Origin of the sequence: Larkinella rosea (genome assembly GCF_003858635.1) — a bacterium.
Taxonomy (GTDB): domain Bacteria; phylum Bacteroidota; class Bacteroidia; order Cytophagales; family Spirosomataceae; genus Larkinella; species Larkinella rosea.
The window spans coordinates 1-115,343 of the sequence record NZ_RQJO01000010.1 but is presented as its reverse complement, the minus strand read 5'-3'; the positions used below and the strand labels follow the sequence as shown (position 1 = coordinate 115,343).

Here is a 115,343-nt window from a genome sequence, read left to right as displayed (position 1 = left end):
GGTTTTTCGGTGGGATCGAATCCGCCGTCTGGTTACGCCATTGCAAATGACAGACAAGAGTTCACTGATTACAGAAGTGAAACTTTCCGCCGACGGCAAGCGAATGGTGGCTTCCGATGGGAAAGTTGTGTATTGGTGGGACGAAAATGGCCGGGTAGTCGATCACCTGGCGTATGAACGCCAAATCCGATCCGTCGAACTGGCTCCCGACGGGCAAACAACCCTGATTGTTGTCGATACGGATGTCGAGCTTTGGGATGCGGACAAGCAATTCAAAGGGAAATTGTCCCACAAAGCTGCGGTTTCGACGGCGGTTTTTTCGCCCGATGGAAAAACGATTTTGACCCAAACCGAAGACGGAAAAGGGTATCTCTGGAATTTGCTGGACGAACGGCTGGTGGAATTGCCGCACCCGGAAGGTGTCCGGGATTTTGATGTTTCGTTGAATGGTCAGTTTATTTCGACGCTGACCGATGCCAGTTGGCTTTATTTCTGGGATCGGGCGGGAAAACCGCTCGATTCGCTGGAAACCAGGCAGATCATGGAACAAATTCTGGTTACCGGCGATGGCCGAAACGTGTTCATGGTCGATACCAATAACACCACATTCCGCTGGAACCGGTCGGAGCGACGCCTGACCGAAATGCCGGGCGAAATACTGGACTACTCCGAAGATCACCAGATTATTCTGGTTCGCACCAAAACCGGGAAGGGGTATTTCTGGGATTCAGACGGGCAACCCATCGACAGTTTACCCCTGAATCTAAATGAAAACCGGGTTTTTATGTCGAACCGGGGGCAGGAGGTGCTGCTGCGATCGAAGGAGGGAACGTTGTATTTCTGGAGCCGGAAAAACCGCAAGGCGATCGAACTTCCGGATGGTCAGGCGTCGGCAACCCTCAGTCCGGACGGTGAATCGATCATTGCGCTGACTGCAGGTGTCACCGACGTGTTATCGTTCTGGAACCTGGAAGGAAAACCGGTGGCAAGCTATCCGTTAAAAACCGGTCGGTTGTCCGACGGATACCGGATTTCCTCTTTTCGGATTTCGCCTGCCGGTGAGCAGATTTTGATTTTGCAGGCGGGTGAAAGCCAGGCTTTTATCTGGACTCGAAAAACCGGGGCGCTCAATTTGCTGAACCACAACAAGGTGGTCGAAAAAGGAGACTTTTCGCCGGATGGTTCGCTCATCACCACCCTGCAATCCGAAGGACAATCCGTCTGGTGGAGCAGCAGCGGGCAGCGGTTGCTGGAATGGGCGGGTGCGATCAATCAATACCGGTTTTTGCAGGACGGCTCGACGTATTACACCGTTCAGAACAGCCGGGTGTCGGTTTGGCCGGGACCGGATTTTATCCTGCCGTGGCTGAATCAACACATTTCGCCCGACAAACGGCGTGCGATTCTGGCCGATGTGCGGGAAGAGTACCAGTTGCAGACGTCATTCTGGGAAGCCATCTGGTGATCCCTTCGGAAATAAAAACGGGTTGAAAAAGCCGTTAATTTAATGGTATCGACAAGTTTTGTCTTTACTCTTGCTTCTTTTATCCCACATCTGCACCTAATTCTAAAAACTCTTTGTATCCGAATGAGCGATTGTGTACCTTATTTGCGAAAAAAAGTATTTAATCGAATGAAATTGATCGTTGGCCTTCTGTTGATGGGTTGCTGGCTGGTGAGTTTGCCAACGCACGGACAGTCGGTGGTGGAGCCCATTGTTCAATTTAGGAACGATTCGATCCCGGCGATGGCATTCAGTGTGACGGGTTCGGGGCGGCACTTCAACCGGTTTTATCCGGTCGATGTCGATAATAGCAAATTGCACATCGGCGATACGTTGCAGGTGAAAGTGACGCCCATTCAATCGAACCGCAACCTGATTATTTCCATCCGAAACTGCTACGGAAACTGCACGATTGACGAAAAAGCCACCAGCGGTTCAAAAACAACGGCCTATTCGGTTCTATCCGCGAACATCGACACGCTGAAGGACTTTACGCTGAACGTACCGATAACGCCAACCGTTGCCTTTACCGACAATACGGGGCGAAAATTGTCGCTGGATAACGCGGGTCTGAAATTCATTTTCGTCTACATCTCCAACCCGAATATGGCGCCCGCGCAGTACGATCTGAAAATTTCGATTGCCCGAAAAGCCGAGCGAAACAACGAATATCCGCTGCCCGCCAAAATCAAACGGCCCACGATGACGACCGCCCGGTATCATGCGGTTTTGATTGGAATCAACGACTATAACGATGCCCGCATCAAGCTGAACCGGCCCCGTAGCGACATTGCCCGGCTGGACAGTGTGCTTCGGCAGCAGTACGATTTTGCGTCGATCATTCGGCTCCCAAACGCCACCAAGCAAATGGTGAAAGACACGCTGACGGCACTGTCGTATCGCTTGCTGAGTGACGATAACCTGCTGATTTTCTTCGCGGGACACAGCGTCAGTACCGACGAAAACAACGGTTTCTGGGCGTTGAAGGATACCCGTCAGGAAGACCTCGACAGCTATCTGTCCAACGCGGCCCTGGTATCGATTCTGAACGAAATGCGGACACAGCACCTGTTGCTGGTGGTCGATGCCTGTTACGGTTCCACGATTGTGACATACCAGATGATGACCAATGCGAAACTGCAAACCTGGGAGGAAAAATACACCCAGAAAAGCCGCAAAGCCATGAGTTGCAGCTCGCTGGAAGAAGTGCCGGACAACAGTGTGTTTCTGGATTACTTCATCAAGCGGCTGGCGACGAATTCGGAGGAATACCTGTCGTCGGAAGAATTGTTCGACAGCATGAAAAACGAAGTGCACAATAAAACGCAAATCCGGCAAAAACCGACGTACGGCCACATCAAGGGCTTGACGCCGGGTGCGGGCGATTTTTTATTCAAACGAAAAAGAAGGCTGACCAGCCAATCAGAATGAAACGGCTCCTGATGATCGGTTTGTTGGGCTGCGGAATCCCGGTTTTGGGAAGGCCGGTTTTGGCCGATTCCAGCCGGGCGAAGGGCGATACGCTGGAAGTGAATTACATCAACGTGTTTTTCATCGATGCGCCCGTACCGGACTCGAGCCGGAAAGTGACGATCAGTTACAGCCAGAAAAGCATTATTCTGGTGAACGACTACACGCAACCGGCGACGCTCGACATCAGCAAAGACCGGAAGGTGTGGACCTCGTTTACGATCAAAGCCAGCAACGTCAGTATTTATCCGACCAACAGTGCCGAATTGTTTGTCCGACTGATCACCGATCGGACCCGCAGCAATAAATACACGGTTCGACGTGGCTCCCGCTACCGGATTTACCTCGGTGCTGATGGCAAACTGGCGCTGAACCCGGAAGATTGATTAGGGGGAATTGAAAAATGAATAATTACCAATGACTATCAGCAGATTACATTGTTAATTGTTTAACAGGAACCACCCTAAAACGGTAAGTAGAAGAACGAGAGCCACCCAGCCCAGCGGTTGCCAGCGAAACGATCGGGCGTCTGTAGCGGGGTTTTCGGGTTGGACCCGGGAAACGGTTTGGGCAATCAGCTCCTGCAGTTCAAATTCGGGCAACTGGGGGTCGCGCACCTGCACGGCCGCCACGACCGTTCGGGCCAGTTTCAGATCATCGATCCGGTCGGGATTGGAAACCTGCCAGATGTACCAAAATGCATCGCTTTCCGGCGTAGGGTGCAATACCCATTTCCGGAAGGACTCATTCCAGATTAATTTCTCGATATTTTGGGAGTATTGCTGTCGCATGCAGTCGCAGGTCGGCGGTTTTAAACTACCAGAGACGTAACGAAGGCGCAGATACCTGTTTTCTGCAAAAAAATTAGGAAAAAAAACCGGGAAGGGCGGAGTCGATCAGCCCATTAACGAGCGAGACCAGCAAGAGTTCGGCTTTCCACTGTGATTTCAGCTGCCTGATGGCAGCCTGGAGCAGGTTGGAAACCGACTGAGGGGCAATACTCATAACTTCGGAAATGTGTTCGCGGTCCAGTTCCTGAAAGAACTTGAGGTAAACCACTTCCTGCTGACGATTCGGCAGCTGGTCGATCAAATACTTGACTTTATAAACGACACTGCGCGACGTTTCATCTTCAACCAGACTTTCTTCGACCGAAAATTCGACCGAAAAATGCTCGACACAATCCAGTGGTGTTCCCGACTGCCAGCGCTGGTTTTCGAGCGCCCGGTGAATGCGTCGGCGTAGCGAAGCCAGCAAATAGGCTTTCACAGCGACGGCGTCATTTAGGCTATCTCGTTTTTGCCATAGTTCCAGAAAAAGATCCTGAATGCAATCTTTAACAAATTCCTTATCAGGGGAATATTTACTGCCGTACGAGAAAAGCATTCGACCGTATTTACTCATCAGGGCTTCAAAAGCCCGACAATTTCCTTGCTTAAACCGCTGCCACAGCTCAAGATCGTCCGATAAAACCGGGTTTCTGTTTAACATATTCATGACGCCACCTAATTCTGTGGATAGGTAGAAAACAACCTGCTTATCAAATATAAAATATTGTCTTATTTATTAAAAATTAGTACCACTTTATGTTACAATAATACTAAAACAGGTTGCCCCAGGCCGTAAACATCAGCCATTCGCTGGTCTGACAAATGGATTCGAGCGTTTCTCCTGACCAATTGTTGTGGTTCCCATGTGTCCGGGATAAACGGTGTAATCGTCGGGCAGGGTATATAACTGGGTGCGAATGCTGGTGACCAGGGTGTCGAAATCGGAAAGTGGAAAATCGGTGCGTCCGACGCTTCCCCGAAACAGAACATCACCCCCCATCACGAAGCGGTCGGCGTGGCTGATAAAAGCCACGTGCCCCGGCGCGTGGCCGGGCACAAACCGCACTTCCAGCTTCGAATGGCCAAACGTGACGATTTCGCCAGCGACCAGAAACTGATCGACTTCGGCTTCTTCGTAGGCCGCCATGCCGTAATGCGGAGCCAGAACTTTGACGGATTTCAGAACCGGCAAATCGCTTTCGTGAAGGTATAATTCAATGCCGTAGTGCCGCTTGACGAAGGCATTGCCCAGCACGTGGTCGACGTGGGCGTGGGTAATGAGCAGCTTGACCGGTTTTAGCTGGTTTTGCTCAACAAAACCTGTGAGTGCGTCTCTTTCCCGCTTGTCGTAGCAACCGGGATCGATAATGACTGCTTCGCGGGTTTCGTCGAATAAAATGTACGTATTTTCGGAAAACGCATTGAAAGTAAAGGATTGAATGTGGATCATGGGATAAAATAATGAACGTCAGAGAAGCAGAAAAAGACTCGGTTTTTTGTGCAGATCCGGGGTTTGGGCTTTCCATTCCCGGATGCTGAGCGTGCGGACCAACTCATCTTTAGCCGTCAGGTTGCAGGCTATGCAAAGCCGGGTCTCGGGGTTGCAGGTTGTCAGAATATCGGCTAACAAGTGGTTGTTTCGGTAGGGCGTTTCCATGAAAATCTGCGTTTGCAGCCGTTTCCGGGCGTCCATCTCCAACTGTTTGATTTCCTGTAGCCGGGCCGGTTTTTCGATTGATAGATAGCCGTGAAACGCAAACGACTGGCCGCTCATGCCCGACGCCATCAGCGCCAGCAAAATCGACGACGGCCCCACTAGCGGCCGAACCTGCCAGCCAGTCTGGTGGGCCAGCCGCACTGCCACCGCACCCGGATCGGCCACGCCGGGGCAACCGGCTTCGGAGATAATCCCCGCGTCCCGGTTTTCCAGTTTCAATTGTTTTAACTGTAGCCTGGTTTCGGCTTCGGGCGTGTCCTTATCGAGTTCGTAAAACGTCAGTTCGTCGATGACCACACCGGTTTTCAGGCTGCTGATAAACCGCCGGGCGGTGCGGACATTCTCAACAAAAAACACGCTGGTCTGGCTGATGACCTCGCGGATTTGCGGAGATAGCACGTGGTCGGCGGTGTTTTCGGCCAGAATCGTCGGAATAAGGTAGAGAATGGGCATTTTCGTGGGTTTATTGAAGAAATTACAAACCGAAGCAACGTAAACCGAAGGGGTATCCGCTGATTGGATTAGCTTTGCAATTTCGTACAAAAGGGTTCAAGAACATACATGGAAAACGATTTTGAAACAATTAACCGGCTGATACGTACGCGCCGGAGTATTTTTCCGCCTGATTACAGTGACCAGCCCATTCCCCGGGACGTGGTAGAAGCCATTCTGGCAAATGCCAATTTTGCCCCTACGCACCGGCTGACGCAGCCCTGGCGATTTACGGTTTTTCGGGAAAATGGATTGGTGCAACTCGCTGATTTTCTGGCCGAAACATACCGATCACAAACACCACCAGCCGCCTTTTCGCAAGGCAAATATGAAACCACCCGCACGAAAATCCTGCGGTCTTCCTGCGTGATTGCCATTAATATGGAATTGCATCCCGAAAAAGTACCGGAATGGGAAGAGCTGGCAGCGGTGGCCTGTGCGGTGCAAAATATGTGGTTGACAGCTACGGCTTTAAACGTCGGTGCGTATTGGAGTACACCGGGCAACCTGGATGAGCTGGGCGAATTTTTAAACCTGGACCCATCAAGAAAATGTGTTGGTATTTTTTACATGGGATACCATACAGCCGCCGAAAAACCGGCAATCCGCAAACCGATTGAAGAGAAGGTGACGTGGGTGGAATAACAAATGATGGATTATGAGTGATGAACGATGGATTGGCTGACGCATTAATTCATCGTTCATCATTCATAACCCATCATTGATTCAAAAACCGCATCAGTGTTTCGACAAACTCCGCCGGTTTTTCGGCCTGAACCCAGTGCCCCGCGCCCGGAATGGTTTCGAGCGTGCTGTTGGGAAATAACCGCTTGATTTCGTCCTGATCCTGATCCTTGATGTAGCGCGATTCGCTGCCCCGAATAAACAGGGTTGGTTCGGAGATGGGCCGAATGTTCTTCAGTTCACCACCAATTCCGTACAGTTCCTGCTCGATAACCGGCAGGTTAAGCCGCCAGTCGAATTCACCCTGCTCGTTCCGAAACAAGTTTTTAAGCAGAAATTGCCGGACTGGCAAGAGTGGTTCGTACTGACTCAGGATTTCATCGGCTTCGTTCCGGCTTTTGACCGTTTTCAGATCAATGGCTTTGAGTCCACGGATCAGTTCGGCGTGATGAACCGGGTAGAATTTCGGTGCAATATCGACAATGACCAGTCGGCTGAAGTGCTCCGGATACGTCATCGCAAACTGCATAACGGTTTTTCCGCCCATCGAATGCCCGATAATGATCGGTTTATCCAGCTGCTGATCCGTAATGAATTCCAGCAAATCGGCGGCCATTGCGTCGTAATCGAACACCTCGCTGCGTGGCGAACGCCCGTGGTTTCGCTGATCGACCAGAAAAACGCGATGGCCTTTCTCGGCGATGGTTTTCGAGATCGTCAGCCAGTTGTCGGACGAGCCGAAAATGCCGTGCAGAATAATAATGGGCGTACCGGTTTCGCCGGTTTGTCGGAAATACAGTTTCATAAGGCGTACCCACGGACTTGAGTCCGTGAACTCTTCTCACTCTTGAAGCGAACTTTTTATCGGGGCTATCACGGACTAAAGTCCGTGGGTGCGGTTATCTAACGTAAACCGTCTTTTCTCTTTTTTCAATCAATTGACCGAAAACTTTTAAATAAAGCTTGTTTTCAAACGCAACGCGCTCAAATTCAGCCGTGCTACCCGGATCGACGGCAATCAGCAAACCGCCACTGAGTTGTGGATCGGCCAGAATAAACCGCTGCGGATCGGTGAGGTCGTTGACTTTTTCACTTAGCGTCTCCCAGTTGCGGTGAGTTCCTTCCGGAATGCTTCCCTGGGCCAAATACCCATCCCAACCCGGTAAAACCGGTATTTTGTGAAAGTCGATTTCGGCGCTCAAACCACTCGTCTCGGCCATTCTGATGAGATGCCCCAGCAAACCGGCACCCGAAACGTGCGTCAGTGCTTTTACGTACGGTAATTTTCCCAGAAAGGTGCCAAATGTATTCAATTTAGTCATCTGTTCCAGTGCCAGATCGGCGTGTTCGGGAAGCAGCAAGCCTGTTTGCTCAGCCTGGGTTAGAATGCCGGAACCCAGCGGTTTGGTCAGGTATAAACAACAGCCTTCGCTGGCCGTGCTGTTTTGCTTCAAGTGGTTCAGCCGGACTTTTCCCGTTACGGCCAGACCGAAAAACGGTTCGGTGCTTTCGATGGTGTGTCCGCCCGCCAGCGGAATACCGGCTTCGGTACAGACGGCGCGACTGCCATCCAGAATGTGTTCCGCGACCTCAACCGGAAGGTTGCCCGTAGGCCAGCCCAGAATGGCGATCGCCAGCAGCGGGTCGCTCCCCATGGCATAGACGTTGTTGAGGGCGTTGGCGGAAGCGACCCGTCCGAAATCATACGCGTCATCAACGACCGGAGCGAGGGCTGCAACGTTGCTGACAACCGCTTCACCGTGGCCGGTTTCCAGTACAGCAGCGTCATCGCGGGTGGTCGAACCGACTAGTAAATTGGGGAATTCGGGCAGGAGGGATGTGGATGGGCTGATCAATGCATTGAGAAATTCCGGAGCCAGTGAAGTGCCAAAACCCGCTCTGCTACGAAATTGAGCGAGTTTGTATATTTCCGTTTGTTGAATCATGTCAGTTGATGGTGTAACCGCAAAATAATTTTCCTTTTTCTATTACGGAAAGATAAAAAGAAAGGTTCAGAAATGGAGAATCAGAGCAGGGATAAATCGGGCTACAAAAACCGGTATATATCTGAATAATAGTAGTTTATCTAAAAACGGTACAAAAACAGGGGGGGCGTCCGGAAAAAGGTAATAAAAAATTAATATGCCAAAATTGAACGATAAAAACAGATTTATGGAGTTTTTACAGATTGCTTGGTTGTATAAATGTTATTATAGTACTTTACTAAGAACACCTGCTTGAGTCACAAAAAAAAATGTCGTTTCTTTGTGGTGAACTGTAGCGAGTTTAGGATACACTTCAAACCAAATTTAACCAAATCATCCTTATTTATGAACAGAAAATTACTGTTTGTCTACCTCGTCACGTTACTGAGTGGACTGGCCATTGTCCTGTTGAGCGGGAGTAATGTTCAAGCCCAGGTAACCTCTTCTTCAATCGCGGGGTTCGTGAAAGATCAGAAAGGAGAGGCCCTGCCCGGTGCAACGATTGTTGCGGTGCATACGCCCTCCGGAACTCGTTACGGAACCATTACCAACAGCGAAGGTCGTTACACATTCCCGAACGTTCGGGTAGGAGGGCCGTATACCGTTACGGCAACATTTGTGGGATTTAAAGAACAGGTCAAAAGTGACATTCTGGCGAGTTTAGGTACGGCCGCCAACGTCGATTTTGCGATGGCCGACGAAAGTACCCAGCTTTCGGAGATTGTCGTTTCGGGAAACCGGGGGGCTATTTTCAGTTCCGACCGGACGGGTGCGGCTGCTTCCTTCAACCGCGACGCCATCAACACCATTCCGACGATTGGCCGGTCGATCACCGATATTTCCAAGTACAATCCGTACGGAAACGGCCAGTCTTTTGCCGGCCAGGACCCGCGTTTCAACAATTTTACGATCGATGGATCGGTGTTTAACAACGGTTTTGGTTTGGGTAGCTCGGCGCTGGCCGGTGGCCGGACCGGAACGACGGCGGTTTCGCTGGATGCCATCGACCAGTTACAGGTCAACGTGGCACCGTTCGACATCCGTCAGTCGGGTTTTACGGGTGCGGGCGTCAACGCCGTAACCCGTTCCGGGACCAACGAATTTTCGGGATCGGCTTACACACTCTTCCGCAACAACAGCTTGGTGGGTAAAAAAGCGGATGGAACGTTGCTTTCACCGGCTCCCAACGTCAGCGAAAAAACATACGGTTTTCGGTTGGGCGGCCCCATCATCAAAAATAAACTGTTTTTCTTCGTCAACGGGGAAATGTTCGACAGCAGCACCCCCGCTTTGACCTGGAGCTTGAACCGGGGGCAGTCGGGCAGTAACGTGTCGCGTGTAACAGAAGCGGATATGAAGGACTTGGATCAGTTTATGCAGACCAATTTTGGCCGCAGCCTGGGCGCGTACGATGGCTTCAATAACGACGTGAAAAGCCGCAAAGGATTGATCCGGCTGGATTACAACATCAACGATCAGCACAAACTGTCGGTCCGGTATTCGCACCACAACTCCGAAACGGGCTCGATCATCAGCAACAGCAACAGTAGCAACACGGCGGGGAACGGAAACCGGACCAACAGCAGCAGCGCGATCTCACCGGAAAACTCGGGCTACCTGATTGCCGACAACACCCGTTCGTTGGCGGCCGAGCTGACCTCGAATTTCGGGAGCAAGTTTGCCAACAACCTCATCTTCACTTACAACAAGCAGATTGAAGACCGGACGTACAAAACCGGTTTGTTTCCGACCATCGACATTCTGAAAGACGGAAGTACGTATACCTCCATCGGTTTTGATCCGTTTACGCCGAACAACAAACTGAATTATTCGACGATGAACATCACGAATAACTTTAGCTATTTTGCCGGTAAACACACGATTACGGCGGGTCTGGTTTTTGAACATTATACGTCGAACAACGTCTTCTTCCCATCGTCGAACGGGGTGTATGTGTACAATTCCATCGACGATTTCAAGACGGCGGCTTTAGCTTCCATTACCAACCCGAACAGCACGACGTCGCCGGTGACGGTGAACCGCTATAACCTGCGGACTTCCCTCATTCCGGGTGGTGGTGAACCCTTGCAGACCCTGAAACGTAACCTGTACAGCGCCTATGTTCAGGATGAATTCCAGGCCAGCCCGAACTTCAAACTGACGGTTGGTTTGCGGGGAGATATCTTCCAGTACGACAACAGCACGGCGAAGGATTTTAACAACCCGATTGTGGCCGGTTTGACTTTCAAAAACGAAAATGGGCAGGACTACCAAGTGACGACCGGAACCTTCCCCAAGGCCCGTTTGCTGCTGTCGCCCCGGGTTGGTTTTAACTGGGATGTGAAGGGCAATAAAACGACCCAGATTCGGGGCGGAAGCGGTATTTTCGTGTCACGTATTCCGGAAGTGCTGATTTCCAACCAGTTGGGTAACAACGGGGTGAATACGGCCGCTTATACCGAAACCAACACAACGCGATTCCCATTTGTGACCGACCCCAGCAAGCTGCCGGAGTCCGTTCGTCCCAAACCCGTTGCGATCGCCGATCTGCCTCCGTACCAGATCAACGCCGAAGATCAGAATCTAAAATACCCGCAAATCTGGAAAACCGACCTGGCCATCGACCAGAAATTGCCCTGGGGACTGATCGGATCGCTGGAGTTTATTTTCAATAAAAACATTCAGGCACTGCGTTACATCGATGCCAACCTGCAGGCACCCGTTGCGGGCAAAACCCTGAGCGGTCCGGATAACCGGCAACTGTTTCCGGCGTTTGGCGTTGCCAATACCGGTACCGGAAAGGACAACCTGGTGAACAAAGCGCGCTATTATAACTCCAATATCGGTAACGCATTTGTACTGCGAAACACCAATAAAGGGAGTTCATACATCATCACGGCGAAACTGGAAAAACCGGCTGCCCGTGGTCTGGGCGGAATGCTGGCGTATACCTACGGCGAAGCCCGTGACATCGCCTTCGTAGGAAGTACCGTGCAGGCCAACGTTCCGACGGTCTACGGTCAGAATTACCTGACAAACGCCTATTCCGACAACGACCTGCGTCACAAGATTGTGGGGTATGTGAACTACCGCCTTAACTACGGTGGTAAAATCGGAGGGGCCACGATCTTTACCCTCGGTATGCTTTCGGCCAGCGGAGGCAAAATTTCGTATACCTACAACCAGGATGTGAACCTGGATGGACAGACGACCAACGATCTGCTGTACGTTCCGAAAACGGCTTCTGAACTGACGTTCGTGCCGCTGACGGTTCCTGCCCAGGCGGCAACAGCCACAACCCCGGCCTATCCGGCGGTAACATACTCGCCGGAGCAGCAGCAGCAGGCTTTCGATGCCTATATCGAAGGCAACAGCTACCTGAAAACCCGTCGGGGTCAGTATGCCGAGCGGAATGGGGGTCAGTATCCGTGGTTGACCCGTTTCGACTTCACGGTAATTCAGGAGTTTTACGTAGCCGTTGGAGCCAAAGGAAAGAAGAATACGATCCAGCTACGGGCTGATATTCTGAACATTGGTAACCTGCTCAACAACAGCTGGGGACTCGGTAACGCGCTGACGGCGTCGACCTCCTCTTCTACCTCCAACCCGCTGGCGCTGGCAAGTATCAGCACGGCCGGTGTGCCGTCGTACCGGATTGCCACGCAGGTAATCGACAAAAAGACGGTTCTGCTGAAAGATTCGTTTGTACCCGCCCAGAACATCAATGCGGTGTATCAGGCGCAGATCGGTATCCGGTATATCTTTAATTAATCGGTCAACAGTATTTTTTACGCCCCCGCCGGAGTCTTTCGGTGGGGGTTCTTTTTTCTCAGAATTATGAAAAAACTAGTTTTAATCGGCACGATTTTACTGCATTCAGTAGCGGTTTTTGCCCAGAAAGCGCCAAAATATACGACGGCGAAAGAACTGGAAGCGGTTTTTGCGTATCGCCCGGATCGTAAAATTCCGCTCATTCTGGCGCACCGGGGCGGTCCGCAGGCTTCGGAGACGGAAAATAGTCTGGAGACTTTTCGGCATACCTACCAGCAGGTTCCCGAAGCGATTCTTGAAATGGACGTCCGGATGACCAGAGACAGCGTGCTGGCGATGCTGCACGACGATGAAATCGAACGAACGACCACCGGGAAAGGCTCGTTGAAAGCCATGACGTGGGCCGAATTGAAGGCGGTTTTTCTCCGCGATTTGCAAGGCAAACCCACCCGCCAGCGCATTCCGCTGTTCGACGAAGTACTGAAATGGGGCGCGGGTCGGGTGTTGATGGCAATCGATGCGAAACCGGGTGTTGATCTGCGGAAAGTGATAAAAGCCATTGCGGACCGAAAAGCGCTACACAGCGTGTTTATCATCTGTTACTCAACGGAAGATGCGCTCAGCGTCCGGAAAGACTATCCCGACGTCTGGGTTGCGGTGGGTTTCAACGAAGCCAATCACGGCGAAACGCTCCAGAAAGCCGGTTTGTCGCTTCGTCACCTGATCGGATTGTCGGCCCGGCAGAATCGCGAATTTTACGAACGACTGCATCGGGATGGGATTCCGTGTACGGTCAGCACTTTCGGCCCCGGTAATCTGGACGAAAAACCGCTGAGTGAAGTGGCAAACGATTACCGAACGTTTTTTCAGACGGGAGCGGATATTTTAACGACCGACCGGCCTGCCGAGGTCCGGGCGCTGTTTACGAAGTGAAGATTTCATAGATGAAATGGTAAAATTCCTTACATTGGTATCGCAATTGTGAGATAAGTCGAACATGCTGAGCCTGGAGGAAGAAATACGGATGATTCGGTTTGGGCAGGGGATTTACCCGGTTTCAGATCTCCTTGATCCGTATCATCAGCTGGATACCGACGGAAAAAGGACCCGAATGAGGGATCTTTCTTTTTTCCTGTGGGGCTTAAAAACCGTTGACTCCGATATTGAACAGGCCATCGCAGCCAGCTCGTTAAACGAATCGGACCTTCCCGTTGTTCGATTGAGAATCGATCGGCATCGGTCCAACAGCACGGCACTTTTGCCGGAAAGTGAACTGGAAAAGGCGTACCGGTTATACCTCTTTTTATTCAAAACCGCCTTTCAGCGTTATTTCGAACAGGAAAAAGGAAACCTGACGAACTGGTGGCTGACGGATTTGTCGCACGATGAAGCCGTACAAAAACTGGTAACGGATTATCAGGCTTTGGTGGAGGAAATATACGCAGATACCGGTTTTCGCAACGAGTTTGGTAGCCTGGCCAAAGATGGGTACAAGCATTTTCAACGGATCGAAAAGGGCGATGAAGAACCGGTTTTCGACAACCAGACCAAATTTCATTTTCTGACTTACGACGAAATGGTCACCGAACATGCCCGGAAATTTGATCACCGGCATTCGGAAGGAATTGTGCTCCTGCGCCGTTCGTTAAATAACGCGCTTTCCATCCGTTATAAGATAGAACCGGAACGCGTCTGGCGAATTATTTCAGATGTAATTGACCGGCATGTGAGCTATCTGAAACTACTCCATCGGGCGTATGAAGCGTTCAATAACCGGGAGATCGATGGCGTGCTGGCGTTGATGCACTCGGACGTCGACTGGCCCAACGGCTGGGAGGGCGGTTATGTACACGGTCACGAGGCCGTTCGGGACTACTGGACGCGGCAATGGCGGGAACTTGACCCCAAAGTCACACCCGTTGCGTTTCAGCTCCGGCCGAATGGCGATGTCGAAGTCGATGTCCACCAGTTGGTTAAAGATAAGGATGGCTTGGTCGTGGCCGATAGCCAGGTCAAACACGTCTACACCATCGAAAACGGGAAAATCCGGAAGATGGTCATTGACTAAAAACTGCTCCTTCGTATGTGGCTTATGTAGTGGTAACGGTCTGATTTTTAATTGGTAACGATCTTACAAAGGCGTCATCGTTCAGGTGCGGATAAACCGCATAAACCCGATCGATTTCTTCCAGTTGCCCGGGCGACAAATCTTCTGCCGGATTGAGGCACCACCGCCCTTCGAGCAAGCCCTGCCGACGCAAGACTTCGTGAAGCCCCGCAATGCAGCCCTGAAAATCGTGGGCCGGATCGAAAAAAGCCGCATTGCAGTCGGTCACTTCCACATTGCGGGTCAATAGTTCGGCCAGCCCGGCGTTATCGGTCTGGAGACACGTTTTAATTTCGGCCAGCAATTCGACGGCTTTCTGTGTCCACACCGCCCAATGGCCCAATAAGCCGCCTACAAACCGTTTTTCAACCGTTTTTCCGTCAATCGGAAAGCGGTAAGCGGTCAGCAAATCCGCCACGATGTTATCGTCATTGCCGGTGTACAACGCAATCTCCTCCCGGCGGCTGGAATGGCAAACCGCCCGCACCACGTCGAGGGTTTGATACCGGTTGAAACTGGCTACTTTAATCGCCTGAATGTTGGGAATTTCGGCAAACCGGTACCAGAAATCGTAGCTGAAAATGCGTCCGCCCACCGAAGGTTGCAGGTAAAACCCAAAAACCGGGATGACCTCCGCGACCGTCCGGACGCGTTCCAGAATCGCAGCCTCGGTCCAGCCCTGCAAACCGCCCATGCTCAGCAAACCCAGATCATATCCGTACTTGAGGGCCAGCGTTGCTTCGTCGATAGCCTGCTGGGTAGGGCCAACAATCCCGGCCACTTTGATAAACGGACGATCCAGGTTAGCGGCTGCGATTTCGTCGGCGGCTACCCGCAAAACCGTCTCATACAAATTGATTGTCGGATCACGAATTTCGAACTGGGTCGTATGAACACCCACCGCAACGCCACCGGCACCACTGGCGATGTAGTAGCGGGTCAGGCCCCGCTGCCGGTTCTCGTCGAATTGCCGGTTTTGATCCAAAGCCAGTGGGTGGGCGGGAATGACAGTTCCTTCGTGCAATAAATCCCGGATATCAGGCCGTAAAGTCATCGTTGTTGATGTTAAAATTTGCCGGTTCGTTCCTGAAAATGCGTGGGTTTGTTCAGGATTTTTCCGCCACTTTGTAGCCACAAAACCGTCAGTTCCATCATCTGACGCAGCGTCACGCGCGGATAGCCGAACAGGCGATTCGCCTGCGAAGCGTTGCTCAATAAAGCCGTTGGCTGGGCTTCGTTGATAAAAACCGGTTCCTTGCCGAGCATTCGGCCGTATTCCTGCGCCAGCCATTGAATCGAGACGGTTTCGGGGCCGGTAACATTCAGCAATTTGGCCGGAACCGCACAGTGACGCAGCGCCCGGATCGCGATTTCGTTGGCGTCGCCCTGCCAAATGACGTTGGCGTTGCCCATCCGAAGGTCGATCGGTTTGTCGGCGATTACGGATTTGGCAATTTCCAGCAGCACACCGTAGCGCAGATCGATGGCGTAATTCAGGCGGTAAATCAGTGTCGGGGTGTTGTTTTTCTCCGCGAAATACTGAAAAATCCGCTCGCGGCCCAAACACGACTGGCCGTATTCGCCAACGGGTTCGGGAGCGGTTTCCTCCGTGGCACCACCGGACGTTACCGACGTAAACGGGTAGACGTTGCCGGTCGAGAAGGCCACAATCCGTGAATGCCGGTATTTTTCCGCCACCCGACCCGGCAAATACGCATTCATGGCCCAGGTGAAGGCCTCTTTACCCGTTGTTCCGAACTTGGTTCCGGCCAGGTAAAGCACATTCCGGACATCGGGCAAAGCTGCCAGATCGGTTTCGTTGAGCAAATCGGCGGAGATGGTTTCAATGCCGTCGGCTTCGAGTTCGATCTGGAGTTGTGGGTCCGAAAACCGGGACACGCCGATCACCCGTTTGGAAATACCGGCCTGATCGATCGCTTTTCTGGCCAGTCGCGCCAGACCTGGCCCCATTTTCCCGCCCACGCCCAGAATGATAATGTCGCCGTCCAGTTCGGTTAAATCGGCCACCAGGGCCGCCGATGGGTTGATCAATTCCTGCTCAAAAGAGGCTAAGTCACTCATTTGTTGTGGTTAATGATCGGTTGGATGGGGATGTCATTTTATTTGATGCAGCCATGTCCCGTGGAGTAGAAACCTCATTCTGGGAGTTACCGGTTTTTGAGAGCATGATTTTTACATTAAGCGGTTTATTCCCCAAGATATACTTCCCGACGAAATATTCTTCATTTGAGAGTAAAATAACAGCATCGAACCTGATAGACAGGCTGATGGCTGGAATTGGTGTACGACTCGGTATTCATATTTATCATTATTCAGAGACAGCAAAGAAATAAAAGCTACATGAAAGCGATTCAATCCCAATACATTATAGCTGCTCAGGGAAAGCGGGTTTCTGTTATTCTGCCGATGCAGCAATGGCAGCAGGTGCTTGAGGATCTTGACGAACTGGAGGATATTCGATTGTATGATGAAGTCAAGGCCCGGCAGGAACCGACGGTTTCGCTGGATGATTATTTGAAAAAACGTCAACACTTGTATAAAGTTTAAGCTAATTTCACCAGAACATACTATTTCCTTTCCGTATATTCTTCATTTCCAACGGTAAAGCTACTTTGCGGGTCTCGTCCTAAAAACCGCAAAGGTGATGAGACAACTTGCTTGGCTATTGATAGTTGCGATTTTGCTGGCTGGATGTCAGCAGAATGTAGAACTGGATTGCGTATCGGTTTCTGAAAGTGTCTATGTCAATGACCGGTTTCCCACACATATCGAAAAATACGATCCCAACTCTCCGCGAATAGTTAACTTTGAGAATGATTTCAAGGATACTGTATCGGTTTGGATTAACGATAAAGTTGTAGCAACGAAATACCTGGAAACAAAATCCACTGGCTTGGCCGATAAGGTAATCATCAAAGCTCAGCCGAATGATGAGATTGTATTTAAAACAACTCATAGCTGTGCCCGGTTTAAGCTGTGTGGTGGTTATAACTACTTGTATATCAGGCGGTCAGTAAATAAAGGGTGGGAGGTGGCCTATTCTAATTTCAGTAAAGGTTATTTTTAAAATGCGGGACTGAACCTTTACGCCTTCCGCCCGATTCCCTCGGCCCGCAGCACTACCGTCGCATCCCGATAGCCCTGCACAATCAGCCGGCCAATGTCGTCGGATGAAAACCGCATCAGGTTCAGATACAGCGGGTCATGGGGGCGGATGAGGGTGAGCTGCATGTCGTTTCCGCGCAGTCGTTCCCGTTCCACCCAGCGTTCTGCCCAGGCTATATCGTTGTTGACGAGTTGATTCACCGTAATGTCCTTGACCCGTTCGGATAAATTCAGCAGACTGCGGTAGTTAAACTTTTCCTTAAAAATATGTCGGGCGTGACAGGCGACACAAACCAGTTCGTTGGCTTCATCTTCGATGGCTTCGCGCAAGGGAGCTACTTCCCGCAAACCGCCATCAAGAAACATCTTCTGGCGGTCGCCCCCGATGCAGACGGCGGGCATCAGAAACGGTAGCGAACTGCTGGCAATGACGTAATCCAGAATGGATTTATCTTCATTTGTGGCATAAACCATATCGCCATTCATGATATCGACCGTACCCACTTTCAGTTTAATCGGGCTGTTGGCGAGAATTTCGAGTTTGATATGGGTTTTGATCAGCGTCTGGAGGGGGGTAGAATCGAGCAAACCGTCGAAACGACTAAAAAGCGTATTGTATCCCAGCATGAACCGCGATCGGATCACGGCCACATCTTCGGGCCGGGTGATGTTTCGAACCCAGAATTCAATCAATTGCCGACCGGTTTTTTTCCAGTCAACGGCGCCGTGCTCGGCGAATTGTTTTCCGGCTTCGTGAACCAGAAAAACCGCATTTAAACTCCCTACCGATATACCATAAATTGCTTCGGGCTCAAAACCGGCCTCCAACACGGCCTGAATGGCACCCGCCTGAAAGGCTCCCTTGAGCGATCCGCCCCCTAACACCAGCGCACGCATGAATCGAATGATGAATTAATGGATGATAATGATGATTGTAAATCTTAATTAACGTCATTCCGTGCATCGTTCATAATTCCTCATCCATAATTTTTTGAAGTTTTGCCCCGAAGTTCGCGTTTGAGTGGTATACTTGCGCCCTGATTACGGTTCACCCAGTCCGGCGAACTGATTGCAACGATGCCACTATCAATCCGGGACATACAAGCGCCGATTGCTGCTGAAATGGAGACATTTGAGCAGAAATTCCGGCAGTTTATGAAAAGCGAAGTCATGCTTCTGGATCAGATCATGAATTACATCGTGCGCCGGAAAGGCAAGCAACTGCGCCCGATGTTCGTTTTTCTGACGGCCGGTGTCTGTGGCCCCATCAACGAATCGACCTACCGTGGAGCGGCCCTGATTGAGCTGATTCATACGGCAACCCTCGTGCACGATGATGTCGTCGACGACTCCAATTACCGGCGGAGTTTTTTTTCGGTAAATGCCCTGTGGAAAAACAAAATTGCGGTGTTGGTAGGTGATTACCTGCTTTCGCGCAGCCTGTTTCTGGCCGTTGACCACGAAGATTTCGACTTTCTGAAACTGATCAATCGGGCGGTAAAGGAAATTTCGGAAGGGGAATTACTGCAAATTGAAAAGGCCCGGCGGCTGGATATTACGGAAGACATTTATTTTGAAATTATTCGCCAAAAAACCGCTTCGTTGATTGCCGCCTGCTGCGCCGTAGGAGCCCGTTCTGTTGACACCACTGTCGAAACGATTGAAACCGCCCGACTTTTTGGCGAAAAAGTGGGTATTGCCTTCCAGATCAAAGACGACCTGTTCGATTACGGCGAGGAGGAAGTCGGCAAACCGCTTGGAATCGACATCAAGGAAAAAAAGATGACCCTTCCGCTGATTTATGCGCTTAACAATGCGGGTTGGGTCGAAAAACGGCGGATGATCAATATTATTAAAAACGACAGTGAGAATCCGAAAAAAGTAGCGGAAGTGATCGATTTCGTCAAAAAATCGGGCGGCATCCAGTATGCCACAACGGTCATGACCCGCTACGTCGAGGAAGCCAAAACCCTGCTTTTCCAACTTCCCGCTTCTCCTTATCGCACTTCCCTGGAGCAACTCGTGCAGTATACGATTGAAAGGAGTAAGTAAAATGAACCATTAACAATGAATAGCAGGCTTTTAGCTTATTTCCATACCTGAAGTTATTCATTGTTAATTCATTTCCCGCGCTTCAGGCAATTTCCACCACGGCAAATAGGGCCAGGCGTGGTGTTCGGCGTGGTAGCCAAAAAAATAACAACTCAGGAAAGCGGCAATGTGGTTCAGTTTCTGGCTGCGGGCGTTGTGGGGCGGATTGTGGTGTTCTCCGCGGTGGGGGAGGTAAGTTCCGAAATAGAAAAGCTGGAACGTACTTAAAACCGCCGGAGCCATCCAGAACACAATCAGATTTTCCATCGGAAACCAGATTTTCAGGATGTTGTAGGTAACTGCCATCAACACAATCTGAATCACCGAAATGTATTCTTTCAGAAAACTGTAATACCAGGCCAGAAAACCGGGGTTGCCGTCGTGAAAATCCGGATCATCGTCGGTGGCCGAATGCCGGTGGTGCAAATGGTGTTTGCGGCTGAGCCGATTGAAATTATTGAACGCAAACAAGGTCGCGCACAGAAAACCGATCCAGTAATTCAATCGCTTGTTGTTCGGCGCCACCACGCCGTGAATCGCATCGTGGGCGGTGATGAAAACGCCGGTGTAGAGGTGGGTTTGAATGAGAGCAAAAAGGTAAACGAGCGGGTTTTGCCAGTCGATCGGGTAATTCAGTAGAAAAACCAGCATTCCCGCCCAACTCAGCAGGATAGCCGCGGCAAAATAGAGTCCGCGGTGGCCAATTTGGGTCGGTTTAAATGAAAGGACTGGGGTTGTCATAACAATTCATTTACCGGCTAACGACTCGGGTACGGGAAATGTTCACTACTTTTGGGGTTGTAACCCGACCAATTTCCATAGTTTTTCTAAATCGGCATGAAAATAGCCCGTTTTGCATTATTTCTACTTGCGCCCGCTTTGGTGTTTGCGCAGCCTGCTGCTAAAAAAGGAGCAGCAACTCCGACCACGTTGAGTCGCCCGAAACTGGTTGTCGGAATTATCGTTGACCAGATGCGCTACGACTACCTCTATCGCTTTTACAACAAATATACGGAAGGCGGTTTTAAACGCATGATGCGCGACGGTTTTAACGCCCGCAACAACCATTATCATTATGCCGCCACGATCACGGCACCCGGCCATACGCACGTATACACCGGTTCGGCACCGGCTATTTCCGGGATTGTGGGCAATGACTGGTATGACCGGGCTTCCGACAAAACCCTCTATTGTGTCGGTGATTCGACGGTTTCGTCGGTTGGGAATTCATCGTCGGCGGGAAAAATGTCACCCCGGAATCTGCTGGTGACCACCGTCACCGACCAACTGAAAGTGGCGACGCAGGGACGCTCCAAAGTGATCGGCGTCGCGATGAAAGACCGGGGTTCGATTCTGCCCGCCGGACATGCCGCCAATGCCGCTTACTGGTTCGATTCGAAAGACGGAAGCTGGATTTCGAGTACGTTTTACATGAAAGACCTGCCGCAGTGGGCTAAAGATTTCAACGCACAGAAACTGTCGGACAAATACCTGACTCAAGCCTGGGAAACCACGTTGCCGATCAATCAATACGTGGAAAGTACGGTCGATGATACACCGTTTGAAAACCCGCTGGCGGGTGAACCCAAGGCGGTTTTTCCGCACCAGGCCATCGCGTCGCTCGGCAGCAAATACGAAGCACTGCGCACTAGCCCGTTCGGGGATGTGTTGACCAAGGAAATGGCGGTTGCTGCCCTGCGGGGTGAAAACCTGGGCCGGGGTTCTGAAACCGATTTTCTCTGCGTTAGCTTTTCGTCGCCCGACGCCATCGGCCACCGGTTCAGCCCGTCGTCCATTGAAATTGAAGACGAGTACCTGCGGCTGGATAAAGTGATGGCCGAATTGCTGAATGCGCTGGATGCGCAGGTCGGCAAAGGCAATTATTTCACGTTTCTATCGGCCGACCACGGTGCCGCCGACAACCCGGCGTACTCGATGAGCCTGAATTTGCCGGGCGGTTTTCTCGAAGGAAAAACCGTTGGGGCTGCCACCGAAAAAGCGCTTGCTGACGCGTTTGGCCCCGGAAAGTGGGTGATTGGAAATGCCAATGCACAGGTTTATCTGAACCACGATCTGCTGCGTGAGAAAAAGGTGAAAATAGCCGATGCGGCCGAAGTCGTTAAACTGGCGCTATTGAAAAATCCCGGCATTCTGAATGTCGTTAATCTACACGATGTTAACTCGAATGCCGTGCCGGAATACTGGCTGCATTTTTTGCGCAACGTTTACCATCCGAAACGCAGCGGGGATTTGCTGCTGATTACCCAACCCGGCTGGCTGGAAGGTTACCAGAAAGGCGGCACCTCGCACGGAACGCTCTTTAATTACGACACCCATGTGCCGCTGGTCTTTTACGGCTGGGGTATCAAACCCGGCGAAACCACCCGCCGGACGCAGATTGCCGACATTGCCTCCACGGTTTCAGCGTTATTGCACATCCTTGAGCCCAGCGGAAACATCGGCAATCCGGTCTCGGAAGCGATTAAGTAAATAAACAATGAATAATGAACAATTAACAGTCGACCGGGGAACCACCTCCAACTGAAAGACGCCCGTTACCCATTTTTCATTGTTAATTGTTCATTATTCATTAATAAAACCACTGCCCGGCTTCCTTCCATCCGCCGGATCACCACCGGTTTTCCGGCCATGATCGACTCGTCGTTCTCTGAAACCGCAGCCCATTCGGTGCCCCGGTAGAAGATCCGGCCTTCGCCGGATGCGGGAATGGTTTCAGTGACGGTGGCTTTGTCGCCGACGGATTCGACGTATTCCTGTTTTCTGGTTCGGGAGTCAAACCACCGGCGGAGCGGCTTCCGGCCCATCAGCAAGGTCAGTACCGTGACGGCCGCGAAGCAGAACAATTGATTTTCCAGATCGGGCGTTACGCCCAGAACCGTTGCCAGGGCAGTGATGAATGCGCCGACACTCAGAAACGCGAAGACGAACGAAACGCTGAGTAGTTCGGCAATCAGAAACAGAATGCCCAGGAGTACCCACAGTTGAGGCCAGGTGATGAAGTCCATGCTTATTTTGTTTTATCCTGATGTTTGACCACCGTCATGGCGGTCGAGATAATGGAGGATAGATCCCCAAAATTGGCGGGTAAAATCAGCGTGTTGTTGGTGCGCGCCAGGTTGCCAAACTGATCGACCAACTGTTCGGCGACCCGCAACTGCACCGCGTCCATTCCGCCTTCATCGTTGATGGCAGCCGCCACTTTCCGGATACTTTCGGCGGTGGCGTCGGCAATGGATTTGATGGCTTCCGCTTCCCCGGCCGCTTCGTTGATCTGCCGCAACCGAACCCCTTCCGATTCCAGCACCACTTTCTGTTTTTGCCCTTCGGCAATGTTGATGGCCGATTGCTTCTCGCCCTCCGATTGCAGAATCACCGCCCGTTTTTCGCGCTCGGCCTGCATCTGCTTTTCCATCGCATTTAAAACGGATTGTGGGGGCGTAATATTCTTGATTTCGTAGCGTAACACCTTGACACCCCAGCCGATAGCGGCTTCGTCGATCGCGCGGACCACGGCCTGATTCAGCGTTGTGCGCTCTTCAAACGTCTTGTCCAGCTCAATTTTTCCCATTTCGCTCCGCATTGTAGTCTGTGACAACTGAATGACCGCAAACCGGTAATCGGCGATCCCGTACGACGCTTTCTGCGCATCGACAATCTGGATAAAAATAACGCCATCGACCCGCACCTGAACGTTATCGCGTGTAATACAGATCTGCTCGGGAATATCGAGGGCGGTTTCTTTCAGGTTGTGCTTGTAGGCAACCCGGTCGAAAAATGGAATGATAAACGTAATACCCGGTTGAAGCACATCGAAGAATTTGCCCAGTCGCTCCACGACGTAAGCGGTTTGCTGCGGAACGACTTTAACAGTCATGAAAACAACCAGAAGAGCCAGAACGACTAATGTCAAAAAAACATATCCCATGAGTAGCGCGAGGTTAAGTGATTTAGTAAGAGGAAAGATAGTAGACAAGAGAGCTGAGACAGAATTGGTTAGTCAAATGTCTCATATCGCTCGTCTCAGATCTTTTATCTAGTTACAGTAAATCTCGGATAATTAGAAGGATAAGTTCAGGATTTATGATGTTGGCGGAAAAAACCGGCGTGAAAGGCTGTTAGAAAGGATGGGAAAATCAGTGGTTGGAAGTTTCAGTTTGTGACTCTTACCTATCCTCAACTTTAACACACAGTTAATCCTTTTGGCCCGACATCCCATTTATTCAGTTGTTATATGCAAAGTAAAGTGGTAATTAGAATCGGATTTAACGGTATTGATTAATCGGGAAAACGAAAAACCGGTCACCCACACTCATTAACATGACTGAATTTGAGAAGCTGCAACACAGCAACACCTGGCGAACCTGGGGGCCTTATGTGAGTGATCGACAGTGGGGTACGGTACGGGAAGATTATAGCGCCGACGGTGATGCCTGGAATTACGTAAGCCACGATATGGCCCGCAGCAAGGCGTATCGGTGGGGAGAGGAAGGCATCGGCGGAATTAGCGACCGGCAGCAATTTCTGTGTCTGGCACTGGCGTTGTGGAATGGACGCGATCCCATTTTGAAGGAACGGTTATTTGGCCTGACCAACCAGCAGGGCAATCACGGCGAGGATGTGAAGGAGTTGTACTATTACCTGGACAACGTGCCTTCGCACAGCTACATGAAAATGCTCTATAAATATCCGCAGCAGGCGTATCCGTACCAGTGGCTGGTGGACGAAAACCGCCGTCGGTCGAAACAGGAAGCGGAATTTGAACTGATCGATACCGGAATTTTTAACGACGATCACTACTTCGATGTATTCATTGAATACGCGAAAAACGATGAACACGATATTCTCCTGAAGTATACCGTTCAGAACCGCAGCAACCGAGATGCCCCGTTGCACCTGTTGCCGACCTTGTGGTTTCGGAATACATTGAACTGGAATGAGCCGGATAAAAAACCGGTTATCTCGCAGATTGGCGCGAATCAACTGCTGATCCAAACCCGGAATCTAGGTATATACTATTGCTACGCCGAGGGCGATGTGCGGTTTTTATTTACCGAAAATGAAACGAACAACGAGCGATTATACAACGCGCCCAACACCGCTGCTTACGTCAAGGATGGCATCAACAACTACATCGTAAATGGGCAGAATGATGCCGTAAATCCGCAGCAAACCGGTACGAAAGTGTCGGCTTATTATCAGGTAACCGTATCGGCAAAAAGTAGTCGGACATTTAAACTTCGGTTGACTAATCAGGAAAACAGCCAGCCATTTGCGGATTTTGATGCGGTTTTTACTGCCCAAAAAGCCAATGCTGACGGTTTTTACGCAACGAAACAAAATAGCTTAGCGACGGATGAGGAACGAATGGTGCAGCGACAGGCGTGGGCGGGCATGTTGTGGAGCAAGCAGTTTTATCATTTTAACGTCAATACGTGGCTCAATGGCGATGCGGGTGAGATTCCTCCGCCCGAAAGCCGTAAAACCATTCGTAATGCCAACTGGAAACACCTCATTGCGGCCGATATCATTTCCATGCCCGATAAATGGGAATATCCCTGGTTTGCCGCCTGGGATCTGGCGTTTCACTGCATCATTCTGGCCGAAATCGATCCGGATTTTGCCAAAGAACAGTTGCTGTTGCTGTTGCAGGAAAAATACATGCATCCAAATGGGGAGTTATCGGCTTACGAATGGAATTTCAGCGACGTCAATCCGCCCGTTCATGCACTGGCGGCCTGGAAAGTGTACAAAGCCGACGAAGCGTTAAAAGGAAAACCGGATACGGTTTTTCTGCAACGGGTTTTGCATAAATTGATGCTCAATTTTACCTGGTGGGTCAACCGGAAAGACAGCGAAGGCAACAACATTTTCGAGGGCGGTTTTTTGGGGCTCGATAACATCGGCATATTTGATCGCAGCGCACCACTGCCCGGCGGGGGCCAGCTGGAACAGGCCGACGGCACGAGCTGGATGGCGATGTATTCGCTCACGCTGATGCAAATTGCGATGGAACTGGCGCTGACGAATCCGGTGTACGAAGATCTGGCGATCAAGTACGGCGAACACTTTTTTTACATTGCCGGGAGCATGGCCAACATGGGCGACATCGAAGGACAGGGGTTATGGGATGAGCAGGACGGTTTTTATTACGATATGCTCCGGATGCCCGACGGATCCTGGAGTCGGCTGCGGCTGCGCTCGCTGGTGGGGCTGATTCCGTTGTTTGCCGTGCAGGTTGCGGAAGATAAAAAATGGGAAAAGCTGCCGCGGCTGGTGTCGCACATGACGTGGTTTATGGCGCAGCGTCCCGATTTGGCTAGTCTGGTGAGCAATTGGCGGGGCGAGAACGGTGCGGATAGCATGCGGCTGCTCAGTCTGTTACGCGGGCATCGGATGAAGTGTTTGTTGCAACGGATGCTGGATGAAAACGAATTTCTGTCGCCCTACGGCATTCGGTCGCTGTCGAAAGTCTACGAACAGCAACCTTTCGAATACGGGCTGGCGGGACAGAATTTTTCGGTGCGCTACAATCCGGCCGAGAGCGATAGCGGGATGTTTGGTGGAAACAGCAACTGGCGCGGGCCGATCTGGATGCCGGTTAATTACCTGCTGATTCAGGGCTTACACCGGTTTCACGAGTATTACGGTGATGATTTTAAAATCGAATTTCCGACCGGTTCCGGGCATTTCAGTACGATCCGCGAAGTAGCTGACCAGCTTTCAAAACGGCTGAATGCAATCTTTTTGAAAGACGAAAACGGCAGAAGGGCGGTTTTGGGTGATAATGAAAAGCTACAAACCGACGAACACTTTAAAGATTATATTCTGTTCCACGAGTATTTTGACGGCAACACCGGAAAAGGGCTCGGGGCCAGCCACCAGACCGGCTGGACGGGTCTGGTGGCCCTGTTAGCGTAATTGAAATGGTTTCGGTTTGATTCAAACCAGCTGGTACTTAGTTCAAAAGCACAAAAAGATATGAAACGATTCGAAGGGAAAACGGTCTTGATAACCGGCAGTACGCAGGGCATTGGGGCGGCTTGTGCGTTGCGGATGGCAAGCGAAGGCGCGAACATCATCCTGAACGGCCGCAAGTTTGATGAGCGAGGCCAGGGCATTATCGATCAGATTACGGCCATGGGGCAGCAGGCGAGATTCATTGCTGCTGATGTCAGCGATCCGAAAAACGTGATTGGCCTGGTGACCAGTGCGATTGAAACCTTTGGACGTTTGGATGCGCTGGTCAATAACGCCGGGGTTGAGCGCAATCACGACTTTTGGGATGTCACCGAAGACGAATACGATTTTGTGATGAATACCAATTTGAAAGGCGTATTCTTTGGTATTCAGGCGTTTGTGAAGTATTGTCGGGCGAATAACCGCCCGGGTGTGGTGGTGAACATGAGTTCGGTCCACGAGGAAATTATCTTTCCTCATTTCGCAGCCTATTGCGCCAGTAAAGGCGGTTTGAAAATGCTTACCCGAAACCTGGCCACCGAACTGGCCCCGCTAAACATCCGGATCAACAACGTAGCGCCGGGTGCCGTAGCCACACCGATCAACCAGCATTTACTGGAAACGCCGGAATTACTTAATAATCTGTTGAAAAACATCCCGATGAAGCGCCTGGGCAAACCGGAAGAAGTGGCTGCTGTCGTGGCTTTTCTGGCGAGCGAAGATGCCGCCTACGTAACCGGCAGTACTTATTTTGTGGATGGCGGGTTGACCTATCATTATGAAGAACAATAAGGTTTAATAAGTATAGCCTTTATGGCCTGAAGTTTTTGGTTCACCACGCCTATACTTGAAACGATAAATCACTACCTGTAAAGCCAATTCCCTGCTCAATCTTTAATCCTCTTTTAAATCAAACTTAACAGGGATTTAATAGAAAATTTTGACCTTTCATTAGAAATCAGTCGATAGGCAGGTTTAAATTAACTATCAAAAAAGGTCAATACCATGAAGAAGTTGATCATTGCCGCTGTTTGCGCGGCTATCTTAGCAGCACCGGCCGCTTTTTCGCAGGACAAACCGGCTAAATCCACAGCAACTACCAACACCGCCATGAAAGGCGAAAAAATGAAAGGCAAGCATGGCAAACACCACGTCATGGCCAAAAAAACCGAAGTGAAAAAGACCGAGAAAAAGAGTAGTCAGTAAGAGGTTTAATTGTGAATAGATAGAAAAGGCGGGGTTATTCTCCGCCTTTTCTTTTAGGGTAGCAACAGCCGTGAAATAACCACCCGCTGGATTTCGCTGGTGCCCTCGCCGATGGTGCAGAGCTTGGCGTCGCGGTAAAATTTCTCAACCGGAAAATCTTTGATGTAGCCATACCCGCCGAAAATCTGTACGGCTTCGTCGGCGGTTTTTACGGCCACTTCCGACGCATAGAGTTTCGCCATCGCCGACTCTTTCGTCACCGGTTTTCCGGCATCTTTCAAATCGGCCGCCTGATAGGTCAATAGTTTTGCCGCTTCGATGGTGGTGGCTAAATCGGCCAGTTTAAACGCAATGGCCTGAAACCGGGCAATCGGCTGGCCGAACTGCTGCCGTTCCTGGGCGTATTTCAAAGCGTGTTCGTAGGCACCCATCGCGATGCCGAGGCTCAGGGCCGCGATTGAAATCCGGCCGCCATCCAGAATTTTCAGCGATTGAACAAAGCCATCGCCGACTTCACCCAGCCGCTGACTGTCGGGAATGCGGCAATCCTGAAAGAGCATCTCCGCCGTTTCCGACGCGCGCATCCCCAGTTTATCTTCTTTTTTCCCCCCCGAAAACCCGGCTGTATCGCGTTCGACGACAAAAGCCGTGGCGTTGTGGGCGGTGTTGGGCGCCCCCGTTCGGGCAATGACCACCGCTACATGGCCACTTTTGCCGTGCGTGATAAAGTTCTTCGAACCATTCAACACCCAGTCGTCGCCATCCCGAACGGCAACGGTTTTCATATTGCCCGCATCCGAACCGGTATTCGGTTCCGTAAGCCCCCAGGCACCGATCCATTCGCCGGTGGCCAGTTTGGGTAAATACTTATTCTTCTGCCCGGGATTGCCAAATGTTAAGATGTGGTTCGTACACAGGGAGTTATGGGCCGCCATCGACAGCCCGATCGCGCCATCGACTTTAGCCAATTCAACAATCGCTCCGACGTATTCGCGGTACCCCAGCCCCGACCCCCCGTATTCTTCCGGCACCAAAACGCCCAGTAAACCCAGCTCGCCCAACTGGCGCATGGTTTCGAGCGGAAAATGCTGGCTTTCGTCCCAATCCCGCACAAAAGGCCGGATTTGCCGCGCGGCAAAGTCGCGAACGGTTTGCGCAATAAGCTGCGCGGTATCTTGTACTTGGTTTTCTACAATTTCTGAAGTCATGAACGTGCTGTGTTGTGTGGCCGAATCTTCCTGATTTTAGTAATAATCTACAAAAATATACCGATAGTCCCAAACCGCTTGGGAAATCAATTGACAACCGGTTTTATCAATTGGTTGAGCTGCCAAAATCGCGCTCTAACTGTCATTCAACCAGCCTGCTAGCGATCATGTTTGGCCTGTCCCTCACAAATTCAGGAATCGACAGTCGGAATTGAGCAAAAAAATCTATTTTTGTGTCCTGCAATCCAAGTATATAAAAAGTACAAATCAATTGACTTCCATCAACCATCCTTAGTATATAACTTAATTACTCCACATGAAATTAGCAGTTATTGGAACCGGGTATGTCGGACTTGTAACGGGAACGTGCTTTGCCGAAACCGGTAACCAGGTCGTCTGCGTCGATATTGACGAGCGGAAAGTTGAAAAACTGAACAACGGAATCATTCCTATTTATGAGCCGGGTCTCGACGTTCTGTTCAACCGGAATACTGCCGAAGGTCGTTTGAAATTTACGACCAATCTGGCCGAAGGGATTGAAGGCGCGGAGGTTATTTTTCTGGCCCTGCCCACTCCTCCGGGCGAAGACGGTTCGGCTGACTTGAAATATATCCTGAAAGTGGCCGACGATCTGGGGCCGTTGCTGAAACAATACGCTGTGATTGTCGACAAAAGCACGGTGCCGGTCGGAACGGCGGAAAAGGTTTGGGTGCATATTTCCCGGGGTGCCAAAATCGATTTCGATGTGGTTTCAAACCCCGAGTTCCTGCGTGAAGGTGTCGCTGTTGATGATTTCATGAAACCCGACCGCGTCGTGATCGGAACGAAATCGGATAAAGCCAAAGCGGTTTTGAATAAGTTGTATGCGCCACTGGTTCGGCAGGGTAACCCGGTTATTTTCATGGACGAACGATCCGCCGAAATGACCAAATATGCCGCTAATGCGTTCCTGGCCGTTAAAATTTCGTTCATGAATGAGATTGCCAACCTGTGCGAAAAGGCCGGAGCCAACGTCGACGACATTCGCCGGGGCATCGGAACCGACAGCCGGATTGGCAAGCGGTTTTTGTTCGCCGGAATCGGTTACGGCGGGAGCTGTTTTCCGAAAGACGTACAGGCGCTGGCCAAAACCGCTCAGGAATACGACTACGATTTCCAGATTCTGAAGTCGGTGATGGACGTGAACGCCAAACAGAAGAGCAAATTGCTGCCGCTCATCAAAGGGCATTTCGACGGCGACCTGAAAGGGAAAACCATTGCGGTTTGGGGGCTGGCCTTTAAACCGTATACCGACGACATCCGGGAAGCGCCGGCGCTGGAAAACATCCGTGCGCTGTTGAAAGAAGGCGCGAAGGTGACGGTGTATGATCCCGAAGCAATGGACAATGTGCGGAATATTCTGGGCAATCAGATCAACTACGCCCACACGTCCTATGCCGCCCTGGATGACGCCGATGCACTGGTGATCATGACCGAGTGGCCGCTGTTCCGGACGCCGGACTTTGGTAAAATGAACCTGTTGCTAAAAAATAAACTGATTTTCGACGGCCGGAATGTCTACGAACTCGACCAGATGAAAGAAGTTGGTTACACCTATTACAGCATCGGTCGGGAAACGGTTACTCCGGAAGTTTCGCAAACGGCGTAAAACGCAAATGAAAATAGGTTATAGTTAAATCGGGCGGTTTTTACACTGAAAACCGCCCGATTTAACTATAGACAATAAACTGGAAAAACTTATAAACTAGAATATGAAACGCGTACTAATTACGGGCGGGGCTGGTTTTTTGGGGTCGCACCTTTGCGATCGCTTTATCAGGGAAGGCTACCACGTCATTGCGATGGACAACCTGATTACGGGCGATATTCGCAACATTGAGCATTTGTTTCCGTTGCCTAATTTCGAGTTTTATCACCACGACGTCTCGAAATTCATCCACGTTTCGGGCGATCTGGACTATATCCTCCATTTTGCGTCGCCCGCCAGCCCGATCGATTATTTGAAAATTCCTATTCAGACCCTGAAAGTCGGCTCGTTGGGAATTCACAATTGCCTCGGTCTGGCGCGGGTCAAAAACGCCCGGGTGCTGATTGCGTCCACATCGGAAGTCTACGGCGATCCGGCGGTTCACCCGCAGAACGAGGATTACTGGGGTAATGTCAACCCGGTTGGGCCGCGCGGTGTTTACGACGAAGCCAAGCGGTTTCAGGAAGCGATCACAATGGCGTACCACACCTACCACGGCCTGGAAACCCGGATTGTACGGATTTTTAACACCTACGGCCCCCGGATGCGGCTGAATGATGGTCGGGTGTTGCCCGCCTTCATTGGTCAGGCGTTGCGCGGAGAAGACCTTACGGTTTTCGGCGATGGCAGCCAGACGCGCTCGTTCTGCTACGTCGACGATCTGGTTGAAGGAATTTACCGGTTGTTGCTGAGCGACTACGCGTATCCGGTCAACATTGGTAATCCCGGTGAAATCACCATCCGCGAGTTTGGCGAAGAAATTATCAAGCTAACGGGTACCAAACAAAAGCTCATCGTAAAACCGCTGCCCACGGACGATCCGAAGCAACGGAAACCGGACATCACCCGGGCGAAAGCGATTCTGGGTTGGGAACCGAAGGTATCGCGCGCCGAAGGATTGCGCATCACGTACGATTATTTCCGCAGTTTGCCGGAAGAAGAATTGTACAAAGCCGCCTATCACCGCGAGTTTGTGAAGAAATAACAGACACGGACCCACGGACTAAAGTCCGGGTGAATGGGTAATAAAACGCCAGTTGTCGCGAATAAACACGGACTAAAGTCCGTGGGTACGGGGAGTCTGCGTAATCTTTGTGATTGCGCAGACTTTTTATTTTTTGATTGGTATTATTCTTGTTACGTTTGGAGGTAAGTAACTTTCGGAATTACTTCCTCTAACCCACTCCAGGTATGATACACTCACCGCATTTTCGGTGTTTCTCAACGTTATGGACAACGTCAACCCATTTTTTAACTACCTGTTCTCTTGTACTTTTAATTACTCAACTACCCGCAACAGCCTCTTCCCAAAAACAATCTGATGATTCACTTTCGATCCGCAATGGCCAGCTGACAGCCTTCCGGAATGTCGGCTCGACGGATACGGTTTCCAGCCAAAAACTGAATCGAATTGTTACCGCAAATCTCATGCAAGCCTTGCAGGGACAGGTAGCCGGTTTGCTGGTACGCTCCAACTCCGGCAAACCGGGCGGGGGGGCAACCCTGCAAATTCACGGACCAGGACGGTTTGGCGATACGTCCCCCTTAGTGGTGGTCGATGGAATGATTATCGGACAAACGGATAATTTAAACTGGCTGGCCCCAAACGCCATCGAGTCGGTGGAGGTGCTGAAAGACGCTGCATCGACGGGCCTGTACGGCATGCGGGGGTCGAATGGCGTTTTGCTGATTACGACGAAAAAAGGAACCATCGGAAAACCGCGCGTGTCAGTCGATTTATTGACGGGCGTTCAACGGGTGAATCAACGGCCCCAACTTCTCAACACCCGTCAATACATCGATTACATCAACGACAGTCGCTCGAACGGCGGACTGATTCCGGCGTTTAAACTGACCAATCAGGTGTCGCTGGATACCTTGTTGAAAACCAATACCGACTGGCTCGGAGCTTTGCTTCGTCCGGCGCCCGTGCGCAGTGCCTACGTCTCGGTAGCGGGCGGGACCGAATCGGCCCGCTACCTGGTGGCCGCTGATTATTTCAAACAGGATGGCGTCATTCTGGGCTCCGATTTTGAGCGGTTTTCAGTTCGGCTCAATACGGATTTTGATCTGCTCGAGAACCTGAAGGTAGGTCAGCACCTGACCGTCAGTCAGGCTGTTGAACATGCCAACGAAGGTACCAGTGGCCGTTCGCCCATTGAGCAGGCGATAAAAAGTGCGCCCTATTTGTCAATCACTAACCCCAAGCGCGTTGGCGGTTACGAAGGAACGACGTATCTGGATGCCAGCAACGACGCGCTTAATCCCATTGGGTTGTCGGTTTTGACCAACGACCGGCATACGTCGCTGAACCTGATTGGGGATTTGTTCGGCGAATGGACCTTGTTCGATGGCCTGACGTACCGCGCCACGCTCGGTTTCGACCTGCGGAATTTCGACCGCGCGTATTCCATGCCCGCCTTCAACATGGGCGAATATAACATTAACCTGACGGCTTCGCTGGCCCGCGCCAAACAGACGGGCTACAACACGCTGCTGCATCATCAATTGAGTTATACCCGCACGGCGGGGGCTCATTCGCTGGCGGTTTTGCTGGCCGGAAGCCGTCAGACGTACAATAACAATGACATCACCGCCTATGCCGACGGGTTGCCCGGAAACGACATCCGATCGCTTACGGCGGGGCAGTCGTCCAGAAACCGGACCGTGGGAGGGGCCTACGCCTTCTACCGGATCGTGAGCCTGATGGGGCAGTTGTCGTACGATTACGAAAAGAAATACTGGCTGACCGCGGTATTACGGCGCGATGGTTCGTCGCGGTTTGGGCCGGGGCATCGCTTCGGCGCCTTTCCCTCGCTTGGGGCGGCCTGGTCCATCAATAAAGAAAAATTTCTGGAATCGGTGCCGTATCTGACTACCGTCAAACTGCGGGCGGGATGGGGGAAAACCGGTAACGATAATGTCGGCGATTTTCAATATGCCTCTCTGATTGCCCAGAATTATAATTATCCATTCGGGCCGACCAACTCCTTTCTGGGCGTCGGCGCTTTTCCCAGCACCTTACCCAATCCTGGTATTCGCTGGGAAACCACGACAACCAGCAATGTGGGACTGGATGTAAGTGGGTTCGACAATCGTGTAAAACTGCGGGTCGACTATTTTCGGAAACGCACGACGGATTTGCTCGTGGAGGTTCCGCTGCCGGCGTCGGTCGGAGCCGCAGCCCCGCTGACCAATGCCGGAACCGTGGATAATTCGGGAATTGACCTGTCTCTGACCGCCGAGCGGAGCAACGAATGGATTACGTTCAACGTGACCGGTTTTGCCAGCTGGCAGAAAAACAAAGTGATTTCGCTGGGTGACCGGCCGACCCCCGTTTTGGGCGGTCTGGTGCAGGACGAAACCGTTACGGCCACGATGGTGGGAGAGCCGGTGGGAAGCTACAACGGTTTTCAGCGCGTGGGAATCTTTCAAAACCGCGACGAAATCATCAAGAATCCGAACCTGACCGGTACTGAACCCGGCGATATTCGTTACGCAGACCTGAATAAAGACGGTAAAATCACGGATGCCGATAAAACGGTTCTTGGAAGCCCGGTTCCCACGTTCTATTACGGGTTGTCGGCTTCCGTAAGCAGCATGAATTTCGATCTTTCGGTGCTGCTGCAAGGTGTTTCGGGCAACCAGCTTTACAATGCGAATGCCTACTGGCTGAATGGCTATCAGGGTCGGTATAATGCCGGAACGGAAGTGCTCAGTCGCTGGACCCGCGAAAAACCGTCGACTACGCAACCCCGCGCCGATGCATCGAGCAACCGGAATTTCCGGCCGTCGGATCGCTTCATTGAAGAGGGCGGTTACTTTCGGGTAAAGTCATTGCAACTGGGTTACACACTACCCGAAACGCTGACATCTACGTTCGGTGCCAGCCGGTTGCGGGTGTATGTCGGAGCGCAGAATCTGTTTACAAAAACAAAATACCCGGGTTTCGATCCCGAATTCGCCCGTAATCAGGCCATGGCGGAAGGGATCGATTTCGCCCAGCAACCCCAGTCAAAGATGTTTATGGGGGGAGTTCAAATCAACTTTTAAAGCGTTAGGGTTTACGGTGTTTGGTTTACGGCGGCTAACGCAGGCAAGAATGCGTAAACTATCATAAACCGAATACTGAAAACCGTAAACCGAATACCGAGCTTTTATGAAAAAAATAAGTACGCTTTTACTCGTGGCCGGTTTGACGGCCGGTTGCAGCGATAAGGCTTTGGATGTCCAGAATGTCAATGTGCTGACCACGGACAATTATTACAAAACGGAAGAAGATGCCCTCAAGGCGGTCAACGCGGCTTATGCCACACTGGCGTCGCCGGATCTGTATTCCCAGGTTATCCATTTAACGCAGGAACTGATGTCGGACGAAACCAATGCGACGGTTTCGACCAGCCCGAGCCTGATTTTAATGCGGGATGCTGAAGCCGACGCCACCAACGAGGTGTTTAATTTCGTCTGGTCAGGTTGTTACCAGGGCGTTTACCGGAGTAATCTGGCGATCACCCGCATACCGGGGGTGCCGATGAACGAGGCTACCAAAAGCCGTTTGCTAGGGGAAGCGTATTTTCTGCGCGCCATGTATTATTTCATTCTGGTGACCAATTTCGGCGATGTGCCCTTGATCCTGAAAGTGGTCGATGTCAGTAAACCCGAGGAAAAACAACCGACCCGGATTGCGGCTGCCAATGTGTACGCGGCCATTCTGAAGGACTTTGAAGAGGCCGAAAAACGGCTGCCGGTTTCGTATGAAGACGACGAAATTGGTCGGGTAACCAGCGGAGCGGCCAAAGGATTTCGGGCGAAAGCACTCTTGTACCGTGCCAATCTGACCAATAGCCAGGCCGACTACGCGGCTTCGGCCAAATTGTTTAAGGAAATCATCGATTCGAACGTCTACGACCTGGTGCCGAATTACCGCGACAACCACACCAATACGAACGAAAACAACCGCGAATCGCTTTTTGAAGTCCAGTTTTCGACCACGGTCGATCCGGGCGCGTTCTGCGACGAGTGCGGAACCGGCGGTTTGCGGCCGCTGGAGATGGGGGTTCGGGGGCGGGCCTATAACAACGTAATTCCGTCGGAGTGGTACGTTAAACAGTTTGAAACGGGGGACACCCGACTGCTGGCGTCGGTTTTCGGGCCCCAGGGCAGCAAATTCGACGGGTTGGATTATTACAAAGTACTCGAATACAAATCCTGGTTTGATATTCTGCCGGTTGATTACGCCGTTCGAAAATACCAGAAAGACGCGGGAAATGAGTTCGACTGGACCACCGGTTCTGATGTCAACATCCGGCTCATGCGGTTTGCCGATGTCTTGTTGATGTTTGCCGAAGCCACCAATTCAGCGCAGGGCCCGACGGCCGATGCTTATGCCGCCGTTAACCGGGTTCGGAAACGGGCCGGTTTGAAGGAATTGGATCCCGGTTTATCGAAAACCGCCTTTATGGATTGGATCATGCACGAACGCGTGGTGGAACTGGGGCTGGAAGGGCACCGCTGGCGTGATCTGGTTCGCTGGAAAAAAGCCTATCAGGAACTGACCTCAAAAGGCCGGCCCTTTGATGAGAAAAAACATTACCTGTTTCCGATTCCCGCCAAAGAACGCCAGCTGAATCCGAATCTGACGCAGAATCCGGGCTGGTAGAGCGGGGAATTAAGAATGACCGGTTAGTAACGAATTTCGAACCCCGAACATCCAGGTTTGTATCTGTACTTTCGATATTCAACATTCGGTATTCACTATTCGTTATTTCTACGTGATCAGGTTCGATCAGTTCCGTTATCCTGAAAGAATAACCTTATGAAGCGGTTTTATGTACAACTTTTGCTGCTGATAATTCTTCCGCCGGTTGCGAAAGCGCAAATTGCATCGTTCAAAAATTCGGTTCGGGTTGGGATTGATTACCTGAGTCTGGATGCACCGGATGATTTGGGATACCGGTTTTTGGGGCAGTATGCCCGGCACGTAGCCAATGATCGGATTGTGCTGGAAGCAGGTCTGGGTTATCTTCAGGTAGAGAATCACCGACGGCTACCCAATAACTACATTTTTGAAGGCAGACCCCGAAAACGCATCACTGCGGATTTGACGGCCTCGTTCGATTTTATCCGGAATCAGCATCATGCTTTGCGGCTGGGCGTTGGGCCTTCGGTCTGGTATCGTGAGGACGATCTACTGCTTCGGGCTGATTATTCGACGCAACCGGGCGGGGGCATTACCGATGTGAAAATTGAAAACCGCCCGATCAATGAAGTGAATGTGGGGGGGCATGTCATTACTGAGTATGAATACACAACTCGCGATCGCATAACATTCGGGGCCCGCTTCGGTTATGTTAATTTCAAAGCCGGTGGTATCAGCTCTCTGCTGGGCCTGACAATTGGGTATCGCTTTTAGCATCAAAACTTCCACCATTTCGGGGCTTTTGAGGTTCGGGCCTGGCTTTCCTCGCATTTCGCACACGACGTTGGCGGGGGTTGTGGGGGAGGAGCGAGAATAATATCCGGTGTGACGGGTGCTTTGCTCCGGTCGATGTAAAGCGGGCGAATGATCATCGCCGAAGCACCAAAATAGCCCAGAACCAGTTCATCGGGTTGTGTAACGCTGCTGATATTTCCGGTTAAGGTTGCCGGAGCCGCATCAAAAAGCCCCCCCACATTTTGAACAATATCTTTAACGGCCGATAAATACGTATACGCTTCTTTTGTTAACGACTGCTGTTCAATTTCCACGTAATAAGGTTCATACGATTCAAAAGGCGCGCGGAGGATCGACCGTCGGCTGATCCGGTTGCCATTGATGGCGTTGTCGCTGCTGATATTGATCAGGTTTTGATAGCGAATAATGTCCCAGCATTTGGTGCAGCAGGTCAGTCCATACTCCTGATAAATCGCGCAACCCGGACAGGTTGGAATCCGGATCACATCACAATACACCAGCGGTTCATAGTGTACCCAGCTCCAGCGGTAATTATCGTCCGGAGTCGCCGGATCTTTCAAATCGAGGTAAACATCAAAGCCTTTGTCGTATGCATCACTGCCTAATTTTAGCTGCTGATTAAATTCAATGTAAATCGAGTCGATCGGCGCAACCGGTTTCAGCAATTCCGGTTTGGATTGGTACTCCCGACCGTCGGAAAGCCGGACATGGAGGGTGTAACTTTTGCCGGTACTTCCCCGCCAGCTTGAATCAGGCTGGTAAAAACCGGGGGAGGTCTCTTTGAAAACCGTTTGCTGATTGGCGTTGTCCGTAACAAAAACCGTCGCTTTTTCAGCAACAAAATTCAGGGACGTTGACGTATAATCGGCCGTAAAACTCATGGAAACCCGGTTTTTGCCGGGCTGGTCGGTCACCAGTCCATCCACCACCAGCGCGGGAGGAAGAGAGCGGACGTCGGGGTTGATGGGTGTGACACACTGGCAAAGCAGTGTGGCAAGAACGAGACATAAAAAGTAAGATACGGTTTTCATCCCGGCGTAGTTACAACTTGAAATTGTAGGTCAGCGATGGAATTGCCGAACCGAAAATGGATAATTTATTGGCGTCGCTTCCGGCATAGCTGCTAAACCGGTAGAACACGGAATAGGCATTTTTTCGGGCATAGAGGTTATACACCGAGAAGGTCCAACTGTACCAGTAGCGCATTTTTCGGGCCGGATTTTTCTCCCAGGTCAGCGAAATGTCCAACCGGTGGTAGTCCGGAATGCGTTGTTGGTTGCGGTCGAGGTAAACCGGCAGCGTGATCCGGTTATTGACCCGGGCTTTGGCGTACGGAACCGTCATCGGTCGGCCGGTGCTGTAGGTATAATTGGCCGAAAACGTAAACTTGAGCGATGGCCGGTAGATCGCCAGCGCATTCACCACGTGCGGTTTGTCGTAATTCGCCGGATACCAGTTTCCGTTGTTGATCCGCTCGCCCGCGTACAGTCCGTCGACCAGCAACAGCGTGCGCGTGTAAGCATAACTGACCCAGCCCGTCAGAAATCCCTTGTTTTTCTTCATCATCAACTCAAGGCCGTACGCTTTTCCCCGGCCCTGAACCAGATCGGTTTCGGGAGTTGGATTGAGCAGCAATTTTGCCCCGTCACGGTAATCGATGGCGTGCTGAATCTGGCGGTAATAGGCCTCCGCCGAAACTTCGTAGGTATCGTTCTGATAATTCCGGAAGTAACCCGCCGACAGTTGATCGGCAATCTGCGGCCGGATGTGGTTGTCGCTCATTTTCCAGCGCGACGTTGGTAAAGCCGCCGTCGAATTCGTGATCAATTGCAGGTATTGCCGCGTGCGGGTATACGAAAATTTCAGCGAACGGTCGGTTTTTAAGGCCCAGCGCAACGCCAGCCGGGGTTCCAGACCGCCGTAACTTTTTGCCACCGATCCGCTGCCAATCGTCTCCTGACTGGCCAGCGTTTCAGGCCGGCGCGGGCCGTTCGGCGCATAGGTGCGTAATTCGGTGGGACCCAGAAACAGGAATTGCGAATACCGCAGCCCGGCAATGAGCGAGGTTTTTTCGTTCAGCGTCATTTCATCTTCGGCATACAAACCGGCTTCAAGTCCCTGCTCGGAAGCCAGCTGAACGGGTTGTACGTTGGAAACCGGGCCGGGCGTCAGCGTGTTGGGCGACAGGTGGTAATGCGTGGCCTGAATCCCGAACGACCAGCGGTGCAGATCGGTCTGGTAGTTGAGTTCGGCTTTCCCAATTTTCGACAACAGTTCCGATTGCAACCGGAATTTATTGCTGCTGTCGGGTACCGTCGTGGCCGCCCGGTAGCGCGAAACCACGGCGGATAGGTTCAGAATCAGGCGGTTAGTAAAGGTGTGCGTCCATTTCAGCGAACCATTGGCGGTTTGATAATCGAAACCGGTTTGCGTGGCCGAGACATCCACCGACAGCAGCGAATCCGAGGGCAGCAGCATTCGGTCGTCGCTAACGTAGCCCGATAAATAAACCGTATTCTTTTCGTTGGGTAAATACTTGATTTTGGCGGTAACATCGTAGAAACTGGCTCGCACATCCCGAATGTTGGCCGGACCGGCTTTGAACAGGAAATTGTTGATCGCCAGACGCGTGTCGGCCAGAAACGTGAGTTTGCGCCCCGCAATCGGCCCTTCGATTCCCAGGCGGTTTGAGATAAGGCCGACGCCACCGCTAAGCCGCAGTTTTTCGGCATCCGGTTCTTTGGTTCGAACGTCGAGCACGGCGGACGTTCGGCCCCCGTAGCGGGCGGGCAGGCTGCCTTTCTGCAAAGTCACATCGCGAACCGCATCGGGATTGAAAACCGAAAAGAAACCCATCAGGTGGGACGAATTATAAATCGGCGCGTCGTCGAGCAGCACCAGATTCTGATCGACGCTACCGCCCCGCACATTGATTCCCGTTGCCCCTTCGCCGACGGTGGTTACGCCCGGCAGCAGCAGCAGACTTCGCACCACGTCAACTTCGCCCATCAGCGCGGGCATTTTGATAATGCTTTGAATGGGCAGCTGCGTGACCCCCATTTCCACTTTTTTAACGTTCCGATCCTGCGACTCGGTTTTGACGGTTACTTCATCGAGCAGTTGCGTGTCGGGAGAAAGCGAAATGTTGTTCAGCGTGCGGTCGGGCGGTACGGTTACTTTCTGCTCAATCCGCAGATAGCCCAGGTGCGAGATCAGGAGCGTGTAGGTCCCCCCGGAAACCGTTAGCGTATAAAAACCGTCTCGGTCGGTGGTCGCTCCCCGGCGGGTTTCCGTAATAAAAACCGATGCACCACTGATGGGTTTGTTGGTACCGGTTTCACGCACATAACCGGAAATGACGCGGGAAAGCGAAGTCTGCGCCTGAACCGAAATACAACTAAACAAAACGAACAGCCCAGCCAGAATGAGCTGGCCCGCAAAGCGTAGAATTTTCACCATAGGTTTAGAAAACCATACAAGATACTGACGAATGATCAATTTGCAATATGGCGAGATTCTTTTGGCTTATCAGGCTATTGAGCGGTTTCCGGCGGTTTTTTGTATCTTTGCACCATCTTTGCATGAAAAATCTTCGTCGACTTCCTTTACTGCACCGGATTTTCTGCCTGTTGATGGCCATCAACGTGCTGAACTTCAGTATTGACCCCCCGGATCAAATCGCCCAGTCGGCGGTTCATAATGTGGGGGAGGAAGATCTGTCGATCAACAAAATGGAAAGTATCGGGGAGGTCCTTCTGGAAAAGGTCCTCGAAATCCCGAACGCCGTTCCCGAACAGGACGATCCGGATCACCCGGTTGCGGTGAAATTAGTTAAGTCGGTGTATGACTGGAATGCCTCCCAGGCCGTGACTTCCGTCGAAAAAATAACCGTTAGTTTTCCTTTGCTGGCCCAAAAGAAGCTTTTCTTTTACGCTTCTTTCTATTCGTCTCATTCGCCCGAGATCGACTCTCCACCGCCCAAACGGGCCTGATTTCCTTCTTTTCTGGTGAAGCGATAAACCGTGGTCGATGGTCGGCTGCTGCCTTATCCTTCTGTTTTTTCGTACCCACGGTTTTGCCGCGTTGCGTGCTCGCTGCGTCGACCGTTCGCGATCAGGCGGTGCGATTGCATTCGGGTTATCACCGCGCCGGTACGTCATTCTTTCCATAATGTGACTTCAGGATTATGATGAAATACATGACCCTGGCGGTTCTGCTTTGCTGCGGAATGGCCCGGGCTCAGGACACGCTGTCCATTCAAATTAGACAGGCCGATAGCCTGTTTGTCGGGCGAAATCTGCTCGCACTCGCGGGTCGTTACCAGATTGAAGCGGCTCAGACCCAGGTTCTTCAGGCCAGTTTGTTTGAAAACCCGACCGTGACGGCCGAAGTGAATGCCTACAATCCCGAACGGCGCCGGGCACTCGACGTTGGCAGGCAGGGGCAGAAATTCGTCAGCATTGAGCAACTATTGTACACGGCGGGAAAACGCAACAAACGGGTGGCGCTGGCGCAGGAATCCGCCCGACTGACCGAGCTGGAATTCCGCGATCTGCTGCGGGCGCTGCGTTTTGAGCTGCACACCCGGTTTTACGAAGTGTATTTCCAGCAGAAAACGCTGTTGCGCTATGACCAGCAAATTGCGGTTTTGCAAAACACCGTCGATGCCTTTGAGGAGCAATACCGGCGCAATAATATCTCGCTACGGGAGTTGCTGCGGCTGAAATCGTTGCTGTTTCAATTGTCGAAAGATCGGACCGAAATCCGCTCCCAACTCACGGATCAGCAGCAGTTTCTGCAAACCTTGCTGGCTACTAACCAGCCGATTCAACCGCTGGCCGACGAAACCGCTCTGGCGCGGCTAAAGCCACCGACTCAATCACTGGATTCTCTCTGGAATCTGGCGCTTCAAAACCGCCCCGATCGGCAATTGAGTGAATCGCTGACCCGGCAGGCGCAGCTGAATTACAACCTTCAGAAAGCCCTGGCCAAACCGGACGTGCGGATTGGAGGAATTTACGATCAGTCGTCGAATTACATTTCGAACTACTTCGGGCTGTCGGTGGGGGTGGATTTGCCGCTTTTTAACCGCAATCAGGGTGCCATCCGGGCCGCCGAGCGGCAGATTGGCTACCAGAAAGGCTTGCAGCAGCACAAAACCCGGCAAATTGAAAATGAGGTGACGGCCGCCTGGCAGAAAATCCGCCATTCCGAGCAGATGATCCGGTCGGTGGAAGGGCGGTTTACGGAACAGCTCGAAGAACTGAACGAGGGTGTCGTGAGCAACTTTCTGAAACGCAATATCTCCCTGCTGGAGTTTGTCGATCTCTTCGAAACCTACACCGAAAACGTCCGGGATCTGAACCGGCTGAAGGCCGACCGGATGGCGGCTTACGAGGAATTTAACTACGTCATTGGTACCGATTTAACCAACTAAGTCATGAACAAAATTATCATAGGCGGTTTCCTGCTGGTGCTGGGAATGGCTATTCAGGGATGTCAGAAAAAAGCCGAAGTCGAAGAAGCCAAAGCTTTTATGCTGTCGGATACGATGTTAAAACGAATTCGGCTGGATACGGCCATCATTCAGCCGGTTCGGAATGAACTGACGCTGGTGGGGCGAGTGATTGCCGACGAAAACAAGGTCATCAAGGTGTTTCCGCTGGTGGGTGGAAACGTGGAAACAGTACCGGTTGAATTGGGCGATTACGTCCGCAAAGGCCAGACGCTGGCGCTGATTCGCTCCGGCGAGGTGGCCGATCTGGAACGGCAGATGATTCAGGCGCAATCGGGATTGCTGGTGGCCCAGAAGAACCTGCGGGTGGCGCAGGACCTGAACGAAAGCAAACTGAACGCCCAGCGCGACGTGGTGCAGGCCCAGAACGAAGTGAATCAGGCCGAAGCCGAACTGGCCCGTTTGCGGGAAGTCTTCAAGATCTACGGACTGGGTAACTCCACCAACTACACCGTCAAGGCGCCGATCTCCGGGTTTATCATCGAAAAAAACGTCAATCCCGGTTTGCAATTACGCTCCGATAATGCCGATAACCTCTTCACCATCGGCGAAATCAACGACGTCTGGGTGATGGCGAATGTGAATGAAAGCGACATCGGGCGGGTACGGACGGGCATGGACGCTCAGATCGAGACCCTGAGTTACCCGGATCAGGTGTTTCGGGGCAAGGTCGATAAAATCTATAACGTGCTCGATCCCAATACCAAAGCCATGAGCGTCCGCATCAAGCTTTCCAACGCCGATTACAAGCTCAAACCGCAGATGCACGCGACCATCCGACTCAGCCTGGCAACCGGGGAGCAGCTGACGACCGTGCCGACCGATGCGGTTATTTTCGATCATTCGAAAAATTTCGTGGTGGTCTACCGGAACCGGAGCGACGTGGAAGTTCGGGAGGTGGCGGTCCACAAGACGTTGCGTACAGTCACCTACCTCGATTCGGGCGTTCAGTCCGGCGAACGCGTGATCTCCAAAAATCAAATCCTGCTGTACAACGCTCTGAGCAATTAACTCATGAATCAATTCATTCGGAATATTGTCGGTTTTTCACTGAAAAACCGGTTTTTCATCTTTTTCATGACCGCCGGTTTAGCCGTCGCCGGGGTGTTTAGTTACCTGAATACGCCACTGGAAGCGTTTCCCGATGTAACCAATACGCAGATCATCGTCGTCACGGAGTGGAACGGCCGCAGCGCCGAAGAAATCGAGCGGTTTGTAACGGTCCCCATCGAAGTCGCCATGAACTCGGTGCAGCGGAAAACCAACGTTCGCTCCGTCACGATGTTTGGTTTATCAGTCATCAAAATCATTTTTGAGGACGATGTGGAGGATTTTTTCGCCCGACAGCAGGTCAATAATCAGCTGCGGAATGTGGCTTTGCCCGAGGGTGTTGAGCCGGATATCCAGCCGCCTTACGGCCCCACGGGAGAGATTTTCCGGTTTACGCTGAAAAGCGAAAAACGCGACAGCCGTGAACTACTGACAATCCATAACTGGGTGATCGATCGCCAGTTGCGGAGTGTATCTGGTGTTGCCGATGTAGTGGCTTTTGGGGGACGGCAGAAAATCTATGAGTTACGGGTCAACCCGACCCAACTTGCCAAATACGATCTGACGCCACTTGAAGTTTACCAGGCTGTCACACGCAGTAACATTAACGTCGGGGGCGACGTCATCGAGAAGAGCGGACAGGCGTATGTCGTTCGCGGAATTGGTCTGCTGACTTCCATTCAGGACATCGGAAACATCATCATTGAAGAACTGAACGGCAATCCGGTGCTGGTTAAGAACGTCGCGGAAGTGGCCGAATCGCAGCTGCCGCGCGTGGGTCAGGTCGGACTGGATGCTGATGACGATGTGGTGGAAGGCATTGTGGTGATGCGGAAAGCCGAAAATCCCAGCGAGGTGCTGACGCGCGTCAAGGCCAAGATCGAGCAACTGAACACGCGGATTCTCCCGGCTGACGTCAAAATGGTCACGTTCTACGACCGCGATAACCTGATCGAGTTCTGTACGCACACGGTTTTGCACAACCTCACCGAAGGCATCGTGCTGGTCACCGTGATGGTTTTTCTGTTCATGGCCGACTGGCGCACCACGCTCATTGTTTCCATTATCATCCCGCTGGCACTGCTCTTTGCTTTTATGTGCCTGAAATGGAGGGGAATGTCGGCCAATCTGCTGTCGATGGGGGCGGTCGATTTCGGGATCATCATCGACGGGGCCGTGGTGATGGTCGAGGGTATATTTGTCACCCTCGACCATCAGGCGCACAAGGTTGGCATGGCGCGGTTTAACAAACTCGCCAAACTGGGGCTGATCAGGAAAACCGGTGGCGAACTGGGGAAAGCGGTTTTTTTCTCCAAACTCATCATCATTACTGCCTTGTTACCGATTTTTTCCTTTCAGAAAGTAGAAGGAAAAATGTTCTCCCCGCTGGCCTGGACACTGGGTTTTGCCCTGCTGGGTGCGTTGCTGTTTACGCTGACGCTGGTGCCGGTTTTATGCTCCATGCTGCTGAAAAAGAACGTTCGCGAAAAAAATAACCCCGTCGTGAATTTCTTCAATCGCGTGGTCATGGCAGGCTTTGGCTGGTGTTACGGGCGCAAAAAACGCAGTATCGTCGCGGCTCTGTTGCTGATGGGCGGCACGTTTTTCTCAGCCCGGTTTTTGGGTACAGAATTTCTACCGCAACTCAACGAAGGCGCGTTGTGGGTAACGGCGGAACTGCCCATGAGCCTGTCCCTGCCCGAAAGTGTGGAGATGGCCGGTCAGATTCGGCACGATCTGAAAACCTTCCCGGAGGTGAAACAGGTGCTTTCGCAGGTGGGACGATCCAACGACGGCACCGACCCCAACGGTTTTTATTTCTGTCAGTTTCAGGTCGATCTGGCCCCGAAAGAAGACTGGAAACGACGCATTTCGGTGGAAGAACTCACCGACGAGATGGATAAAAAACTCCGGAATTACCCCGGTGTTCTGTACAATTATTCCCAACCGATCATCGACAACGTGGCCGAAGCCGTGGCCGGTTACAAAGCCAGCAACGGGGTCAAAATTTTCGGCCCGGACATTTACGAGCTGGAAAAATACGCCGATCAGGTGCTGAAAGCGATGAAAAACGTGGAGGGCGTGCGGGATCTGGGCATCATCCGCAATGTCGGTCAGCCGGAAATCAGTGTGCTGTTTCACGACCACAAAATGGCCCTGTACGGCGTCACGACCGCCGATGCGCAGGCTGTCATTGAAATGGCAATTGGGGGAAAAACCGCTTCGGTTCTGTACGAAGGCGAACGGCGGTTCGACATTCGGGTTCGGTACCAGGATGCATACCGGCAGAGCGAGGAAGACATCATGAACCTGATGGTGCCCACGCTGAAAGGGGGGCTGATTCCGTTACGGGAAATTGCCTCGGTTCGGAAACAAACCGGTCCGGCGTTCATCTACCGCGATATCAATCAGCGGTTTATTGGTGTTAAATTTTCGGTTCGCGGGCGCGATTTGGGCAGCACCATTGCCGAGGCTCAGCAAAAAGTAAATGCAGCCCTGAAACCGGGAAAGGATTATTCGGTGGAATGGGTCGGGGAATTTGAAAACCAGGTGCGGGCTACCGAACGACTGGCGCAAGTCGTTCCGATCAGTCTGGCGGCCATTTTTGTCATTCTGTTTATCACCTTCGGGAATACCAAAGACGCCGGACTGGTGCTGCTCAATGTGCCGTTTGCGCTGATTGGCGGCATTTTGGCGCTGCACGTCACGAACATGAATTTCGGTATTTCGGCGGGCGTCGGCTTTATCGCGCTCTTCGGGATTTGTGTGCAAAACGGGGTAATTCTGATCTCGGTTTTCAACAAAAATCTGCTGGCCCGCATGTCACTCGACGAGGCCATTCGCGACGGTGTTCAGTCCCGCATCCGGCCCGTTGTCATGACGGCGCTCATGGCCGCGATCGGTTTGTTACCGGCGGCCATTTCCACCGGAATTGGTTCGGAAACCCAAAAACCGCTCGCCATTGTCGTGATCGGCGGACTGGTGACGGCCACCATCCTGACCCTCCTGATCTTCCCGATTATCTACCGGTTTTTCTACCGCCACCGCGTTCACCGGCTTCAGGATCTGGATGAATAGGAGCAATAACTTCGAATTAATGGGCAATTAATCAATCAGTTACATCTTTAAAATACTAACAATCATGAAAAGTACCTCAATGGTCTACCGTCTATGGTCAATCGTCAGTGTGTTCATTTTAGCGACCGCAAGCTTTAATTGCCAGGATAAAGCCGGGGCGGATTTGATCTATGAATCGTCGAGCGCCGGAGTTGCTACGGGGGCGTTTAGCGGATTTAAATCGACGTTTCCCAACGCGCAGTCCGTTACCTGGACGAACTTCCGGGAGCGGATTTGGGAAGCTCGCTTTACGGAATCAGCGGTTTCGAAAGTGGCCGTTTTTCGGACAACCGGTGCGCTGATTGATCAGGGATTGCTGATGACCCAGACAAACTTGCCCGAAACCGCCCGAACGTACCTCAGCACGCAGTATCCGGGCAGTAAAATCCAGACGGTTCTTTCTGGAGGAGCCAACGGTGGTTTTCGGGTTATCCTGATCGATTCGACCGGTTCGCGAATCTGGTGGGCGCAATTTGAGACAAGCGGCCAGTTTCGATCGATCCTTGAGCTCTGATTTTCCGGCGTAAATTCAACAAGTACGGTTTGGCCGAAACCGTACTTGTTGATAAAAATTGTGTTTCTTTACGATTGAAATGAACAATCGTCACCGCCAAATTACCAACGTCCGAAACCGGGTGGCCGAATGGTTGCTGTTCGTCACGCTGTTTTGCGGGCTGTTTCTGCTTTGGGGCAGTTTTGGCGATTCGGATTTCAGACAAAGGCCCATTCAGATCGAATCCGTTGCTTCGGCCCGGCCCGGTGTTTCGTCGGCCCGATCCGTTGTATTCAAAAAGAAACCGCTTTCCGTCGCTGAAAAAGCGGTTTTGTCGGTCCATCTTTTATTCGATCTCTGCCCTTTATTGGCCTTCAACCGGCTCGAAAAAACAAGATTTGCGATTTTTTCTAAATCTATTGCCGTCCATAAAACCGCCCATCGTTTTCTTTCTCACAAAACCATTCCTCAAAGCTCCGACGAGGAATATGTGACTTTTTACCGGGGATAACTCAATCCCGACCCGCCGAAATCCGGCTTTCTACAAATCCTTCTAAAAAGTCACTAAGCTGTTTATTAGCAGCTATTTACCTCTTGTTGTTTACATGAAAAAAGTTAAAAAACTGCTCAGGCTGGTTGGTCTGACTATTCTCATTGGACTGGCATTGATGGGCATTGGAATCGGTGGGGCCGGACCGGTTTTTTCATCGCAGAAAGAACGCTATCCCGACAATGGCATTCGAACGGAACTGGTTGAATCAAAAGAAGAAGATGAAGTTGACTCGGAGCTAAAAGACGTCAAAAACTAAAAGCAATGTTATTCCCGAAACCGGACCGGTTTCGGGAATAACGTCCATCTTGACAAAAAACGCTGGGGTTTACACCACCATGATATCCTTTTCCTTGGCAACGAAGATTTCGTCGATTTTGGCAATGTGCGCATCGGTCAGCTTCTGAACCCGTTCTTCGCCTTTTTTTACTTCGTCTTCCGAAACGCCCTCTTTGGTCAGTTTCCGGATGCCGTCATTGGTGTCTTTGCGGATGTTGCGGACGTTTACCTTGGCCACTTCTATTTCGGCTTTGACTTTTTTCACCAAATCCCGACGACGTTCTTCGGTCAGGGCGGGAATATTCAGCCGGATGTTCTCGCCGTCGTTGGTTGGCGATAAACCCAGATTGCTGTTGCGAATGGCTTTCTCGATTTCGCCGATCATTTTCCGTTCGAACGGTTTGATGGCGATGGTCCGGGCGTCGGGCGTCGTAATCGACGCAACGTTGTTGATGGGCGAATTCATACCGTAGTATTCCACCTGAAGACCGTCCAGCATCGAAGCGGAGGCTTTGCCCGCCCGGATTTTACCTAACTCGATATTCAAATGTTTCAACGCCTTTTCCATCGTATCCCGGGCGTCTTCGAGATAAAGCTCAATCTCTTCCATTGTTTTTTTAAAATGATGAATGATAACTTATAAACGATGCCTTTAAAAGCTAAACCCACTCTACAGGCATGCCGATCATCGTCCGAAATTTATCATTCATCGTTCATAATTCATCATTTATTTCACCCCGTAATCAGCGTACCAATATCATCGCCTTCGACGAGCCGAACCAGATTTCCGGTTCCGTTCATGTCGAAAACAATGATCGGGAGGTTGTTTTCTTTGCATAACGTAAAGGCTGTCAGGTCCATTACGTTGAGTTTCTTTTCGTAAACGTCCTGAAACGAAATGGTGGTATACCGGGTAGCGGTTTTGTCCTTGAACGGATCGGCGGTGTACACCCCATCGACTTTGGTCCCTTTCAGCACCACGTCAGCTTCGACTTCAATGGCCCGCAAACTGGCCGTTGTGTCGGTCGTAAAGTAAGGATTGCCGGTTCCGGCACCGAAGATCACGATGCGGCCTTTTTCGAGGTGACGAACCGCGCGCCGACGAACATAGGGTTCGCAAACCTGTTCCATTTTGATGGCCGACATCACGCGGGTGTACAGACCGTGCTGTTCGAGCGAACTCTGGATGGCCATGGCGTTGATAACCGTGGCCAGCATGCCCATGTAATCGCCCTGAACCCGGTCCATACCGCTGCGCTCGCCCTGAATGCCCCGGAAAATATTACCTCCGCCGATGACGATGGCAACCTGAACACCCATTTCGACAACCCGCTTGATTTCCAGACTGTATTGTTCCAGAATAACCGGATCGATGCCGTAGCCTTTTTCTCCGCTTAAAGCTTCACCGCTAAGCTTGAGCAGAATGCGTTTATATTTTAGTTGAGTCATGAAGGAAAGTTTGGCGACAAATATAAGAGAAAAAGGATAAGTGGAGGGCTGAAGGAAAGCAGAAATGGAATTATCGGACTTTCTTTCGTCCATTCTTCTTTTGTCCTCGTCTCCTTTTTATTGAAATTCAACCAGTACCTGATTCTTCTCGACGGTTTGACCGCGGTTGATCCGAACGGTTTTGATCGTTCCGTCGGCGGGGGATTTAATGACGTTTTCCATTTTCATGGCTTCCAGAATCAAAACCGGATCCCCTTTGCGAATGACGTCGCCGGGTTGTAAGCTGAGACTCAGAATCAGGCCGGGCATGGGCGCTTTGATGTCGTTGATTTTGGTCAGATTGGCCGAACTCATGCCCATTTGTTCCAGCAGCAGATCAAAGCGGTCTTTTAGTTTGATCTGGTGGATGGACTGGTTGATTTTCAGCGAAACGGTTTTTTCGGCTTGATCCAGCTGAAGAATTTCGGCGGTGTAAGACCGGTTTTGGTGGATGATATGAAACGTTCGGTCGTTCAATCGCACCAGATCCCAGGGCAGCGGCTGGCCGTTTACGACCGGCTGATCACCGGAAAAGTCAATTTCAATGGATTCCTGATCGTCTACGGAAGCACGAAACATGGATAAGATGGTTAAAGCGTTGGGGCAATCTCACTTTTTATTGATCAAATATACACCCAACAGGCAAATTGCCATACCCGCCACCTGCGGCCAATGCAAGGGTTCGCCGTCGAAAAGCCCCCACAACACGGCTACGACCGGAATCAGGTAGGTTACCGTTGAAGCAAATACGCCGGAAGTTAATTGAATAATTCGATTAAACAGGATGGTGGCAAACCCCGATCCGGCCATTCCCAGGGTGACAAGCATCAGCAGGGCGGGCATGGAACCGGGTGCAACGACCCGCGTCGGAAAATCGGTAGTGGCCAGCCCCAGGACCGCAATGGGCCCGACCATGGCAAAGGTGGAAGCCGTTGAAAGCAAGGCAGGTAAATCGGTCAGGTACCGGGCGACAATGTTGATATTGAAACCGTAGCACAGCGTGGCCAGTACAATCAGAAAGGCGTAACCGTTGTAGGAAAACGAACCGGTGGCACTGAAAAAGACCAGAAAAACCGAACCCGCAAAACCGAGCAGAATGCCGCCAATCTGCAACAACCGGGCGCGTTTCCCGAACAGAATCACCCCGATTAGAAAGGTGAACATGGGGCTGAGTGCGTTCAGGGTTCCGGCGAGCGAGCTGTTGAGATGTGCCCCGGCAGTGGCAAATAAAACCGCCGGAATCAGGTAACCGAGCATGCCCGAGCCCAGCAGCGGGAGCCAGCGGTTCCGCGGAAATTGGTTGCCTAACAGGAGGAGATAGGGGAGAAAAAAGAGAAACGCCAGAAAAATACGACCGGTACCGACCTGCATCGGCGAAAAAACCGTGAGACTGTATTTGATCAGAATGAAGGACGTTCCCCAGATCAACGCAACGAGGATCAGCAGTACCCAGGCCAAAAGCCGTCGTTTCGATTGGACAACGGGGTCGGCGGTTGAAAGTGAGTTTTCGGTAAATGGTTTTGTCATACTCTGAAAACCACCGTCTCAGGCGGTTTGGTTCTACCGGTTTCTAAAAAAATATTTTGGCAAATAGCTGAAAAACACGTGATTATTTATCAAAATGATTTTGGGTTCAGCTTTCGGTGAAGGCTGTCGCAACGCTCCTCCATTTTTTCACGTATCTACATGCAACGCTAATTACCTGATTGCTGTCTTGCTAATTAGCCCCATCTCTACAAACAAGAACTGAAATTCGTAGCAGGAAGCTACCCCTGTATCTGTTTCTGAAAGGGTATGAAATTGTCGGTTATTATCCTGAATTATAACTCCAGCGGCTACACGCTCGACTGCATTGCTTCGATCCGGAAGCAGACGCAACTGGCGGACTATGAGATCGTTGTGGTGGATAATGGCTCACACCCCGGTGATTTCGATCGGTTGTATTCGTTAACCCAACAGCCGTTTGTCAAAGTGGTTCGGAGCCGGGTCAATCTCGGTTTTGCGGGTGGACATCTATTGGGTCTGCAAGCCATCGATCCGTCATCGGCTTACTATTTTTTTCTGAATAACGACTGTCAACTGCTCGACGACGTCTGTAGTCGCTTATACGGTTTTATGGAAGAAAACCGGTCGGTGGGCGTTTGCACGGGGCAAGCCGTGAACCGGACTGACGAACACGAACCGTCGTTCAACCATTTTCCGACGTTGAGCGGAAAACTGCTGGGCCGGGGCGTTATGCAGTGGTTTAAACCGGCGGATTACCTTTCCCGTCGGCGGACCTTTGAGAAGCCAACGGAGGTTCCGGTCATCACGGGAAGTGCGTTATTCGTGCGGGCTGCGGCCTTTTGGCAGGTCGGCGGTTTTGACCCGGCGTTTTTTCTGTATTGTGAAGAAGAGGATTTGTGCTGGCGGATGCGGGAGCGGTCGTGGAAAGCCATGTTGATTCCCGATGTGCGGTTTCGGCACCTGGGAGGAGGGAGCACCCGGCGAAATCTGCAGATTGAAAAAGAATATTACATTTCTCTTTTCTACTATTTCCGTAAAAACGAGAATGTGTTTAAACAACTCCTGCTGCAACTGTTTTACACGGTGAAAGTAGGTCGGAAAGCCGTGAAAAGTAACCATTTTGCCCAACTGGCGTGGTTTATCCTGCGGGGCGCACCCGGTCGCGAAAGCCTCCGGTATCGCCAGGGATTAGCGGTTCTTTCCAATCAATTAATCGAACACCATCAGCCAACCCGTTCATTATTACCGTTATGAAAATTCCCGCAAAAGTTCCTCTCTCCATCGTGGTGATTACCCTGAATGCTGAAAGAACCTTGAAACAGGCGCTGGAATCCGTAGCCGATTGGGCGGATGAGATCGTCATTGTCGATTCGGGAAGTACGGACAACACGCTGGCGATTGCCCGTCAGTTCAATTGCCGGGTGGTTTACCGGAAGTTCAACGGGTTTGGGTCGCAGAAACAATACGCCGTCAATCAGGCAAAAAACGACTGGGTGCTGGTGCTGGATGCCGATGAGATTGTCTCTGAGCAACTGGCCAACGAAATTGCGGCCTTGTTCATCAGCGAAACGCCCGTTTGCGCCGGCTATGCCATTCCGCGGAACCTGATTTTTCTGGGCCGGGTGTTGCGCCACAGCGGGCAAAACCGCCAACCGGTTTTGCGTCTTTTTAACCGCCGGAAAGGAAGCATCACGCCCGTGCGGGTACACGAATCCGTTCAGGTGGATGGCGCCGTGGGCCAGCTTTCGGGAATCCTGATTCATTACAGCTACGGATCGCTGCACGATTACGTTCTGAAAATGAATCAATACACGACACTGAGCGCCGAAGAAATGGCGTCCCGACACAAAAAGGCCACAATTGCCTTACAGGGATTGCGGTTTCTGTTTACGTTTGTGAAAATCTATTTCTTCAAAGGCGGTCTTCTCGACGGCTATCCCGGTTTTGTCTGGGCGTTGTTGTCTGCCGTTTATCCGGTGATCAAATACTCGAAACTGCAGGAAATGCAGGACCTGGAGGAAAAGCCCAAGACCAGTCCGGTTTTGGCCTACGAATAAGAATTGACTATTCCTAAATTCCTTACTTTTAGACTGCTACGACTTCGTAGGCGTCGCAGATTTCGTCCAGAATACCGGCAATTTCGGCCAGCGTATCGGCCAGCACGAGTCGTTGCCGGAAGGGTTTGAAATTTTCCATGCCCTTGAAATAATTGGTGTAATGCCGACGCATTTCAAAGATGCCGACTTTTTCTCCTTTCCACCGGATGGAAAATTCGAGGTGCTGTTTACAAACCGCGATCCGGTCAGCAAGCGTCGGAGCCGACCGGTGTTCGCCCGTGCGGAGAAAGTGTTTGATTTCGTCGAAAATCCAGGGATAGCCGATGCTCGCCCGGCCAATCATGATGCCATCGACGCCGTAGCGGTTTTTGTATTCCCGCGCTTTTTCCGGACTGTCGATGTCACCATTTCCGAAAATCGGAATGGTGGTTCGGGGATTTTCTTTCAAGCGGCCAATCAGCGTCCAGTCGGCTTCACCTTTGTACATCTGCACCCGTGTCCGTCCGTGAACCGTCAGCGCCTGAATGCCAATGTCCTGTAATCGTTCGGCTACTTCCAGAATGTTCTTGGTATTGTCGTCCCATCCCAGTCGGGTTTTGACCGTTACAGGGAGGTGGGTGGCCTTTACGACGGCTTCCGTCATTTTCACCATTTTGGGAACATCCTGCAACAAAGCAGCTCCGGCACCCCGGCAAGCCACATTTTTCACCGGACAACCGTAGTTGATGTCAATCAGATCCGGATTGGCGCGGGTGGCAATTTCGGCGCAGACCCGCATGGTTTCAATATCGGAACCAAATAACTGAATGCCGATCGGACGTTCGTATTCAAAAATATCCAGTTTCTGAACGCTCTTGGCCGCATCCCGAATAAGCCCTTCCGACGAAATAAATTCCGTATACATCAAATCCGCCCCGTTGGCTTTGCAAACCGCCCGGAACGGCGGATCGCTGACGTCCTCCATTGGCGCCAGCAGCAGCGGAAAGTCCCCCAGTTCGATCGTTCCAATTTTAACCATATATCGCTAACAACTCGATTTCAAAAGATGTTCGGTCCAGACCGGTACGGTTTTTGAAAAATAGCCGGTACTGTGACAAAAAACCGATACGGTTTTGAATTCGGACCGGTTTGGGCGTAAATTTACACCAATTATGGAAGACTTCCGATCGACCCGTTCGTCAAACCCGCCTTTGCATCCATTCCGTAGCCTCCTGGTTCTGTTGGGGTTTATTCTGTTGGGTATGTCGCTGGGCGGTTTGCTGGCCAGTATGTTCCTGGCGGCCTGGGCATCCATGAATGGAACTGTCTCAGCTTCCGAAATTGCCGACATCCTGACCAATCCCGCCGATTATCCGGGAAGCTGGCAGTTGTTGATGCTGGTTCAGGCGGTTAGTCACCTTTGTTCTTTTTTGCTGCCCTGTCTGTTATACCTCCGCTGGATCGAGCGCCGGGGTTGGTCGGAGTTCAATTCCCGGCCGTTGTCGGCCGTTCAGTCGGTGGGTCTGGTCGCCCTGTTGACCATCACGTTCATGCCATTTAACGGGTTAATCATCGAGTGGAATCAAAATATTGACTTCCCGGATGCACTCGCCGGCCTGGAGAAATGGATGAAGCAGAAAGAAGATCAGATGGCGGGCCTGACGGATTTTCTGACCAATTTTACGTCACCCATTGAGCTAATCATTGCTCTTCTGGTGATTGGGGTAATTCCCGGAATTGGCGAAGAGGTGTTGTTTCGGGGAATGGTGCAGCGAAAACTGGCGCAGTGGACGGGAAATATCCACGTTGCCATTTGGGTATCGGCCGTGATATTCAGCGCCATTCATATTCAGTTTTACGGTTTTGTTCCCCGGGTGTTACTGGGTGCGTTGTTTGGCTACGTGTATGTCTGGTCAGGAAATATCTGGGTTCCAATTCTGGCTCATGCGGTAAACAACGGTTTTACGGTTTTGATGGTCTGGCTACATCACCGGAAATTGATTTCGGTCGATATTGAAAATACGGCAACGGTTCCTTTGACCGGCGCATTAATTTCCTTACTTTTAACCATAGGATTTTTAGTTTTTTTTCGAAAATCGAATCAATTGCCGTCCCAGCCGTATGTCTGATCAGTGGGAGAAAGTACTGGTGACACCTACCACCTATCGCGCCGAACTGGCCAAAGTTCTATTGGCCGAACACCACATCAACGCCGTTGTTGTCAATAAAAAAGATAGTAATTATCTTCTGGGGAACTGCGAAGTCTATGTGCAGGCTGAAGATGCTGCCATCGCCAAAATTCACCTGATTTCAGCGGATCTGGAAGAGTGAAACAGCAACCATGAAGATGCCAGAGGTAGCTGCGATTGGGGGTTCATTTGTCGATATCGTTCTTTTTAGCGTATGAAATAACGGTGTAAATACCTTCTTTGGGTTTCCCGGACATTTCCAGCGTAATTACGGTACGTGGAGTTTCCCAAACGCTCGAACGCGTCAGATGACTCAGCAAAACAGCATCGCCGTAATGATCGGGGCGGTCTTTGTAAAGCGGATAATTCCAGGACCAGTAATCGCCGGAAGGAGCACCGTAACGATCGGATAAAATCCTGACCAGTGTCTGATAATCGTCCATGTGTTGTTGGGCGCGGATGTGCCGGTCGGTGAAAATATAGAGCGCCCCGGCCAGTTGATCGTTGACGAACGCAAATTTCACGGAAGCCGGAAAGGAATAAAACCAACGCTGGCGGTAGAGCAGCGTCGTGTCCGTAATCCGATGGGGAGCCGATTGTTCGGCGGCTTGAACCTCCTTGCTGGGCATACCCCAACGGAGTGAGCGAAGGTCATTTTCCGGTTGCTGACCATATCCTGTCAATTGAAAAAACAGGGCAAGCACTACTAAAATCATACAAGGCGACGGGCGGTGAGTAGAACGCTGATGAATTCAACTCTGTTGATTGTATCTGTAAATAAAGATAAAAATAGACGGAAAGAGAAACCGAAGTATGGATGACGTGTTCGTATTTTGTTATTTTAGCCGGATAAACCACCCTGATTTGTAGTTAACTTTCTACATGAAAGACCGTTTGAATCAGATGTCGAACCTGCAACAGCGCGTGATTGCCGCTGCCGCAGGTGTCATCATCATCTTATCTGGTATCTGGTACAGTGACTGGACGTTTGCGCTTTTGTTTTGTGTAATCAGTGCGTTGACGCAACTGGAGTTCTATAAGTTGTTGGGTCTGGACGGCAATCAGCCCCTGACCTACTACGGAACCGCCGTTGGCTGTCTGATTTGTCTGCTGACCTATCTAATTGAAAAACAGGTTGTTGATTATGATAGTTACTTCCTGATCTGCCCGGCGGCCTCCATGATTTTTTTAATTAAGTTGTATAAAAAGCGGGATTTAAAACCGTTCACCAATATCGGATTTACCTTTCTGGGGCTGATCTATGTCGCCGTTCCGTTTGCTCTCCTGAACGTGCTGGCCCTGCGGGGCGGTACCTATCACCCGGGCTTGATGCTGGGCTGCCTGGTGTTGTTGTGGGCAAGCGATATTGGTGCCTATTTTGCCGGTACCAAATTTGGACGCCGAAAATTATTTGAGCGGGTTTCTCCTAAAAAATCGTGGGAAGGAGCAGTCGGTGGAGCCCTTGCGGCCGCAATTATTGCTTTTTTTCTGACTATTTTTGTGGATGATCTGCGGCCGTGGGAATGGTACTGCGTGGGAGCCATTATTGTTGTGACCGGTACGTACGGTGACCTGGTCGAATCGCTGTTTAAACGCAGCATTGCCATCAAAGACTCTGGTTCCACCATTCCGGGCCACGGCGGTTTTCTGGATCGATTCGACGGTTTGTTACTGGCCGCCCCGTTTATCATTACATTTTTGAAATTGTTTGCGTAGGAATCCGAATGCAGCATGGTCCGAAAGGGACTATCTCAGGTACAACAAAGTAGAGACAATACGCTTTCGGTAGGGGCGTTTTATGATTGGGATATGAAGAATTTATTGATAAAAATAGTAACCGTTCTGGCCATCACGTCGGGGCTACTGCTGACGATCAATCACTCCGTTCGGGCGCAGGGGCAGGAGAAACTGATCATGTTTACCGGGATTATTACGGCCGGAAAGACCTCGGAACCCCTGCCGGAAGCATACATTTCGATTCCAAGAGCCGGAAGGGGCGTATTGTCGAACAGTGTGGGTTATTTTGCCATTCCGGTTTTGCCCGGCGACAGCATTGTTTTTAGTTACCTCGGTTACAAAAAGCAATACCATATTATTCCGCGCCGGCTAACGGAACAGTCGTATTCGGCGGTGGTGGCCATGCAGGAAGATGTGCAGATGCTGACGGAAGTAAAAGTTTATCCGTATCCAACGGAAGAATTATTCAAACAGGCCTTTGTCAATCTGAAACTGCCGGATGAAAAAGAACGTGAAAACATGGCCCGTAACCTGAGTTCCGAGTCCATGCAGCGTTTGGCGGCTCTAACACCGATGAGTGCGGCCAGTAATTACCGCTACTACCTGAATCAGCAGTGGTACGGTCGTGAGTCGCTGACGGGCCGGAGCCAAATGACAACCATTCCGTTCCTGAACCCCTTTGCCTGGGCCAGCTTTATCAAGTCGGTTAAAAACGGGGACCTGAAGAAAAAAGACTTCCGCCAGGAACTCAACGCCACCCCGCCCGAAGGCTTATCCCGGCAGGATATTCTTAAAAATAATTGAGGACCGGTTTTCGGTATACGATTTTCAGTTCTCGGTTAACTTCCGGCTGAGGTTGATGGATTCATACTGACCGCCGATTGCGTCAGAATTTGACCATTGTAAACAGAAAACCGTAAACCGCACTCTTATCCTTCAAACTTCAGCAATTTCGTCGTATGGCCGTCAAACCGGGCATACGTGTTTAAACCGATCCATTCGCCGAGGTTGATATAGCGGCTGTTGTCAGTCACTTTCAGATCCAGCGAAAGGTGACGGTGGCCGAAAATGTAGTAGTCGTGGTGCTGGCTGGCTTCCACTTCCTTGCAATATTGCAAAATCCATTCGTCATCGGCGCCCCTGAATTCGTCCGGTTTATACTGATTGGATGCCTTCCGGTTTCTCGACCAGCCATTGCCAAACAGAACGCCGATGTCCGGATGCAGCCAGCGGAAAAGCCAGCGGGCGAGTCCGTTTTCAAATATTTTCTTGAGCTGTTTATACGTAAAATCTCCGGGGCCAAGGCCATCACCGTGGCCGATCAAAAACCGTTTCTCCCCAATCTGGTAAGATTTGGGCAACCGATAAACTGGTATTCCCATTTCTTCGGTGAAATAATCGGCCATCCACATGTCATGGTTGCCCGAAAAGAGAATGATTTTTATCCCGGCGTCGGCCAGAGCGGCCATTTTACCCTGTAAGCGACTAAATCCCTTTGGAATGACCTGTCGGTATTCAAACCAGAAATCGAATATGTCACCGACCAGAAAAATAGCCTCCGCATCGGCGCTCACGGTGTCGAGCCAGCGAATAACCCGGAGTTCCCGTTCGCGGCTGGCAGCGGGCGTGGGCATTCCCAAATGAAAGTCAGAAGCAAAATAAACGGCTCGGTTCGGTGGGAGCGGCAGGTCTTCAATCAAAAGCATGAATATTTTTTCAGGAATACAAAGGTAATACATTGCTTCTTTACCTCCGAAACTCGGATATTGCAATCTCAAAGACGAAACCGTCGTTTAACCAACAGTTTGCCGAGATGATATGAAAAAACGGTTTATTGCCATTGCAGGATTAGTAGGATTGATTGGATTATCGAGTCAGAATAGCCAGCGGTTACAGGCACAAACGCTGGCGATGGTTACCAAAAACCGACCGGAAGCCATCGAAAAACTGGTTTTTGACCGGATTCTGGTGTACGAACAAACCGACTACAACGGTTCGGTGGTGCGCTATCAGGTGTTGTTAAACTCAAAAACCGGTCAGTTTGGCTTCGATCGAAAGCTGGCAAACCTGAGTTTCCCGGGCGTGGTGGGCGGCTATACATTCGTAACCGGCCAGCCCGACGGCAGTTACCGCGTTTATGTGGCCGATAAGTATGAAGGCAAAGTGATCATGCGCTACAACGTGGGAAAATCCTTTTACGCCCCGAATCGGGCGGAATCCTGCCACAGTCGGTTTCAGAAAAGATATCGCCCGACGGGCCGTGAAGGGAGTCAATATGGCCTGACAGCAACCGAGTACAAAGCAAGTCTGGGTCGTCAGGATACCGAATGGCTTTGGGTGGCCGAGGTGCCCTTCAACTCCTATCCGTTGTATCTGTTCAACGAAATTGCGCTGGAAGCGAAACTGCCGGATGCACACAGCATCAACTTTACTTCATCATTGGGACCCAACGAATTACTGGTTCAATCGAAAAAAGAATATTTTTCCGAAAAGGTGAATGGAAAACCGGCGACCAGTACACTAAAACTTATCTTTTTTGGGCCGACCAATCATTCATTTGATGTAACAGGCTATAAATTTAAATAGCGATTCTCGCACAAATCGTCGAAAACCGCTATCCCACGCACGCAAAAAGCCGACTAATGTCGGCTTTTTGCGTGTCGTATTTTGATTCAACTTACGATAATGCGGGCAGATCCGGAGTTGGCAGCGGTTTAGTTTGTTCCGGTTTGCTGTCGGTACCAATTTCTTCCTCCACCACTTCGCTGTTATTTTTGTATGCCTGATAGGTTGTTTCTTTCTGAAACGGACGCTTTCCAAGAATTCGTACGAGGTCTTTCTGGAATAGAATTTCCTTCTCCAGTAGTTCTTTCGCCACGGCTTCTAATCCCTCCCGGTTTTCGGCGAGAAGCGCTTTTGTGCGGGTGTAAGCCTGATCAATGATTTTGCGGACTTCGTCGTCAATGGCTTCCGCCGTGGCTTCTGAATACGGCTTATTAAACTGGTATTCGCTTTGTTTCGAATCATAAAACGAAACGTTACCAATTTTATCATTCATGCCGTACATCGTTACCATGCTGTAGGCCAGCTTCGTAATCCGTTCAAGATCACTCAATGCACCCGTCGAAATCTTTCCGAAAACATTCTCTTCTGCGGCCCGTCCACCAAGGGTCATACACATCTCATCGATGAGTTGTTCGGTCCGATACAGATACTGTTCACGCGGTAAATACTGCGCATATCCTAAAGCGGCTACTCCGCGCGGTACGATCGTGACTTTCACCAGCGGATCGGCGTGTTCCAGGAACCAACCCGTAACGGCGTGACCCGCTTCGTGATAGGCTACGATTTCTTTTTCTTCCGGTGCAATCAGTTTGTTCTTCTTTTCGAGACCACCAATTACCCGATCCATCGCATACTGGAAGTCCTGCATGTCAACCGATTCTTTGTTCCGGCGGGCGGCAATCAGGGCGGCTTCGTTACAAACGTTGGCAATATCAGCTCCCGCAAAACCGGGTGTCTGGGCCGCCAGTTCCCGCGGATCAACGTCAGCGGCCAGCTTAATCGGCTTGAGGTGAACTTTAAAAATCGCTTCCCGGCCCACAATATCCGGTTTGTCGATGCTGATCTGACGATCGAAACGGCCCGGACGCAACAGCGCCGAATCCAGTACATCGGGGCGGTTGGTAGCGGCCAGAATAATGATACCGGAGTCGGTAGCAAAACCGTCCATTTCAACCAGCAGCGAGTTCAGGGTATTTTCCCGCTCATCATTGGCTCCCGGCATCGAACCACGCCCGCGTGACCGGCCAACGGCGTCGATTTCATCAATAAAAATGATACAGGGTGCTTTCTCTTTGGCCTGTTTGAACAGGTCACGTACGCGGGCTGCACCCACACCCACAAACATTTCGACAAAGTCGGAACCCGACAGTGAGAAGAACGGAACACCTGCTTCGCCCGCAACGGCTTTCGCCAGCAAGGTTTTACCCGTACCCGGAGGACCCACCAGCAAAGCCCCTTTCGGAATTTTGGCACCGAGTTTGGTGAACTTCGTCGGATTTTTCAGGTAATCGACAATTTCCTTGATTTCTTCCTTGGCTTCGTCCAGACCAGCAACGTCGTTAAATGTAATTTTAACCCGGTTTTCGGCGTCGAATAAAGCTGCTTTGGACTTCCCGATATTAAAAATCTGACCACCGGGACCTGCTCCGCCCGACATCCTGCCCAGCAGGAAATACATGGCGAGAATCATGACGATGAAGAAGCCCCAGGTTTGCAGAAAACCGGTCCAGTCGCTGCGCTGTTCGATTTTGTAATCGATTTTTTCGTTATCCGGAACGCCTTCCTGTATTCGGTCCAGGTCTTTTTTAAATGACTCGGCCGATGAAACCCGGAAACTAAAGTGCGGGCCGGAATCGGAATTGAAATACGATTTGTCCTGAAACTGGTTCCGGTATTTTTGTTGAAGTGCCTGTTGTGTCAGGGTTACTTCGACGAGATCATTGTTGACAATGACTACTTTTTCAACTTCCTTGTTTTTGAGCATTTTTTCAAACCCGCGGATGGTCGTGTCGCGCACGGCGCTGCTGCGGTTGAAAAAAGTTATCCCGAGGATCGCTGCAATCAGGATCGCTACAATCCAGCCCTGGAAGTTGGGCCGACGGGGAGTTCTTGGTGAAAGTGGATTTCTATTATTATCAGGCATTTTTGCAACAGAATTACGGCTAAATACACAAAAAAGGAAACATCATTTCACAATGGATTGTTTCTACTGGGTTTGGGTTTCGATAAACGGAGAGTTACCGGTGTAGGTGGTCGTAGGAGCGGATAAACACTCGTTCGTGCCTGCTTCCGGGCCATAACCCTATCTGTTATCAGGCAAAGGTTTCTTCCACTGTATGGATTTCAGCATCACCCCAAAGTTGCTCAAGGTCATAAAAGACCCGGCGTTCCTTGTTGAAAACGTGAACCACAACGTCCACATAATCAAGCAAAATCCACTCCCGATTCGTTTTGCCTTCTTCATGCCAGGGATTTACCTGACTGGCTTTGAATACTTCTTCTTCAACAGAATCGGCAATGGCGTCGATCTGCGTGTCGGATGTTCCGGAGCAGATGACAAAATAGTCGGAAATGGCATTTTTAACGTCGCGAAGGTCCATGACAACAATGTCAATCGCCTTCTTCTCCTGCATTCCCTTCACGACGAGTTTGCACAATTCTTCGGATGATAAGTCCTTTGGTTTATTTATTCTCATGCTACTGCTTTAAATTGCAAAAACCGAAATCAGCGGGTACAATTACCATCAACTTCATTTTGTACCATAATTCGGCATTCATCCAACTAAATGTATTAAAAATTTGTACAAGTTTCGACCCAAAACTCTTTTTCTTGGCCAAAATATTAATTATCTGCCAACTTGTCAGTCTACCAACGATGTTGCGGCCAGTCTGATTACTTCCGAAATTGCTCTGGAGGGAACCGTCGTCATTACCGGCAACCAAACCGCCGGACGGGGCCAGCGGGGCAATCACTGGGAAGCACAACCCGGCCAGAACCTGACATTTTCGGTTATACTGCAGCCCACTTTCCTGCAGGCATCGGACCAATTCTGGCTGAACATTGCCATTTCGCTGGGCATCAGCGATTGGCTGGCAACGTACGTTGGCAACCGGTTAAAAATCAAATGGCCGAACGATCTGTATGTTCACGAGCGTAAAATTGGTGGTATTTTAATTGAAAATACGCTGTATGGCTATACAATTGCCTGGTCGGTGGTCGGCATTGGCTTAAATATCAATCAAAGTCGCTTTCAGATTCCGACCGCAACCTCACTTATCAATGAAACACCAAATGAACAGGATTTCGTTCTGCCGGAATTACTGCCAACGCTTTTGGAGTCACTGGAACGCCGTTACCTGTCCCTCAGAACCGGTCAGCGTGACGTATTAAAAACGAATTATTTGCAATTATTATTCCGCTACCAGGAAGAAAGCGAGTTTATGGCCAATGGAGAGGGGTTTCGGGGCATCATCGTGGGTGTAGAAGAAACCGGTCGATTGGCGATTCAGGTAGGAGAGACGTTGCGAAATTTTGCGTTTAAGGAGGTGGAGTTCGTGATTTGACCAATGACAATTGACCATTGAGAGAATATGGCCAGTCAGGTGGTTTTTCGGGAGCCCTTAATCAGCGCGGCAATTCCCAGAATAATAACGGCACCGACGAAAGCGGTCAGAATGCGGTCGAGGAGGCCACCGGCACCGGTGGCAAACGTATTGCCAAACAGCAAGCCACCAACGAATGCCCCGGCAATGCCGAGTAAAATCTCCATAAAAAGGGAGAACGAGAAACGTTTAAAAACGATATCGGCAAGCCATCCGGCAATTGCTCCAACCAAAACTGTCATCAACAAGCCCATGTCTGTCTGAGAAGTTTAGTTTATTCTCAATACAACTCCGGGCTGTCTGGTTTGTTTGCAAAACCGCATTTAGTCGGCCGGATGAAAACCGATGATCGCCAGCATGCGGCCCGTATTACCGTTTTCGGATCGATAAGAGAAGAAATCCGTGTTGTTCAAAACCGTTGAATACGGCGAAACTCCAATCTGCGAAAACGGAACACCGGTTTTGACCAGTTGAGCCACATTGGCAGCTTTTAAATCAATCAGGAATTTCTGCCGTTCGGCGTCGAACTGTTTGTATGCTTCGTCAAACTGGTCGGCCACGTCGTTACCTACCTCAAATGAGCATTGGTCGATGCAGGTGCCAACGTAGGCAAAACAATCGGCGGACCGGGTCTTAAATTGCAATTGCATGGCCTCAACGGTCTTTTCAACGATCCGAGCCGTTGTGCCGCGCCAACCCGCGTGAATGGCCGCTACGGCGCGCTGTCCGGCGTCGTAAATCAAAATGGGGGTGCAATCGGCCACCGTCACCGTCAGGAACAGGTTCGGCAGATTGGTAATCAGGGCATCGTAACCTTCAAACCGCCCCGGTTCTGTCACCGTCAGAATCCGGTCACCATGAACCTGAAGCGAGGAAGCAACCTGGGAATCGTTAACTCCAAGACCGGCAAAAAAACGCCGGCGATTTTCCTCAACGTTTTTTGGGGAATCAGCCGTGTTCAAACCGACATTGAGTGAAGCAAACGGAAAGGAACTGATGCCACCATGCCGCATGCTTTCGGCGGCAATTAATTGTTGGAAAAGTTTAAAAACCGGTGGAACGACGCAGGAAGATTTTGAAACACTCATTTTTTCAATTACCCTTTATTTTATTCTGCATTAGTCAAATGAAGTTTGCAAAAATTTTGCGGTTTTTGCTGAATTTACGACAATTCTGGAAGCGAATTGCTAAAATATTAAAATTTATATAATATATAAATGGCTGATAATCTGTTTATTAACTTTTGTTTTTTGCGATTACCGTTCAATCATTCATCCATTTTATCAACCGTTCGGCCATTCACTTCGACCATTGGCGTACTATCAGTCGGCAGTCTTGATTTCAGCTGCTACTTTTGAATCGTCAATCAGGACACAAACAACAAAAACTAAAAAGAACACAAAACACACCATGAAATCGTTCATTACATCCGCATTCGTCGCGCTCGCTATCAGCGCATCGGCATTCACATTTGCCAATTCAGACAACACAAAAACCGGTACCTCTTACCAGGTCGGTTTGTATCCATCTCTCGAAGCTGCTAAAGTAAACGTAATGGTAGCGAAAGAAAAAGGCGCTGACCTGAACGTTCTTCTGCTGGACGGCAAAGGTTTCGTATTGGCTACGTACAAACTGGATAAAAACGAAACCACCACGCGTACCCGTTTCGATTTGAGCCAGCTGGAAGATGGAGAATATAAAATTGTAGTAAGTGACGGTGCTTCAAAAATCGTAAAAGAAGTTAACCTGCAAACCAAAACACCGGTTCAAGCTGAGCGTTCTATTTCATTGCGCTGATAATCCGGCCTTTTTTACACCATAAAAAGAGCCCCAATCGCAGGATCGGGGCTCTTTTTGGTTTATTTCACTTTGGAGTACGTGCTTCGGAAATAATTGACGCTCTCGGCAATTTCGGGGCCATTATTTTCCCAGTGGTATTCGTATTCCACCGAAATGGGTCCTTTGAAACGCTGGCGTTTGAGTTCGGCAATCACCGCATCGACCTTGCAGTCCCCTTTTCCCCAAACCACATCGTGGTGTTTGCCGTCCGGCGAATCTTTCTTCACGTCTTTGAAGTGCATGCCCAGGATGTGACCCTGCAATTTTTTCAGGCAATCGACCGGATCCAGCCCTGACCGAACCCAGTGACCAATGTCGGCGCAGGAGCCTACGTATTTACTCGTACCAATAACGGCCAGCACCGAGTCGGGGTGCCAGTAATGCGACGGTTTGGGGTGATTATGAAGCGCAACATTGATTTTGTATTCATCGGCCAGCCGGGCAATGTAGGGCATCTGCTCCACTTTCGGTTCGGTATTGATGTTCAGAATGCCCATGTCTTTGGCAAATTCGAACAGCGCTTTCCAGTCGGCTTCGTTCGGCGCGTTGACCACCCCGAAAGCCACGAGCGTCAACCCTTTGTCTTTCAACAACTTTTTGACGGCCAGACGGGTGGCACCGTCCATTTTGAAATCCATTTTGCCTTCTACTCCGCCCCCGATGGTTTGGCCCGGAAAAGCCTCGACGTATTTCAGCCCGCAACTATCGATTTTGCGAATGGCTTCGGCGAAGGTGAACAGTCGGAAAGAGTAGGACTGCGAGCCGAGTTTCCAGCCGGCTTTGTCTTCCGGATTGCGTTGGGCAACCGATACTACGGTGCTGAAAGCCAATAATCCGGCAACCAGCAGCAGATTTTTCATGCGTTTCATGGTAAGAATTTAGTAGATCAATGGCAAAAGTAAAAAGAATTGCCGGATGGTTATGAAGGGTTGAAAGGTTAATAGGGTTGGGTGGTTAAAAATGGTTGGATGGCTGATTCGCAAATGGGATGATTTTAGCAATCTAACCGTATTGCCCACCCAACCATGTTCAACCATCCAGCTTTCCAACTACATCAAAACCCCCTGAAAAACTTCATCCAGTTTGCTGACGGGCCGGACTTTGATTTTATAGCTGTTTAAATCCAAGCCCTTGATGTTGTATTTTGAAATGTAAATTTGCTTGAAACCCAATTTTTCGGCCTCCGAAATCCGGGATTCGACCCGATGCACGGCGCGCACCTCGCCACCCAACCCCACTTCAGCCGCAAATGCCACCGATGACGGAATGGCAATGTCTTCGTAACTGGAGACAATGGCCGCACAAACTGCGAGGTCAATGGCCGGATCTTCCACTTTCAGGCCACCCGCCACGTTCAGGAAAACGTCCTGCTGGCCTAGCCGAAAACCACCCCGTTTTTCAAGAACGGCCAGCAGCATCTGCAATCGTTTGGCATCAAAACCGGTGCTGCTGCGCTGGGGAGTTCCGTAATTGGCAACGCTGACCAGTGCCTGAATTTCGATGAGCAGTGGGCGGTTTCCTTCCACCATCGAACCAATGGCAATCCCGCTGAGGGCTTCGTCGCGCTGTGAAATCAGAATTTCCGATGGGTTCGTTACCTGCCGCAAACCCGTTCCCTGCATCTCATAAATGCCGAGTTCGGAGGTACTGCCGAAGCGGTTTTTGGTGGTTCGTAAAATTCGGTACGTGGTGTGTCGGTCACCTTCAAACGTCAAAACCGTATCCACCATGTGTTCCAATACTTTAGGACCGGCCAGCGAGCCGTCTTTGGTGATGTGGCCGACGATAAAGACCGGCGTTCCGCGATCCTTAGCGTATTTCATGAACTCGGCCGTACATTCGCGAACCTGCGAAACACTGCCCGCGCCCGACTCCACCAGCGAAGAATGCATCGTCTGAATCGAATCGATGATGAGCACTTCCGGTTCAAAATGTTCGACGGTTCGGAAAATATTCTGCGTCGAGGTTTCGGTCATGATGTAGCAATCGCTTACCGGAACCGGCAATCGCTCCGCCCGCATCTTGATCTGTTGCTCGCTTTCTTCGCCCGATACGTACAGTACCCGCGTGTCGGTCAGGCCGAGCGCAATCTGCAAAAGCAGCGTTGATTTGCCAATGCCCGGTTCCCCGCCGATCAGAACGAGTGATCCGGGAACAATACCGCCACCAAGCACCCGGTTTAGCTCGGCATCGGGCGTCAGCGTGCGTTCCTGTTCTTCGTAATTAATGGCGTGGATGGCTTTGGGTTTGGCCGCCGTTTTGGTCGTACCCGCCGGTCGCCAGTTTCCGGCAACCGGTTCTTCTTTCGTAATCACCTCTTCCACAAAGGTGTTCCACTCGCCACAAGCCGGGCAGCGCCCCAGCCATTTGGGCGCCTGCGTACCACAATTCTGACAGAAAAAAGTTGTTTTTGTTTTTGCCATTAAACCTTTGGTTACAATCGTACTTCTAAGCAGCGTGCTGTGTTTGAATAGGGGTATAAAACCCGATACGTGTCATGTGAGAAACGCGCTTCCGCAAAGAACGCAATGGGTTCGTAAACTAACAATATACTAAAAAAAACCATTAAACATAGCACTTTGACCATCATTCTCGTTATTCACTCAAACATCTCTTCAAATGAAAAAAATCCTGTTTTTGGGAATGGTCATGATCCTGCCATCCCTGACGTTTGCCCAATTCAGTTTCGGTGTCAAGGGAGGAGTCAACCTGTCGCAGTTTACAACGGGAGATTTCGTGACGACCCGTCTGAATGCCAACGGGACGCCCCAGGTGAACGTTAGCGGACAGGTTATCCGGGATAATCTGAAGGAAAGTTTTAACAGCAGAACCGGCTGGGCTTATGGTATTTATACCCGTTTTGGTAAAAACCTGTTCATTCAGCCCGAATTGCTGGTGTCTTCAAAAGGGGGATCGTTCGATATTGTTCGCGATATTAACGGCCAGCCCAAAACGGAAACCGTCTCAATTAAAACCACGAATTTTGACGTACCGATTTTGCTGGGTTTGAAAGGCGGCCCCATTCGGGTGGTTGCCGGGCCCATCGTTTCGTTTCGAATTAGTGACGACCAGAAGCTGCGCGATGCCTTGCGGGATTATACCTCGGGCAGTTTGAATAATGCCCTGGCCAAAGCATCATACGGGTATCAGGTCGGGGTTGGACTGGACCTGGGTCGTCTGGGCATCGATGTCCGGCGGGAGGGAAGTCTGTCCGACGTGGCTGCGGTGAATCTGGGTGGTGATGCCAACTCGGCACAATTCAGCCAGCGGCTCAAATCGTGGCAGGTAACACTGGCCCTGCGGTTATTCTAAAATTTCACAGGATTGTAAAGATCCTATTTTCGATTCCCCGGTTTTGAGCTGCGATTACTTTTTCGCGACTGAAAGCCGGGATTTTTTATGGAATTTCGTTGAAGTTACCGTTTGCAAAGTTGAGGAAACAAAATGGGGCACTTTCTGCTAACTTGCTTCTCATTTTTATCCTCATCTAAAACACAACGCTAATGAAACGTCTACTCGTGCTGTTGCTTGGTTTGCCGGCAATCTCTTATGCCCAGTTTGGAGGGGGCAAACTCTTCTCGTTCGGCCTGAAAGCCGGGGCTAACTTTTCGCAACTCAACACCCTCGAACTGAAAACGCCCCGGCTGACGAGTGGAGGTGTTCCGGTGACGTCGGGTGGACAAATTGTGTACGATTTTTTTCGGAATAACGACAGCCGGACCACCGGTATCGTCGGGGGCGCATTCTTCCGGTTTGGCCGGAAACTCTACATCCAACCCGAACTGCTGGTGTCGGCTAAAGGTGGGAAATTTGATCTGATCCAAACCGGTCTGGCCAGTCAGTCCATCGATGTAAAATTCACGACCTTCGACGTCCCGATCCTGATCGGTTTCAAGCTGGGGCCGTTGCGGCTGAATGCGGGCCCGCTAATGTCACTGACGATTTCGGAAGACAAAAACCTGAAGGATTCATTCCGGCAATACACCACGCAACCCATCAACGATACGTTTAAACAGGCCGTTTTTGGCTATCATGCGGGTGTTGGATTGAGCCTGGGTGGTTTTCAACTGGATCTGCGCTACGAAGGAAACCTGTCAGATCTGTCGCAAATTGGGATCAAAACGCCCGATAACGATACTCGGTTTACCACTAAATCGACTTTGTGGCAATTGACGCTCGGTTACGCGATTCTGTGAGCGGTTTTTCGAATCCGCTGAAAAAAACATGCCGTTGTCCCGTCCCGAATGGGAGCCGACAACGGCCGTTCTGCTCAACTAACCCAAAATAAACCGTAATAAGTATGCTCTTTATCAATGCAATCAGTTAAAAAGCGATTGCATAAAGTAGTTTAATCGTTGGCTGATTTCTTTCATCCGGCGACGCGAGATGGTTACTTCCTGGCCATCGGTCAGGCGAACCACGCGCTCGGTGGCAAATACGCTGAATTGCACGTATGCCAGATTAATGATTGTCGATTTGTGAATGCGCAGGAACATCGTCTGATCCAGCATGTGTTCAAACGCTTTCAACGTTTTAGAAACCAAATACCGCTTCTTGTCACGCGTCGTAATGAACGTGTAGTTCCCTTCTCCGTGCAGACTAACCACGTCATCCACCGAGATCATGATGTTACGATTCAGGTACGGCAGCGCGATGCGGTTTGCATTGCGTTGATACATCCGGGGAAACAACGGTTGCAGAGTCGAAGGAGAAGGATATGCGAGCGATTCCATGGTGTTTGACGATTAGAGTTTTGTTTCTGTCTTTTTGTTGTTACTGATGAATCAAAACTACACCAAATTACCGTTCACTAAGAAAGAAGGCTTGACTTTTAGCGGCTCAACTGTTTAGTTAAGCGACTAAAAATCAAGCCTTTAGTTCTTGATTAGAACGGTTACATTCCGTATATCCCCTTGACCGATTACGTATTTCTACGTATCTCTGGTTTGCGTATACTACACATCACCGTGCAAGGAATATTTGGTAACATTAACGAACCGAAGCGGGTAAAAAATTACGGATTCGATCCATGAAGTTCTGAGCCCTGCGACGAGAAATCTTTACCTGCTGTCCATCATTCAATTCCAGTTCCCCTTCTTTCTTGACATAAAACCGGCGGACATACATTAGATTTACGATACACGATTTATGAACCCGGACAAAAGCCTGGCCATCCAGCAAATCTTCGTATTCTTTTAAGGTACGGGATACCAGCATGCGCGTTCCATCTTTCAGGAAGAAATTGGTGTAATTTCCGGATCCTTCCAGCCGGACAATTTCTTCGAGAGAAATGGTTCTTTTGCGGTCATAAAAAGGAATGAGTAGTTTAGGAGAAATTGGGGAAGTGGACTTTTTTTCCACACTTTTGGGGAATTTTGTGGACACTTGGTCGAAAAGGTTTTCCTGCAGGATTGATTCCATAATTGATTGAGTAAGATTGTGTAACAATAGATATGTATTGATTATCAATAGATTACCCTTTGCGGGGTAATGATTTTATGGGTGGATTTCAGTCGTCTGTTAACAATACCGCGCCCAACAACCGTACCGGGACTTCCTTTAAGTAAGTAACAAGTATGTTTACCAGAGCCCGGAAAATGGTTATCTTTGTCCCAACCTGGATTGAATACAAAGCGTATGCTGGAGAAAGTCAAAGAAGTTTATCAGGAGATTGAAGCCTTCGAAATTCAATCGAAAGATCAGTTGGAGCAGTTTCGACTGCGGTATATTGGACGGAAAGGGATTGTTACTGATCTGTTTGAAAAGCTGAAACAGGTTCTGCCGGAAGACCGTCGGGCGGTAGGGCAGGAGTTGAACTTGCTCAAGAATTTCGCCCAGCAACGGTTTAAAGACTCCAGCACCTTGCTCGAAAACAGCCAGACCGACGACGTTGCGGCTCCCGTCGATCTGTCGTTGCCGGTTTTGCCTTCCTTATATGGTGCGCAGCATCCGCTCAACATCGTTCGTCAGCAAATCATCAGCATTTTCGGACGGATTGGTTTTAGTGTGGCCGACGGACCCGAAATTGAAACCGACTGGTATAACTTCGGCGCGCTGAATTTCCCGGACAACCACCCGGCCCGCGACATGCAGGATACGTTTTTCGTGGAGAAAAAAAGCGAAGGAGCCTCCGCCGATCTGCTGCTGCGGACGCATACGTCGAACGTCCAGATCCGGTTGATGGAGCATCAGAAATACAAGACTACCTTTCAGCCGATTCGGGCCATTATGCCGGGGCGGGTGTACCGTAATGAAGCCATTTCAGCCCGGGCGCACTGCATGTTCCACCAGGTGGAAGGTTTGTACGTGGATAAGAATGTCGGTTTTAAAGACCTGAAAGACACGCTGTATCACTTTGTAAAGGAAATGTTTGCCAAGGATGTGAAGATTCGCTTCCGTCCGTCGTATTTTCCGTTTACCGAACCGAGTGCCGAAATTGACATTTCCTGCCAGATTTGCCACGGCAAAGGGTGCAACATTTGCAAGTACAGCGGCTGGGTCGAAATTGCCGGTTCGGGCATGGTCGATCCGAATGTGTTAATCAATTGCGGGGTTGACCCGGAAGAATATACGGGTTATGCGTTTGGCATGGGCGTTGAACGGATTACGCAGCTACGCTACGGCGTAAACGACCTGCGGCTCTATACCGAAAACGACGTCCGGTTTCTCCGGCAGTTTCAGGGCGCCTGAAAAGCGCAGCGGATGAGGATGTAGTCAGGAAGAAAAGATTTATACGCAAAACCGTTCTTTAAATTCTTTTCTTCCTATTTATTACTTCTATTCTCTAACTTCCATCCACTGCTTCTTTTTTTTGTCTAAAATTTATTCCTGTTTTTCACTTCCCGCTTCTTGCTTCTTTTTTTTGTCTAACTTTATCACTCATATTGTATTCGTCAGCGTTGTGGTTGCGGATGTGCTCTTTGTGTTGATGTGTAGTTCCCATGCAATATTGTCTTTATGAATTTATTAGTCGAACTGAAAGAAAACCTGACCGATTCGGTTGTTTCCCGAGCGGCCTATTACGTTGATGAAAGTCCGGAAAAAACCCGGACCGCTCTTGAAGGGCTTATTCACACGGTAGTGGCCGGTTTGATGAAACGGACGACGACCGAAATTGGGGTGAATCAATTATATAATGCGATACAGAAAGGGAAATTCGATGCTCATTTAGTGGCAACATTTCCTGAACTGCTCCGCGACCCGGAACAACTTACCCGGCTGTCTGAAATGGGCAGTAACAGCATCAGCCACCTGCTGCCCGCGATGAAAAGTGCCATTGGACTGGCTATTTCCGGTTATGCCAATATCAAAAATTCGGCGGCCATTACGCTGCTGGGTTTGGTGACTCCGCTGGTTTTAGGCACGCTGAACAAGCTGGTGGTTGAGAAAAAACTGGATGCCGACGGACTGGCCGCCTTATTGGCCGATCAGCGTGATCACCTGATTGAATTGACGCCCGAACGACTGCTCGACCGGATTGCCGAAGGGCTGAATATCCAGCAATTACTGGCGGTAGGGGTTACACCTGCCAAGCGTTCCAGTGTGGCCGAGCGCTCGCCGGTTCAGGAGCGGCAGCGGTTTTCGCCCGAACCGGAAGAAGAAGGCAATGGCTCGCTGGTGAAATGGGGGGTAGGTGCTCTGGTGGTGCTGGCTCTGGCCGCAGCGGGATATTATATCTGGAACAATACGCAGTCGTATTCGTCGGCAAACGAGGAGTCGGCAAATTCCACGGAGTTTGTTGATTCGACAGTTGTTGCCCCGGTTGATTCGGCCAAACTTCGTCCGGCAACTCCCGCCCGGACCGATTCTGCAGCGACCGCAGCCTTGCCGGTGGCCGGAGTCACGGCGGGCTCTTCAACCTCGGCGCTGGCCGCTTATCTTGCCAATGCCCAGGCCCCGGAAGGCCGGAGTTTCAAAATTCCAACGCTGGATTTCGAGCCCGGTACGGATCAGCTAAAACCAGCTGGTTTGGTAACAGTCGAAGAAATAGCTACCCTGCTGAAGAAGTCTCCGGTCGTTCAAATTCGGCTGGTGGGTTACGCCAACGACGCTATTCCGCCGATGGGTAACAAAGCGTTGTCAGTTATGCGGGTCCTGAAAGTCAAAAATCAACTGATCCGGTCGGGCATTAATTACATCCGCGTCGACGCAATCGGGTTGGGAACGGGGATCAAACCGGGGGACTCAACCGCCGTCGGCAAACCCAAATTGAAGCAAATCGACCTCAAAGTGGTGATAAAATAAGCGTAAAGAAGGAAGACAAGAGAGTAAAAACCGGAAACACCGCCGTTTTAATTCTCTTGTCTCATGTCTATTTTCTTACTTCTCTCTCCAAAAAAAACTTTTTTTCCAACATCTCCCGGTTCTGATTGTTAGCCATTAGCAGGATTTGCTTGCTATCTTTCCACGCAATCAATCAGAAAACATGAGAACGAATTCATTGTTAGGACGAATTGGAACCGCTGTTCTGGTGGTTGCCAGCATTATCTACACCGTTACTGCAACCGCAAGTCGACCGACGACTTCGGCTGTTAAAAAGAAGGATGACGATACGGATTTCGCGGAAGACAATGTCTTGCCGGAATACCGCCGTGTTTTCGACGAAAATCCGATCGTTCCGGATGGCTGGACGTTCGGAACCGTGTGGTCGACAATCTATGCCGGAACGGCGGCTTACGCCGTTTACCAGGCTTTACCTTCTCAGCAGGGAAATCCGCGATTCCACCGGGCTGCCCCCTGGCTGGCGATCAGTTACGTACTCAATGCGGTTTTCGGACGGCTCTTTTCGGACACCCGAATGGAAAGCATGATTGGTTCGGATGTGGTCACGAAAGCCAGTTTGCCCGTCGCTTTGGCATTGCATCAACAACTCGAAATTGGTGAAACCGAAGTGGATGCCCCGGAAAAATACCTGCGGATTCCGTTTAGTCTCTATGCGGGTTGGTTGACGGCGGCCTCGGTGGTTGGCACCCCGAATTTGTTGTATAATCTGAAAATCTGGAAACCGGACCCCGCTCGCGATACACCGGTTTTTATCGGCGTACTGGGCGCAACGACCGGCGTGGCCTATGCCGTGGCCCGGCGGCTCAACGATCCGTATTACCTGTTGCCATTTGTGGCGGGTTTTGCAGGAATCGCTACTAAACAATACGGGAAAAATAACGCCATCGCCCTGTCAGCAGCGGCTTTCTCTGTGGCTGTTGCGGGAATACTGGTCAAATGGTTGCCACGCGGGAAATTTGAACCTTTTGCGGGTGAAGTAGAGGATGTTGAAGCCGAATTTGAAGACTATGAAAACGGCTGGGAAGACGAAAACCCGAATGAAGAAGCTGAATCGTATTCGTATACGTCGATTTAACTGAGCAGCGGGCATCGGGGTAAGGGCATCGGGTAGCAATTTGGCCCCGGGTCGTTATCCCGATGCCCGCTCATTTACAAGTGTACTTGTATTCTTTTTCTTTATTTACGATGGAAGGGTTGCCGGTTTGCTGCAGCAGCATGGATAGTTCCGTGGGTAAGTCATTGGTATACTGATACGTAGCCGTATAGCCATAACCGGTATCTTTGTACTGCGTCGGGTTGTTGGTGCTCAGGTAGTGACTCCGATCGGCGAGGGATGAGATCAGCGGAATAAGCTGAAAAGCTGTTTGACTGGAAAAAGGGGACTTTTTATCGTCGTATGTATATTCAGCGTAGAGTTTTTCAGCATCGGCATCTTTGGCATAAAAGACTTTCGTTACATTTCCGGCCGCATTGTATTCCATGCGTTTGTAATAATTGCGCTGCCCGCGCGGGTCAGTAACGGTAACTTTTGTAATCCGGTTTTGGGTGTCAAACGAAGTCGTTGCCGTCACGGCTTGGCCGTTGTCGATGGCAGAAACGGTGGCAATACGGCCGCTGGCGTCGTACGTTACCGTATGTTCTTTAGCACCGAGATTTTCCGGTAAGGAAGTGCTAACCTGAAATTTCGTGATCCGGCCACTTGCGTCATAGGTAAACGAAAACAGATTAAATGAAAATTGCTTGATGGCCGATACCCGGTTGCTGGCATCATACACAACTGTAAACGGGCTGGAATCAAAATACAAATCGGGGACTTCGCTGACCAGACACGTCTGCGGCTGAGGGTCTGGATCCGGATTCTTTTTGCCACCACAACCAGACAGAAGCAAAACCGCTGCAAAAACGAGAGAAATAGTTCTGATCTTCATACGTTGAACGGAATCTGTGCTGAAAAATGTAACGGATAAATGTAACGGTTAATTCGCTTGAATCGTAGGGGTTACTTTATTTCGTACTGACTATATTTCTTTTTTTTCATTTGTTCTTTTCAGGAAACAACCGAAATCTTTTGTCGTTTCCATCAGCCGATCTAATTGACCGGTTTTGTGCGCAATAGGATTTGCAGATTCTATTTCTTGTTTTTCTTTCCCTCAAAATTAGGGAAGCCTGATTCGTGCGTAATAGTGCCAAAATGGCCAGTATTTCACCCAAAAATCGCGGAAATTCCGCCAAATTGTCCGAAAAAACCGACTGGCCTTTCGTTTGTTACTAGTGTAGCATCAACTAAAACGGATGCTGTGCGAATGTTGTTAGAACGTGTGTCCGGCATCGTTTAACCCACAACCATGAACTTAAACTCATACACCATTAAAGCGCAGGAGGTCATCCAGCAGGCGGCCCAGATTGCGCAGGGAAATCAGCAGCAATCGGTGGAAACCGGTCACGTGCTGAAAGCCATTGTCGATGAGGATCCTAACACAATGGGTTTTCTGTCGAAAAAAACCGGTATCAATTCGAGCCGTCTGACGCTGGCGCTGGATGCGATTGTCAGCGGATACCCGAAAGTATCGGTCGGTGCGCAGGGAACTCCCAACATTTACCTCGGTAATGACCTGAATTCGGCGTTACAGCGGGCCACCGGTTTTCTCAAAGAATTTGGCGATGAATACGTCAGCATCGAACTGATTCTCCTGGGATTAGCCAGTGGCAAAGATTCGGTAGCTACGTTGTTAAAAGACGTCGGATTTACCGAAAAAGTATTGAAAGAAGCGATTAAAGAACTACGTGGAAAAAATAACCCTGTGAAAGATCAAAATGCGGAAGCAAAATACCGCTCACTGGAACGGTATAGTAAAAACCTGAACGAACTGGCCGAAAAAGGGAAGATTGATCCCGTCATTGGCCGGGATGAAGAAATCCGCCGGGTACTCCAGATCCTGAGTCGGCGGACCAAAAACAACCCGATGCTGATCGGTGAACCAGGCGTCGGAAAAACCGCCATCGTGGAAGGGCTGGCCCAGCGCATTGTGCAGGGCGACGTTCCCGAAAACCTGAAGTCGAAGATCATTGTGTCGCTCGACATGGGTTTGCTGGTGGCGGGAGCCAAATACAAGGGTGAATTTGAAGAACGGCTAAAAGCAGTTATCAAGGAAGTGACCGATTCGGAAGGCGAAATCGTGTTGTTCATTGACGAAATTCATACCCTGATTGGCGCGGGTGCTGGTGGTGGAGATGGCGCGATGGACGCGGCCAACCTGCTGAAACCAGCTCTGGCGCGGGGCGAGTTGCACGCCATCGGTGCCACGACACTGAAGGAGTATCAGAAATACATCGAAAAAGATAAAGCCCTAGAAAGGCGGTTCCAGACGGTTTTGGTGGACGAACCCGATGTGAAAGATGCCATTTCGATTCTGCGCGGGATCAAGGAAAAATACGAATTGCACCACGGTGTTCGGATCAAAGACGACGCGGTGATTGCCGCCGTCGAGCTGTCTAACCGCTATATTTCCGACCGGTTTTTGCCCGATAAAGCCATTGACCTGATGGACGAAGCGGCTGCTAAAATGCGGCTGGAAATTGATTCGGTACCGGAAGAACTCGACGAACTGAACCGCCGGATCATGCAACTGGAGATTGAGCGCGAAGCCATTCGCCGGGAGTCGGATCGGGACAAGGAAAGCCTGTTGAACCGGCAAATCGAAGACCTGAACGAGTCGCGGAACAGCCTGAAAGCCCGCTGGGAAGTAGAGAAGCAATCGGTGAACGAAGTTCGGACGCTGAAAGAACAGCTCGATCAGTTGAAATCGGAAGCCGAACAGGCCGAACGCTCCGGCGATTACGGCAAAGTTGCCGAAATCCGCTACGGTCGGTTGCCCGAGATGCAAACCCGGCTGGATGAGCTGGTGAAAAAAGAAGGCGACGGCCAGAATCTGTTGCAGGAAGAAGTCACTTCCGACGATATTGCTGAGGTGGTGGCCAAGTGGACGGGCATTCCGGTCAGTCGGATGATGGAATCGGAACGCGAGAAATTACTGCATCTGGAAGACGAACTCTCGAAACGGGTGGCGGGTCAGGAAGAAGCTATTCAGGCGGTTTCGGATGCCGTACGCCGGAGCCGGGCCGGGATGCAGGACCCCAAACGTCCGCTCGGATCGTTCATTTTTCTGGGAACCACCGGCGTCGGAAAAACCGAGTTGGCGAAGGCCCTGGCCGATTATCTGTTCAACGATGAAAACTCACTGGTGCGGATCGATATGTCGGAGTTTCAGGAACGTCACGCCGTTAGCCGATTGATTGGAGCTCCTCCGGGTTATGTCGGTTACGACGAAGGAGGTCAGTTGACCGAGGCCGTCCGCCGGAAACCGTATAGCGTGATTTTGCTCGACGAAATTGAAAAGGCCCATCCTGATGTGTTCAACATCCTGTTGCAGGTGCTGGACGACGGTCGTCTGACCGATAGCAAAGGCCGGGTCGCCAATTTCAAGAACACGATCATCATTATGACCTCGAACATTGGTAGCCACATCATTCGGGAACGGTTGTCGAAAATCGAAGACTGGAACCACGATCAGGTGATTGAGGATACCAAAGAAGAAGTATTTGAACTGTTGAAACAGACGTTACGTCCCGAATTTCTGAACCGGATCGATGAACTGGTGATGTTCCAGCCGTTGACCAAACGCGAAATTCGCAAGATTGTCAATCTGCAATTCAAAAGCATTCAGGACCGTTTAGCCGAACAGGGCATGGTCATCGAAGCCGATCAGGAAGTGCTGGATAAAATCGCTGAGGAAGGGTTCGATCCGCAGTTTGGGGCCCGCCCGCTGAAGCGTGTCATGCAGCGTCGCATCCTGAACGCCCTGTCGAAGGAAATTCTGGCCGGCCGGATTCAGAAAAACGCCGTAGTTGGTATGATGTTGAACGAAGGTGAAGACGGAAAAGAAGATATTATCTTCTATAACCTGGACAAGGTTGTTCCGGAATTGGACTAATAAGTACAATGGTATTTGGAAACGCCCGGCTGATGAAGCCGGGCGTTTTTTTATGAAAACAGAATCAGTCAGAGACGTAATAGCAAGTTGAGTGCATACCAAAAGTTAGCTATTTGTCATCATTGAGAATTTCGGCTATATTTGATAAAAGCAAGAATTTATGAATCTCCAAGTCATTCACGACAGTAAGGGCAATCCAACGGGAGTTTTTATCCCGATGCAGGATTGGAAACGTCTTAAAAAGCGGTATACGGAATTGGCGGGATATGAGGTTGAAGAGCCAACGAAGGAACAACTTATTTCGGAGTTAAAAGAGGCTATTCAGGAGCTAAAAGAGATTGAACAAGGTACAAAGCTAGCCCGTCCATTAGCAGATCTGCTCAATGAGTTATAAAATTCTGACGCTGGCCGTATTTGACCGGCAGTTGAAACGGCTGGCCAGAAAATACCCTTCCATTGCAATTGATTTAGCCCAACTAGGAAAAGAGCTTCTTGAGAATCCTTCACTTGGTGAGTCTTTGGGAAGCAATTTTTACAAAGTGCGATTAAAAATTGCTTCTAAACGAACCGGAAAGTCTGGTGGCGCCCGAGTAATTACTTACGTTAAAATCGTTGATGAAACCATCACCTTGTCATATATCTACGACAAATCTGAACGGAGTACCATTTCCGATGATGAATTGAAAGCTTTATTAAAACTGCTGGAAGGAGATTAACTGCATAATTCAACAGTATAAACTTCCGGAATAGATTTGTTTCATTCCCGACTATTCGTAAAATAGCCGGGATTTTTATCACCTTCCATATCATTAATTGCAGTATCCTGAATCCTCTTTATCTTTGAAATAACCACCGCGAGACTTACCTAGACTCTGTACCTTATGACCCCAATACGTGTACTTCTTACTGATGATCATGAAATAATTCTAGACAGCCTGGCGATGCTGCTGGGCCGGATTGAAGGTGTTGAAGTGGTTGGAACCCTGAACGATAGCCGGGAGGTCGTCGACTATTTGAGGGATAACGAGGCTGATATTCTCCTCTCGGACATGAACATGCCGAACCTCGACGGCATCAATTTGACCCTGAAAGTCCGGCAGCATTTTCCCCACATCAAAGTCCTGATGCTAACGGTTTCGGAAGATGCTGACAGCATTCGGGAAGCGTTCCGGGCCGGTATTTCGGGATACGTGATGAAAAAAGCCGGGAAGGCTGAACTGGAAAAAGCGATCAAAACCGTGGCCCGGGGCGAAAAATACTTCTCCGAATCGGTCATGACGCAATTGGTCGCGCTGCCTGTACCGGTGGCTCGTGCCGTAGATGAAGCCCCCGCACCGCTGGCGCCCCTAACGGACCGCGAACTGGAAATCATTGGACTCGTAGCCCAGGAATTGTCGACCAACGCCATTGCCGAAAAACTCTTCATCAGTCCGGGCACCGTCGAGACGCACCGCCACAACATTCTTCGTAAACTGGGCGTCAAAAACTCAATCGGAATTATCAAATACGCCGTCCGGCACGGTTTGTTATAAGGCTGTCATCCAGTGTTTTAGCTGGCGATTGGGATCTCGACATCGACGCAGGTGCCGCCCGGTTCGGGGGTTGAAACAAAGAAGGTACCGCCCAGCCGTTCGAGTCGCGACTGAATGTTGCGCATGCCCACACCATCCGAAAACTTGCTTCCATCGATCCCCAGACCGTCGTCCTGAATGGTCAGCTTCAAAAAACCGTTCTGACGGTGCAGGACGATTCCGGCACTGCGGGCTTTGGCGTGTTTCAGAATATTATTGACCAGTTCGAGCGAAATGGCGTAAAGTTCATAGGCGGTTTTTCCCCGAACATCCGCGCCCGAGTCGTCTACTTCCAGCATAAACCGGGTGCGGTTTTGCACGTTCAATGTATCGGTCAATTTGATTAAAGCCGCCTGAAGGCCCTGTTTCTCCAGGATTTCGGGCATTAGGTTATGGGAAATCGTCCGGATGTCGTCGTACACTTCGCCCATGTGATCCAGCAAACGGTTGTGTTCGCGCTGCTGATCGCCGTCAAATTGCGAGGTGTCCATCGCTTCGAGCCGCCATTTCAGGGCCGACACTTTAGCCGCCACACTGTCGTGTAATTCGCTGGCGACCCGTTTCCGCTCCATTGTCTGACCCCGGTACAAAGCCGCTTCGATTTCGGCGTTTTTACGGGAAAGCTCATCGTTTTTGGTCCGAAGCCGCCGGTTGCTCCAGAACACATACCCGAGCGTTCCACCACTCAATACCAGTAAGGCAATCAGGAAGTTACGGGATTGTTCCAACTGATCATTTTCCAGCGACGCAATCCGGGTTTTCTGTTGTGCCTGTTGCAAGCGGGTGACCTGCTGTTTTTTCTCAAAATCATACGTCATACTGGCCATCGTTACTTTCTGAATGGCTTCTTCATTTAGCATTGTATCGGCCTCGGCCTTATACCACTTATAATAATACAGCGCTTTGGCAGGCTGGTTTAGATGATCGTAAGCCATGGCCAATTGACGCAGGTAGGCCGTTCGTTCGGGGCGCATTTCGTGGACGTCCCTGGTCCAGGCCAGACCCGCCTGCGCGTACGGAATCACGCGGTTATATTGTTTCAGGCCGAGGTAAATCTCCCCAAAATTGTGCTGGGCATTGTGCTCGAGAGCTTCCTGCGATTTCTCGACGGTTTTCCGGTACGTATCCTGCGACAATTGCGAATACGTCAGGGCTTTTTGATAGTCTTTTAACTCAATGTACATCCGACCAACGGCGCCGTACGTCCGGGCCAGGCTACTGGGCTGATACGGTTTTTCGTACGCCTTCACCAGATTCAGATAAATGGCTAATGCCGCCGGAAATTGTTTCTTTTTCTCGAAAATTTCCGCTTTCCGACTCATCAAAAAGTACTTGACCATCTGGTCATTCAACTGATTGGCAATTTTTTCGCCTTCGGCAAAACACGCCAGGGCATCGTCATACCGGTTAAGTTTCAGGTAAGCGGCTCCCAGATTCGGCAGCGTAGCCCGCAGACTTTTCAGGTCGTTCATGCTCTCCTGAATCCGTCGGGCTTTGAGCCAGAGATTGATGGCTTCAACATACTGACCTTCACCCATTTGCATAATCGCCAGTTCGTTGTAGGCCTGCGCTTCCCAACGCCGGTCGTGGGCTTCCAGAAACTTCGCCAGGGCTTTCTGCAACAGCGTCCGGGCTTCCGGCAGTTTGGCCATGATGTTTGAATAAAGCTGCGCCCGGCGTAGAAAAACCTGCCCCTGCAACGACAGATCGTGAATGGCAATAGATTCGGTTTGGGCCGTATCCAATTGAGCGTGAGCCGATTTGGTATCGGAAAGATAGTCGGCTTCGATGCGGGCCAGCGCCAGCCGCGCACGGATGACGCCCGTCGGATAGTTGGCCTGTTTCCCGACCCGCATGCCTTGCCGCAATGCCTGAATGGCGAGCGAATCGTACCCGTTCCACCAGTAATTGGTTGCCAGCTCGTGTAGGGTCAGAACGCGGGAACTGTCGGGTAGAAGCTGCTTCAACCGGTTTTGCAGCGAGTCAATTACCGGGCTTTGGGCAATGGCCGCCGAACCGGAAAGAAGCAGAAGCAGAAGGGTGCGCATCGTCTGGGAAGAGAAGTATGTAACCGAAAGTACGGATATAAAACCTTCAAGTACAATGACCTTTTGCAAAATACAGGTTTTCCTATAGACGCAAAATATAGGTTTCCCGGGCCTGAAAATCAGGGCTTTTCCTGATTTACTACCGCTCATGGATTCCCCAACTTTGTATCGTTCAAACAGCACAAATTTCCAACTCGAAAATAATATTAACTACGCTCAGTCATGTCAACGCAAATCGATCGTTTCGTCATTCGTCACGTAACCGGAACCAAAGCCAATCAGGTCGAAGAATTCGACTACAAGAAGTATTCAGAACTTTCTTTCGGACGCGGAGTCGCCAACGACCTGCGTTTCGATCCCGAACTCGACTCGACGGTTTCCCGCGAACACGGTAAAATTGTGAAAGTAGAAGGGGAAATTCCAACTTTCAAAGTGGTCGATAATAATTCCCGCAACGGTATTTTCGTCAACAAAACCCGCATCACCGGTTCGGCGGTTTTGCAACCGGGCGACGAAATCCAGCTGGGTCAGGGTGGACCGGTTTTTCAATTTGATCTGAATCCGCGCCCCATCGAACTGATGCAAAGCACGCGATTTGTGGAAATGCCCGGTTCGTTCAAAGCCACCAGCGAAATCAAAATGCCAATTCCGGCCCCGGGTTCTGAAGTGGATGACCTGAGTAACATACCGGTTAAAGTCGGTCTGGGCAAACAAACCGTGGAGCGCATGATGGTGACCGAACGCAAAAAGAGCACGCGCTCCATCATGCTGGTCGCTGCGGTGATTCTGGTGATTCTGTCTACGATTGGTTATGCGTTCAAGGACAAAATCGGAACAACGACTACTGTCGTTGTGAACCGCACGCCAATTATTCATAACGCGGTGAAACCCGAAACCGGCCTGTCGTCTGAACAGATTGCGTCGGCCAACACCAGCAAAGTCGTTTTCATCGAATTTGGTTACAAACTGATTTACACACCGACCGGTGATGATATTTACCACCAGTATCTGCCGGTTAAACAATGGGACGGCAGCATTAAAAACGTTCCGATGTACATTGAAGTAGAACCCGGCGTGGTCGAACCTTTGCTCGGATTGAAGAAGGATGTTGCTGTGGGTCAGCCCATTGCGATGCACGGTGCCAGCGGTTCGGGTTTTGTGGTGTCGGAACAGGGACACATTCTGACCAACCGGCACGTGGCCGCGGCCTGGAATTCCTACTACGATTTTCCGGCGGATGCGTTCCCGGGAATCCTGCTGGTGCAGGGTGCGAAAGGCTGGGATGTAAGCCCGCAACCGGTGCAGGAATTCCGCTGGGTACCGTCTGAAACGAAATTCTTCGGTAAAAAACCGATGTCGGGCAAAGTGATCGAAGGCGTCAATACCTATCTCGACGTGACCTTCAACAAAAACGAACAGCGTTTCCCGGCCACTGGAAAACCCATTATCTCACCAAAACACGACGTAGCGATGATTAAAATCGACCTGGTCGAACCGCTGTCGCCGGTGAAGCTGCGGGATGCCGGAAAAGATATTGCTTCCGGTCAGTTGGTTACCGTCATGGGTTACCCCGGAATTTCGCCGGACGTTTTTGTGGGTGAAAATTCGTCCGATTTCGCCAATCGCAATCCGCAGTTTGTCAAAGTGCCGGATGTAACCGTTACGCCCGGCAACATTGGAAAGGTCATCAAAGGGCAAAATACCGGGAAAGCGGCCAGCTATTACAGCGAATTTGGCGACTATTACCAATTGACGGTCAACGCCACGGGAGCGGGCAACAGTGGAGGACCGGTTTTCGACAAGGAAGGCAACGTCATCGGGATTTTCACCGCCAGCAACAGTTCCCGCGATGCCACCCGCGTCACCTTCGCCGTTCCCATTTCCTACGGTCTGGAATTGATGGGCCGTCGTCAGGTCGTAGACTAATCGTTCAACAGAAAAGAGGCTTTGAAAACCAGATGCGAGCATACACCATGAGAAATTTTTTAAAGCATCTTTTCGGGAAAAACGTAAAACCGGTGTTGTCGGAGCCGACGAGAGAAGAGGTTACAACGGCCACCTCTATCGAAACGGAACCGACAACACCACCCACCGCCACCGGCGACCTGAATGCTGTGGTAGTCTCAGACATTGGCAATGTCCGCAAGAACAACGAAGATACCGGTTTATTTGTCCGATTGGCAGACGAAGGCATCCGGCGGTTCAAAGGGTATCTGCTGCTCGTCGCCGATGGAATGGGCGGGCATCTGGCCGGTGAAATTGCGAGTCAGATGGCCGCCGAAATTGTCAGCCGGGAATATTTCCAGCACCGCGACACCGCTGAAAAGAGTTTGATGCGGGCGTTTCAACTGGCTAACCGGCAGATTTACGACGAGTCGCACCAACACGAAACCTTCCGCGGCATGGGCACCACCTGCACCGCCGTCGTGGTTCACAACGAACAGATTGTTTTTGCGCATGTGGGCGATAGTCGGGCTTATCTCTTCAAAAACGGCCAGTTGATTCAGTTGACCGAAGACCACACTTACGTGCAGGAACTGATCAAAAAAGGCGAAATTGATGAAGCTACGGCCGCCCGACACCCCGAACGAAATGTGTTGACGCAGGCGATGGGAACCAAACCCGACCTGCGCGTGGATATCGGCCGGTGCATTTTACCTTTCGACCCCGGCGACCGCCTGTTGCTCTGTTCCGACGGTTTGTACGAATACTGCCGGGAAGATGATCTGATTCGACTGTTGCAGCAGGAAAGTTTACCGAATGTGGCCGCTGAACTGGTTCAGATGGCGAAAAACCGGGGCGGTCACGACAACATCACCGTGGTGCTGGCTGAGCGAACCACCACCAGCGTTCAGCCGCCACCCCGCGAAACCCGCGAAATTGAAGTGCCCATTACGCTTGATTACGAACTTCCTCATGAATAACCAGACACTCACCATGAAAGGCCGACTGATCCAACACTACCGCATTGAAACCTTACTGGGCGAAGGCGGGATGGGAACGGTTTATCAGGCAACCGATATGCTGCTGCAACGGTTGGTGGCGGTCAAAATGCTTCATTCGCACCTGGTTTCGCAGACGACATTCATGGAGCGGTTTCGGAATGAGGCCCTGATTCTGGCGCGGTTGAATCATCCGAATATTGCCGTTGTTTACAACTTTTTGCAGGAAGGCTCCGATTATTTCATGGCGATGGAGTATGTCGAGGGCGATAGTCTGGAACCCCTGATTCGCAGGGCCGGTGCGATGTCGCCCGCCGTTGCTGCGGAGATTGTCAGACAGGGCCTGGAAGGTATGGCACACGCCCACCGCAAGGGAATTCTGCACCGTGACATCAAACCTGCCAACCTGATGCTGACCCCCGAAGGAACCATTAAGCTAATGGATTTCGGGATTGCCCGCGTCAAAGGAGAGCAGCGATTAACGCAGGCCAACCGGATTGTGGGGACTCTCGAATACATGGCTCCGGAACTGATTGAAGGCCAGGAGCCTTCGCCCGCTTCCGACATTTACGCGATGGGGGTTCTGCTTTACGAATTGCTTTCCGGGAAATTGCCGTTTGCCAGCCGGACGGATTATGAACTGATGCAGGCCATTGTCCGCGAAAAACCGATGCCACTGCGGAAGCTGCACGGCCAGATTCCGAAGGAACTGGAAGCCATTGTGCAAAAAGCGCTGGAAAAAAATCCGGCCAAGCGGTTTGCCGACGCCAAAGAATTTCAGAAAGCCTTACAACCGTTTTTTGCTTCCGCGCCAATTCTCGATCCGGCCCGGATTTTGCCCCCGCTGCCGGTGACAGATGTGGTGGAAATTCAGCCGAAACGGAACATTGCAGCCACCAAAAGAGCTGATTCGATCATTCCGGGGCGGTTTTTGACCCAGCAGGCTCCCGCTTGGATTCGCAGCAACTGGGAGCTTTTGCTGGCCGGAGGGCTGACCATCGTAGCGGTTATTTTCCTGAGCCTGATGTTGCTGGATCGCCCCGTTCAGCCCGGGCAGAATACGGTAAGTCCGCAACTCAACGCCGGTTTAACGGGGAAAAAGAAACCAGAAGTAACGAAAGATACCATTGTGCCGATTGCCTATTCCGAACCTAATGTCCCGGAAAACCGCGTTCCGGCACCCGCACCGGTTGAAACGGAAGAGCCCAAAACGGCGGAGCCTAAAAAACCGCGTTCGGTAAAACCCCGAACCGAACAGCCAAAATCCGTGGAAGAAAAACCGGTCCCGAAAACGAAAGAAGAACCCGTTGTGCCCCCAACGACCGAACCGGTCCCCGAACCCGTCAAACGTCCGGTTACTCGCAAGTCAATTGCTGTCAGGCGGTTGCCGGTGAAATTGTCTCTGAATGCGGATCTTTCATCGTCGAATGCGCAGGAAGGGCAGACAATCCGGTTCCGGGTTATTGATGCGGTTGTCAGCGAGGGCGAAGTCGTCATTCAGGCCGGGGCAACGGCTTTTGGAGAAGTTACCCGGATCAAGCAGGCCGGCAACGACCTGTTCCGGAAAAAAGATTTACTAGAATTCCGGATTTACGCGGTGGAAGCAGCCAACGGGCAGAAGCTGACACTCCGGTCGGCCACCATCAGTGAAGAATCCAAAGGAAAACCGGTCGTTTTCCATTCCGGCCAGACGTTTGAAGTCCGCACCGGCGACAGTGTTCTTACTTTTTAACAGACTTACAATCAGATTTATACCGTACTTAAACGTACTTCTCTCATGCGACCTTATCCGTTTACCTTGCTGTTTTTCCTGGCCGGTTTTTTTGTTTCGACGGCTACATTTTCGCAAACCATTCGTCAGAAATCAACCACCGAAGGACTGAGCATTGGTTTACAGGGCCACATGCTGGGCTGGTCGTCGGATTACTTTCAGTTTCTGGACGAAAATTCCGGCAATGGTCTGGGCTTTGGCGGTCGCGTGGGATTTGGCCTGACGCAGCGGTTTGAGTTATTCGCGCAGTATGATCGGACGAAGATGAATATCAAAAATATTGATGCCGAGTCGTTTACGTTCACCAATGTAACCGGCGGGGTGCGTTTTAATTTTTCGGCTACCACCCACGCCCTGCGTCCATTTGCTGAGGTTGGCTATGTGCATCGGGTGGGTAAAATCGATCAGGTGATCAACAATAATTCGTACGATAATATCCTGTTTAAGGGCGGAGCCGCCCACATTGGTGCAGGACTGAACTATTATTTGTCACTCCCCGTCGCCCTGACCGCGAACGGTTCGTTTCAGGTAGGCGGGAAATCGGCCATTGACCTCAACGGCGAACGCACCAGCGACAAAGCCGACGTCAGCACATTCCGGGTCTCAGTGGGCGTGATTTTCTTCCTGAGTGAGCTTTAGATTGAAATGAACAATGAACAATTAACAATGAAAGTATGCAAGTAGCTACAAACCACTTACTTGTATACTTTCATTGTTAATTGTTCATTGTTAATTATTTTAAACTTAAACCGTTTCTTCTACCTCAGACTACGATTTGGCGACGGCATCGGCGAAGGTTTCTTTCGCTTTGGCAACCACTTCTTTGGCGGTCGAAACCGCACCTTTGAGGTTGTCTAAGCCGGCCAACAGGCTTTCTTTGACGTCATCGAACAGGTCGTCGGCACCCGCTTTTACTTTTCCGGCTTTGTAACGATACCGTACCTTGTCATACTCACTGCTGTTGTTGTAGAGAACCGCCAGGGCCGCACCGGCGAGGACGACGGCTGCCAGACTGATTCCCCAGGTCCAGGCGGCTGTGTTGCTTTTTTCTTCCGTTTTCGGTTCATCTTTTGGCTCCATGCTTTTCCGCATCCGGCCCGCCAGCGTTTCCTGCGGAGTCACGTACGACACTACTTCGTATGCTTTGTTGGCAAAACCGCCTGGCACTACTTTGTGCGCACCTTTCAGAAAGGCATTATAGGCGTCTTTGGCCACGGTAGCCGGATCGTCCAGATTCTCAGTCACTTTCGTATTCGCTGCACCGGCTTTATTGAAGAAATCCGTATCGGTCGCGTTGGGTAACAGGGCCGTCACACTCACGTTGGTATCTTTCAATTCGTTGATCAGCGACTGGGTGAAGTTATTGATATACGCCTTCGTTGCCCCATAAACCGCCATGAGCGGCATCGGCGTTACAGAAACGAGCGACGCCAGATTGAGGATTTTGCCCTCGTTGCGCTCCACCATTTCTTTCAAAAAAAGCTTGGTCATCAGCGTGGTGGTCAGCACGTTGAGGTGAATAAGCGATTTCTCCCGCTCCCAGTCGGTTTCCGAAGCGAACTTTCCGTATAAGCCCACTCCGGCGTCATTCACCAGAATATCGACCCGAATATTTTTGTCTTTTACCTGATCGTAAACATCCTGCGCGGCATTTTCTTCCGACAGATCTTTGGTTATCACCGTCGTCTCGACGCCATACTCATCCCAGAACTGGCCACCGAGTTCGTTCAGTTTGTCGGTGCTTCGGGCCACGAGCACGAGGTTGTAACCGTCTTTTGCAAACAGTTTGGCCAGTTCCTGGCCGATTCCGCTGGAAGCCCCCGTGATCAGGGCGGTTTTACTTTCCTGTGTATTCATGATGAATGCGTTGGTTGATTCGTGTAATTCTAACTGCGTAGCTGGTCAGATGGTTAGAAATTAGTTGAGCTTATTCTAAAAAAACACCCGGTGACTTCAAAAACCGCTCTGGTTATTCTGGAATGAGCCATTTGCATCCTGAATGCCTGGGGATACAAAGGAGCGTTTTAAAAACGTAACGAAATGATTTGGACTCGATGCCGAATTGATATTATCTTTGTTGCTAAGATATTTATTGGATAAGATATTTGGAGATGGATAAGGACATACTCAAACGAATCAGAAAACTGAACCAATTACATGCATATACGTCCATTCAGATGCATGAGGCCGTTGCCCAACGGGCCGGCCTGTCGGGGACAGATCATAAGTATTTGGGATTTTTAATCGAAAAAGGGCAGATGACGGCGGGCGAGCTGGCGAATTTAACCGGCCTGACAACCGGGGCGATTACCGGACTAATTGACCGGCTTGAAAAGAAAAAACTGGTAAAAAGGCAATTTGCCGAAGGTGACCGGCGGAAGGTGATCGTTGAACCCGACATTCCGGCCATCATGGCACTTTTGGAGCCGCTTTACAAAGAATTTCGGAACCGCTCAGAAAAATTGATTGCTTCCTTTTCCGACGAAGACATCAACATTATCGAGACCTACTTCATTCAGGCCATTGACATCATGAAGGCAACCACTCAGCAACTCAACAACCACTAATCGTACGATGAAAAACAGAGGTTCCTATGTACTCGGATTTCAGGATATTGACCAGTCAAAACTCGGGATTGCCGGGGGGAAAGGCGCAAACCTGGGAGAGCTTGCCCGAATCGCCGGAATTCAGGTGCCGGATGGCTTTTGTGTTTCTACGGAAGCATTTAAAAAAATCGTTGGGGAAGCGCCAAAAGTAAATGAATTACTGGACCAGTTGGCGTTGCTAAAAGCCGAAGACCGGGATAGGATCGGTGCTGTGGGCGCAGAACTGCGCAGAACGATTCAGGAACAGGTGATTCCGCCCGACATTGAGGAAGGGGTTGCGCGATTTCTTTCCGAAATGGGCGAAACAAACGCGTTTGCCGTTCGATCGAGCGCAACGGCGGAAGATTTGCCAACGGCTTCCTTTGCAGGTCAACAGGATACCTATTTAAATGTCAGTGGAAAAGACGCTATCCTGAAACACATCAGCCAATGCTGGGCGTCATTGTATACCGACAGAGCGATTATTTACCGTTTACAAAACGGTTTTGACCACCGAAAGGTCTATTTGGCGGTTGTAATTCAGAAAATGATTTTTCCGGATGCCGCCGGTATTCTGTTTACGGCTGACCCGGTTTCCGCAAATCGAAAGATACTGTCCATTGATGCCAGCTTCGGATTGGGAGAGGCACTGGTATCCGGTTTGGTGAATGCGGATCACTACAAAGTACGTGACGGCAAGTTGATCGAAAAGCAGATTGTCGCTAAAAAACTGGCCATTTATGCCGTTAAAGAGGGCGGCACCACCCAACAGCTACTCGGGCCTGATCAACAAAACCGGCAAGCCCTGACGGATGAGCAGGTTTTGCAGCTTAACCAAATAGGTAGAGAAATCGAAGCCTATTTCGGCAGCCCGCAGGACATCGAATGGTGTCTGGCAGGCGATGCGGTTTATGTAGTTCAGAGTCGGCCGATCACGACTTTATTCCCGATCCCGACAGCGAATGACGCTGAAAATGCCCAACATGGCCCGGCCGACCGCGATCCGCACATTTTTATCTCGGTTGGACACCAGCAAATGATGACCGACCCCATGAAACCATTAGGATTGTCGTTGTGGCAGTTAACCGCTACCCGTCCCATGTATCAGGCGGCTGGCAGGTTATTTGTTGACGTTGCCCGGGATCTGGCTTCTCCGGCCGGGCGAGAGCTTCTGGTAAATGTGCTGGGTAAATCCGATCCGCTCATCAAAGATGCCCTGACGACCCTCCTCGAGCGGGGGGATTGTATTCCGACGTTGCCTAATGACACGCCGGAACAAAGTCCCGGCACGGGTCAGAAAGGTCCGTCGCCCGCGAACTTTCAACAGCAACTTCCCAACGACCCGGCGATCGTTTCTGGCCTGATGAAGGACAGCGAGGCATTGGTTGAAACGTTAAAGCACGACATCCAGTCGAAGTCGGGCGTGGATCTGATCGACTTTATCCTGGACGACCGGCTGATTCTAAGGCAGAGTTTATCGTATCCGCAAAGTTTTGGGGCGATTATGACGGGCATCAATGCGGCCGCCTGGATCAATGAACACATGCAGGAGTGGCTGGGAGAAAAGGCTGTAGCGGACACGCTCGCGCAGTCGGCCCCCAACAATGTTACGTCGGAAATGGGGCTGGCGTTGTTGGATGTGGCCGATGTGATCCGACCTTATCCGGAAGTGATTGCGTATTTGCAGCGGGTAAACGATGACAACTTTCTGGATGAGCTGGTGCAGTTTGCGGGCGGGCTGGAAGCCCGGCAGGCAATCGGTGCGTTTCTCGACAAGTACGGCATGCGCGGTGTCGGCGAAATCGATCTGACCAGACCGCGCTGGAGCGAAAAACCAACAACACTGGTTCCGCTGATTCTGAGTAATATCAAAAACTTCGAGCCCGGTGCCAGCAGCCGGAAATTTGAGCAGGGACGCCAGCAGGCGTTGGTGAAAGAGCAGGAGTTGGTGGATCGATTGAAACAGTTACCGGATGGGGAGCAAAAGGCCGAAGCCGCCAAACACCAGATTGGCCTGCTCCGGAACTTCATCGGGTATCGGGAATATCCCAAATACGGCATCGTCAATCGCTATTTTGTATACAAGCAGGCGTTGTTGAAAGAAGCCGAACGGCTCGTTCAGGCCGGGGTTATTCGGGAGGTAGAAAATATCTATTACCTGACTTTTGAAGAACTTCGTGAAGTGATACGCACCCAAAAGCTGGATCATCAGATCATTGTGGATCGAAAAGCTGCGTTTAAATACTATGAAAAACTAAAGCCCCCCCGGGTGATCACTTCCGACGGTGAAATCATTGCGGGGAAGTACAAACGGGAAGATCTTCCGGCTGGGGCTATTGCCGGTCTGGCGGTTTCCGCTGGCGTGATCGAGGGCCGGGCCCGGGTCATCCTGACCATGGAGGAGGCCAATATCGAGGAGGGCGATATTCTGATCACCGCGTTTACGGACCCAAGCTGGACACCGCTGTTTGTGTCAATCAGCGGGTTGGTCACCGAAGTAGGAGGGCTGATGACGCACGGCGCCGTGATCGCACGGGAATATGGGTTACCGGCCGTTGTCGGGATCGATAATGCCACTCAACTAATCAAAGACGGGCAGCGAATCCGGGTGAATGGAACAGAAGGGTACGTCGAAATCCTGCATTGACAGGCTTTCGATACGGTGAAATCGACGTTTTCATAATTCAAAGCAGGTCTCGGCTTCCTGTACAGGTAGATTCCCCTTCAATCTGCCTTCACCGGTAATAACAACGATCCGTCCTAAAAAGAATCCGAAAAATGAAACCAACGGTTTTCCTGTACCTCATTTGCGGTTTGTTTCTTACCCTGACAACGGGCTGGGTGGTCTCGCCCAACGAAAGAATCGTCGAGCGTTTGCCCAAAACCGCCCCGAAAGTTCAGCGCTATTTGTACGTAGCGACACCGGGCGTCCGGAATTACCTCGGCTACGGCGGCCACGGCATTCAGGTTTTTGACATCGACAACAATCACCGGTTTGTCAAATTCATTCCGACCAAAGGGTTTCAGAAAAACGGAAAACCGTCGAACGTGAAGGGTGTCGATGTGAGTCTGGCGACCAACTGCATCTATATCAGTACGCTGGAAGCGCTGCAATGCATTGATATGACAACCGAAAAAGTGGTGTGGGAACGGGAGTACGAAGGCGGTGTGGACCGGATTTCGATTTCGCCCGACGGAAAAACCATTTACATGCCTTCGCTGGAAAAAGAATTCTGGACGGTGGTCGATGCGAAAACCGGCGATGTTATTACCAAAATTGTGACCAATTCCGGTTCGCACAATACGATTTACGGCCCGGCGGGAAAGTATGTTTATCTCGCGGGTTTAAAATCCACGATGCTGAACGTCGCCGATGCGAAAACGCACACGATTGCCAAAAAAGTAGGGCCCTTCGGTGCCGACATACGGCCTTTTACCATCAACGGCGCGGAGACGCTGGTGTACGTGAACGTCAACGGCCTGCTGGGCTTTGAGGTGGGTGATCTGGTGTCCGGAAAATTCCTGCATCGCGTGGTGGTTGAAGGGTTCAACATGGGCGAAGTGAAACGGCACGGATGCCCAAGCCACGGTATTGGCATGACGCCCGACGAAAAGGAAATCTGGCTGTGCGACGGTGCCAATAACCGGGTGCATGTGTTTGACAATACGGTGATGCCGCCGGTGCAGAAAACGTCCATTCTGGTGCGCGACATGCCAGGCTGGATCACGTTCAGTCTGGACGGTAAATACGCATATCCCTCCTCCGGTGACATAATTGACGTGAAAACCCGGAAAATTGTAGCCACACTTGAAGACCAGCATTATAACCAGGTGCAAAGCGAAAAAATGGTCGAAATTCATTTTAGTGGCGGAAAAGCCGTGGCTGCGGGCGACCAGTTTGGCATTGGACAACGAAAATCAACTTCCAGATAACCCCAAATCGTAAACGACATTCCAATGCCTTCCATCATTATCCGGGATAACCTGCAAACCATTTATTCAGATATTTACACTCCCGAAGCACTCGCGGCACTTTCGGCGCTGGCACCCCTTAACAAACGCATCAAAACCGTTATGGCGGAGCGAATGGAACGGCGGGCGGATCGGCAAGTTCATCAAAAGCGGATTGCATTTCTCGATCCGGAAAGTGTCATTCCGGGAACCAGTCTGCGGGTTCAGGATGCCCGCGATGGCAACTTTGAAGGATCGGTGATTCCGGCGGATTTGCAGCGGCAGTGGATTCAGGGAACGGGCCCGGCGGCCAAACCCAACGCTCCACTCGAGAGCAGCATCCGAAATGTGGCTTACGCGCTGCTTTCGGGGGCCGATGGCTGGATGTTCGATGGCGAAGATGCGCTGGGACAAATCACGACCATGTCGCTGGACAATCAGCGAAACCTGAAACTGGCGATTCATAAAGACCCGGTTTTTCTCAACGTTGCCGGGCAGGTTGCGCAGGAAATCAACCGCTGGTCGGTGTCGTTTCTGGGGCGGGAAGTGGTGACCGACTGGGAAGCTCAACTGAATTTTACGACCAAAATTTTCCGGGCGCGGGGACTTCACCTCGACGATCGGCATATTCGCGATGCGGAAGGAACAGCTCTGGCGGCTTCCATTGTCGATGCGACGCTTTATGTGGTGAATAACGTTCAGGCGCTGCAAAAAGCCGGTTCGTCCGTTGTATTGTACCTGCCTAAAATCCAGACCGCCGGAGAAGCCGCCGTCTGGAACGAATTGCTGACGGCACTGGAAAACCACCTTGGACTGAAAACCGGCACGATCAAGGTCTACGTGCTGGTCGAACAATTGGAAGCGACCCACCAGTTGATGGAAATTCGGGCGGCACTTGGCCAGCACTTCGTGGGCTATAACACCGGCCGCTGGGATTATATCAACAGCGTGAGCGACGCCCTGGCCTGGGATAAAACCTTTGTCAATCCCAACATCGAAGCCATTACGATGACGTATGGCTACATGCGTAATTACGAAGATCGGGTGCGCCGGGCGGTCAATACGCCCGACCGGAACGGTAATTTTGCGCTGTGGCAGGGGGGAATGGAGCCTAATATTCCGGTCGGTTCTGAAGCGGGTGTCTCGGCAAGTATGCAAAAAGCCGTGGCTGGTGCCGAACGCGAACAGCGCGAAGGTGCCAGCGGCAAGTGGGTGGCGCACTGGAAAATGGTGCACATTGTCCGACCGGTTTGGGAGAAAGCGGGCCAGTCAAATCAGTTGGGCCGGGCATTTCCCCGCTTGACCTATACCCCGGCCGATGCCGACGGGTTGATGCTGATCGAACCGGCGCCGACTGATATTCGGGGCGCGCGGAATCTGCTCAGTGTGGCGCTGCAATACGGTAATGCGTTCGGGCAGGGTATGCAGGCGGCTGCGCTGAAACCGGCGGATTTCTTTGGCAATGACGATATTCTGTATTTGATGGAAGATATGGCCACGGGCGAAATCCGGCTGAGCATTCTCTGGGAATGGCTTCACAAGGGTGCGGTTTTGACGGAAGATGATCCGACAACCGGTGCCAAAGCCGGAGCGATTTTCTCATATGCGCTCTATGAACAACTGCTGGATGAGGAATATGCCAAGTTGCTAAAAGCCGATACAAAAGATGTTTACGAGTCTTCGAAAACCACGACTTTGCCCATTGCGCTCGAAATTGCGAACGTTTACGTGCTGAGCGAAGTCAAACCGCCCTGGTTTATCGACCTGCTGAACATCAATCTGAACAACCTCGATCTGGCCGTTGCCAGGCAGCGAATCCGGCTGTATATGGATGAACTGACCAAAAACCGCATCCGGATTACGGAAAACCTCGATTTCGTCGCATCGACTTCGGGGTAACGAATAACCGCCCGGTTATTTATCCCAGTTATTGACCGCTCGTCCTGTCATATCAACCGCCAAAGTACTATGCATAGCAAGGTACCTTATGCTTTGCGTACCTTTGAATCATTCAAACGGCCACAACGGCAGTAAACAACAAAGAAAGACGAACATCCTTAAACAACAAATCTCATGAAAACACTAATTGCATCCGCCCTGATTGCGCTGACTTTTGCCGCATCAACTACTTTTGCCGCCGACAACAAAGAAGAAAAAGCCAAAACGAAAGCAACATTCCAGTCGGCGGTTTATCCGATGATCAACACCATGAAGGTGAATGTGAACGTCAGCAAAGAAACCGATAGCAAAGTAAATGTTCGTCTGGTAAACAGTGAAGGCCGGACGCTGGTCACGAAAAAATTGGGGCAGGGCCACGAGGTGACAACGCTCCGGTTCGATTTGAACCAACTGGAAGACGGGATCTATAAAGTGGAAATCTCGGACGGTTCCAATACGGAAGTAAAAACCGTTAAGTTGCAAACCAGTACCCCAACAGTAGAGAGCTATCGCGAAGTGAGTATGAATTAATGGGTTGGATGGCTAAAAATGGTTGAATGGCTCCCGGCGCGCGGGAATCCCCACGTTAACCATAAAAACCAGTCAACTTTTTTAGCCATCTGACCATTCCATCCACCCGGCCATTTTATATATGATCCTTCTCCAAATCAATCAATTCTATAAAATCCGGCTGAAAAGCCGGATTTTTTCTTTTTATTCGTATTTCAATGTCTGACAATTGGCTGATGAACACGGCTGACCGGACACATATATACGTCGGAAACGACTGTTTTTCTGAAAAACCGGTGCTATTCAACCTTTTATCCTGCGGGCCGCGGCATAATTGTTGCTTAAGTATATTGGATATTTATTTTGGTAACAAATACCCATTTACCTCAGCGGAGAAGACAATATGCACTGAATTTCTGGCCTAAGGAGTGGTTGGGTTGTCTGATTAATCCAAAACTGCCCAGTTCAAAACCAGGCAAAGAATCGATTACCAAGGATGTTTAACGACGATACAAAGAAAGTTTGGTTCATTATTGTCAATCAGTAGTATGTCCCCAATAGAACACCTCGAAAGCCAACTCGCCCTCGAAAGAGAAGCCCGTCGGCAGACTGAGGCTATTCTGGAAGAAAAAAAACGTGAGCTTCAACTGGCAAATGAGCAGCTGTCTCGTTTGATAAACGAGCAGGTCGGCGAACTGAAAAAAAGTGAAAGGCACTACCGTCATCTGGTTGAATCGGTGCAGGACATTATTTTCAAAACCTCGGTCGACGGTTATTTTACGTTTGTCAATCCGGTTGTTGAGCAGTGTCTGGGATATACCGAATCCGAAATTATTGGGCTGAGTTTCCTTAGTCTCGTGTTGCCGGCCTATCGGGGAGCGGTGGTCGAGTTCTACCAAAAGATGTTTCAAACCGGTCAGTTAAGTTCGTACATCGAATTTCCGGTGGTTGCCAAGGATGGACGTACGGTCTGGATTGGGCAAACGTTACGGGTGATTGAAGGGGAGAAGAGTTTGCCGGAACTGGTGGCCGTGGCCCGCGACATTACAGACCGCATCGTTAATGAAGATATTTTCCGGACCACGCAGGCCCGGCTCACCTCACTCATTACCAATTTGCAAACCGGTATTCTGGTTGAGGATGAAAACCGTAAAGTAATACTTGTCAACCAGTTATATTGTGACCTGTTTGAAATTTCGCTGACGCCGGACGAATTGATCGGGCGGGATTACGTCGAGCTGGCTAAACCACCGAAGGAATTATTCGCCAATCCCGACCAGTTTATTCACCATGCGAATGACATCGTTCGGGAACAGCATATCCTTGTTAAAGAGACGGTTAGCCTGGTCGATGGCCGGTTTCTGGAACGCGATTACATTCCGATTTTTCTGGAAGGGCAATACCGCGGACACCTGTGGCAATACACCGACATCACGGAAAAATACCGGTACGACGAACGAATTCGGCTGAGTGAAGAGAAATACCGGGGCATCATGAACCGGATGGAACTGGGGTTGCTGGAGGTCGACAAAGACCAGATTATCAAACAGGCCTACGACCGGTTTTGTCAGATGGTGGGTTATACCGAAGAGGAACTCATCGGGCAGCGGGCGGATGAGTTGCTGGTGCCTCAAGAATACAACGAGTTTCTGGGACAACAGCAGAAATTCCGGGGTGAAGGCGCGGCGAATTCGTACGAAATGCAGTTGAAGCGCAAAGACGGAGAACGCATTTGGGTGATTATCAGCGGTGCACCCATCATTGACGAAGGTGGAAATGTAACCGGGTCGATGGGGATTCATTATGACATCTCCGAACGAAAACGCCTGGAAGAGGAACTGGCTCATGCGAAGCTGATTGCCGAAGATGCGCGGCACACCGAAAAGCAATTTCTGGCCAATATGAGCCACGAAATCCGGACGCCACTCAACGCCATTCTCGGTTTTTCCAATTTGCTGGGCTCGACGAGCCTGAGTCTGGAGCAGAAAGAATTCGTGGATTATGTCCGGACGGCGGGCAAAAACCTGCTGACGATTGTCAACGACATTCTCGATATTTCCAAAATTGAAGCCGGGATGTTGCCGCTGGAGAGCATTCCGTTCAGTATCAGTTCGCTGGTGGATTCGATTCGGACTATGCTCGATGCGTCGGCGTCCGACAAAAATCTGCTCCTGAAGGTAACGGCCGAGCCCAATCTGCCGCCGGTGGTTTTGGGCGATCCGACGCGGCTAACCCAGATTTTGCTGAACCTGTTGAGCAACGCCATTAAATTTACCAAACAGGGGGGCATATACGTACGGATTGAAAACCGGGAAGAAACGGGGGACTCTGCCCGGATTCGATTTACGGTGGAGGATACCGGAATCGGGATGGAACCGTCCATTTTGCCCCATATTTTTGAGCGGTTTCGGCAGGCCAGTGATTTCACTACCCGCTATTACGGCGGCACCGGTTTGGGGCTGAATATTGTTAAGTCCCTGACCGAAATGCAGGGGGGCTGGATTGAGGTAAAAAGCAAACTGGGTGAGGGATCGGTTTTTACGGTGGAGATTCCCTACCAGGTGGCACCCAATCAGGCCGATCACGAAGTTTATCTGACTGAGGATACGTCGGGTTCAGTTGGGCGGGAAGTCAGTATTCTGGTGGTTGAGGATAATGTAATGAATCAGAAACTGGCCCTTCAGGTATTGAATCGACTGGGATACAGTGCTCAGGTGGCCGAAAATGGTCAGAAGGCACTTGATTTGCTGGAACGTGAAGAGGTTGATCTGGTGCTGATGGATATTCAGATGCCGGTGATGGACGGGTATACGACGACGAGTCACATTCGAAACAAGCTTAAAAGTCAGGTACCCATTATTGCGATGACCGCCCACGCGCTGGCCAATGAGCGGGAGCAATGCTTGCAGGCCGGCATGAATGATTTTATTCCCAAACCGTTTCAAATAGAAGAGTTACAACGAATCATGCGTAAATATTTACCGACTGCGTCGGCTAAAGCCCCGACCCAGCCTGCCTTTGTCCCGCCAAAACCCAGTTTTGTGGTGGAACCGCTCCTCGAAGCCGTAGGAGGTGATATGGATTTTGCGGTTGAGATGATGAATTTGTTCCTGTTCCAGACGCCGGGTGAGATTCAGCAGTTGCGGCAGTCGCTGGAAGAAGGAGATCTGACTTCGGTTAAACGACTGATTCACACGCAGAAAGCCGTTATTCAAACGTTTGGTCTGAACGAAGCTGCCCGACTCATCACGAGTTCGGAAACGATGATTGCTGAAAAGAAAGCCATGGCCGAAATCGTGCCGGTGGTCGAGCAGTATTTGGCGGTATTGGAATCCGAGCTTCCCGCCATTCAATCGGTGCTGGATACCCAAAGGAAAAGCGAGGATTGATTCGGTTTCCGGCGGTTTTTCTGTCGTCAAAAGTTCAGATTACCGGTTTGCCATAAGCCTCCCATATTTGTTTTTGTAAGGGAACAAAGTACATTCGCGTTATGGTTTACCAACCACCCCGACTCCGTAGCTCAGTTGGTAGAGCAACTGACTCTTAATCAGTGGGTCGACAGTTCGAACCTGTCCGGGGTCACTTGGAAATCAAGAGGTTACAGCTTTCGCTGTAACCTCTTTTTGTATTGGTTTACACAATTGTGTTAATAGAGAAAAGCCATGCATATTTCTTTTGCCACCTCATTATTCCACAAGGCACTTCATGACATAGACCAAAATGATCTTGAAAAATTCTTCGAAGCCGAACGTGATGAGTCGTTGACTTTAGAATTTAAATCGTATGCAGATTCCAAAAGTTTGGACAAAAGTGAAAGGATTAGCGGGGTTTTTAAAACTGTGGTTGCTTTTCTGAACTCAAGTGGTGGATTATTAGTATGGGGAGCTCCTGAATCAACCCCATCAACTACCAATCTTAAGAGTAAAATATGCACTGGTCCACTCTCGCCAGTTTTAGAATATTTCGATCGAGATGTATTGGTCAGTAAGTTAGTTGATAGTATTGATCCACGGCCGCATAACATTGATGTAAATCCAATCAGGATAAATGGTGGATATGTTTATTTAATTGAAGTGCAGGAAAGCAGTAACAAGCCTCACCAAGTTAAAGGAAAAGGTACCTTATTCAGTGCGTTCCTGATAGCCCGTGTGCCCAACACGTCAGCTCTGGGGACGTCATCAATATAATGCCGGGCCGTTTCATAGAGAGTCGTTTAGACCGTTCCTAAAACTCTCGCTGATAAGTTATAGAAGGAATAACTGGAAATAAGCTGAATTTTTTCAACTGCTGATTATCATAATAGAGATAAAATGGATTAAGACGGTTGTAAGTATTGTAAGTTGCAAAAATCCAACTCCGTGTGCCATGGCGTTTTTGTTTCGTAGTTCGATAACTAATATCCAGCCGGTGATAAGAGGGAGTTCGAAAATTATTGCGCTCACTCATATCACCAATACCACCAAAAAATGAATAAAAGTCTCGTTCCGATCGCAGATCTGTCTGAGTAGGCACTACGTAATCTGTGGGGCGGCTGCCTTCGTAAATTGACGTTGGTAAGGTCAGTGCGGTGCCGGTGTTGTACACAAATGTGGCTGAAAGAGTACGGTTTTTCCGCAATTCATGCGTAAGGACTAAACTTAGACTATGACGCCGGTCGTATTTGTAAGGAAACTCCCGACCTTGATTGATATCGCTGAATTGCCGTGTCGTTTTCGACAAAGTATAGCTTAACCAACCTCTGGTTTGTCCGGTCGTTTTTTCGAGATAGGTTTCTACACCGATCGATCTTCCTGTACCTATACTAATACGCTCAAACCAGGGCGTAGTAGTACTATTCAAAAAAGACCCATTCTCACGGTATTCAAGAACATTTTTCATTTTTTTGACATAACTCTCCACCGAGGCAGACCAACCACTTAGAAACGTGCGAGAATACGCTACGGACCATTGGGTTGCTGTTTCAGGCGCAATGTTCGTAGTTACAGGTACCCATAAATCAGTTGGCAGACCAAGTGATGAGTTGGTCAGAAGATGCAGAAATTGCGTCATCCGGTTATATGAAACCTTCAATGATGACCCGGCTGTCAACAGGTAACGACCACTGAACCGGGGTTGAAGCGAAGTGTAAACTTCGCCCCCATTGAGCCACTGAGTAGCCTGGTGCAAGCCCATATTGAATCGTATCCTGTCATTCAGCGAAAAATCATCTTCCAAATACGCAGTCAACTCAGTCCTATAAGCATAGGGAGTGGGTGCTATACTAGTGTCGCCAGTGGTGGTGCGGGTTTGCTGCACTTCGGGCTGAAAACGATGCCGGACCAGACTTGTCCCAAGCCTCATTGCATGCCGCTCCGAAGCGGTATAATCAAAGTCAACTTTGAAAGCCATATCCCGAATTCCTGACTGAGCGGTTTGCCGGAAGACCATTGCCGTTTGGTAGCGTTCATCAATCAGGTAATCGAACTGCGTATAATATAAGGTTGTATTGCTAAATAAACGCGGTCCAAATAAGTGATTCCACCGCACTGAAGCGGTCTGATTACCCCATCTGAATCTATATCTGTAATCTGAATCCTGTTGCTTGAATCGATTTTGTAACCCATCCCGACCGGTGTAATAACTGGCATAAAGCCGATCTTTAGATCCCAACTTATAATTCCATTTTAGATTTAGGTCATAAAATCCAAAGTTGGTACTGTTATCGCTACCTGCTATTTTAGTTCCCAAAGCGACTAAACTACTTAACCAGGTGCCGCGTCCCGAAACCAGCAATGACGATATACCCGGTTTTAGCGGTCCCTCCATGGTTAATCGCCCGGCGATAGGGCTAATCCCATAACTTGTTTTCCACTGTTGCTGATTCCCTTCTTTCATCGTAATATCCAGCACCGATGACAATCGGCCTCCATACCGGGCAGGTACACTACCTTTAAAAAAGTCGACATGGGAAACCGCATCGGGATTAATAACCGAAAAAAAGCCAAACAGATGATTGATGTTGTAAACCGGCACACCATCCAAAAGTATTAAGTTTTGGTCAGGGCTTCCTCCTCGTACATTGATACCGATGGTACCCTCCGTGCCGGCCTGTACGCCTGGCAATAATTGAATCGTTTTGATAATGTCATTCTCGCCCAATAAAGCGGGTGCTTTCCTGACCGTTTCCAAAGGAATTATGAAGCGGCCCGTAAGTGGATCATCCGGTGAATCTTTACCATTTTGGGAGTCTTTGACGGTTATCTCCTTCAATTGTTGATTAACCGGAGTAAGACGAATAATCAATACGGAATCGCTATGGCTTCTGGTTGCCCGATTTGTGAGAGAATAGTGCTCTGATTTGTATCCTACATAGGAAACGGTCAGATGAGTGATTTTTGGGCTCGCCCGAAAACTAAAGAAACCATAATTATTTGTTGTTAACCCGCTGTTGCCAGTTCCTAAAACCACTGATGCGCCAATGAGTCTCTCACCCGTTGAAGCATCTTCTACATAGCCCGCTACGGTCGTTATCTGTGCGAAACTCGTTGTCGCTAGTAGAAATGGTAACAACCAATAATTCTGATAAATAAAACGGCTTAAGAAATACTTCATCATTTAAGCTCATTGGAGGTGTTCAATTTCAAAACAATGTAGCGGCCGTTTCGCGCACCAAATAGGCCAAGACCGTTTTTTACATTAGAATAAACCGGGGTAGGCTCCGCGAAGGGATTAAATAAGTCACCTTCGAAGTCAGTGGGTCGGTTTTGGAAACCAGTTATTGCTGATTTAAGATAACGATCATAGGCCGGACCAACCGTAAATAACTCCAGTATATTTTCGCCGGGAGGAACCTGATTCGTTGGCTCAGGTATCCAGGGTTCTCCCTGATTTAAGGGGGCTACCGTGATAACGTACCCTGGATTCGCATTGAAAACATCCGGGCGAACCCGGGCTGGCGAACTATTTGAGTTTTTATTAATTAGCGCGTCAAAGAAGCCGTTGAAGGGGTCCAAAACGGCACTCCGGGTGGTAATGTAGTTCGACTTCAATAGTTTTCGAATATCCTTTACACATCCTTCTTTTATTTGCCCGTTAACTATGCACCCATCAGGATATCCATAGCTAGAATACTGAGTCACATAAAGGCCCATCCACAAAAAAGAACTATCGGCTAAGGCTCTATCGAGTTGAATTGTTATATCTGGATTCGCATTGACATTATCTTTCTTTTTGTCACTGACAATTACTTGTCCCGCAGGCCAAAGCGGCAGGTAATCTTCAGCGAATAAAGTTTGCCCGCTACTCAACGTTACTGACACCGCGTAAAGATGATTCTCTGTCGGCTTGATTGATAATTGATAACTGCCATTGGTCAAATGATTAGCCTGTCCAAGGGCTATACGATCCTGAGAAAAAATTACCCGGGCATCCGTAATAGGTACCGCTGTAGCCGTTCCACTGGTCGGTTTAGACCAGCTTAACCGAACGGTTAACAAACTGTCAGGGTGGAGTGTACCCACTAAAACTGGCTTTTTTTGATAAGCAGGCCCCTTAATGTCAACACTTTGTACACAAGCCGATAGAACAGCCATCAACGCAGGAAAAAGGAATTTCTTCATAGGAAAGTAAAATGAAAAGGACCGGTGTGGCGACGCACCGGTCTGCTTTTGAGTTAGATGTGGCACTGACAACTGTAACCGTCCCAGTATGGGTCGTGATAAGACGATTGGTCAAAACCGATATTGCTATTACCGCTTGAGGCCTTCGTACTGTACAGGAATGTCCAGGTCATCGTCGATGTTGATCCCGAGGTATTGGTTACAGAATAGTTGGTATTTTGAAAAGGATCAGTGACATATCCTGCATTACCGCTGTTCCAACCTGGTGCTAATACGCTTCCGGTGGCTAATTTCCATTGGCCACTTGCTTTTTGGGTGCCCGTAGACCGATTGTTCCACGAGCCAAATGCACCACGTTGCAATGTCCGGACTTTAAGCTGAACACAATATTGTTTCAGATTGGGTACATAAACATTCCCACATTCTAAAACGTATTCATACACCCCAGTCGTCGAATTATATTTAAGGACATATTTGCACTGATACTCTTCTCCACCTTCTTCGTATTCCCATACTTCTTCGTAAGCGATCATCTTCCATTCCTGAGGACTCCCAGAAGCAGATTCGCAGCTACGGGTCGTATACCGGGCATTGGAATTGGGTAGATAGTGTCGGCTACTGACTACCGGACTAACTTGTAATTGCAGAGCACTGTTCGATTGGGTAGCTTTTTCGAGTAAAGCCAGTTCCCCCTCTTTAGTAGGGTCATCTACGATGGATTTGGTAACTGCTCTGCGATATTGAAGCAGCATTTTACCCACTTTCACAATCCCCGCTGGGTTCACTAAAGGCATCATGCGCCAATCGACTAAATTGGGCTCAATACCTCCTTCTTCGCTCGGTATATAGGCTGACGTAAAACGTTGTGCTTCAGTGGATTTGAGCGGAGCCAATCCATTTGCCGCATTTTTCTCTTCGGCTGCCACTACCTCTTTGAAACGTTTACGAAGTGAAATGAAACCTTTTTTGCTTTCCCAAGCATCAATTTGATCTTCCGTTTTCCGGCTTAACTCATTGAGGGTCTGCTGGAATTCGGCCTGAGTAGAAAACTCTAAATACTTGTTTTCTGATGGCTGGAGTACCTTTTTGTCAGATTTGATCTCGTCGATCATGTTTGGTTGACAGGCTACCATCAATCCGGCACACAGTAGTGTACTTATGACTACTGATAAAGAATTTTTCATACCTTTGAAAAGTTTATTGTGGAAACAATGGACTATAATTCAAGGGCCGTCTATCCGTCGAGGTCGCCAAACACGTCTAGGGTAGCGGTCCTTGTTGTCTTCAAATTATCTTTTTGCCAAAAAGAGTTAAAAAGATATTTATAAAAAGAGTTTACTAGAATATAATCTATAGGTCTAAAAGCATTTCTATCCGGCAGAGGTATTCGCTGTTCACTTGCCTTAAATCCTATTTGAGGCGTCATTAGTGTGTTAAGCAGATCAACGCTACTTACTTAACTCGCCTGTTATCAGCCGGTGGAAGTGGCTTAAATTTAACATTTATGAATATGAAATAAGCAACAATTCTGTCTGACAAAGTTTGCGGATTGATTTATTTTCACCAACCAAAATGTTGATAATTCCAATCAGAATACCGATAATTTCAAGGTTTAAAACACCATCGTACCTGAAGATTCTATTATGAATACTGGTTGCGAAGCTGTTCGTTCTCTATTTTTAATTGTTCGGTCTGCCGTTGTTGTAACAGGGTGATCTGCTTCTGGGAATCGATCAGGTACGTATGTAAAGCATCGTTAAATACCACACTTTTTTTGACTAACTGGTTATACTCCGGAGGAATAAGATCCAGTATATCGACGTCTAATATATGTGCAAGTTTGACTGAGTACTTCGCAGGCAGGGGTGTCCGGTCGCTCTCCCAAGAGTTGTAGGTACTTTGCTGAGTTCCTATCTGGTTGGCGATTTCGGCTTGAGATAGCTTTTTATCTTTACGGTATTTACACAGGTTCGTTCCGAATTTCATAAAGAATGGTGGAGATTGGATAAATAGATTAAATAATGCTTACGTTTTGTTAGGATGTGTTGGATGCTCCATTTGCAAACCTTGCCAAACCTGATGCAGTAATGGTAGAATGATTGTCGTAATTGTACCAGAGACTATCGTATTTGTACATCTGAAAGAAAAAGCGCTGTTTCTTTATTAAATGACCAGAGTAAGAATGTGTTTTACTTTCGCTTACTGATTGTAGTATCTGATCAATAAAAGCGAGTCGTACAAAGCTCCCGGCCGACCAAGTTATTTTTTCATAATACCGACTTAAAGGACGAAAGGCATTTAACCTGGCAAGACGGCGTTGCAACCTACCAATTTTTTGATTTAAAATATTTATAGCCGTTGGTTAATCCTAAACGGATGGCCGCCACACCGTGTATTTCGTTCAAATTCGCCCGCGTAGCTACAATCAGCGACAATGACTTTCAAGCGCTTATTCAGGGCTTTATTCCAAATACCATTTTAGACAATCACTTAGCTTTTGATGCAACGATGATTGTCGTTCTCAAAACAATCCATCCATTCGATGCAATCCAACTGCGATATGGCGAATTGATGAAAAATAGCGTCGAATTGATGAAAAATAGCATGGAAAAGATTTTAGATGGTCTTCAAGTAAACAGCTGATTTGTCAGACACGGCCAGGCGGTTACCACAAGCCCCGTAAGAGGCTATTTTTTTGGCTTCAGGCATAATCCCCGTAAGCTTAGATGAGAAGATAGGACATGCTTACTGATTAATGAATGAGATAAAGATGCTTTCTTGCCCGCAAATAGGCTGTCATTTTCGGGACAAATGTCGTCAAATTGGGGGCATTTACCTGTAGAATAAAGATTAAACCAAGTGTTTTAAAATGATTGGCTACGAGTTCGGAGAGCGGTAGCGGTTGGAACTTCTATTCTATTGCAAATAGGGAAATAGTAAGAATGGATAAGGCAGGGTGGGCAGGTATATTTGGCGGATTTATCTTTGTTTTGTGCCTATGAACCGAATTGTTACCTGCTTTCTTGGCTATTCTCTTTTTGCCTGTTGCCTGCCAGAATGCAGATCAACCGGCTCCGGATTCTTCAATCCCTACCCGTGACCCCAACTTAGCTCTCGGTAACCCCAGCAACGCCAGCACTTCGCAGGAAAACAATTACCTCATCGAGAGGCCAGCGTACACGCTGAGCTATAACCGCAGCACCGGCATCGCCAACTGGTGTTCCTGGCATCTGTCGAAAGCCTGGAAGGGATCGGTCAATCGGTACAACGGCATTTTCATTCCGGATCAGACGCTACCAACTGGCTGGTACCAGGTTCGGCATGACGATTATAAGCTGAGCGGTTTTGACCGCGGCCACTTGTGTCCGTCGGATGATCGGGATTCCACCGCCGAGGAGAACCGCACCACCTTCTTTATGACCAACATTGTACCCAAGGCTCCGAGGCTCAACCGGGAGAGTTGGAATCAACTGGAGGGATACACTCGGAAACTGATTGCCGACGGCAATGAAGCGTATATAATTGCCGGTACATTTGGCAAAGGCGGCACCGGCGACAACGGAACTGCCAGCACCATCGCGGGCGGTAAAGTAACCGTTCCGGCGGCTATGTGGAAAGTGATCGTGGTACTACCGGTAGGAAGTAATGACCTTAGCCGGATCAGCGCTCAGACTCGGGTTATTGCGGTCTGGATTCCTAACACCAACGCGACTGGGGAGCAACTCTGGAGTAATTACCGGGTCAGCGTTGATGAGATCGAGAGCAAAACAGGTTATGACCTACTGGCCAATGTGCCGGATGCGGTAGAGGGGGTTATTGAAAAGCAGGCGGATAAGATGATAGTGCAGACGGTGCAAAAGGTAGAGTTGAATTGGTAATTTATTGTTTCATAATGTGTATTACTTCTCTTTGGAATCTTCCGTATACCTAATTACTAATCAACTGGTAACCAATCCCAACTTGTAAAAACTGCCGAATAATTTACTCGAATTCTCCCACCTGCTGGAATTCGAAAAGGACTTGTCAAGCTTCCATAAGGCGTATTATTGTTGGGTGTATTGCCCAATACACCAATGGAAACCCCAGTACCTCCCGTAACATAGACCATGACATCAAAGGGAAAATCGTTGAAAACAATAGTGCCACTAGCAGGAATTGAGGGTATATTAGTCCCTGATCCTTCTAATGCCGCAACTACCCCATCAACCGGTACTCCACTTCCAACAACCCAACGTTCATTAGGACCTGTGGGACCAATGTATCGCCAGCTTTTATTAGCAGTATTGGGAGAAACTTTTGTATTATTAATTCTAACGGTTCGGCTTGCATACGCTCTATTGCCGCTATCGTCATCAAAAAATATCGGGTAGTCATTCTGCGCAAAATCGCAATTCTCAATTTTCACATCTGGGCCGTATAAAATCATGCCAGTTCCTGTACTAACCGATATGGTGTTATTTAGAACTACCTGAGTAGGAGAAATATACTGAACGATTTGCCGAATTGTTGAGTTGGCGGCAGCCAACACTTTTCGGCCAACGTATGCCCGGGTAAATAGACTATCAGCAATAGTCAAAGTCGTACTACTAACCGCCGATACAGTTGACTTTTTAATTCCTCGCATGGCTAACCCAGCGTGAGTAGAATTTCCTGTACCATCTGTAAAGTTGCGGGCAATACAATTTGTTAACCGGATATTTGTTCCGCCAGAATTATTCAACAAATAGAAGCCGCTGGAGAACGATTTAAAAGTTGTCGATACAGAAGTCCGATTTTGACCTATTGGGAAAGGGGCTCCATAAGCTACCTCACCTGAAGAAATTTGAGAAGCAGTTTGAATACCAGCCACACAATGGAAATAGTCGACATCATGGCCGTGCTCCTCATTAAACGAATTTGTTCCTACGTTCCAGGCATAACAATCACGATAGCTTACATTGGCTGAAAAATAGGTAGTAAATCCCATTGCTCGGGCTCCATCACTAATACAGTTGACATATTTAACATCGGTGCACCTTGTATCAGCAAAACCTGTCGAAGAAATCGCAAAGGTGCTTGGATTTTCTACTTTACAGTTGTTAAACAGCACATTATAGCATAAACGGGTACTAATTGCACAGGTTTCGATTAGACCATTTGCGGCTTCTGCTCCGGTGCCAGTTGCATTTCTAATAGTTATATTTCGAAATATGGGGTTGGTTACACGTTCGAAGAAAACTCCGTTCAAAGTATTAGTGATTTGATTATGCCCATTACAATCAAAGAGGATATTCTCCAGAGTGATGTTTTGATCTGAGTTAATTTTGTTAACCGAACCTTTATTGATTACCAGCCGGTTGTAAGTCGTATTATTTAACGTAAAGGTATTGGGTTTAGCAATAATCATTGTCCCTGGTTCACCTCCCATCGTAACCCCTGATGGTATGGTGAGCAATGTTCGATAAACACCAGATAGTGTTGCGCTTAGGATATACTTCCCCGATCGCAAGTGTATTCTTTTATGAGAACTTACCTCGGCATAATCAATGCATCGTTGAAAGGCGATTCGATCATCTGTACTGCTATCACCTCTAGCTCCAAACCAGTGGACGTCCAGAGAGCCAGAAAATATTCGCTCATAATGACCGGAGCTATCTCCTTCCAGCAAAACGCCACCGTATCCAGGCGTGCCAACGGAAACTGTACCACCCTTGCGTTTCCAAATAGAACCATCATATGCAACGACTTCATAGATAGGCCCCAATTGACTGAAAGCAGTAACGGTGTCCACATGATAGATCGATGTTAAATCTTGGGCCAGAACTGTTTTTGACGTCAATAAACTCACTATTAACAGAAAGCGAAGAAGCATTTTCATGGCCCTATTCAATTGTTAAAAGAAAAATTGGAAGTGTGGTTTTTTGTCTGATAAATGTATTTACATTTACCCTAAAAAGTACACTAAATAGAAATATTTATTTATTTTTTAATTATTTATCAAATACTAATTGTCTGTTTATTACCATGAAACAAGCGTTACTTACACTTTTTATGTTGGCTAGTTTCTACGTTCAAGCCCAGCGGGAAGCGGATAATTGGGTATTTGGCAACCACGCCGGTTTGGTCTTCAACGGACAAATGAGTGAACCCACTCACAATAGTAGGTTGCACCAACTGGAAGGGTCTGCCATTATCTCTGACCGAAATAGCGGTCAAATGCTTTTCTACACCAATGGGATTAGTATCTGGAATTGCAAACATGAAATAATGCCCAATGGGTTGGGCTTATCAGGCAGCGCAACATCCACCCAATCAGCGCTCATTGTTCCAGCGCCGGGTGAGGTAAATCGGTATTACGTTTTTACTGTCAAAGCTGCAAATGATGGCACTAATCCGGGTCTACATTATTCTCTGGTTGATTTGAACCTTAACCAAGGATTCGGTGATGTTGTAGCTGGCGTAAAAAACAAACTCATTGAGTCAAAGACGACTGAAAAACTAACAGCAATCCCCCACAGCAATGGAATTGACTACTGGGTATTAGCGCATGCCTGGGAGAGTAATGAGTTCCTGATAATGTTGCTAACGGCAAAAGGGGTCTCTCAAATACAGCGAAGCGCAATCGGCACGGTACACAAAGCCAGTCAACGAATCAACAACTCTGAAGCCATGGGCTATTTGAGAGCTTCACCGGATGGCACTTTGGTAGCCTCCGCCGTCTATGGCCTTAACCGGCCCTTTGAACTTTATGACTTCGATGCCCAAACGGGTCTTCTTTCCAACTATCGCAGTTTGGGTAATTTCAGCCATCAGTATGGGGTTTCCTTCTCACCGGACAACACTAAATTGTATCTCAGTGGCCTATACACCCATAATGGTTCATACCAATTTGATTTATCGACTCCCAACAATGCCATGACCGAACTGACGCTTACCGATACGCTACGAGGCAAACCGGTGAGCTTGTCTTTGGGGGGGGCCTTGCAACTGGGCATTGATGGAAAGCTGTATGCTGCATTGGGTTCCCCCATTCGTAGCCGATCAGGCAACACTAAGATAACCGTCGTCAATAAACCCAATGAGTCTGGAGAAGATTGTAAGGTGGGATTTATGTCGATGGAGTTTCGAGGAAAGGCTCCACTATTGGGTTTACCCAACTTCATACAATCTATCTTTAATGAGCGTAAAAAGCCTTTAGACGCCCCTACAAAAGAACTGATCAACGTTTATCCTAATCCGGTTGTGACAAACACCTTAACGATAGAGCCCTCGCAGGTGGATCAACCCATTGAAGGTTTTTCGGTCTATGACCCCTCAGGACGAGAGATCTTTCATTCCAATCAGTGGTTAACTTCGAAGGTAACTTTAGACACTTCAACCTGGAAAAGTGGGATGATTTATCAGGTTGTATTTCATCATAACAACCAGCCGATTACCAAAAAGATCTTGAAGCAATAGGCTGCGACAATAGCAAATTGGTATATATCAGCCTCTAATTAGACCAAAATAACTATCTCGGTTGTCAGTTCCATATCCGAAATGAACAATTATAGATGGGACTTTGACATTCGATAACACATTAACATAGGTCTCGATTTGACGCTGGATCTGTTATGGTTTCTTTTCACTTTTTTATCCTTATGACTCACCTCGACGCTACTTCCAGTCTCCGTTCTATTAAGCGGATATTCTTGCTGCTATTGCTGCTCTTCCTAAGTCTATTGGCTCAGGCTACCAAAGTCAAAAAAAAGCTTAAGCCAACCGCACCAATCCCGACTGCTTTCGCCCGGGTCCAAAGTCAGGTTGGTGCAGCCTTTATCCAAATTCGGTTTGTTTCTCCTACCGGTACCAACGGCAATCCGGCTACGGCCACCAGTTGGGCCACGGCCACAGCCGATTTGCAGGGGGCGATCAACTCACTCGAATCGGGCGGTGAGGTGTGGGTTGCCGCGGGAGCCTATAAGCCAACCACCGGAACCGATCGCACCATAAGCTTCAATATGAAAAACAACGTAGCCATCTACGGTGGCTTTGTGGGTAATGAAGTGGCTCGCAGCCAGCGCCCTGCAGTTAATTTAACCACTCCTTCTTCTTCCACCCTCAGCGGTGACATTGATAATGGAAACGATAATACCAATAATAGTTATCACGTCATTGTCAGTGAGTACATCAGTACAGCCACCCTGGATGGGTTTGTTGTTACCGGAGGCAACGCAAACGACGCAGATATTTCTTCTATCCACTACCGTGGTGGGGGAATATATAGTCATACTTCAAATCTAACGTTGACCAATTGTCATATTATTGGCAATGTGGCTTATGACGGTGCGGGCATGTATAATGTTGTATCTAACCCTATTCTGAGTAACACCGCCTTTCATGACAATTGGGCCGCTTCAGCTGGAGGAGGTATGTACAATAATCGATCGAGCCCAATCCTCACAAACTGCAGTTTTAACAAAAATTCAGCCAGAGTAGACGGTGGAGGAATGTTTAGCTGGGGAATAGATAGCTGGGGGACTTCGTTTCCAAGCCTCACAAATTGTAGCTTTACCAACAATACCGCTCTTAATGGGGGAGGAATGGCCAATAGTGGTAATAATGATTATCTTATGGCCCCAATTTTAATCAATTGCGCTTTTAGCGGAAATCAAGCTACTCAGAATGGAGGGGGGATAGCCAACCGTTATACAAATTCAACCCACGTGAATTGTAGCTTCAATTCCAATTCGGCTACTCTTGGAGGGGGCGCCGTATATAGTTTTAATAATTATGATGTAACTAACTGTAACTTTACTAACTGTAGCTTTACGGGTAATTCGGGTGGGCTCGGGGGCGGTGGATTACATCTTATTTACTCTAATCTTTCTATCAATAACAGCATTTTATGGGAAAATGGAGGAGCGAATCCTTTGTGGATTGAAGGAACATCTACTGTCAAAGCAAATTACTGTTTATTTGATCACCAGGTAGCGGGACACACCGGATCCAACAATCGCCAAACGGATACATCGCCCTTTGTCAGTAAATCTAACCTTCAGCTCAACGCCACTTCTTTGGCCGTCAATGCCGGTGATCCTACCAGTGCCACGGCCTTCAGTGGACCCTACTGCGTTAAAACCCTGCCTCAAACGGATTTGAGCGGCAATCCTCGCATCTATGGAAATCGGGTCGATATAGGGGCCTATGAGTATCAGGGAGAACCGCTTTGCCTTACCGTGGCAACACAGGCTTCTTCCGCCAGCGTTGCTGTCGGGAAATCCGTTAGTCTGTCGGCAACGGCTACGGGAGGCAATTATCTGAGTTATAGCTGGGAGGCCCCCCCTAGTGCCCAACTAACCAATAGTGCCAACAGTTCAATGGTGTCGGCCAGCCTGACCGCGCCGGGAGTCCACACCTTCACAGTGGTGGTCAACCGTTCAGGCTACTGCAGCCAGACCGCTACAATTTCTGTGACAGCCACGGGCGTCACGGGCTCTTTCGAAGGATTTATCTACGGGACCGATTGTGCCAGCTTCCGGGGCTGGGTATGGGATCGCAATAGAACTAATTCCGCTGTCGCAATCGATATTCTCGACGGCCCCAACGTCATCGCTACACTACTGGCGGATCAATTCCGGTCCGATTTGCAGACTGCCGGGAAAGGCAACGGTAATCATGCGTTCTTCTTCACCATTCCCGAGAGTATCAAGAACGGCCAGCCCCACTACCTCTCGGCTCGGGTTTCGGGCAACAGTTTTATACTGAAAGATTCACCCAAAGCTCTGATTTGCACAACCACTACCGTACCCGACAACAAGCCTCCTGTACCCCCAATTTCTTCGGTCCTCGTAGCGCAGGTCGATGTGCCGTTTTCGGTCACCCTGGCAGCTTTCACCGATCCGGAAGGAACTGCCCTCACTTACAGCCTGATTGGACTGCCCGCAGACCTGAGTCTGGCCTTGCCCAACCGTATTATCAGTGGAACCCCCAAACAGGTGGGTACCTTCGTGCTCACCTACAAGGCCACCGATGCCGGGGGAAGGTCTAACTCGGTAAGCGTCCCGCTGACAGTCAATCCGGCTTCGACCACGACCGTTACGGGAGATTTTGAAGGCTACCTCGACAAAGTGGAATGCGGCACAATCCGGGGCTGGGTCTGGGATCGCAACAAACCCAATACGCCATTTCTTTTAGAATTTCTGGATGGTGCTACAATCGAAACCGAGACTGTCATTGGCGAAACCAATGCCGACATTTTCCGACAGGATCTGAAAGATGCGGGCAAAGGGAATGGCAATCACAGTTATAGCTTTACAGTTCCGGAAAAAGTTAAAAATAATCAGGCTCACACGATCTGGGGACGAATAAAAGGAAGCAATTATGTTTTGAAAGGATCCCCCAAACCCCTTACCTGTCAGGGCAGCGGAACACCAGTCAACCAGCCCCCGACAGCCCCAACGACTTCCCTTCTTTCGGCAACCATCGGCACAGCAGTCTCTATAACACTGCCGACCTTTACGGATCCGGAAAACAAGCTGTTGACCTATTCTCTAAGCGGATTGCCAACGGGTTTAACCTTTACGGCCAGTTCGCGGATCATCAGCGGAACTGCGGCTAGCGGTACAGTGGGTCCTTATGCCCTGATTTATACTGCCAGTGATGGCCAGGCTTCAGCGTCCACAACTATTGCGCTGACGGTAGTTCAGGAGTCGACACCCCCACTTCGGTAAACGGTAATTTCGAAGGGTATTTGTCCAGTGTGACTTGCCAGGAAATGCGAGGGTGGGTTTGGGACCGCGATAAACCAAATACCCCCATGAAGGTTGAGTTTTTTTCTGATGGAGTTTCGATCGGTACCGTCGAAGCTAAAAACTACCGACAGGATTTAAAAGATAATAAAAAGGGAAATGGCGAGCACGGCTACATTTTCTTTACGCCTTCTAAAGTCAAAGACAACATCAATCACCATATCAGCGCCAAAGTTCAAAACAGTACGTTCACATTAAAGGGATCTTTGATAGCCTTGAAATGTGCGCCATCGGCCCGATTATCGGTACTAACATCGGAAATCCAGCTTGAAGTGGTAGTTCGGGGCAATCCAACCTCTAGCGATGAAATTGATGTGGAAATCAGAAGTGCTGAGGACCAGCCCTTGAGATTACAATTAATTGATGCCACTGGGCGGCAAGTCAGTGAATTACAAGTAGAGCAACCAGACGTTGTGGAACACCAAAGATTGAAGTTGGGCAAGCATCCAGCAGGTGTTTTGTTTTTAAAAGTGACCAGCGGTTCCCAGTCTATAACGAAAAAGGTGCTAAAGCAGTAACACATTACTTTGATAATCAATAGGTTTCAGCTTAGTGTAAATGTCTGGGCTGGAACATTTATTATAAAATAGTTCCTAAAAGATTATATATCAGTCAAGACAAGATGGCCAAATAAGTAAAACCGACGCGCTGCTATTGTAGCCGAGTTACAGAGCAAGGGCAAAACCTATACCGAAATGACACTATCTCAAAAACTGTGTAAACGAGGGATCGGGGTTTGTAATCCCGATTTTTTACTTTTAACCAAACACAGTTTATGAGACCAGAGGATTTGTTGACCGATGAATTTTTGAAACATTTCAAGAGCCGCGACGCGCTCAGTGACTTTCTTGGCCAGTTGCAAAAGCGTGGTATTGAAAAGATGTTGGAAGGTGAGTTGGATGGGCATTTAGGCTACGACAGGCACGCGCAGACCGCCCACAGCAATTCGCGAAACGGTTATGGAAAGAAGAACATCAGAACCCGTTACGGCGAGTCGGAGATTAGTGTGCCGCGTGACCGGGATGCCAGTTTTAGTCCGCTGATCGTTC

At 49.9% G+C, this 115,343-nt stretch carries 99 protein-coding genes and 1 tRNA gene (1 of these 100 running past the window's edge); 62 read left to right on the top strand and 38 right to left on the bottom strand.

From position 1 onward, the window contains the following. The 3 genes from EHT25_RS21440 to EHT25_RS21430 form a co-directional block, all read left to right on the top strand. On the top strand, nt 1-1,465 hold the 3' portion of the coding sequence (locus tag EHT25_RS21440) for an nSTAND1 domain-containing NTPase (protein WP_124877225.1). 2,192 nt of this gene lie to the left of the window's left edge; the window shows 1,465 of its 3,657 coding nt (coding positions 2,193-3,657); the start codon falls outside the window, past its left edge; its stop codon occupies nt 1,463-1,465. A 168-nt stretch (nt 1,466-1,633) separates the two neighbouring features. After that, the gene (locus EHT25_RS21435; protein ID WP_185731444.1) at nt 1,634-2,935 is read left to right on the top strand and encodes a caspase family protein; all 1,302 of its coding nucleotides are present in this window, start codon (nt 1,634-1,636) and stop codon (nt 2,933-2,935) included. Beyond that, a complete protein-coding gene (locus tag EHT25_RS21430; protein ID WP_124877223.1) occupies nt 2,932-3,360 on the top strand; it encodes a hypothetical protein in 429 nt (142 codons plus the stop codon). Before EHT25_RS21435 ends, EHT25_RS21430 begins: the two co-directional genes overlap by 4 nt. 54 nt (nt 3,361-3,414) lie before the next feature. On the opposite strand, the gene EHT25_RS21425 is transcribed toward EHT25_RS21430, so the two are convergent. From EHT25_RS21425 to EHT25_RS21410, 4 genes are all read right to left on the bottom strand, one after another. Further along, nucleotides 3,415-3,765, bottom strand: a complete 351-nt coding sequence (locus EHT25_RS21425) for a hypothetical protein (RefSeq protein WP_124877222.1) — start codon at nt 3,763-3,765, stop codon at nt 3,415-3,417. Nucleotides 3,766-3,838: 73 nt separating this feature from the next. Beyond that, nucleotides 3,839-4,465, bottom strand: a complete 627-nt coding sequence (locus EHT25_RS21420; RefSeq protein ID WP_124877221.1) for an RNA polymerase sigma factor — start codon at nt 4,463-4,465, stop codon at nt 3,839-3,841. Between the two features lie 138 nt (nt 4,466-4,603). Further along, nucleotides 4,604-5,254, bottom strand: coding sequence for an MBL fold metallo-hydrolase (locus tag EHT25_RS21415; RefSeq protein ID WP_124877220.1), 651 nt, complete (start codon nt 5,252-5,254; stop codon nt 4,604-4,606). 18 nt (nt 5,255-5,272) lie between these two features. Then, nucleotides 5,273-5,974: an SAM-dependent methyltransferase gene (locus tag EHT25_RS21410; protein ID WP_124877219.1), complete on the bottom strand. Its 702-nt coding sequence runs from the start codon at nt 5,972-5,974 to the stop codon at nt 5,273-5,275. A 108-nt stretch (nt 5,975-6,082) separates the two neighbouring features. Between EHT25_RS21410 and EHT25_RS21405 the strand changes: the two genes are divergently transcribed. Further along, a complete protein-coding gene (locus tag EHT25_RS21405) occupies nt 6,083-6,658 on the top strand; it encodes a nitroreductase family protein (protein ID WP_124877218.1) in 576 nt (191 codons plus the stop codon). A gap of 73 nt (nt 6,659-6,731) precedes the next feature. On the opposite strand, the gene EHT25_RS21400 is transcribed toward EHT25_RS21405, so the two are convergent. Together EHT25_RS21400 and selD are read right to left on the bottom strand one after the other, a co-directional pair. Then, a complete protein-coding gene (locus EHT25_RS21400) occupies nt 6,732-7,502 on the bottom strand; it encodes an alpha/beta fold hydrolase (RefSeq protein WP_124877217.1) in 771 nt (256 codons plus the stop codon). 94 nt (nt 7,503-7,596) lie between these two features. Then, nucleotides 7,597-8,643 carry a selenide, water dikinase SelD gene (selD, locus tag EHT25_RS21395; protein ID WP_124877216.1) on the bottom strand — a complete coding sequence of 349 codons (1,047 nt, stop codon included), beginning with the start codon at nt 8,641-8,643 and terminating at the stop codon, nt 7,597-7,599. A gap of 384 nt (nt 8,644-9,027) precedes the next feature. Between selD and EHT25_RS21390 the strand changes: the two genes are divergently transcribed. The 3 genes from EHT25_RS21390 to EHT25_RS33025 all read left to right on the top strand — a co-directional run bounded on the left by EHT25_RS21390 (nt 9,028) and on the right by EHT25_RS33025 (nt 14,521). Next, nucleotides 9,028-12,453, top strand: a complete 3,426-nt coding sequence (locus tag EHT25_RS21390; protein WP_124877215.1) for a TonB-dependent receptor — start codon at nt 9,028-9,030, stop codon at nt 12,451-12,453. A gap of 66 nt (nt 12,454-12,519) precedes the next feature. After that, entirely contained in the window at nt 12,520-13,386 is an 867-nt protein-coding gene (locus EHT25_RS21385; RefSeq protein WP_124877214.1) for a glycerophosphodiester phosphodiesterase family protein, read from the top strand. 64 nt (nt 13,387-13,450) lie between these two features. Then, nucleotides 13,451-14,521 (top strand): DUF5958 family protein, encoded by a 1,071-nt coding sequence (locus EHT25_RS33025; protein ID WP_221622319.1) that lies wholly within the window; start codon nt 13,451-13,453, stop codon nt 14,519-14,521. A gap of 22 nt (nt 14,522-14,543) precedes the next feature. Here EHT25_RS33025 and EHT25_RS21375 read toward each other — a convergent pair whose 3' ends face one another. Further along, nucleotides 14,544-15,614, bottom strand: a complete 1,071-nt coding sequence (locus EHT25_RS21375; protein WP_124877213.1) for a dihydrodipicolinate synthase family protein — start codon at nt 15,612-15,614, stop codon at nt 14,544-14,546. A gap of 11 nt (nt 15,615-15,625) precedes the next feature. Beyond that, on the bottom strand, nt 15,626-16,642 hold the full coding sequence (locus EHT25_RS21370; protein ID WP_124877212.1) for an NAD-dependent epimerase/dehydratase family protein: 1,017 nt from the start codon (nt 16,640-16,642) through the stop codon (nt 15,626-15,628). A 279-nt stretch (nt 16,643-16,921) separates the two neighbouring features. Between EHT25_RS21370 and EHT25_RS21365 the strand changes: the two genes are divergently transcribed. Beyond that, entirely contained in the window at nt 16,922-17,128 is a 207-nt protein-coding gene (locus EHT25_RS21365) for a hypothetical protein (RefSeq protein ID WP_124877211.1), read from the top strand. A 97-nt stretch (nt 17,129-17,225) separates the two neighbouring features. Next, nucleotides 17,226-17,648: a hypothetical protein gene (locus EHT25_RS21360; protein ID WP_124877210.1), complete on the top strand. Its 423-nt coding sequence runs from the start codon at nt 17,226-17,228 to the stop codon at nt 17,646-17,648. Between the two features lie 17 nt (nt 17,649-17,665). On the opposite strand, the gene EHT25_RS21355 is transcribed toward EHT25_RS21360, so the two are convergent. Next, complete coding sequence (locus EHT25_RS21355; RefSeq protein ID WP_124877209.1) at nt 17,666-18,583, bottom strand: patatin-like phospholipase family protein; 918 nt, start codon at nt 18,581-18,583, stop codon at nt 17,666-17,668. Nucleotides 18,584-18,763: 180 nt separating this feature from the next. Between EHT25_RS21355 and EHT25_RS21350 the strand changes: the two genes are divergently transcribed. Then, on the top strand, nt 18,764-19,738 hold the full coding sequence (locus EHT25_RS21350) for a polyprenyl synthetase family protein (RefSeq protein ID WP_124877208.1): 975 nt from the start codon (nt 18,764-18,766) through the stop codon (nt 19,736-19,738). A gap of 63 nt (nt 19,739-19,801) precedes the next feature. Here the strand turns inward: EHT25_RS21350 and EHT25_RS21345 are convergent, their stop codons facing one another. Then, on the bottom strand, nt 19,802-20,518 hold the full coding sequence (locus EHT25_RS21345; RefSeq protein WP_124877207.1) for a fatty acid desaturase: 717 nt from the start codon (nt 20,516-20,518) through the stop codon (nt 19,802-19,804). A gap of 96 nt (nt 20,519-20,614) precedes the next feature. Here EHT25_RS21345 and pafA point away from each other — a divergent pair, with 96 nt between their 5' ends. Next, on the top strand, nt 20,615-22,267 hold the full coding sequence (gene pafA / locus EHT25_RS21340) for an alkaline phosphatase PafA (RefSeq protein ID WP_124877206.1): 1,653 nt from the start codon (nt 20,615-20,617) through the stop codon (nt 22,265-22,267). A gap of 65 nt (nt 22,268-22,332) precedes the next feature. Here the strand turns inward: pafA and EHT25_RS21335 are convergent, their stop codons facing one another. Further along, the gene (locus EHT25_RS21335) at nt 22,333-22,803 is read right to left on the bottom strand and encodes an NfeD family protein (protein ID WP_124877205.1); all 471 of its coding nucleotides are present in this window, start codon (nt 22,801-22,803) and stop codon (nt 22,333-22,335) included. A 2-nt stretch (nt 22,804-22,805) separates the two neighbouring features. Continuing rightward, nucleotides 22,806-23,723: an SPFH domain-containing protein gene (locus tag EHT25_RS21330; RefSeq protein ID WP_124877204.1), complete on the bottom strand. Its 918-nt coding sequence runs from the start codon at nt 23,721-23,723 to the stop codon at nt 22,806-22,808. 392 nt (nt 23,724-24,115) lie between these two features. On the opposite strand from EHT25_RS21330, the gene EHT25_RS21325 reads away from it, so the two are divergent. From EHT25_RS21325 to EHT25_RS21315, 3 genes are all read left to right on the top strand, one after another. Next, nucleotides 24,116-26,716, top strand: a complete 2,601-nt coding sequence (locus EHT25_RS21325) for an MGH1-like glycoside hydrolase domain-containing protein (RefSeq protein ID WP_124877203.1) — start codon at nt 24,116-24,118, stop codon at nt 26,714-26,716. A gap of 60 nt (nt 26,717-26,776) precedes the next feature. Beyond that, complete coding sequence (locus tag EHT25_RS21320) at nt 26,777-27,547, top strand: SDR family NAD(P)-dependent oxidoreductase (RefSeq protein ID WP_124877202.1); 771 nt, start codon at nt 26,777-26,779, stop codon at nt 27,545-27,547. Nucleotides 27,548-27,760: 213 nt separating this feature from the next. Then, complete coding sequence (locus EHT25_RS21315; RefSeq protein ID WP_124877201.1) at nt 27,761-27,961, top strand: hypothetical protein; 201 nt, start codon at nt 27,761-27,763, stop codon at nt 27,959-27,961. Nucleotides 27,962-28,014: 53 nt separating this feature from the next. Here EHT25_RS21315 and EHT25_RS21310 read toward each other — a convergent pair whose 3' ends face one another. Beyond that, nucleotides 28,015-29,169 carry an acyl-CoA dehydrogenase family protein gene (locus EHT25_RS21310; protein WP_124877200.1) on the bottom strand — a complete coding sequence of 385 codons (1,155 nt, stop codon included), beginning with the start codon at nt 29,167-29,169 and terminating at the stop codon, nt 28,015-28,017. Between the two features lie 316 nt (nt 29,170-29,485). Between EHT25_RS21310 and EHT25_RS21305 the strand changes: the two genes are divergently transcribed. From EHT25_RS21305 to EHT25_RS21285, 5 genes are all read left to right on the top strand, one after another. Beyond that, the gene (locus tag EHT25_RS21305; protein WP_124877199.1) at nt 29,486-30,817 is read left to right on the top strand and encodes a UDP-glucose dehydrogenase family protein; all 1,332 of its coding nucleotides are present in this window, start codon (nt 29,486-29,488) and stop codon (nt 30,815-30,817) included. A gap of 103 nt (nt 30,818-30,920) precedes the next feature. Next, a complete protein-coding gene (locus tag EHT25_RS21300) occupies nt 30,921-31,901 on the top strand; it encodes a UDP-glucuronic acid decarboxylase family protein (RefSeq protein WP_124877198.1) in 981 nt (326 codons plus the stop codon). 206 nt (nt 31,902-32,107) lie between these two features. Then, on the top strand, nt 32,108-34,969 hold the full coding sequence (locus EHT25_RS21295; protein ID WP_124877197.1) for a SusC/RagA family TonB-linked outer membrane protein: 2,862 nt from the start codon (nt 32,108-32,110) through the stop codon (nt 34,967-34,969). Nucleotides 34,970-35,075: 106 nt separating this feature from the next. Beyond that, nucleotides 35,076-36,575 carry a RagB/SusD family nutrient uptake outer membrane protein gene (locus tag EHT25_RS21290; protein ID WP_124877196.1) on the top strand — a complete coding sequence of 500 codons (1,500 nt, stop codon included), beginning with the start codon at nt 35,076-35,078 and terminating at the stop codon, nt 36,573-36,575. A gap of 156 nt (nt 36,576-36,731) precedes the next feature. Next, nucleotides 36,732-37,328, top strand: a complete 597-nt coding sequence (locus EHT25_RS21285) for a hypothetical protein (protein WP_124877195.1) — start codon at nt 36,732-36,734, stop codon at nt 37,326-37,328. A 2-nt stretch (nt 37,329-37,330) separates the two neighbouring features. On the opposite strand, the gene EHT25_RS21280 is transcribed toward EHT25_RS21285, so the two are convergent. Next, a complete protein-coding gene (locus tag EHT25_RS21280; RefSeq protein ID WP_124877194.1) occupies nt 37,331-38,401 on the bottom strand; it encodes a DUF4249 domain-containing protein in 1,071 nt (356 codons plus the stop codon). A gap of 10 nt (nt 38,402-38,411) precedes the next feature. Beyond that, on the bottom strand, nt 38,412-40,829 hold the full coding sequence (locus tag EHT25_RS21275; RefSeq protein ID WP_124877193.1) for a TonB-dependent receptor: 2,418 nt from the start codon (nt 40,827-40,829) through the stop codon (nt 38,412-38,414). A gap of 122 nt (nt 40,830-40,951) precedes the next feature. Here EHT25_RS21275 and EHT25_RS21270 point away from each other — a divergent pair, with 122 nt between their 5' ends. The 7 genes from EHT25_RS21270 to EHT25_RS21240 all read left to right on the top strand — a co-directional run bounded on the left by EHT25_RS21270 (nt 40,952) and on the right by EHT25_RS21240 (nt 48,354). After that, nucleotides 40,952-41,362: a hypothetical protein gene (locus EHT25_RS21270; protein ID WP_124877192.1), complete on the top strand. Its 411-nt coding sequence runs from the start codon at nt 40,952-40,954 to the stop codon at nt 41,360-41,362. A 194-nt stretch (nt 41,363-41,556) separates the two neighbouring features. Next, entirely contained in the window at nt 41,557-42,807 is a 1,251-nt protein-coding gene (locus EHT25_RS21265) for a TolC family protein (protein ID WP_124877191.1), read from the top strand. A 3-nt stretch (nt 42,808-42,810) separates the two neighbouring features. Beyond that, entirely contained in the window at nt 42,811-43,896 is a 1,086-nt protein-coding gene (locus EHT25_RS21260; RefSeq protein ID WP_124877190.1) for an efflux RND transporter periplasmic adaptor subunit, read from the top strand. Between the two features lie 3 nt (nt 43,897-43,899). Beyond that, nucleotides 43,900-47,013, top strand: a complete 3,114-nt coding sequence (locus tag EHT25_RS21255; protein WP_124877189.1) for an efflux RND transporter permease subunit — start codon at nt 43,900-43,902, stop codon at nt 47,011-47,013. A 64-nt stretch (nt 47,014-47,077) separates the two neighbouring features. Further along, a complete protein-coding gene (locus EHT25_RS21250) occupies nt 47,078-47,566 on the top strand; it encodes a hypothetical protein (protein ID WP_124877188.1) in 489 nt (162 codons plus the stop codon). A gap of 79 nt (nt 47,567-47,645) precedes the next feature. Next, entirely contained in the window at nt 47,646-48,056 is a 411-nt protein-coding gene (locus EHT25_RS21245) for a hypothetical protein (protein WP_124877187.1), read from the top strand. A gap of 94 nt (nt 48,057-48,150) precedes the next feature. After that, nucleotides 48,151-48,354 (top strand): hypothetical protein, encoded by a 204-nt coding sequence (locus EHT25_RS21240; protein WP_124877186.1) that lies wholly within the window; start codon nt 48,151-48,153, stop codon nt 48,352-48,354. A gap of 69 nt (nt 48,355-48,423) precedes the next feature. Here the strand turns inward: EHT25_RS21240 and frr are convergent, their stop codons facing one another. The 4 genes from frr to EHT25_RS21220 form a co-directional block, all read right to left on the bottom strand. Beyond that, a complete protein-coding gene (gene frr / locus EHT25_RS21235) occupies nt 48,424-48,984 on the bottom strand; it encodes a ribosome recycling factor (RefSeq protein WP_124877185.1) in 561 nt (186 codons plus the stop codon). 122 nt (nt 48,985-49,106) lie between these two features. Continuing rightward, nucleotides 49,107-49,823 (bottom strand): UMP kinase, encoded by a 717-nt coding sequence (gene pyrH, locus EHT25_RS21230; protein ID WP_124877184.1) that lies wholly within the window; start codon nt 49,821-49,823, stop codon nt 49,107-49,109. Between the two features lie 117 nt (nt 49,824-49,940). Then, on the bottom strand, nt 49,941-50,441 hold the full coding sequence (locus EHT25_RS21225; protein ID WP_124877183.1) for an acyl-CoA carboxylase biotin carboxyl carrier protein subunit: 501 nt from the start codon (nt 50,439-50,441) through the stop codon (nt 49,941-49,943). Nucleotides 50,442-50,471: 30 nt separating this feature from the next. After that, on the bottom strand, nt 50,472-51,389 hold the full coding sequence (locus EHT25_RS21220; RefSeq protein ID WP_124877182.1) for a DMT family transporter: 918 nt from the start codon (nt 51,387-51,389) through the stop codon (nt 50,472-50,474). A 267-nt stretch (nt 51,390-51,656) separates the two neighbouring features. On the opposite strand from EHT25_RS21220, the gene EHT25_RS21215 reads away from it, so the two are divergent. Next, complete coding sequence (locus tag EHT25_RS21215) at nt 51,657-52,622, top strand: glycosyltransferase family 2 protein (RefSeq protein ID WP_124877181.1); 966 nt, start codon at nt 51,657-51,659, stop codon at nt 52,620-52,622. Continuing rightward, entirely contained in the window at nt 52,619-53,425 is an 807-nt protein-coding gene (locus tag EHT25_RS21210) for a glycosyltransferase family 2 protein (RefSeq protein ID WP_124877180.1), read from the top strand. Before EHT25_RS21215 ends, EHT25_RS21210 begins: the two co-directional genes overlap by 4 nt. A gap of 28 nt (nt 53,426-53,453) precedes the next feature. Here the strand turns inward: EHT25_RS21210 and dusB are convergent, their stop codons facing one another. Beyond that, nucleotides 53,454-54,443: a tRNA dihydrouridine synthase DusB gene (gene dusB / locus EHT25_RS21205; protein ID WP_124877179.1), complete on the bottom strand. Its 990-nt coding sequence runs from the start codon at nt 54,441-54,443 to the stop codon at nt 53,454-53,456. 133 nt (nt 54,444-54,576) lie between these two features. Between dusB and EHT25_RS21200 the strand changes: the two genes are divergently transcribed. Together EHT25_RS21200 and EHT25_RS21195 are read left to right on the top strand one after the other, a co-directional pair. After that, nucleotides 54,577-55,533, top strand: coding sequence for a CPBP family intramembrane glutamic endopeptidase (locus tag EHT25_RS21200; protein ID WP_124877178.1), 957 nt, complete (start codon nt 54,577-54,579; stop codon nt 55,531-55,533). Next, on the top strand, nt 55,526-55,735 hold the full coding sequence (locus EHT25_RS21195) for a DUF2007 domain-containing protein (protein ID WP_124877177.1): 210 nt from the start codon (nt 55,526-55,528) through the stop codon (nt 55,733-55,735). The genes EHT25_RS21200 and EHT25_RS21195 overlap by 8 nt, the downstream gene beginning before the upstream one ends. A 43-nt stretch (nt 55,736-55,778) precedes the next feature. Here EHT25_RS21195 and EHT25_RS21190 read toward each other — a convergent pair whose 3' ends face one another. Next, entirely contained in the window at nt 55,779-56,309 is a 531-nt protein-coding gene (locus tag EHT25_RS21190) for a hypothetical protein (RefSeq protein WP_124877176.1), read from the bottom strand. Between the two features lie 166 nt (nt 56,310-56,475). Here EHT25_RS21190 and EHT25_RS21185 point away from each other — a divergent pair, with 166 nt between their 5' ends. Together EHT25_RS21185 and EHT25_RS21180 are read left to right on the top strand one after the other, a co-directional pair. Then, nucleotides 56,476-57,309, top strand: a complete 834-nt coding sequence (locus EHT25_RS21185; RefSeq protein WP_124877175.1) for a phosphatidate cytidylyltransferase — start codon at nt 56,476-56,478, stop codon at nt 57,307-57,309. Between the two features lie 93 nt (nt 57,310-57,402). Beyond that, the gene (locus tag EHT25_RS21180) at nt 57,403-58,134 is read left to right on the top strand and encodes a carboxypeptidase-like regulatory domain-containing protein (RefSeq protein WP_124877174.1); all 732 of its coding nucleotides are present in this window, start codon (nt 57,403-57,405) and stop codon (nt 58,132-58,134) included. 125 nt (nt 58,135-58,259) lie between these two features. Here the strand turns inward: EHT25_RS21180 and EHT25_RS21175 are convergent, their stop codons facing one another. Next, nucleotides 58,260-59,036: a UDP-2,3-diacylglucosamine diphosphatase gene (locus EHT25_RS21175; RefSeq protein ID WP_124877173.1), complete on the bottom strand. Its 777-nt coding sequence runs from the start codon at nt 59,034-59,036 to the stop codon at nt 58,260-58,262. A 112-nt stretch (nt 59,037-59,148) separates the two neighbouring features. Between EHT25_RS21175 and EHT25_RS21170 the strand changes: the two genes are divergently transcribed. After that, nucleotides 59,149-59,916, top strand: a complete 768-nt coding sequence (locus EHT25_RS21170) for a hypothetical protein (protein ID WP_124877172.1) — start codon at nt 59,149-59,151, stop codon at nt 59,914-59,916. A gap of 91 nt (nt 59,917-60,007) precedes the next feature. Here EHT25_RS21170 and ftsH read toward each other — a convergent pair whose 3' ends face one another. Both ftsH and rsfS read right to left on the bottom strand, forming a co-directional pair. Next, nucleotides 60,008-62,038: an ATP-dependent zinc metalloprotease FtsH gene (gene ftsH, locus EHT25_RS21165; RefSeq protein WP_124877171.1), complete on the bottom strand. Its 2,031-nt coding sequence runs from the start codon at nt 62,036-62,038 to the stop codon at nt 60,008-60,010. A 169-nt stretch (nt 62,039-62,207) separates the two neighbouring features. Next, the gene (rsfS, locus tag EHT25_RS21160; RefSeq protein ID WP_124877170.1) at nt 62,208-62,591 is read right to left on the bottom strand and encodes a ribosome silencing factor; all 384 of its coding nucleotides are present in this window, start codon (nt 62,589-62,591) and stop codon (nt 62,208-62,210) included. A gap of 103 nt (nt 62,592-62,694) precedes the next feature. Between rsfS and EHT25_RS21155 the strand changes: the two genes are divergently transcribed. After that, a complete protein-coding gene (locus EHT25_RS21155; protein WP_124877169.1) occupies nt 62,695-63,459 on the top strand; it encodes a biotin--[acetyl-CoA-carboxylase] ligase in 765 nt (254 codons plus the stop codon). A gap of 35 nt (nt 63,460-63,494) precedes the next feature. On the opposite strand, the gene EHT25_RS21150 is transcribed toward EHT25_RS21155, so the two are convergent. Both EHT25_RS21150 and pgeF read right to left on the bottom strand, forming a co-directional pair. After that, the gene (locus tag EHT25_RS21150; RefSeq protein WP_124877168.1) at nt 63,495-63,752 is read right to left on the bottom strand and encodes a GlsB/YeaQ/YmgE family stress response membrane protein; all 258 of its coding nucleotides are present in this window, start codon (nt 63,750-63,752) and stop codon (nt 63,495-63,497) included. Nucleotides 63,753-63,821: 69 nt separating this feature from the next. After that, nucleotides 63,822-64,586: a peptidoglycan editing factor PgeF gene (pgeF, locus tag EHT25_RS21145; protein ID WP_124877167.1), complete on the bottom strand. Its 765-nt coding sequence runs from the start codon at nt 64,584-64,586 to the stop codon at nt 63,822-63,824. Nucleotides 64,587-64,908: 322 nt separating this feature from the next. On the opposite strand from pgeF, the gene EHT25_RS21140 reads away from it, so the two are divergent. Then, complete coding sequence (locus EHT25_RS21140; RefSeq protein WP_124877166.1) at nt 64,909-65,295, top strand: T9SS type A sorting domain-containing protein; 387 nt, start codon at nt 64,909-64,911, stop codon at nt 65,293-65,295. Between the two features lie 62 nt (nt 65,296-65,357). Here the strand turns inward: EHT25_RS21140 and EHT25_RS21135 are convergent, their stop codons facing one another. Both EHT25_RS21135 and radA read right to left on the bottom strand, forming a co-directional pair. After that, entirely contained in the window at nt 65,358-66,206 is an 849-nt protein-coding gene (locus EHT25_RS21135; RefSeq protein WP_124877165.1) for a sugar phosphate isomerase/epimerase family protein, read from the bottom strand. Nucleotides 66,207-66,386: 180 nt separating this feature from the next. Next, nucleotides 66,387-67,760 (bottom strand): DNA repair protein RadA, encoded by a 1,374-nt coding sequence (gene radA, locus EHT25_RS21130; RefSeq protein ID WP_124877164.1) that lies wholly within the window; start codon nt 67,758-67,760, stop codon nt 66,387-66,389. 196 nt (nt 67,761-67,956) lie between these two features. On the opposite strand from radA, the gene EHT25_RS21125 reads away from it, so the two are divergent. Beyond that, nucleotides 67,957-68,649: a porin family protein gene (locus tag EHT25_RS21125; protein WP_124877163.1), complete on the top strand. Its 693-nt coding sequence runs from the start codon at nt 67,957-67,959 to the stop codon at nt 68,647-68,649. A gap of 191 nt (nt 68,650-68,840) precedes the next feature. Then, nucleotides 68,841-69,533, top strand: coding sequence for a porin family protein (locus tag EHT25_RS21120; protein WP_124877162.1), 693 nt, complete (start codon nt 68,841-68,843; stop codon nt 69,531-69,533). Between the two features lie 123 nt (nt 69,534-69,656). On the opposite strand, the gene EHT25_RS21115 is transcribed toward EHT25_RS21120, so the two are convergent. Both EHT25_RS21115 and EHT25_RS21110 read right to left on the bottom strand, forming a co-directional pair. After that, nucleotides 69,657-70,070, bottom strand: coding sequence for a LytR/AlgR family response regulator transcription factor (locus tag EHT25_RS21115; RefSeq protein ID WP_124877161.1), 414 nt, complete (start codon nt 70,068-70,070; stop codon nt 69,657-69,659). A gap of 256 nt (nt 70,071-70,326) precedes the next feature. After that, nucleotides 70,327-70,758 (bottom strand): LytR/AlgR family response regulator transcription factor, encoded by a 432-nt coding sequence (locus EHT25_RS21110; RefSeq protein ID WP_124877160.1) that lies wholly within the window; start codon nt 70,756-70,758, stop codon nt 70,327-70,329. A gap of 216 nt (nt 70,759-70,974) precedes the next feature. Between EHT25_RS21110 and pheS the strand changes: the two genes are divergently transcribed. The 3 genes from pheS (at nt 70,975) to EHT25_RS21095 (ending at nt 74,695) form a co-directional block, all read left to right on the top strand. Further along, on the top strand, nt 70,975-72,027 hold the full coding sequence (gene pheS / locus EHT25_RS21105) for a phenylalanine--tRNA ligase subunit alpha (RefSeq protein ID WP_124877159.1): 1,053 nt from the start codon (nt 70,975-70,977) through the stop codon (nt 72,025-72,027). A gap of 267 nt (nt 72,028-72,294) precedes the next feature. Then, the gene (locus EHT25_RS21100; protein WP_124877158.1) at nt 72,295-73,581 is read left to right on the top strand and encodes a DUF937 domain-containing protein; all 1,287 of its coding nucleotides are present in this window, start codon (nt 72,295-72,297) and stop codon (nt 73,579-73,581) included. A gap of 181 nt (nt 73,582-73,762) precedes the next feature. Beyond that, entirely contained in the window at nt 73,763-74,695 is a 933-nt protein-coding gene (locus tag EHT25_RS21095) for a TspO/MBR family protein (protein ID WP_124877157.1), read from the top strand. 70 nt (nt 74,696-74,765) lie between these two features. Here the strand turns inward: EHT25_RS21095 and EHT25_RS21090 are convergent, their stop codons facing one another. Beyond that, nucleotides 74,766-75,548, bottom strand: coding sequence for a hypothetical protein (locus EHT25_RS21090; protein ID WP_124877156.1), 783 nt, complete (start codon nt 75,546-75,548; stop codon nt 74,766-74,768). Between the two features lie 417 nt (nt 75,549-75,965). Here EHT25_RS21090 and clpB point away from each other — a divergent pair, with 417 nt between their 5' ends. From clpB to EHT25_RS21070, 4 genes are all read left to right on the top strand, one after another. Then, nucleotides 75,966-78,611, top strand: coding sequence for an ATP-dependent chaperone ClpB (clpB, locus tag EHT25_RS21085; RefSeq protein ID WP_124877155.1), 2,646 nt, complete (start codon nt 75,966-75,968; stop codon nt 78,609-78,611). Nucleotides 78,612-78,771: 160 nt separating this feature from the next. Next, nucleotides 78,772-79,005: a hypothetical protein gene (locus EHT25_RS21080; protein WP_124877154.1), complete on the top strand. Its 234-nt coding sequence runs from the start codon at nt 78,772-78,774 to the stop codon at nt 79,003-79,005. Next, complete coding sequence (locus tag EHT25_RS21075; RefSeq protein ID WP_124877153.1) at nt 78,995-79,327, top strand: type II toxin-antitoxin system RelE/ParE family toxin; 333 nt, start codon at nt 78,995-78,997, stop codon at nt 79,325-79,327. Before EHT25_RS21080 ends, EHT25_RS21075 begins: the two co-directional genes overlap by 11 nt. A gap of 165 nt (nt 79,328-79,492) precedes the next feature. Continuing rightward, a complete protein-coding gene (locus EHT25_RS21070) occupies nt 79,493-80,143 on the top strand; it encodes a response regulator (protein WP_124877152.1) in 651 nt (216 codons plus the stop codon). Nucleotides 80,144-80,160: 17 nt separating this feature from the next. Here EHT25_RS21070 and EHT25_RS21065 read toward each other — a convergent pair whose 3' ends face one another. Further along, nucleotides 80,161-82,230: a tetratricopeptide repeat-containing sensor histidine kinase gene (locus tag EHT25_RS21065; RefSeq protein ID WP_185731443.1), complete on the bottom strand. Its 2,070-nt coding sequence runs from the start codon at nt 82,228-82,230 to the stop codon at nt 80,161-80,163. 222 nt (nt 82,231-82,452) lie between these two features. Here EHT25_RS21065 and EHT25_RS21060 point away from each other — a divergent pair, with 222 nt between their 5' ends. Genes EHT25_RS21060 through EHT25_RS21045 form a run of 4 tightly spaced genes read left to right on the top strand, consistent with a single transcriptional unit; the run spans nt 82,453 to nt 87,582 of the window. Further along, nucleotides 82,453-84,156 carry a trypsin-like peptidase domain-containing protein gene (locus EHT25_RS21060; RefSeq protein ID WP_124877150.1) on the top strand — a complete coding sequence of 568 codons (1,704 nt, stop codon included), beginning with the start codon at nt 82,453-82,455 and terminating at the stop codon, nt 84,154-84,156. A gap of 47 nt (nt 84,157-84,203) precedes the next feature. Further along, nucleotides 84,204-85,154: a Stp1/IreP family PP2C-type Ser/Thr phosphatase gene (locus EHT25_RS21055; protein WP_185731442.1), complete on the top strand. Its 951-nt coding sequence runs from the start codon at nt 84,204-84,206 to the stop codon at nt 85,152-85,154. Continuing rightward, entirely contained in the window at nt 85,147-86,904 is a 1,758-nt protein-coding gene (locus EHT25_RS21050; protein WP_185731441.1) for a serine/threonine protein kinase, read from the top strand. Before EHT25_RS21055 ends, EHT25_RS21050 begins: the two co-directional genes overlap by 8 nt. A gap of 45 nt (nt 86,905-86,949) precedes the next feature. Then, entirely contained in the window at nt 86,950-87,582 is a 633-nt protein-coding gene (locus EHT25_RS21045; protein WP_124877147.1) for an outer membrane beta-barrel protein, read from the top strand. 129 nt (nt 87,583-87,711) lie between these two features. Here EHT25_RS21045 and EHT25_RS21040 read toward each other — a convergent pair whose 3' ends face one another. Next, a complete protein-coding gene (locus tag EHT25_RS21040; protein ID WP_124877146.1) occupies nt 87,712-88,800 on the bottom strand; it encodes an SDR family NAD(P)-dependent oxidoreductase in 1,089 nt (362 codons plus the stop codon). A gap of 254 nt (nt 88,801-89,054) precedes the next feature. Here EHT25_RS21040 and EHT25_RS21035 point away from each other — a divergent pair, with 254 nt between their 5' ends. The 8 genes from EHT25_RS21035 (at nt 89,055) to EHT25_RS21000 (ending at nt 100,114) form a co-directional block, all read left to right on the top strand. After that, nucleotides 89,055-89,510 carry a MarR family winged helix-turn-helix transcriptional regulator gene (locus tag EHT25_RS21035; protein ID WP_124877145.1) on the top strand — a complete coding sequence of 152 codons (456 nt, stop codon included), beginning with the start codon at nt 89,055-89,057 and terminating at the stop codon, nt 89,508-89,510. A gap of 7 nt (nt 89,511-89,517) precedes the next feature. Then, nucleotides 89,518-92,175, top strand: coding sequence for a phosphoenolpyruvate synthase (gene ppsA / locus EHT25_RS21030; RefSeq protein ID WP_124877144.1), 2,658 nt, complete (start codon nt 89,518-89,520; stop codon nt 92,173-92,175). Nucleotides 92,176-92,306: 131 nt separating this feature from the next. Next, nucleotides 92,307-93,461 carry a YncE family protein gene (locus EHT25_RS21025; protein WP_124877143.1) on the top strand — a complete coding sequence of 385 codons (1,155 nt, stop codon included), beginning with the start codon at nt 92,307-92,309 and terminating at the stop codon, nt 93,459-93,461. Nucleotides 93,462-93,485: 24 nt separating this feature from the next. Beyond that, complete coding sequence (locus EHT25_RS21020) at nt 93,486-95,378, top strand: aldolase/citrate lyase/malate synthase family protein (protein WP_124877142.1); 1,893 nt, start codon at nt 93,486-93,488, stop codon at nt 95,376-95,378. Nucleotides 95,379-95,552: 174 nt separating this feature from the next. Beyond that, the gene (locus EHT25_RS21015; RefSeq protein ID WP_124877141.1) at nt 95,553-95,948 is read left to right on the top strand and encodes a T9SS type A sorting domain-containing protein; all 396 of its coding nucleotides are present in this window, start codon (nt 95,553-95,555) and stop codon (nt 95,946-95,948) included. A 527-nt stretch (nt 95,949-96,475) separates the two neighbouring features. Next, complete coding sequence (locus tag EHT25_RS21010; RefSeq protein ID WP_124877140.1) at nt 96,476-99,316, top strand: PAS domain S-box protein; 2,841 nt, start codon at nt 96,476-96,478, stop codon at nt 99,314-99,316. Nucleotides 99,317-99,436: 120 nt separating this feature from the next. Further along, nucleotides 99,437-99,509, top strand: a tRNA-Lys gene (locus EHT25_RS21005). Between the two features lie 80 nt (nt 99,510-99,589). Continuing rightward, on the top strand, nt 99,590-100,114 hold the full coding sequence (locus tag EHT25_RS21000; RefSeq protein ID WP_124877139.1) for an AlbA family DNA-binding domain-containing protein: 525 nt from the start codon (nt 99,590-99,592) through the stop codon (nt 100,112-100,114). A 37-nt stretch (nt 100,115-100,151) separates the two neighbouring features. On the opposite strand, the gene EHT25_RS20995 is transcribed toward EHT25_RS21000, so the two are convergent. The 4 genes from EHT25_RS20995 to EHT25_RS20980 all read right to left on the bottom strand — a co-directional run bounded on the left by EHT25_RS20995 (nt 100,152) and on the right by EHT25_RS20980 (nt 105,511). Continuing rightward, a complete protein-coding gene (locus EHT25_RS20995; RefSeq protein ID WP_124877138.1) occupies nt 100,152-102,521 on the bottom strand; it encodes a TonB-dependent receptor in 2,370 nt (789 codons plus the stop codon). Beyond that, nucleotides 102,518-103,525, bottom strand: coding sequence for a DUF4249 family protein (locus EHT25_RS20990; protein ID WP_124877137.1), 1,008 nt, complete (start codon nt 103,523-103,525; stop codon nt 102,518-102,520). Before EHT25_RS20990 ends, EHT25_RS20995 begins: the two co-directional genes overlap by 4 nt. Before the next feature lie 53 nt (nt 103,526-103,578). After that, on the bottom strand, nt 103,579-104,709 hold the full coding sequence (locus EHT25_RS20985; protein ID WP_185731440.1) for a hypothetical protein: 1,131 nt from the start codon (nt 104,707-104,709) through the stop codon (nt 103,579-103,581). Between the two features lie 457 nt (nt 104,710-105,166). Next, the gene (locus EHT25_RS20980; RefSeq protein WP_124877135.1) at nt 105,167-105,511 is read right to left on the bottom strand and encodes a helix-turn-helix transcriptional regulator; all 345 of its coding nucleotides are present in this window, start codon (nt 105,509-105,511) and stop codon (nt 105,167-105,169) included. A 390-nt stretch (nt 105,512-105,901) separates the two neighbouring features. On the opposite strand from EHT25_RS20980, the gene EHT25_RS20975 reads away from it, so the two are divergent. Together EHT25_RS20975 and EHT25_RS20970 are read left to right on the top strand one after the other, a co-directional pair. Further along, nucleotides 105,902-106,168: a hypothetical protein gene (locus EHT25_RS20975; protein ID WP_124877134.1), complete on the top strand. Its 267-nt coding sequence runs from the start codon at nt 105,902-105,904 to the stop codon at nt 106,166-106,168. Nucleotides 106,169-106,548: 380 nt separating this feature from the next. Then, nucleotides 106,549-107,403 (top strand): DNA/RNA non-specific endonuclease, encoded by an 855-nt coding sequence (locus EHT25_RS20970; protein WP_229311718.1) that lies wholly within the window; start codon nt 106,549-106,551, stop codon nt 107,401-107,403. Between the two features lie 56 nt (nt 107,404-107,459). On the opposite strand, the gene EHT25_RS20965 is transcribed toward EHT25_RS20970, so the two are convergent. Beyond that, on the bottom strand, nt 107,460-109,382 hold the full coding sequence (locus EHT25_RS20965) for a glycosyl hydrolase family 28-related protein (protein WP_124877132.1): 1,923 nt from the start codon (nt 109,380-109,382) through the stop codon (nt 107,460-107,462). Between the two features lie 146 nt (nt 109,383-109,528). On the opposite strand from EHT25_RS20965, the gene EHT25_RS20960 reads away from it, so the two are divergent. From EHT25_RS20960 to EHT25_RS20945, 4 genes are all read left to right on the top strand, one after another. Then, nucleotides 109,529-110,962, top strand: a complete 1,434-nt coding sequence (locus EHT25_RS20960; RefSeq protein ID WP_185731439.1) for a T9SS type A sorting domain-containing protein — start codon at nt 109,529-109,531, stop codon at nt 110,960-110,962. Between the two features lie 155 nt (nt 110,963-111,117). Beyond that, nucleotides 111,118-114,216, top strand: a complete 3,099-nt coding sequence (locus EHT25_RS33375; protein ID WP_310588771.1) for a putative Ig domain-containing protein — start codon at nt 111,118-111,120, stop codon at nt 114,214-114,216. 86 nt (nt 114,217-114,302) lie between these two features. Further along, nucleotides 114,303-114,812, top strand: coding sequence for a T9SS type A sorting domain-containing protein (locus tag EHT25_RS20950; protein ID WP_185731438.1), 510 nt, complete (start codon nt 114,303-114,305; stop codon nt 114,810-114,812). A gap of 257 nt (nt 114,813-115,069) precedes the next feature. Further along, nucleotides 115,070-115,343: transposase (locus tag EHT25_RS20945; protein ID WP_185731437.1), on the top strand; the 274-nt coding region annotated here is incomplete at its 3' end.

What these genes read in the sequence shown, in the direction of transcription:
- EHT25_RS21435 (WP_185731444.1), top strand. Translation starts at nt 1,634, where the DNA reads ATGAAATTGATCGTTGGCCTTCTGTTGATGGGTTGCTGGCTGGTGAGT.
- EHT25_RS21430 (WP_124877223.1), top strand. Translation starts at nt 2,932, where the DNA reads ATGAAACGGCTCCTGATGATCGGTTTGTTGGGCTGCGGAATCCCGGTT.
- EHT25_RS21425 (WP_124877222.1), bottom strand. Translation starts at nt 3,765, where the DNA reads ATGCGACAGCAATACTCCCAAAATATCGAGAAATTAATCTGGAATGAG.
- EHT25_RS21420 (WP_124877221.1), bottom strand. Translation starts at nt 4,465, where the DNA reads ATGTTAAACAGAAACCCGGTTTTATCGGACGATCTTGAGCTGTGGCAG.
- EHT25_RS21415 (WP_124877220.1), bottom strand. Translation starts at nt 5,254, where the DNA reads ATGATCCACATTCAATCCTTTACTTTCAATGCGTTTTCCGAAAATACG.
- EHT25_RS21410 (WP_124877219.1), bottom strand. Translation starts at nt 5,974, where the DNA reads ATGCCCATTCTCTACCTTATTCCGACGATTCTGGCCGAAAACACCGCC.
- EHT25_RS21405 (WP_124877218.1), top strand. Translation starts at nt 6,083, where the DNA reads ATGGAAAACGATTTTGAAACAATTAACCGGCTGATACGTACGCGCCGG.
- EHT25_RS21400 (WP_124877217.1), bottom strand. Translation starts at nt 7,502, where the DNA reads ATGAAACTGTATTTCCGACAAACCGGCGAAACCGGTACGCCCATTATT.
- selD (WP_124877216.1), bottom strand. Translation starts at nt 8,643, where the DNA reads ATGATTCAACAAACGGAAATATACAAACTCGCTCAATTTCGTAGCAGA.
- EHT25_RS21390 (WP_124877215.1), top strand. Translation starts at nt 9,028, where the DNA reads ATGAACAGAAAATTACTGTTTGTCTACCTCGTCACGTTACTGAGTGGA.
- EHT25_RS21385 (WP_124877214.1), top strand. Translation starts at nt 12,520, where the DNA reads ATGAAAAAACTAGTTTTAATCGGCACGATTTTACTGCATTCAGTAGCG.
- EHT25_RS33025 (WP_221622319.1), top strand. Translation starts at nt 13,451, where the DNA reads ATGCTGAGCCTGGAGGAAGAAATACGGATGATTCGGTTTGGGCAGGGG.
- EHT25_RS21375 (WP_124877213.1), bottom strand. Translation starts at nt 15,614, where the DNA reads ATGACTTTACGGCCTGATATCCGGGATTTATTGCACGAAGGAACTGTC.
- EHT25_RS21370 (WP_124877212.1), bottom strand. Translation starts at nt 16,642, where the DNA reads ATGAGTGACTTAGCCTCTTTTGAGCAGGAATTGATCAACCCATCGGCG.
- EHT25_RS21365 (WP_124877211.1), top strand. Translation starts at nt 16,922, where the DNA reads ATGAAAGCGATTCAATCCCAATACATTATAGCTGCTCAGGGAAAGCGG.
- EHT25_RS21360 (WP_124877210.1), top strand. Translation starts at nt 17,226, where the DNA reads ATGAGACAACTTGCTTGGCTATTGATAGTTGCGATTTTGCTGGCTGGA.
- EHT25_RS21355 (WP_124877209.1), bottom strand. Translation starts at nt 18,583, where the DNA reads ATGCGTGCGCTGGTGTTAGGGGGCGGATCGCTCAAGGGAGCCTTTCAG.
- EHT25_RS21350 (WP_124877208.1), top strand. Translation starts at nt 18,764, where the DNA reads ATGCCACTATCAATCCGGGACATACAAGCGCCGATTGCTGCTGAAATG.
- EHT25_RS21345 (WP_124877207.1), bottom strand. Translation starts at nt 20,518, where the DNA reads ATGACAACCCCAGTCCTTTCATTTAAACCGACCCAAATTGGCCACCGC.
- pafA (WP_124877206.1), top strand. Translation starts at nt 20,615, where the DNA reads ATGAAAATAGCCCGTTTTGCATTATTTCTACTTGCGCCCGCTTTGGTG.
- EHT25_RS21335 (WP_124877205.1), bottom strand. Translation starts at nt 22,803, where the DNA reads ATGGACTTCATCACCTGGCCTCAACTGTGGGTACTCCTGGGCATTCTG.
- EHT25_RS21330 (WP_124877204.1), bottom strand. Translation starts at nt 23,723, where the DNA reads ATGGGATATGTTTTTTTGACATTAGTCGTTCTGGCTCTTCTGGTTGTT.
- EHT25_RS21325 (WP_124877203.1), top strand. Translation starts at nt 24,116, where the DNA reads ATGACTGAATTTGAGAAGCTGCAACACAGCAACACCTGGCGAACCTGG.
- EHT25_RS21320 (WP_124877202.1), top strand. Translation starts at nt 26,777, where the DNA reads ATGAAACGATTCGAAGGGAAAACGGTCTTGATAACCGGCAGTACGCAG.
- EHT25_RS21315 (WP_124877201.1), top strand. Translation starts at nt 27,761, where the DNA reads ATGAAGAAGTTGATCATTGCCGCTGTTTGCGCGGCTATCTTAGCAGCA.
- EHT25_RS21310 (WP_124877200.1), bottom strand. Translation starts at nt 29,169, where the DNA reads ATGACTTCAGAAATTGTAGAAAACCAAGTACAAGATACCGCGCAGCTT.
- EHT25_RS21305 (WP_124877199.1), top strand. Translation starts at nt 29,486, where the DNA reads ATGAAATTAGCAGTTATTGGAACCGGGTATGTCGGACTTGTAACGGGA.
- EHT25_RS21300 (WP_124877198.1), top strand. Translation starts at nt 30,921, where the DNA reads ATGAAACGCGTACTAATTACGGGCGGGGCTGGTTTTTTGGGGTCGCAC.
- EHT25_RS21295 (WP_124877197.1), top strand. Translation starts at nt 32,108, where the DNA reads ATGATACACTCACCGCATTTTCGGTGTTTCTCAACGTTATGGACAACG.
- EHT25_RS21290 (WP_124877196.1), top strand. Translation starts at nt 35,076, where the DNA reads ATGAAAAAAATAAGTACGCTTTTACTCGTGGCCGGTTTGACGGCCGGT.
- EHT25_RS21285 (WP_124877195.1), top strand. Translation starts at nt 36,732, where the DNA reads ATGAAGCGGTTTTATGTACAACTTTTGCTGCTGATAATTCTTCCGCCG.
- EHT25_RS21280 (WP_124877194.1), bottom strand. Translation starts at nt 38,401, where the DNA reads ATGAAAACCGTATCTTACTTTTTATGTCTCGTTCTTGCCACACTGCTT.
- EHT25_RS21275 (WP_124877193.1), bottom strand. Translation starts at nt 40,829, where the DNA reads ATGGTGAAAATTCTACGCTTTGCGGGCCAGCTCATTCTGGCTGGGCTG.
- EHT25_RS21270 (WP_124877192.1), top strand. Translation starts at nt 40,952, where the DNA reads ATGAAAAATCTTCGTCGACTTCCTTTACTGCACCGGATTTTCTGCCTG.
- EHT25_RS21265 (WP_124877191.1), top strand. Translation starts at nt 41,557, where the DNA reads ATGATGAAATACATGACCCTGGCGGTTCTGCTTTGCTGCGGAATGGCC.
- EHT25_RS21260 (WP_124877190.1), top strand. Translation starts at nt 42,811, where the DNA reads ATGAACAAAATTATCATAGGCGGTTTCCTGCTGGTGCTGGGAATGGCT.
- EHT25_RS21255 (WP_124877189.1), top strand. Translation starts at nt 43,900, where the DNA reads ATGAATCAATTCATTCGGAATATTGTCGGTTTTTCACTGAAAAACCGG.
- EHT25_RS21250 (WP_124877188.1), top strand. Translation starts at nt 47,078, where the DNA reads ATGAAAAGTACCTCAATGGTCTACCGTCTATGGTCAATCGTCAGTGTG.
- EHT25_RS21245 (WP_124877187.1), top strand. Translation starts at nt 47,646, where the DNA reads ATGAACAATCGTCACCGCCAAATTACCAACGTCCGAAACCGGGTGGCC.
- EHT25_RS21240 (WP_124877186.1), top strand. Translation starts at nt 48,151, where the DNA reads ATGAAAAAAGTTAAAAAACTGCTCAGGCTGGTTGGTCTGACTATTCTC.
- frr (WP_124877185.1), bottom strand. Translation starts at nt 48,984, where the DNA reads ATGGAAGAGATTGAGCTTTATCTCGAAGACGCCCGGGATACGATGGAA.
- pyrH (WP_124877184.1), bottom strand. Translation starts at nt 49,823, where the DNA reads ATGACTCAACTAAAATATAAACGCATTCTGCTCAAGCTTAGCGGTGAA.
- EHT25_RS21225 (WP_124877183.1), bottom strand. Translation starts at nt 50,441, where the DNA reads ATGTTTCGTGCTTCCGTAGACGATCAGGAATCCATTGAAATTGACTTT.
- EHT25_RS21220 (WP_124877182.1), bottom strand. Translation starts at nt 51,389, where the DNA reads ATGACAAAACCATTTACCGAAAACTCACTTTCAACCGCCGACCCCGTT.
- EHT25_RS21215 (WP_124877181.1), top strand. Translation starts at nt 51,657, where the DNA reads ATGAAATTGTCGGTTATTATCCTGAATTATAACTCCAGCGGCTACACG.
- EHT25_RS21210 (WP_124877180.1), top strand. Translation starts at nt 52,619, where the DNA reads ATGAAAATTCCCGCAAAAGTTCCTCTCTCCATCGTGGTGATTACCCTG.
- dusB (WP_124877179.1), bottom strand. Translation starts at nt 54,443, where the DNA reads ATGGTTAAAATTGGAACGATCGAACTGGGGGACTTTCCGCTGCTGCTG.
- EHT25_RS21200 (WP_124877178.1), top strand. Translation starts at nt 54,577, where the DNA reads ATGGAAGACTTCCGATCGACCCGTTCGTCAAACCCGCCTTTGCATCCA.
- EHT25_RS21195 (WP_124877177.1), top strand. Translation starts at nt 55,526, where the DNA reads ATGTCTGATCAGTGGGAGAAAGTACTGGTGACACCTACCACCTATCGC.
- EHT25_RS21190 (WP_124877176.1), bottom strand. Translation starts at nt 56,309, where the DNA reads ATGATTTTAGTAGTGCTTGCCCTGTTTTTTCAATTGACAGGATATGGT.
- EHT25_RS21185 (WP_124877175.1), top strand. Translation starts at nt 56,476, where the DNA reads ATGAAAGACCGTTTGAATCAGATGTCGAACCTGCAACAGCGCGTGATT.
- EHT25_RS21180 (WP_124877174.1), top strand. Translation starts at nt 57,403, where the DNA reads ATGAAGAATTTATTGATAAAAATAGTAACCGTTCTGGCCATCACGTCG.
- EHT25_RS21175 (WP_124877173.1), bottom strand. Translation starts at nt 59,036, where the DNA reads ATGCTTTTGATTGAAGACCTGCCGCTCCCACCGAACCGAGCCGTTTAT.
- EHT25_RS21170 (WP_124877172.1), top strand. Translation starts at nt 59,149, where the DNA reads ATGAAAAAACGGTTTATTGCCATTGCAGGATTAGTAGGATTGATTGGA.
- ftsH (WP_124877171.1), bottom strand. Translation starts at nt 62,038, where the DNA reads ATGCCTGATAATAATAGAAATCCACTTTCACCAAGAACTCCCCGTCGG.
- rsfS (WP_124877170.1), bottom strand. Translation starts at nt 62,591, where the DNA reads ATGAGAATAAATAAACCAAAGGACTTATCATCCGAAGAATTGTGCAAA.
- EHT25_RS21150 (WP_124877168.1), bottom strand. Translation starts at nt 63,752, where the DNA reads ATGGGCTTGTTGATGACAGTTTTGGTTGGAGCAATTGCCGGATGGCTT.
- pgeF (WP_124877167.1), bottom strand. Translation starts at nt 64,586, where the DNA reads ATGAGTGTTTCAAAATCTTCCTGCGTCGTTCCACCGGTTTTTAAACTT.
- EHT25_RS21140 (WP_124877166.1), top strand. Translation starts at nt 64,909, where the DNA reads ATGAAATCGTTCATTACATCCGCATTCGTCGCGCTCGCTATCAGCGCA.
- EHT25_RS21135 (WP_124877165.1), bottom strand. Translation starts at nt 66,206, where the DNA reads ATGAAACGCATGAAAAATCTGCTGCTGGTTGCCGGATTATTGGCTTTC.
- radA (WP_124877164.1), bottom strand. Translation starts at nt 67,760, where the DNA reads ATGGCAAAAACAAAAACAACTTTTTTCTGTCAGAATTGTGGTACGCAG.
- EHT25_RS21125 (WP_124877163.1), top strand. Translation starts at nt 67,957, where the DNA reads ATGAAAAAAATCCTGTTTTTGGGAATGGTCATGATCCTGCCATCCCTG.
- EHT25_RS21120 (WP_124877162.1), top strand. Translation starts at nt 68,841, where the DNA reads ATGAAACGTCTACTCGTGCTGTTGCTTGGTTTGCCGGCAATCTCTTAT.
- EHT25_RS21115 (WP_124877161.1), bottom strand. Translation starts at nt 70,070, where the DNA reads ATGGAATCGCTCGCATATCCTTCTCCTTCGACTCTGCAACCGTTGTTT.
- EHT25_RS21110 (WP_124877160.1), bottom strand. Translation starts at nt 70,758, where the DNA reads ATGGAATCAATCCTGCAGGAAAACCTTTTCGACCAAGTGTCCACAAAA.
- pheS (WP_124877159.1), top strand. Translation starts at nt 70,975, where the DNA reads ATGCTGGAGAAAGTCAAAGAAGTTTATCAGGAGATTGAAGCCTTCGAA.
- EHT25_RS21100 (WP_124877158.1), top strand. Translation starts at nt 72,295, where the DNA reads ATGAATTTATTAGTCGAACTGAAAGAAAACCTGACCGATTCGGTTGTT.
- EHT25_RS21095 (WP_124877157.1), top strand. Translation starts at nt 73,763, where the DNA reads ATGAGAACGAATTCATTGTTAGGACGAATTGGAACCGCTGTTCTGGTG.
- EHT25_RS21090 (WP_124877156.1), bottom strand. Translation starts at nt 75,548, where the DNA reads ATGAAGATCAGAACTATTTCTCTCGTTTTTGCAGCGGTTTTGCTTCTG.
- clpB (WP_124877155.1), top strand. Translation starts at nt 75,966, where the DNA reads ATGAACTTAAACTCATACACCATTAAAGCGCAGGAGGTCATCCAGCAG.
- EHT25_RS21080 (WP_124877154.1), top strand. Translation starts at nt 78,772, where the DNA reads ATGAATCTCCAAGTCATTCACGACAGTAAGGGCAATCCAACGGGAGTT.
- EHT25_RS21075 (WP_124877153.1), top strand. Translation starts at nt 78,995, where the DNA reads ATGAGTTATAAAATTCTGACGCTGGCCGTATTTGACCGGCAGTTGAAA.
- EHT25_RS21070 (WP_124877152.1), top strand. Translation starts at nt 79,493, where the DNA reads ATGACCCCAATACGTGTACTTCTTACTGATGATCATGAAATAATTCTA.
- EHT25_RS21065 (WP_185731443.1), bottom strand. Translation starts at nt 82,230, where the DNA reads ATGCGCACCCTTCTGCTTCTGCTTCTTTCCGGTTCGGCGGCCATTGCC.
- EHT25_RS21060 (WP_124877150.1), top strand. Translation starts at nt 82,453, where the DNA reads ATGTCAACGCAAATCGATCGTTTCGTCATTCGTCACGTAACCGGAACC.
- EHT25_RS21055 (WP_185731442.1), top strand. Translation starts at nt 84,204, where the DNA reads ATGAGAAATTTTTTAAAGCATCTTTTCGGGAAAAACGTAAAACCGGTG.
- EHT25_RS21050 (WP_185731441.1), top strand. Translation starts at nt 85,147, where the DNA reads ATGAATAACCAGACACTCACCATGAAAGGCCGACTGATCCAACACTAC.
- EHT25_RS21045 (WP_124877147.1), top strand. Translation starts at nt 86,950, where the DNA reads ATGCGACCTTATCCGTTTACCTTGCTGTTTTTCCTGGCCGGTTTTTTT.
- EHT25_RS21040 (WP_124877146.1), bottom strand. Translation starts at nt 88,800, where the DNA reads ATGAATACACAGGAAAGTAAAACCGCCCTGATCACGGGGGCTTCCAGC.
- EHT25_RS21035 (WP_124877145.1), top strand. Translation starts at nt 89,055, where the DNA reads ATGGATAAGGACATACTCAAACGAATCAGAAAACTGAACCAATTACAT.
- ppsA (WP_124877144.1), top strand. Translation starts at nt 89,518, where the DNA reads ATGAAAAACAGAGGTTCCTATGTACTCGGATTTCAGGATATTGACCAG.
- EHT25_RS21025 (WP_124877143.1), top strand. Translation starts at nt 92,307, where the DNA reads ATGAAACCAACGGTTTTCCTGTACCTCATTTGCGGTTTGTTTCTTACC.
- EHT25_RS21020 (WP_124877142.1), top strand. Translation starts at nt 93,486, where the DNA reads ATGCCTTCCATCATTATCCGGGATAACCTGCAAACCATTTATTCAGAT.
- EHT25_RS21015 (WP_124877141.1), top strand. Translation starts at nt 95,553, where the DNA reads ATGAAAACACTAATTGCATCCGCCCTGATTGCGCTGACTTTTGCCGCA.
- EHT25_RS21010 (WP_124877140.1), top strand. Translation starts at nt 96,476, where the DNA reads ATGTCCCCAATAGAACACCTCGAAAGCCAACTCGCCCTCGAAAGAGAA.
- EHT25_RS21000 (WP_124877139.1), top strand. Translation starts at nt 99,590, where the DNA reads ATGCATATTTCTTTTGCCACCTCATTATTCCACAAGGCACTTCATGAC.
- EHT25_RS20995 (WP_124877138.1), bottom strand. Translation starts at nt 102,521, where the DNA reads ATGATGAAGTATTTCTTAAGCCGTTTTATTTATCAGAATTATTGGTTG.
- EHT25_RS20990 (WP_124877137.1), bottom strand. Translation starts at nt 103,525, where the DNA reads ATGAAGAAATTCCTTTTTCCTGCGTTGATGGCTGTTCTATCGGCTTGT.
- EHT25_RS20985 (WP_185731440.1), bottom strand. Translation starts at nt 104,709, where the DNA reads ATGAAAAATTCTTTATCAGTAGTCATAAGTACACTACTGTGTGCCGGA.
- EHT25_RS20980 (WP_124877135.1), bottom strand. Translation starts at nt 105,511, where the DNA reads ATGAAATTCGGAACGAACCTGTGTAAATACCGTAAAGATAAAAAGCTA.
- EHT25_RS20975 (WP_124877134.1), top strand. Translation starts at nt 105,902, where the DNA reads ATGGCCGCCACACCGTGTATTTCGTTCAAATTCGCCCGCGTAGCTACA.
- EHT25_RS20965 (WP_124877132.1), bottom strand. Translation starts at nt 109,382, where the DNA reads ATGAAAATGCTTCTTCGCTTTCTGTTAATAGTGAGTTTATTGACGTCA.
- EHT25_RS20960 (WP_185731439.1), top strand. Translation starts at nt 109,529, where the DNA reads ATGAAACAAGCGTTACTTACACTTTTTATGTTGGCTAGTTTCTACGTT.
- EHT25_RS33375 (WP_310588771.1), top strand. Translation starts at nt 111,118, where the DNA reads ATGGTTTCTTTTCACTTTTTTATCCTTATGACTCACCTCGACGCTACT.
- EHT25_RS20950 (WP_185731438.1), top strand. Translation starts at nt 114,303, where the DNA reads ATGAAGGTTGAGTTTTTTTCTGATGGAGTTTCGATCGGTACCGTCGAA.